The sequence below is a fragment of the Nonomuraea sp. NPDC002799 genome, assembly GCF_053592075.1.
The window spans coordinates 1-113,132 of record NZ_JBSFVA010000034.1; the positions used below are offsets into that span (position 1 = coordinate 1).

107 protein-coding genes and 1 pseudogene are annotated in these 113,132 nt (G+C 70.0%); 51 read left to right on the forward strand and 57 right to left on the reverse strand.

What is annotated here, in order from left to right; all coding sequences use genetic code 11:
- Window positions 1–506 precede the first annotated feature (506 nt).
- The 4 genes from ACWD0F_RS40470 (at window position 507) to ACWD0F_RS40485 (ending at window position 5,959) form a co-directional block, all read left to right on the forward strand.
- Window positions 507–1,163 carry a JAB domain-containing protein gene (locus ACWD0F_RS40470; RefSeq protein WP_449886607.1) on the forward strand — a complete coding sequence of 219 codons (657 nt, stop codon included), beginning with the start codon at window positions 507–509 and terminating at the stop codon, window positions 1,161–1,163.
- A 2,836-nt stretch (window positions 1,164–3,999) separates the two neighbouring features.
- Window positions 4,000–4,515, forward strand: a complete 516-nt coding sequence (locus tag ACWD0F_RS40475) for a GntR family transcriptional regulator (RefSeq protein WP_449886320.1) — start codon at window positions 4,000–4,002, stop codon at window positions 4,513–4,515.
- A gap of 40 nt (window positions 4,516–4,555) precedes the next feature.
- Window positions 4,556–5,032: a GntR family transcriptional regulator gene (locus ACWD0F_RS40480; protein WP_449886323.1), complete on the forward strand. Its 477-nt coding sequence runs from the start codon at window positions 4,556–4,558 to the stop codon at window positions 5,030–5,032.
- Between the two features lie 207 nt (window positions 5,033–5,239).
- Window positions 5,240–5,959, forward strand: coding sequence for an IS5 family transposase (locus ACWD0F_RS40485; RefSeq protein WP_449886326.1), 720 nt, complete (start codon window positions 5,240–5,242; stop codon window positions 5,957–5,959).
- A 32-nt stretch (window positions 5,960–5,991) separates the two neighbouring features.
- Here ACWD0F_RS40485 and ACWD0F_RS40490 read toward each other — a convergent pair whose 3' ends face one another.
- Window positions 5,992–6,636 (reverse strand): DUF6461 domain-containing protein, encoded by a 645-nt coding sequence (locus tag ACWD0F_RS40490; RefSeq protein WP_449886329.1) that lies wholly within the window; start codon window positions 6,634–6,636, stop codon window positions 5,992–5,994.
- A 75-nt stretch (window positions 6,637–6,711) separates the two neighbouring features.
- A complete protein-coding gene (locus ACWD0F_RS40495) occupies window positions 6,712–7,734 on the reverse strand; it encodes a hypothetical protein (protein ID WP_449886332.1) in 1,023 nt (340 codons plus the stop codon).
- A gap of 608 nt (window positions 7,735–8,342) precedes the next feature.
- On the opposite strand from ACWD0F_RS40495, the gene ACWD0F_RS40500 reads away from it, so the two are divergent.
- The 9 genes from ACWD0F_RS40500 to ACWD0F_RS40540 all read left to right on the forward strand — a co-directional run bounded on the left by ACWD0F_RS40500 (window position 8,343) and on the right by ACWD0F_RS40540 (window position 19,389).
- Window positions 8,343–8,951: an N-acetyltransferase family protein gene (locus tag ACWD0F_RS40500; RefSeq protein ID WP_449886335.1), complete on the forward strand. Its 609-nt coding sequence runs from the start codon at window positions 8,343–8,345 to the stop codon at window positions 8,949–8,951.
- A 12-nt stretch (window positions 8,952–8,963) separates the two neighbouring features.
- On the forward strand, window positions 8,964–9,839 hold the full coding sequence (locus ACWD0F_RS40505) for a 1,4-dihydroxy-2-naphthoate polyprenyltransferase (protein ID WP_449886338.1): 876 nt from the start codon (window positions 8,964–8,966) through the stop codon (window positions 9,837–9,839).
- Between the two features lie 70 nt (window positions 9,840–9,909).
- Window positions 9,910–10,908 (forward strand): adenosine deaminase, encoded by a 999-nt coding sequence (locus ACWD0F_RS40510; RefSeq protein WP_449886341.1) that lies wholly within the window; start codon window positions 9,910–9,912, stop codon window positions 10,906–10,908.
- Between the two features lie 93 nt (window positions 10,909–11,001).
- On the forward strand, window positions 11,002–11,700 hold the full coding sequence (locus ACWD0F_RS40515) for a GAF and ANTAR domain-containing protein (protein ID WP_449886343.1): 699 nt from the start codon (window positions 11,002–11,004) through the stop codon (window positions 11,698–11,700).
- Between the two features lie 86 nt (window positions 11,701–11,786).
- Window positions 11,787–13,037, forward strand: coding sequence for a KAP family P-loop NTPase fold protein (locus ACWD0F_RS40520; protein WP_449886346.1), 1,251 nt, complete (start codon window positions 11,787–11,789; stop codon window positions 13,035–13,037).
- Between the two features lies 1 nt (window position 13,038).
- Window positions 13,039–14,028 (forward strand): hypothetical protein, encoded by a 990-nt coding sequence (locus ACWD0F_RS40525; protein ID WP_449886349.1) that lies wholly within the window; start codon window positions 13,039–13,041, stop codon window positions 14,026–14,028.
- On the forward strand, window positions 14,021–16,789 hold the full coding sequence (locus ACWD0F_RS40530) for a hypothetical protein (RefSeq protein WP_449886352.1): 2,769 nt from the start codon (window positions 14,021–14,023) through the stop codon (window positions 16,787–16,789). Before ACWD0F_RS40525 ends, ACWD0F_RS40530 begins: the two co-directional genes overlap by 8 nt.
- A 93-nt stretch (window positions 16,790–16,882) precedes the next feature.
- On the forward strand, window positions 16,883–18,115 hold the full coding sequence (locus ACWD0F_RS40535; RefSeq protein WP_449886354.1) for an FxsB family cyclophane-forming radical SAM/SPASM peptide maturase: 1,233 nt from the start codon (window positions 16,883–16,885) through the stop codon (window positions 18,113–18,115).
- Window positions 18,112–19,389: an HEXXH motif domain-containing protein gene (locus ACWD0F_RS40540; RefSeq protein ID WP_449886357.1), complete on the forward strand. Its 1,278-nt coding sequence runs from the start codon at window positions 18,112–18,114 to the stop codon at window positions 19,387–19,389. The genes ACWD0F_RS40535 and ACWD0F_RS40540 overlap by 4 nt, the downstream gene beginning before the upstream one ends.
- 12 nt (window positions 19,390–19,401) lie before the next feature.
- On the opposite strand, the gene fxsT is transcribed toward ACWD0F_RS40540, so the two are convergent.
- Window positions 19,402–21,951, reverse strand: a complete 2,550-nt coding sequence (fxsT, locus tag ACWD0F_RS40545; RefSeq protein WP_449886360.1) for an FxSxx-COOH system tetratricopeptide repeat protein — start codon at window positions 21,949–21,951, stop codon at window positions 19,402–19,404.
- A 138-nt stretch (window positions 21,952–22,089) separates the two neighbouring features.
- Between fxsT and ACWD0F_RS40550 the strand changes: the two genes are divergently transcribed.
- Both ACWD0F_RS40550 and ACWD0F_RS40555 read left to right on the forward strand, forming a co-directional pair.
- Complete coding sequence (locus ACWD0F_RS40550; RefSeq protein ID WP_449886363.1) at window positions 22,090–22,284, forward strand: hypothetical protein; 195 nt, start codon at window positions 22,090–22,092, stop codon at window positions 22,282–22,284.
- 176 nt (window positions 22,285–22,460) lie between these two features.
- Window positions 22,461–24,494: an nSTAND1 domain-containing NTPase gene (locus tag ACWD0F_RS40555; protein ID WP_449886366.1), complete on the forward strand. Its 2,034-nt coding sequence runs from the start codon at window positions 22,461–22,463 to the stop codon at window positions 24,492–24,494.
- Here ACWD0F_RS40555 and ACWD0F_RS40560 read toward each other — a convergent pair.
- A complete protein-coding gene (locus ACWD0F_RS40560; protein WP_449886368.1) occupies window positions 24,491–25,741 on the reverse strand; it encodes an MFS transporter in 1,251 nt (416 codons plus the stop codon). The two genes, ACWD0F_RS40555 and ACWD0F_RS40560, sit on opposite strands and share 4 nt — an antisense overlap.
- Window positions 25,742–26,068: 327 nt before the next feature.
- Here ACWD0F_RS40560 and ACWD0F_RS40565 point away from each other — a divergent pair, with 327 nt between their 5' ends.
- Window positions 26,069–26,377, forward strand: a complete 309-nt coding sequence (locus ACWD0F_RS40565; protein ID WP_449886371.1) for an AAC(3) family N-acetyltransferase — start codon at window positions 26,069–26,071, stop codon at window positions 26,375–26,377.
- Window positions 26,293–26,571 (forward strand): annotated as a pseudogene (locus ACWD0F_RS40570) (AAC(3) family N-acetyltransferase); the annotation flags it as partial. The gene ACWD0F_RS40565 and the pseudogene ACWD0F_RS40570, both read left to right, overlap by 85 nt.
- A gap of 199 nt (window positions 26,572–26,770) precedes the next feature.
- Here the strand turns inward: ACWD0F_RS40570 and ACWD0F_RS40575 are convergent.
- The 6 genes from ACWD0F_RS40575 to ACWD0F_RS40600 all read right to left on the reverse strand — a co-directional run bounded on the left by ACWD0F_RS40575 (window position 26,771) and on the right by ACWD0F_RS40600 (window position 33,826).
- The gene (locus ACWD0F_RS40575) at window positions 26,771–27,244 is read right to left on the reverse strand and encodes a GNAT family N-acetyltransferase (RefSeq protein WP_449886374.1); all 474 of its coding nucleotides are present in this window, start codon (window positions 27,242–27,244) and stop codon (window positions 26,771–26,773) included.
- Between the two features lie 244 nt (window positions 27,245–27,488).
- Window positions 27,489–28,226: a 4-hydroxy-tetrahydrodipicolinate reductase gene (dapB, locus tag ACWD0F_RS40580; RefSeq protein WP_449886376.1), complete on the reverse strand. Its 738-nt coding sequence runs from the start codon at window positions 28,224–28,226 to the stop codon at window positions 27,489–27,491.
- Window positions 28,227–28,288: 62 nt separating this feature from the next.
- The gene (locus ACWD0F_RS40585) at window positions 28,289–29,599 is read right to left on the reverse strand and encodes a M16 family metallopeptidase (protein WP_449886378.1); all 1,311 of its coding nucleotides are present in this window, start codon (window positions 29,597–29,599) and stop codon (window positions 28,289–28,291) included.
- Window positions 29,600–29,645: 46 nt separating this feature from the next.
- On the reverse strand, window positions 29,646–31,988 hold the full coding sequence (locus ACWD0F_RS40590) for a polyribonucleotide nucleotidyltransferase (RefSeq protein ID WP_449886380.1): 2,343 nt from the start codon (window positions 31,986–31,988) through the stop codon (window positions 29,646–29,648).
- 298 nt (window positions 31,989–32,286) lie between these two features.
- Window positions 32,287–32,556, reverse strand: coding sequence for a 30S ribosomal protein S15 (gene rpsO / locus ACWD0F_RS40595; RefSeq protein ID WP_449886383.1), 270 nt, complete (start codon window positions 32,554–32,556; stop codon window positions 32,287–32,289).
- Window positions 32,557–32,899: 343 nt separating this feature from the next.
- Window positions 32,900–33,826, reverse strand: a complete 927-nt coding sequence (locus ACWD0F_RS40600) for a bifunctional riboflavin kinase/FAD synthetase (protein ID WP_449886386.1) — start codon at window positions 33,824–33,826, stop codon at window positions 32,900–32,902.
- A 172-nt stretch (window positions 33,827–33,998) separates the two neighbouring features.
- Between ACWD0F_RS40600 and ACWD0F_RS40605 the strand changes: the two genes are divergently transcribed.
- Window positions 33,999–35,018, forward strand: coding sequence for a TRM11 family SAM-dependent methyltransferase (locus tag ACWD0F_RS40605; RefSeq protein ID WP_449886389.1), 1,020 nt, complete (start codon window positions 33,999–34,001; stop codon window positions 35,016–35,018).
- A gap of 68 nt (window positions 35,019–35,086) precedes the next feature.
- On the opposite strand, the gene truB is transcribed toward ACWD0F_RS40605, so the two are convergent.
- The 8 genes from truB to rimP all read right to left on the reverse strand — a co-directional run bounded on the left by truB (window position 35,087) and on the right by rimP (window position 43,072).
- Window positions 35,087–35,959, reverse strand: a complete 873-nt coding sequence (gene truB, locus ACWD0F_RS40610) for a tRNA pseudouridine(55) synthase TruB (RefSeq protein ID WP_449886392.1) — start codon at window positions 35,957–35,959, stop codon at window positions 35,087–35,089.
- Window positions 35,959–36,999, reverse strand: a complete 1,041-nt coding sequence (locus ACWD0F_RS40615) for a DHH family phosphoesterase (protein ID WP_449886395.1) — start codon at window positions 36,997–36,999, stop codon at window positions 35,959–35,961. Before ACWD0F_RS40615 ends, truB begins: the two co-directional genes overlap by 1 nt.
- Window positions 36,996–37,439 carry a 30S ribosome-binding factor RbfA gene (rbfA, locus tag ACWD0F_RS40620; RefSeq protein ID WP_449886397.1) on the reverse strand — a complete coding sequence of 148 codons (444 nt, stop codon included), beginning with the start codon at window positions 37,437–37,439 and terminating at the stop codon, window positions 36,996–36,998. Before rbfA ends, ACWD0F_RS40615 begins: the two co-directional genes overlap by 4 nt.
- 40 nt (window positions 37,440–37,479) lie before the next feature.
- Window positions 37,480–37,779, reverse strand: coding sequence for a DUF503 domain-containing protein (locus ACWD0F_RS40625; protein WP_449886400.1), 300 nt, complete (start codon window positions 37,777–37,779; stop codon window positions 37,480–37,482).
- 120 nt (window positions 37,780–37,899) lie between these two features.
- Complete coding sequence (infB, locus tag ACWD0F_RS40630; RefSeq protein WP_449886402.1) at window positions 37,900–41,163, reverse strand: translation initiation factor IF-2; 3,264 nt, start codon at window positions 41,161–41,163, stop codon at window positions 37,900–37,902.
- A 112-nt stretch (window positions 41,164–41,275) separates the two neighbouring features.
- Window positions 41,276–41,587 (reverse strand): YlxR family protein, encoded by a 312-nt coding sequence (locus tag ACWD0F_RS40635; protein WP_449886405.1) that lies wholly within the window; start codon window positions 41,585–41,587, stop codon window positions 41,276–41,278.
- Complete coding sequence (gene nusA / locus ACWD0F_RS40640; RefSeq protein ID WP_449886408.1) at window positions 41,571–42,575, reverse strand: transcription termination factor NusA; 1,005 nt, start codon at window positions 42,573–42,575, stop codon at window positions 41,571–41,573. Before nusA ends, ACWD0F_RS40635 begins: the two co-directional genes overlap by 17 nt.
- Before the next feature lie 11 nt (window positions 42,576–42,586).
- Window positions 42,587–43,072: a ribosome maturation factor RimP gene (gene rimP, locus ACWD0F_RS40645; protein WP_449886411.1), complete on the reverse strand. Its 486-nt coding sequence runs from the start codon at window positions 43,070–43,072 to the stop codon at window positions 42,587–42,589.
- Between the two features lie 218 nt (window positions 43,073–43,290).
- Between rimP and ACWD0F_RS40650 the strand changes: the two genes are divergently transcribed.
- Window positions 43,291–43,776 carry a hypothetical protein gene (locus ACWD0F_RS40650; protein WP_449886413.1) on the forward strand — a complete coding sequence of 162 codons (486 nt, stop codon included), beginning with the start codon at window positions 43,291–43,293 and terminating at the stop codon, window positions 43,774–43,776.
- Complete coding sequence (locus ACWD0F_RS40655) at window positions 43,773–44,240, forward strand: ferritin-like domain-containing protein (protein ID WP_449886416.1); 468 nt, start codon at window positions 43,773–43,775, stop codon at window positions 44,238–44,240. Before ACWD0F_RS40650 ends, ACWD0F_RS40655 begins: the two co-directional genes overlap by 4 nt.
- A 146-nt stretch (window positions 44,241–44,386) precedes the next feature.
- Here the strand turns inward: ACWD0F_RS40655 and ACWD0F_RS40660 are convergent, their stop codons facing one another.
- The gene (locus tag ACWD0F_RS40660) at window positions 44,387–46,129 is read right to left on the reverse strand and encodes a proline--tRNA ligase (RefSeq protein ID WP_449886418.1); all 1,743 of its coding nucleotides are present in this window, start codon (window positions 46,127–46,129) and stop codon (window positions 44,387–44,389) included.
- 161 nt (window positions 46,130–46,290) lie between these two features.
- Window positions 46,291–46,962: a hypothetical protein gene (locus ACWD0F_RS40665; RefSeq protein ID WP_449886420.1), complete on the reverse strand. Its 672-nt coding sequence runs from the start codon at window positions 46,960–46,962 to the stop codon at window positions 46,291–46,293.
- Between the two features lie 133 nt (window positions 46,963–47,095).
- Here ACWD0F_RS40665 and ACWD0F_RS40670 point away from each other — a divergent pair, with 133 nt between their 5' ends.
- Window positions 47,096–48,082 carry an acyl-CoA dehydrogenase family protein gene (locus tag ACWD0F_RS40670; protein ID WP_449886423.1) on the forward strand — a complete coding sequence of 329 codons (987 nt, stop codon included), beginning with the start codon at window positions 47,096–47,098 and terminating at the stop codon, window positions 48,080–48,082.
- On the opposite strand, the gene ACWD0F_RS40675 is transcribed toward ACWD0F_RS40670, so the two are convergent.
- The gene (locus tag ACWD0F_RS40675; RefSeq protein ID WP_449886425.1) at window positions 48,079–48,594 is read right to left on the reverse strand and encodes a hypothetical protein; all 516 of its coding nucleotides are present in this window, start codon (window positions 48,592–48,594) and stop codon (window positions 48,079–48,081) included. The two genes, ACWD0F_RS40670 and ACWD0F_RS40675, sit on opposite strands and share 4 nt — an antisense overlap.
- A gap of 101 nt (window positions 48,595–48,695) precedes the next feature.
- Here ACWD0F_RS40675 and ACWD0F_RS40680 point away from each other — a divergent pair, with 101 nt between their 5' ends.
- The 5 genes from ACWD0F_RS40680 to ACWD0F_RS40700 all read left to right on the forward strand — a co-directional run bounded on the left by ACWD0F_RS40680 (window position 48,696) and on the right by ACWD0F_RS40700 (window position 55,280).
- Window positions 48,696–49,763 (forward strand): LLM class flavin-dependent oxidoreductase, encoded by a 1,068-nt coding sequence (locus tag ACWD0F_RS40680; RefSeq protein WP_449886428.1) that lies wholly within the window; start codon window positions 48,696–48,698, stop codon window positions 49,761–49,763.
- Window positions 49,764–49,825: 62 nt separating this feature from the next.
- A complete protein-coding gene (locus ACWD0F_RS40685; RefSeq protein WP_449886431.1) occupies window positions 49,826–50,980 on the forward strand; it encodes a hypothetical protein in 1,155 nt (384 codons plus the stop codon).
- A gap of 11 nt (window positions 50,981–50,991) precedes the next feature.
- On the forward strand, window positions 50,992–52,515 hold the full coding sequence (locus tag ACWD0F_RS40690; protein WP_449886433.1) for an AMP-binding protein: 1,524 nt from the start codon (window positions 50,992–50,994) through the stop codon (window positions 52,513–52,515).
- 289 nt (window positions 52,516–52,804) lie between these two features.
- Window positions 52,805–54,106: an FAD-dependent oxidoreductase gene (locus ACWD0F_RS40695; RefSeq protein ID WP_449886436.1), complete on the forward strand. Its 1,302-nt coding sequence runs from the start codon at window positions 52,805–52,807 to the stop codon at window positions 54,104–54,106.
- Window positions 54,099–55,280, forward strand: a complete 1,182-nt coding sequence (locus tag ACWD0F_RS40700; RefSeq protein ID WP_449886439.1) for a DUF6986 family protein — start codon at window positions 54,099–54,101, stop codon at window positions 55,278–55,280. Before ACWD0F_RS40695 ends, ACWD0F_RS40700 begins: the two co-directional genes overlap by 8 nt.
- 47 nt (window positions 55,281–55,327) lie before the next feature.
- Here the strand turns inward: ACWD0F_RS40700 and ACWD0F_RS40705 are convergent, their stop codons facing one another.
- The 5 genes from ACWD0F_RS40705 to ACWD0F_RS40725 all read right to left on the reverse strand — a co-directional run bounded on the left by ACWD0F_RS40705 (window position 55,328) and on the right by ACWD0F_RS40725 (window position 60,259).
- Window positions 55,328–56,008: a copper homeostasis protein CutC gene (locus ACWD0F_RS40705; RefSeq protein ID WP_449886442.1), complete on the reverse strand. Its 681-nt coding sequence runs from the start codon at window positions 56,006–56,008 to the stop codon at window positions 55,328–55,330.
- 122 nt (window positions 56,009–56,130) lie between these two features.
- Window positions 56,131–56,733 carry a GNAT family N-acetyltransferase gene (locus tag ACWD0F_RS40710; protein WP_449886445.1) on the reverse strand — a complete coding sequence of 201 codons (603 nt, stop codon included), beginning with the start codon at window positions 56,731–56,733 and terminating at the stop codon, window positions 56,131–56,133.
- 201 nt (window positions 56,734–56,934) lie between these two features.
- Window positions 56,935–57,672: a GntR family transcriptional regulator gene (locus tag ACWD0F_RS40715; protein ID WP_449886448.1), complete on the reverse strand. Its 738-nt coding sequence runs from the start codon at window positions 57,670–57,672 to the stop codon at window positions 56,935–56,937.
- A gap of 962 nt (window positions 57,673–58,634) precedes the next feature.
- On the reverse strand, window positions 58,635–59,090 hold the full coding sequence (locus tag ACWD0F_RS40720; RefSeq protein WP_449886451.1) for a Zn-ribbon domain-containing OB-fold protein: 456 nt from the start codon (window positions 59,088–59,090) through the stop codon (window positions 58,635–58,637).
- Entirely contained in the window at window positions 59,090–60,259 is a 1,170-nt protein-coding gene (locus tag ACWD0F_RS40725; protein ID WP_449886454.1) for a thiolase C-terminal domain-containing protein, read from the reverse strand. Before ACWD0F_RS40725 ends, ACWD0F_RS40720 begins: the two co-directional genes overlap by 1 nt.
- Before the next feature lie 233 nt (window positions 60,260–60,492).
- Here ACWD0F_RS40725 and ACWD0F_RS40730 point away from each other — a divergent pair, with 233 nt between their 5' ends.
- The 5 genes from ACWD0F_RS40730 (at window position 60,493) to ACWD0F_RS40750 (ending at window position 65,125) form a co-directional block, all read left to right on the forward strand.
- Window positions 60,493–61,008, forward strand: a complete 516-nt coding sequence (locus tag ACWD0F_RS40730) for a flavin reductase family protein (RefSeq protein ID WP_449886456.1) — start codon at window positions 60,493–60,495, stop codon at window positions 61,006–61,008.
- The gene (locus ACWD0F_RS40735; RefSeq protein WP_449886459.1) at window positions 60,995–62,146 is read left to right on the forward strand and encodes an acyl-CoA dehydrogenase family protein; all 1,152 of its coding nucleotides are present in this window, start codon (window positions 60,995–60,997) and stop codon (window positions 62,144–62,146) included. Before ACWD0F_RS40730 ends, ACWD0F_RS40735 begins: the two co-directional genes overlap by 14 nt.
- A gap of 13 nt (window positions 62,147–62,159) precedes the next feature.
- The gene (locus ACWD0F_RS40740) at window positions 62,160–62,933 is read left to right on the forward strand and encodes an SDR family oxidoreductase (protein WP_449886462.1); all 774 of its coding nucleotides are present in this window, start codon (window positions 62,160–62,162) and stop codon (window positions 62,931–62,933) included.
- A gap of 89 nt (window positions 62,934–63,022) precedes the next feature.
- Window positions 63,023–64,318 (forward strand): DUF2252 domain-containing protein, encoded by a 1,296-nt coding sequence (locus tag ACWD0F_RS40745; protein WP_449886465.1) that lies wholly within the window; start codon window positions 63,023–63,025, stop codon window positions 64,316–64,318.
- Window positions 64,319–64,378: 60 nt separating this feature from the next.
- Window positions 64,379–65,125 (forward strand): SDR family oxidoreductase, encoded by a 747-nt coding sequence (locus ACWD0F_RS40750; RefSeq protein WP_449886468.1) that lies wholly within the window; start codon window positions 64,379–64,381, stop codon window positions 65,123–65,125.
- Between the two features lie 16 nt (window positions 65,126–65,141).
- On the opposite strand, the gene ACWD0F_RS40755 is transcribed toward ACWD0F_RS40750, so the two are convergent.
- The 3 genes from ACWD0F_RS40755 to ACWD0F_RS40765 all read right to left on the reverse strand — a co-directional run bounded on the left by ACWD0F_RS40755 (window position 65,142) and on the right by ACWD0F_RS40765 (window position 66,663).
- Window positions 65,142–65,966, reverse strand: a complete 825-nt coding sequence (locus tag ACWD0F_RS40755; protein WP_449886470.1) for an ATP-grasp domain-containing protein — start codon at window positions 65,964–65,966, stop codon at window positions 65,142–65,144.
- 107 nt (window positions 65,967–66,073) lie between these two features.
- Window positions 66,074–66,331, reverse strand: coding sequence for a hypothetical protein (locus ACWD0F_RS40760; protein ID WP_449886473.1), 258 nt, complete (start codon window positions 66,329–66,331; stop codon window positions 66,074–66,076).
- Window positions 66,332–66,375: 44 nt separating this feature from the next.
- Complete coding sequence (locus ACWD0F_RS40765) at window positions 66,376–66,663, reverse strand: hypothetical protein (RefSeq protein ID WP_449886476.1); 288 nt, start codon at window positions 66,661–66,663, stop codon at window positions 66,376–66,378.
- Window positions 66,664–66,849: 186 nt separating this feature from the next.
- On the opposite strand from ACWD0F_RS40765, the gene ACWD0F_RS40770 reads away from it, so the two are divergent.
- Window positions 66,850–67,083: a hypothetical protein gene (locus tag ACWD0F_RS40770; protein WP_449886478.1), complete on the forward strand. Its 234-nt coding sequence runs from the start codon at window positions 66,850–66,852 to the stop codon at window positions 67,081–67,083.
- A 28-nt stretch (window positions 67,084–67,111) separates the two neighbouring features.
- Here the strand turns inward: ACWD0F_RS40770 and ACWD0F_RS40775 are convergent, their stop codons facing one another.
- Window positions 67,112–68,014, reverse strand: a complete 903-nt coding sequence (locus ACWD0F_RS40775; protein WP_449886480.1) for an SDR family oxidoreductase — start codon at window positions 68,012–68,014, stop codon at window positions 67,112–67,114.
- A 31-nt stretch (window positions 68,015–68,045) separates the two neighbouring features.
- Window positions 68,046–69,068, reverse strand: a complete 1,023-nt coding sequence (locus ACWD0F_RS40780; RefSeq protein ID WP_449886483.1) for an SDR family oxidoreductase — start codon at window positions 69,066–69,068, stop codon at window positions 68,046–68,048.
- 46 nt (window positions 69,069–69,114) lie between these two features.
- Between ACWD0F_RS40780 and ACWD0F_RS40785 the strand changes: the two genes are divergently transcribed.
- Genes ACWD0F_RS40785 through ACWD0F_RS40800 form a run of 4 tightly spaced genes read left to right on the forward strand, consistent with a single transcriptional unit; the run spans window position 69,115 to window position 72,412 of the window.
- Window positions 69,115–69,843, forward strand: coding sequence for an enoyl-CoA hydratase family protein (locus tag ACWD0F_RS40785; RefSeq protein ID WP_449886486.1), 729 nt, complete (start codon window positions 69,115–69,117; stop codon window positions 69,841–69,843).
- An 8-nt stretch (window positions 69,844–69,851) separates the two neighbouring features.
- A complete protein-coding gene (locus ACWD0F_RS40790) occupies window positions 69,852–70,628 on the forward strand; it encodes a CoA transferase subunit A (RefSeq protein WP_449886609.1) in 777 nt (258 codons plus the stop codon).
- Window positions 70,612–71,334, forward strand: a complete 723-nt coding sequence (locus ACWD0F_RS40795) for a CoA-transferase subunit beta (RefSeq protein WP_449886488.1) — start codon at window positions 70,612–70,614, stop codon at window positions 71,332–71,334. Before ACWD0F_RS40790 ends, ACWD0F_RS40795 begins: the two co-directional genes overlap by 17 nt.
- Window positions 71,335–71,383: 49 nt before the next feature.
- Window positions 71,384–72,412 carry an NAD(P)H-dependent flavin oxidoreductase gene (locus tag ACWD0F_RS40800; RefSeq protein ID WP_449886490.1) on the forward strand — a complete coding sequence of 343 codons (1,029 nt, stop codon included), beginning with the start codon at window positions 71,384–71,386 and terminating at the stop codon, window positions 72,410–72,412.
- A gap of 38 nt (window positions 72,413–72,450) precedes the next feature.
- Here ACWD0F_RS40800 and ACWD0F_RS40805 read toward each other — a convergent pair whose 3' ends face one another.
- The 4 genes from ACWD0F_RS40805 to ACWD0F_RS40820 form a co-directional block, all read right to left on the reverse strand.
- Window positions 72,451–73,122: a pentapeptide repeat-containing protein gene (locus ACWD0F_RS40805; RefSeq protein WP_449886493.1), complete on the reverse strand. Its 672-nt coding sequence runs from the start codon at window positions 73,120–73,122 to the stop codon at window positions 72,451–72,453.
- 97 nt (window positions 73,123–73,219) lie between these two features.
- On the reverse strand, window positions 73,220–74,698 hold the full coding sequence (locus ACWD0F_RS40810; protein WP_449886496.1) for a glycoside hydrolase family 3 protein: 1,479 nt from the start codon (window positions 74,696–74,698) through the stop codon (window positions 73,220–73,222).
- A gap of 26 nt (window positions 74,699–74,724) precedes the next feature.
- Window positions 74,725–76,089 carry an alkaline phosphatase D family protein gene (locus tag ACWD0F_RS40815; protein WP_449886498.1) on the reverse strand — a complete coding sequence of 455 codons (1,365 nt, stop codon included), beginning with the start codon at window positions 76,087–76,089 and terminating at the stop codon, window positions 74,725–74,727.
- Window positions 76,090–76,093: 4 nt separating this feature from the next.
- Entirely contained in the window at window positions 76,094–77,257 is a 1,164-nt protein-coding gene (locus ACWD0F_RS40820) for an acetyl-CoA C-acetyltransferase (protein ID WP_449886501.1), read from the reverse strand.
- Between the two features lie 97 nt (window positions 77,258–77,354).
- Here ACWD0F_RS40820 and ACWD0F_RS40825 point away from each other — a divergent pair, with 97 nt between their 5' ends.
- Complete coding sequence (locus ACWD0F_RS40825) at window positions 77,355–78,020, forward strand: TetR/AcrR family transcriptional regulator (protein ID WP_449886504.1); 666 nt, start codon at window positions 77,355–77,357, stop codon at window positions 78,018–78,020.
- Window positions 78,017–78,697 (forward strand): DNA alkylation repair protein, encoded by a 681-nt coding sequence (locus tag ACWD0F_RS40830; RefSeq protein ID WP_449886507.1) that lies wholly within the window; start codon window positions 78,017–78,019, stop codon window positions 78,695–78,697. Before ACWD0F_RS40825 ends, ACWD0F_RS40830 begins: the two co-directional genes overlap by 4 nt.
- 3 nt (window positions 78,698–78,700) lie before the next feature.
- On the opposite strand, the gene ACWD0F_RS40835 is transcribed toward ACWD0F_RS40830, so the two are convergent.
- Window positions 78,701–79,600 (reverse strand): LysR family transcriptional regulator, encoded by a 900-nt coding sequence (locus ACWD0F_RS40835; RefSeq protein WP_449886510.1) that lies wholly within the window; start codon window positions 79,598–79,600, stop codon window positions 78,701–78,703.
- 22 nt (window positions 79,601–79,622) lie between these two features.
- Between ACWD0F_RS40835 and metE the strand changes: the two genes are divergently transcribed.
- Window positions 79,623–81,770 (forward strand): 5-methyltetrahydropteroyltriglutamate--homocysteine S-methyltransferase, encoded by a 2,148-nt coding sequence (gene metE, locus ACWD0F_RS40840; protein WP_449886513.1) that lies wholly within the window; start codon window positions 79,623–79,625, stop codon window positions 81,768–81,770.
- 40 nt (window positions 81,771–81,810) lie between these two features.
- On the opposite strand, the gene ACWD0F_RS40845 is transcribed toward metE, so the two are convergent.
- Genes ACWD0F_RS40845 through ACWD0F_RS40870 form a run of 6 tightly spaced genes read right to left on the reverse strand, consistent with a single transcriptional unit; the run spans window position 81,811 to window position 87,563 of the window.
- Entirely contained in the window at window positions 81,811–82,662 is an 852-nt protein-coding gene (locus ACWD0F_RS40845; RefSeq protein ID WP_449886516.1) for a phosphotransferase family protein, read from the reverse strand.
- A 37-nt stretch (window positions 82,663–82,699) separates the two neighbouring features.
- Window positions 82,700–83,617, reverse strand: a complete 918-nt coding sequence (locus ACWD0F_RS40850) for a carbohydrate ABC transporter permease (RefSeq protein WP_449886518.1) — start codon at window positions 83,615–83,617, stop codon at window positions 82,700–82,702.
- Window positions 83,617–84,483, reverse strand: coding sequence for a carbohydrate ABC transporter permease (locus tag ACWD0F_RS40855; RefSeq protein ID WP_449886521.1), 867 nt, complete (start codon window positions 84,481–84,483; stop codon window positions 83,617–83,619). The genes ACWD0F_RS40850 and ACWD0F_RS40855 overlap by 1 nt, the downstream gene beginning before the upstream one ends.
- Window positions 84,484–84,527: 44 nt before the next feature.
- Window positions 84,528–85,940 carry an N-acetylglucosamine/diacetylchitobiose ABC transporter substrate-binding protein gene (gene ngcE / locus ACWD0F_RS40860; protein ID WP_449886524.1) on the reverse strand — a complete coding sequence of 471 codons (1,413 nt, stop codon included), beginning with the start codon at window positions 85,938–85,940 and terminating at the stop codon, window positions 84,528–84,530.
- A gap of 18 nt (window positions 85,941–85,958) precedes the next feature.
- Window positions 85,959–86,693, reverse strand: coding sequence for a sugar isomerase domain-containing protein (locus ACWD0F_RS40865; protein WP_449886526.1), 735 nt, complete (start codon window positions 86,691–86,693; stop codon window positions 85,959–85,961).
- Complete coding sequence (locus ACWD0F_RS40870; RefSeq protein ID WP_449886529.1) at window positions 86,694–87,563, reverse strand: MurR/RpiR family transcriptional regulator; 870 nt, start codon at window positions 87,561–87,563, stop codon at window positions 86,694–86,696.
- Between the two features lie 79 nt (window positions 87,564–87,642).
- On the opposite strand from ACWD0F_RS40870, the gene ACWD0F_RS40875 reads away from it, so the two are divergent.
- Window positions 87,643–88,638 (forward strand): N-acetylglucosamine kinase, encoded by a 996-nt coding sequence (locus tag ACWD0F_RS40875; protein ID WP_449886532.1) that lies wholly within the window; start codon window positions 87,643–87,645, stop codon window positions 88,636–88,638.
- A gap of 32 nt (window positions 88,639–88,670) precedes the next feature.
- On the opposite strand, the gene ACWD0F_RS40880 is transcribed toward ACWD0F_RS40875, so the two are convergent.
- The 6 genes from ACWD0F_RS40880 to ACWD0F_RS40905 all read right to left on the reverse strand — a co-directional run bounded on the left by ACWD0F_RS40880 (window position 88,671) and on the right by ACWD0F_RS40905 (window position 94,862).
- Entirely contained in the window at window positions 88,671–89,552 is an 882-nt protein-coding gene (locus ACWD0F_RS40880; protein WP_449886534.1) for a carbohydrate ABC transporter permease, read from the reverse strand.
- Window positions 89,549–90,433: a carbohydrate ABC transporter permease gene (locus ACWD0F_RS40885; protein ID WP_449886537.1), complete on the reverse strand. Its 885-nt coding sequence runs from the start codon at window positions 90,431–90,433 to the stop codon at window positions 89,549–89,551. Before ACWD0F_RS40885 ends, ACWD0F_RS40880 begins: the two co-directional genes overlap by 4 nt.
- Window positions 90,433–91,686 carry an extracellular solute-binding protein gene (locus ACWD0F_RS40890; protein WP_449886540.1) on the reverse strand — a complete coding sequence of 418 codons (1,254 nt, stop codon included), beginning with the start codon at window positions 91,684–91,686 and terminating at the stop codon, window positions 90,433–90,435. Before ACWD0F_RS40890 ends, ACWD0F_RS40885 begins: the two co-directional genes overlap by 1 nt.
- Window positions 91,687–91,744: 58 nt before the next feature.
- On the reverse strand, window positions 91,745–93,124 hold the full coding sequence (locus ACWD0F_RS40895; protein ID WP_449886543.1) for a cellulose binding domain-containing protein: 1,380 nt from the start codon (window positions 93,122–93,124) through the stop codon (window positions 91,745–91,747).
- Between the two features lie 110 nt (window positions 93,125–93,234).
- Window positions 93,235–93,981, reverse strand: a complete 747-nt coding sequence (locus tag ACWD0F_RS40900) for a sugar isomerase domain-containing protein (RefSeq protein WP_449886546.1) — start codon at window positions 93,979–93,981, stop codon at window positions 93,235–93,237.
- Entirely contained in the window at window positions 93,978–94,862 is an 885-nt protein-coding gene (locus tag ACWD0F_RS40905; RefSeq protein ID WP_449886549.1) for a MurR/RpiR family transcriptional regulator, read from the reverse strand. The genes ACWD0F_RS40900 and ACWD0F_RS40905 overlap by 4 nt, the downstream gene beginning before the upstream one ends.
- A gap of 60 nt (window positions 94,863–94,922) precedes the next feature.
- Between ACWD0F_RS40905 and ACWD0F_RS40910 the strand changes: the two genes are divergently transcribed.
- Window positions 94,923–95,966 carry an N-acetylglucosamine kinase gene (locus ACWD0F_RS40910; protein WP_449886552.1) on the forward strand — a complete coding sequence of 348 codons (1,044 nt, stop codon included), beginning with the start codon at window positions 94,923–94,925 and terminating at the stop codon, window positions 95,964–95,966.
- Here ACWD0F_RS40910 and ACWD0F_RS40915 read toward each other — a convergent pair.
- Complete coding sequence (locus ACWD0F_RS40915; protein ID WP_449886555.1) at window positions 95,936–97,006, reverse strand: thiolase C-terminal domain-containing protein; 1,071 nt, start codon at window positions 97,004–97,006, stop codon at window positions 95,936–95,938. The two genes, ACWD0F_RS40910 and ACWD0F_RS40915, sit on opposite strands and share 31 nt — an antisense overlap.
- A gap of 388 nt (window positions 97,007–97,394) precedes the next feature.
- Between ACWD0F_RS40915 and ACWD0F_RS40920 the strand changes: the two genes are divergently transcribed.
- Entirely contained in the window at window positions 97,395–98,243 is an 849-nt protein-coding gene (locus ACWD0F_RS40920; RefSeq protein ID WP_449886558.1) for a LysR family transcriptional regulator, read from the forward strand.
- A gap of 21 nt (window positions 98,244–98,264) precedes the next feature.
- Window positions 98,265–98,885 carry a MerR family transcriptional regulator gene (locus tag ACWD0F_RS40925; protein WP_449886561.1) on the forward strand — a complete coding sequence of 207 codons (621 nt, stop codon included), beginning with the start codon at window positions 98,265–98,267 and terminating at the stop codon, window positions 98,883–98,885.
- Between the two features lie 4 nt (window positions 98,886–98,889).
- Here the strand turns inward: ACWD0F_RS40925 and ACWD0F_RS40930 are convergent, their stop codons facing one another.
- On the reverse strand, window positions 98,890–99,777 hold the full coding sequence (locus tag ACWD0F_RS40930; protein WP_449886564.1) for a hypothetical protein: 888 nt from the start codon (window positions 99,775–99,777) through the stop codon (window positions 98,890–98,892).
- A 131-nt stretch (window positions 99,778–99,908) separates the two neighbouring features.
- On the opposite strand from ACWD0F_RS40930, the gene ACWD0F_RS40935 reads away from it, so the two are divergent.
- Window positions 99,909–100,376, forward strand: coding sequence for a TIGR03668 family PPOX class F420-dependent oxidoreductase (locus ACWD0F_RS40935; protein ID WP_449886567.1), 468 nt, complete (start codon window positions 99,909–99,911; stop codon window positions 100,374–100,376).
- On the opposite strand, the gene ACWD0F_RS40940 is transcribed toward ACWD0F_RS40935, so the two are convergent.
- Complete coding sequence (locus ACWD0F_RS40940) at window positions 100,366–101,010, reverse strand: ThuA domain-containing protein (RefSeq protein WP_449886570.1); 645 nt, start codon at window positions 101,008–101,010, stop codon at window positions 100,366–100,368. The genes ACWD0F_RS40935 and ACWD0F_RS40940 overlap by 11 nt on opposite strands.
- 224 nt (window positions 101,011–101,234) lie before the next feature.
- Here ACWD0F_RS40940 and ACWD0F_RS40945 point away from each other — a divergent pair, with 224 nt between their 5' ends.
- A complete protein-coding gene (locus ACWD0F_RS40945) occupies window positions 101,235–101,996 on the forward strand; it encodes an SDR family oxidoreductase (RefSeq protein ID WP_449886573.1) in 762 nt (253 codons plus the stop codon).
- Window positions 101,997–102,063: 67 nt separating this feature from the next.
- On the opposite strand, the gene ACWD0F_RS40950 is transcribed toward ACWD0F_RS40945, so the two are convergent.
- Entirely contained in the window at window positions 102,064–102,636 is a 573-nt protein-coding gene (locus tag ACWD0F_RS40950; RefSeq protein WP_449886575.1) for a TetR/AcrR family transcriptional regulator, read from the reverse strand.
- Window positions 102,637–102,728: 92 nt separating this feature from the next.
- On the opposite strand from ACWD0F_RS40950, the gene ACWD0F_RS40955 reads away from it, so the two are divergent.
- The 3 genes from ACWD0F_RS40955 to ACWD0F_RS40965 all read left to right on the forward strand — a co-directional run bounded on the left by ACWD0F_RS40955 (window position 102,729) and on the right by ACWD0F_RS40965 (window position 107,422).
- Window positions 102,729–104,378 (forward strand): FAD-dependent oxidoreductase, encoded by a 1,650-nt coding sequence (locus tag ACWD0F_RS40955; protein ID WP_449886578.1) that lies wholly within the window; start codon window positions 102,729–102,731, stop codon window positions 104,376–104,378.
- Window positions 104,375–105,808 (forward strand): ATP-binding protein, encoded by a 1,434-nt coding sequence (locus ACWD0F_RS40960; protein ID WP_449886581.1) that lies wholly within the window; start codon window positions 104,375–104,377, stop codon window positions 105,806–105,808. Before ACWD0F_RS40955 ends, ACWD0F_RS40960 begins: the two co-directional genes overlap by 4 nt.
- A gap of 69 nt (window positions 105,809–105,877) precedes the next feature.
- Window positions 105,878–107,422, forward strand: a complete 1,545-nt coding sequence (locus tag ACWD0F_RS40965; RefSeq protein ID WP_449886584.1) for an AbgT family transporter — start codon at window positions 105,878–105,880, stop codon at window positions 107,420–107,422.
- 102 nt (window positions 107,423–107,524) lie between these two features.
- Here the strand turns inward: ACWD0F_RS40965 and ACWD0F_RS40970 are convergent, their stop codons facing one another.
- Window positions 107,525–108,601 (reverse strand): ROK family transcriptional regulator, encoded by a 1,077-nt coding sequence (locus ACWD0F_RS40970; protein WP_449886587.1) that lies wholly within the window; start codon window positions 108,599–108,601, stop codon window positions 107,525–107,527.
- A 74-nt stretch (window positions 108,602–108,675) separates the two neighbouring features.
- On the opposite strand from ACWD0F_RS40970, the gene ACWD0F_RS40975 reads away from it, so the two are divergent.
- Complete coding sequence (locus ACWD0F_RS40975; protein WP_449886590.1) at window positions 108,676–109,863, forward strand: MFS transporter; 1,188 nt, start codon at window positions 108,676–108,678, stop codon at window positions 109,861–109,863.
- Window positions 109,864–109,882: 19 nt separating this feature from the next.
- Here the strand turns inward: ACWD0F_RS40975 and ACWD0F_RS40980 are convergent, their stop codons facing one another.
- The 4 genes from ACWD0F_RS40980 to ACWD0F_RS40995 all read right to left on the reverse strand — a co-directional run bounded on the left by ACWD0F_RS40980 (window position 109,883) and on the right by ACWD0F_RS40995 (window position 111,534).
- On the reverse strand, window positions 109,883–110,401 hold the full coding sequence (locus tag ACWD0F_RS40980) for a type II toxin-antitoxin system RelE family toxin (protein ID WP_449886593.1): 519 nt from the start codon (window positions 110,399–110,401) through the stop codon (window positions 109,883–109,885).
- Window positions 110,402–110,404: 3 nt separating this feature from the next.
- Complete coding sequence (locus ACWD0F_RS40985) at window positions 110,405–110,713, reverse strand: type II toxin-antitoxin system prevent-host-death family antitoxin (RefSeq protein WP_449886595.1); 309 nt, start codon at window positions 110,711–110,713, stop codon at window positions 110,405–110,407.
- 144 nt (window positions 110,714–110,857) lie between these two features.
- On the reverse strand, window positions 110,858–111,271 hold the full coding sequence (locus tag ACWD0F_RS40990; RefSeq protein ID WP_449886597.1) for an ATP-binding protein: 414 nt from the start codon (window positions 111,269–111,271) through the stop codon (window positions 110,858–110,860).
- Complete coding sequence (locus ACWD0F_RS40995) at window positions 111,268–111,534, reverse strand: hypothetical protein (protein WP_449886599.1); 267 nt, start codon at window positions 111,532–111,534, stop codon at window positions 111,268–111,270. Before ACWD0F_RS40995 ends, ACWD0F_RS40990 begins: the two co-directional genes overlap by 4 nt.
- A gap of 221 nt (window positions 111,535–111,755) precedes the next feature.
- Between ACWD0F_RS40995 and ACWD0F_RS41000 the strand changes: the two genes are divergently transcribed.
- Together ACWD0F_RS41000 and ACWD0F_RS41005 are read left to right on the forward strand one after the other, a co-directional pair.
- A complete protein-coding gene (locus ACWD0F_RS41000) occupies window positions 111,756–112,637 on the forward strand; it encodes a helix-turn-helix domain-containing protein (protein ID WP_449886601.1) in 882 nt (293 codons plus the stop codon).
- Window positions 112,630–112,863 (forward strand): DUF397 domain-containing protein, encoded by a 234-nt coding sequence (locus ACWD0F_RS41005; RefSeq protein ID WP_449886604.1) that lies wholly within the window; start codon window positions 112,630–112,632, stop codon window positions 112,861–112,863. Before ACWD0F_RS41000 ends, ACWD0F_RS41005 begins: the two co-directional genes overlap by 8 nt.
- Window positions 112,864–113,132 lie beyond the last annotated feature (269 nt).

Below are 113,132 nucleotides of genomic sequence, written 5' to 3' on the forward strand. Positions count from 1 at the left end.
CGCTGGTCATACTGGCGACGGCGCCATCAGGCCCGCGCCCGTCGAAGCCACTACCAGCGTCAACGCCTCAAAGATCGATAAGTGCGGCTGGAGTACTAGTCGCGATCATCCAATTCCAGCATCGCCGCCGATTTCCCGATCACACCGCCCACCCGCCCGAAGCACGAGCTGCGCGGCTTCGCCAAGGGCGGGCTGCCTCCCGGAGAGAGCGAGCGGATCGCGCAACGTTGGGGCGGCCCGTGACATGACTCGGCCAGTGATCACCTGATCACCTGATGACGTGGGGAACGGGCCGCCGCTGCACCGTAGGAGACCGTCGATCAAAGCGGCGCCTCGGGCCCAGACGTTTGCGCGGGGGCTCGCGTGCATCGTCATCACCGAGTCCGGCAACCCCACCACACGACTAATGGGACACACACCGATGAGGAGGACATCGCCTGTCCACCGTGAATGCGCAGGCCAGAGTCTGTCGGTGTGCCTTGATACAACAGTTACGGAGGGTGCCGATGCGAGTGAAAGACCTGCCCACGCGTGATCGACCACGCGAACGACTCATGTCCAGCGGTGCGAGCGCTCTGGCGGACAGAGAGCTGCTGGCTGTCCTGCTCGGCTCGGGTTTCCGCGGGTCGAGCGCCCTGGACCTGGCCGCCCAGGTAATAGCCCACTGCGGAGATCTCCACGGACTCGGACAGTCCGATCCGCACCGGTTACTCACGGTTCCCGGTGTCGGCCCGGCCAAGGCCGCGAGGGTGGCTGCGGCCTTCCACCTTGTCCGGCGCACAGAGACGTGGCCTGAGCCCGAACGGATCACCAGCACCTCGGACCTGGCCGACCACTGTGCTCCCCTGCTGCGCAACCGCACGCTGGAGCGACTCGTCCTGGTGGTGTGCGACGTCCGTGGCGGAGTGCTGAAGCGTTCGGTTCTGACGGAAGGTGCGACCGACCATACGGCGATGCCGATCAGAGAGGTGATCACGCAGGTGCTCACCATGGGCGGGGCGGTGTTCGGTCTCGCCCACAATCACCCGGGCGGATCTCTCGATCCAAGCCTTGCCGATCTCGAGGCGACGGCCCAATTGGTCGAAGCCGCCGAGACGGTCGGGTTGCGGTTCCTCGACCACCTGATCATCACGGACACGGCCTGGAGGCGGATCCCTACGTGAACCGATATCGCTGCGGCTAAGAGCCCACCCGCCAGCAAACGGAACTATCTCGCGTGTAGTGCTGAAGTGCAGCGCCCCTAGAATAGCCATGATAATACAATGCCGTGGATAGACTGATATAGACGCCAGCCTGTCGTCACTTGTCGTGGCGCAATATGATGCATTCGAAGGATTTCGGATCGCTCCATGTACCGCGCCAACCTCGAATAGAACACGACTGGCTTTCTTGGCAGCCTGCGCCTTCTGAGGAGACAGCGGCACGCTGCGCGTGAATGATAGCCCGATCCACACACGTCGGCAGGGGTGCTCAATCTAAGCATATTGTATGCCATGCCCAGATTGACCCCCTGCTAAGGGCCTTCACGCTTTCGCGCTCCGCCGATTTACCGCGTGTTGGAGAATTTGGTTACCGCTAGCCGAATCCGTATCGCTGTGGCGCGTGGGCCGCCGAGGCGGGGACGAACCTGATGGTGTTCGTCGAGCCGGGTAGTCCCGAGCCGGGGATCGCCCGACCGGTTGATTGATCCGAAAGTTCCGCTCCCATCATCCGAGTGGCATACCGGCCGGCTAAAGGGTCGGTTCCGATGGTTGCACACTCACCGAAGACGACTGCGGCGCACTTCAGGCATACGTCAGGTAAGAGTCTTCTCCCCGAGCGGAACCCTCGTCCAGGACAGCCGTAACCAACCATGGCGGCTGGCGGCTCGGTGCAAAGCCGGGCTGCCGCGCCGGCACTGCCCCGTTTGCTGCCGTGCAACCAACGCCACGCCCGCCAAGAGGCCCAGCCTGAGTCCACAGCCGCCGAGAACTGACCCCTGGTCCACGGCCGCCAAAGAACCGGCCCCACGTCTGCCAAAGGGCCGCGCATCCGTGGATCAAGCTTGCACACCCGCCATAACCCGGGTTCGACACCGGCCGGGACCTTACTCCCGCCACCCCAGCAGAGGCCGCATCCGACACCGCCAAGGGCCAGGCCAGGCCCTCACCCCGTGGGCATCTCACCGCCTGCCCCCAAAAGCCGGTTTCCGACACTCGTCAAGGAACAGGCCAGGCCCCACCCCCGTCGGGACCTCGCTCCCGCCCGCCCATCAAAGACCGGATTCCGACGCCGCCAAGGACCAGGCCAGGCCCCGCCGCAACCTCACTCCCGCCACCCCACCGAAGACCGGGTCCTATGCCTGCCAAGGACCAAGCCCGACGCCCGGCCCAACCTCACTCCCGCACCCGCCTACGTATCTGAGGTGGGCCTCCGAAAGCGGAACGTGATCACGAGATCCACACCGCCTCCCGCCTCCCGCGAAGCGGTACGTGTGCTGCTGACCTTCCGGCAATAGGCGTTTACCCTGACGCATTTCTCAAAACGAAAGAAGCTTGCATCTAACCGACAGAGGGAACGGCATCAACCAGAGAGTCGGTATATCTGCCGATTACTTGGACTAGTCCTCAGATTCGACTGCTGCTCGGACTTGTCAGACAAATTTTCACATAGTCTAGGAAAGGAGTCGACACACTCGCCGGGCATGGGGGAATTCGTACAGTGTGCAGCATTCGCACCCGATGACGGTCTGCAAAAAGTCTGGCCATCGCTCTCGACGGGTTGCGCGGGGTGCTCGACAAGCGCCAGACTGGTTCCTGCGGCCATCGCGACTCGCCCTCGAATATGAATCGTTGCTGCTCGAGGGGTTCAGGCGGTGGCCGCTTCAACCCGGACGAGCCGATATCCTCACTGCGCGAGGAAAGTCGGCTCGCATGCGGAGGCCCTCGCAAGCTTGGCGCGGAAAAGCTTGCGAGGGTATAAAAGCCCAGCAGGTGCGTGGTGCATTGGGATGACACCTGCTGGGGAAACGGACAGACATCGGCCCAATGCCTGTTCGACTGAACGGCGCGCGGCGTCCATGCCGCGCCACCGTAGACCACGGCTTCGTGAGCACCTACTTATCCCTCGTCACTAAGCCATGCGGCCCGGCTCCCTGGGCGGCGGCTGATAAGAGAGCCGGAGTCATCTGAGCGTTCACGGTGAGATCCAGGGACCGATAGCAGGTCGCGGAGGGGTTCGGCCCCCGGATCGACTCGGGTGGCTCGCTGCGAAACGGCGAAGAGCCGGCAGCGAGCAACAGGCTGACCGTGTGCGCCTTGTCGGAACCGTCGCAGACGCTGGAAGTCGTCTCTTGACCTTCGGAGCAACTCGGTCGCGGTGCTGAAGTCGCAGGCAAGCGGGAGCCTGCACTGAGGTTCTTCGTGAAGGTGTCGCGGACACCATCGAGTAGCCGCCGCCGGGGCGTAGCGGGGAGCTGACCGTCCGTGGGCCGGCCGGTGTGCTTCGGCGGATGAACTCGGACAACCGCAGGCTGGACCGTGGCTGAACTGGGACGACCACACGCTGGACCGTGGCTGAACTCGGTAACCACCGGCTGGGTTGTCGTTGAGCGCCCACCTCGGCGCCCCTTGCTACAACTACTCGGCCGGCGCGGTCGTCCCTCTGCTCAGCATTTGACGCCACATATTCTGGACGTTGACGTCGGGTTTGGTGGTGTATTCGTGAACTACCACCCTTCCGTCCTTCCTGTGCATCCTGCGAATGAACGCGATACCACCTGCCTGGCAAAGCTCATATACCACCGGCATGCACTCGCATGTGTAGTCCCTTACTCGGACCCTTTCGCCTCGAGAAATCTCGGGTGTCCAGGTGATGTCAGCAAAGCCATCTCCCGGCAGGGGTACGTGCCGGCCATGACGGTCGCCCTTCTCCCACTTCATGTCCTCACTATAACCCGATCGTATGCCTTGGTCTACTGAACGTATCCATAGATCTGTTGAGCGTCTGCTTTGAGCAGGCATGTACGGTTTCGTCTATAATCCGAGCGTGCTAGATCGCGAAGGGCCCGTGCCTATCTACAAGCAGGTCGCCGAGCTGGTTCGCGATCAGATCGCGCGTGGAGAGCTCAAGGCAGGCGATCCAGTTCCCAGCGAGGCCTCGCTGGAGAAGGACTACGAGATCGCGCGCACCACCGCCAGGCGCGTGGCCAGGGAATTGCGCGAGCAGGGGCTGGCGTACACCGTTCAGGGCGAAGGCACGTTCGTCGGCAAGCCCGGAACGCCGCGCTCGCCCAGGAACCTGCCGCTCTATCAGAAGATCGCCGAAGAGGTCGCGGCCAGCATCCAACGCGGTGAGATCGCACCGAACAGGGCCATTTCCGGCGAGAAAGTCATGATGCGGCAGTACGGCGTCGCCAAGGTGACAGTACGTCAGGCCGTCGCGCATCTCAGGGAACAAGGCTGGGTCTTCACCGTCCCTTATAGGGGCACTTATGTGAATCAGCCAGAAAAGTGGCCCACGAATAGGGATTCCTAATCACCCTCCCTTTGACGGATCCCTTGTATACCCTTGAAGGGTGCTGGATCGCGAGGGTGATACCCACCTTTATCTTCAGATCAGTGAGGTCATCAAGTCGCGCATCGTCGGCGGACTCTCCCCGGGCGACCCCGTGATCAGCGAGGCGGGGATCCAGCGGGAGTTCCGCGTGGCGCGTACGACCGCCCGCCGGGCGATTCGCGTGTTGCGCAACCAAGGCCTCATCCATACCCGGCAGGGAAAGGGGACTTTTGTGAGCGGCCCCGATGAGGCCGACCCTTCCTATCACCTGACACCGCTCTATCGGGTCATCGCCGAGGAGATCCGGCAGAGCATCCAGTCCGGTGAGCTGCCGCCGAGCCGCGCGATTCCGAGCGAGATCTCAATGGTGCGACAGTACGGCGCGGCGCGTGAGACCGTACGCCGGGCCATGGCGCTTCTCCGAGAGCAGGAGTGGATCTACACCGTGCCCCACCGAGGGAGTTTCGTCTCGCCCAAGGAGCGGTGGCCTTCTTAGGGGAGGCGGCACGGGCAGACCGCTGCTGCGTTCTCTGCGCTGGTGGCGGTCTGTGCTCGTCGACGGGTGGAGCGATGTTCTCGGCCTCCGGTCCGTGGTGGAGATCGGCGACGTCGGACGGCCGCCTCGCGCGATGGCGGCTGTGGCTGTTCCGAGCGGGGTGCGGTGGCGAGAACTGCGGAGGTCCATGAGCGCGAGGCGAACGCTATGGAGACCCCCAGGCACGAGTCCAACGCTGCGGAGACCCAAGGGTGCGGAGGCGCGTGTCGTGGAGCCCTTGGCGGTACCTACCTACCCACCGACCTGCCGCCCTGGCAGACCGTGTACTGGTACTTCCAACAGTGGGAACAGGCCGGCGTCACCGAGGCGCTGCTGACCGAGCTGCGCCGCCAGGCGAGTCGCGAAGATGAGCCATCGGCAGGGATCATCGACTCGCAGAGCGTCAAGGGCGCCGACACCGTGGGCTGCGACAGCCGCCGCTACGACGCGGGCAAGAAGGTCAATGGCCGCAAGCGGTTCATCATCACCGACACCACCGGTCTGCTCGTCATGGCCGCGAGCCGGCAAGACCGCGACGGCGCCAAGACCGCCCTGCTATCGGCCTGCCTGACCACCCCGATCCGGCACGTCTTCGCCGACCAGGGCTTCGCGGGACAGCTGATGGACTGGGCCCGCGACACGCTGCGCACCACTGTAGAGATCGTGCGCAAGCCCGCGGATCAGCAAGGATTCAGCGTCATCTCCCGCCGCTGGGTGGTGGAAAGGACGCTGGCCTGGCTGACCGCCTGCCGACGATTGGCTCGTGACTACGAACGCGACCCCGCCGTCTCCGAGGCGATCATCCGCTGGGCTGCCATCGCCGGCATGGCCTCCCGCCTCGCTCGAGGAGGACCCGTCCGACGACAACCGCGCTTTGTCTGCGATTGACATCCAACGCAAATGGCCCCTTCGAGCTCGTTCTAAGGCCACAGCTCGGCATCATCAGGCGGCACATCACGTGCGTGAGGCCCCTGGACGAATCGTGTGTGCTCACGGCACAGCCACTGCGTCGTCAGGCGCACTCCGCTGATCCGCTCCAACAGGATGAAGGCGTGCACCTTCCACTCCTCGAACGAAGGCGGCCCCGATGCCAATGACAGCCCAGAGAGAAGGCCGACGAGCGAGGACGGGTCACCGTCGGGCTCGGCGCCCCATCGGAAGCGGCACAGCTCTTGTCCGTCCCGGGCGTAGTGCAGGTCGTAGTGCCGCATCGTGTCCCCGAGCCACAAGGACACCGCCTCACCAGCGGCCGAGAGCCGGGGCAAGGCTTCAGCACCATTCCAGTCGTCGGGTTCCACGATCACGAACCATGAGCCCAACTCGCCAACGATCAGCGTCTTTCCATGGCCGGACCGCCGAACGTGATGCCCCGCTTCCCCGCTGGCTTCCGAGAGCGAGCGCAGCGCAGTACTGGAGAGTTCTCCTCCGAGCGCAACGGCCACATCACTGGCGCTTGCGGCGTGACACCAGGTGATGCTTCCGTCCGGAAGGGACTCAGCAAGGTCATCGACGACGCTGCGATAATGGCATTCGAGATCCGTCGAGGAGTGGCGATGAGGGGGCATCCGGCCACCCTGACGAGCCCAGCACCCGCGGTCACGCCACCACGCCGAACATGAACGATCTTCTCTAACACGCTCTCAGAAGACGGGGATGATCTCCTCCGGGTCTATGAAGTCCACGTTCACGCCTTTCAGGTCCAGCTCCGGGATGGCCGGGAAGGCTATGCCCCAGCGTTCGACTATGGCGCGGATCCTGGCCATGGCCACCCGCCAGTTCTCGGCCTGTTCCTCGTACGACAGAACGCCCAGTCCTGCCTGCCTGGCGTGGTCCATGAGGACGCGGTGGTTGGGGAGGAAGTAGGGCGGGAGATCCCAGAAGCCCTCCGGAGGCTCCCAGAGGATCATGCTGAGGAAGACGAAGCCCGCTCTGAGCTGGCGGGTGATCAGGCTGCGGGTATCGTCCGTGAGGCCCGGCCATTCGTTCTCCAGGATGGTCATGCAAATCTGGAGATGGCGGGATTCGTCGCGGCCGATGCGGTGGAACATCTCGGTGAAGACCGGATGCTGCGTGCCCGTGGCCATGCCCCTGAACAGGGTCGAGGCGGCCATCTCGCCCATCATGAAGCTGGTGAAGAGCACCGGGAGCGAGTATCTGCCCACGGCTGTGCTGTAGCCGGTCCAGTAGCGGCCGCCGTTGTGGTAGAGCCAGCCGATGTTGTTGTGGGCGGCGGCTTCGAGGTCGTCCGCAGGGGTCCAGTTGAGAGGGCCGCCGGGCCAGAGTTTGGCGATGGTGCGCTGGCAGCACTCCTCGTGGTTCATCTCGTCACGGGTGATGGAGAAGAAGCACTTCCGGACCGGGTCCTCTTCGTGTTTCTCGAAAGCCTGGATGGTGGCCCGGGCGAAGACGGCCGGTCCTGATGCGTCGAAGTTGGCCAGGACCGCGAACCAGTACATGATCCCCAGCCGCTGCTCCCGGGTGAAGTCCTCTGGCTTCAGGCCGTCCCAGGGGAGGTCGGCCGGGTTCCAGAGCATGCGTTTGGACTTTTCGTAGATGGCGGCGAGTTTCTCTGTCTCCACTCGCCATTCCATGGGATAGATGTTGGGCTGCGGGATCTCCGGCGCCGGCCAGAAGCCGCCCTCTGGGATCGTGAGGTCCGCCATTGTTGTGACACCTCCTCTGCCATCCTGCGGGGCTGCGTCACGGCTTTCAAGTATGCGCGCGCTGGGTGGGTCGGCGTCTGGTGCGCGATCGGGGAGATGAGGGCTTACGCGGTTGGCGCATGGGCCTTGAGCCGGCTTGTGGGGACGGCCATGGAGCAGGGCCGGTGAAGGTCCCAGGCGGAGGCGCAGCGCGGGCGTCCAGCCGAAGAAACCACGCGAAGAAGCCAAGCGCCGAAGGTCTGTGGGGGACGGGTTCAGGGGCGTGGGCGCGACGGTGTGGGTGCCGGGAGGGCTGGCGCGCCGGCGGGTCGAGCCCAGGACGAATCCGCCGGAGCCTACCTCCGATTTCCGGCACAACCACCCAAGATGAGCAGGCAAAAGCACGCTCCAACGTGCTCGCCACCGCCGTCCATGCATGATCATATCGACGAGAGGTGTTCACCGACTCGCCGATGACCGTTCCCGCTCATGGTGTTCCATACGTATATGCGGCAACCGCACCGACACCGGGCTAGGAAGCGGGGTTCGCGTCGTCTCCAAGGGTCAAACACCGATACGGTGTAACTCGTGCCTTGTGGCACGAACGGCAGGCGAAGGAGCGGGCCGAGATGGCAGACGTAGGCGTCCGGGCGGCCCGGCGCGAGGATGTGCTCCAGGTGGCGAATACTCAGATCCGCGCCTGGCGCTACGGCTATCGGGACTTCCTCCCCGAGGGCCCACTCGATCAGATGACCGGCGCGGCGGCCGAGAAGATGTGGCTGCGCCAGTGGGATGAGGCGATCGTCGCTCCGCCCTCCCCCAGACATCGGGTGCTGGTAGCGGTGGAGACCATTCTCGACACTGAAGGCTTCCCCGCCCTCGGCGCCGGCGGCAGCGCCGCACTCAGCACTCCCCGTGGCGGCGAGCGCGTCGTGGGCCTGGCCTCCCATGCCCCTGCCGAGGACCCCGACCTCGACCCCAGCGTGGTGGCCGAGATGCTGACCCTGCTGGTCGATCCCGACTTCATCCGCCGCGGCCACGGCAGCCGGCTGCTCAACGCCACCGTCGACCACCTGCGTGACGACGGTTTCCGGCAGATCGTCACCTGGGTGTTCGCCGACAACCACGCTGTGCTTGGATTTCTGGAGTCGGGCGGATGGGGCGAGGACATGGCCGAACGTGTACTTGACATGGGCCGCCCGATCCGAATGATCAGGCTCACCACGGACATCAGCTAGAGGTTTTGAGACATGGCAACCCCCGGCCAGTGGATAGCCGGCGCCCGGCCGCGCACGCTCCCCAACGCCATCGTCCCCGCCATGGTGGGCACCGGCGTGGCGATCGGCGAAGGCGGCTTCGTATGGTGGCGGGCGATCCTGGCTCTGTTCGTCGCACTGTCGCTGCAGATCGGCGTCAACTACGCCAATGACTACAGCGACGGCATTCGCGGCACTGACGACGAGCGGGTCGGCCCGATGCGGCTGGTGGGCTCGCGGACGGCCACGCCACGGCAGGTGCTGACGGCCGCGCTGGCGTGTTTCGCGCTCGCGGCCGTGCTGGGCCTGATCCTGGTCGTGGTCACGCAGGCGTGGTGGATTCTGCTGGTGGGCGCGGCCGCGATCGCCGCGGCCTGGTTCTACACGGGCGGCCGGCATCCGTACGGTTACCGCGGGCTGGGCGAGCTGGCGGTGTTCGTGTTCTTCGGGGTCGTGCCCGTGGTCGGCACGGCGTATGTGCAGACCGAGCACCTGAGCTGGCCCGCCTTCCTTGCCTCCATCCCCGTGGGACTGCTGTCGTGTTCCATGCTCGTGGTGAACAATCTGCGCGACGTCGGCACCGACGGTGAGGCCGGCAAGCGCACGCTGGCGGTCGTGCTGGGAGCCGAGCGCACCCGTACGCTGTACGTCGCCTGCCAGGTCGTGCCCTTCGTGGTGGCGCTGGCGATGATCCCCGTCACGCCGTGGGCCGCGCTGGTGCTGCTCGCCGCGCCGTTGGCGATCGCCCCGGTCAGGACCGTGCTGGGCAGGGCGGTGGGCCCGGCGCTGATCGCGGTGCTCCAGCAGACGGGCAAGCTGCAGATGGCGTACGGCCTGCTCTTCGCCGTCGGACTCGCGATCATCTTCTGACCGCGGCGAACCCACAACAGAGCGATCACCTGCTGAAACAGCGGGGGCGTACATTTTCTATAGTGGGAGTGTGAAGGACTACATCGCGGGCCTGCCCAAATGCGAGCTGCATCTGCACATCGAGGGCACGCTGGAGCCGGAGCTCACGTTCGAGCTGGCCCGACGCAACAACCTGGAGCTGCCCTACTCCTCGGTGGAGCAGGTCAGGGCCGCCTATACCTTCGACAGCCTCTCGTCCTTCCTCAAGATCTACTACGAGGGCATGCAGGTGTTGCGCACCGAGCCCGACTTCTATGACCTGGCCATGGCCTACCTGCGCAAGGCCGCCGAGCAGAACGTCCGCTACGCCGAGATCTTCTTCGATCCGCAGGCGCACACCTCGCGCGGCGTGCCGTTCGACGTGGTGATCCGCGGGCTGCGGCGGGCGCTGATGGACGCCGAGACCCAGCTCGGCGTGCGGGCGCAGCTCATCATGTGCTTCCTGCGCGACTTCCAGGCCGAGTACGCGATGGCGACGCTGCTGGAGTCGCTGCCTTACCGGGAGTGGATCGCCGGCGTCGGACTCGATTCCGATGAAAGGGGCAATCCGCCGAGCAAGTTCACGGCGGTCTACGAGCGGGCCCGGCAGGAGGGCTACCTCCTGACCATGCACTGCGACGTGGATCAGGACAACGCGATCGAGCACATCCGCCAGGCCATCGAGGACATCGGCGTCAACCGCATCGATCACGGCGTCAACATCCTGGAGGACCAGCGGCTGGTGGACGTGGTCCTGGAGCGGGGCATGGGGCTGACCTGCTGCCCGATCTCCAACGGTTTCGTCACCGAGTCGATGAAGGCCGAGGGCATCCGCAAGCTCATGGACCTGGGCGTGCGCGTGACGGTCAACTCCGACGACCCCGCCTATTTCGGCGCCTACGTGCAGGAGAACCTCGAAGCCCTCCAGGACGCGCTCCAGCTCACCCGGCAGGAGGTGGCCCAGCTCGAACGGAACGCCTTCGAGATCACCTGGTTGCCCCGTCACGTCAAGGACGCCTACCTCGCCGAGATAGACGCATACGTCTCCTGACGCGCCGCTCCCAGCGGGCTTCCCGAAGGGCTAGCGTAGGAAGCCACCGAAAGGGCGGCAGCAAGGCGAGGGAACCTGGTGGACCGGCCAAGCATGCCCATACGCATCGAGGAGTTCGAGCAGGCGTTAGCCGAGTGCGTCACCATCGCCGTCCGGGCGATGCCCGACTCACCGATGATCAGCGTCTGCCTGCTCGCCAAGGAGGGGCTGCGGACCGTCGCCAGCTCCGACGTACGCGCCGTGTTGCTGGACGAGCTGCAGGCGACCGCCGGGCAGGGGCCGTGCATCGACGTCCTCGACTCCGGTGAGCCGGTGACGGTCACCGACCTGGCCGCCGAGCCGCGCTGGCGCCGCTTCTCCGCCGAGTCCGGGATGCTGAGCCTGTACTCCGAGCCGCTGAAGTCGGATGGCCTGCTGCTGGGGGTGCTCACCCTCTACTCCGGGCGCGGCGGCGGGTTCAGCGAGGAGACCCAGGTGGCCGCGCGCGTGACGGCCGAGCACATCAGCGTGCTGTTCCGTACGGCGCTGCACGCGGCCCGGCTGCGGGAGGTGGCGGTGCAGCTCAAGGAGGCGCTCGCCACCCGGGCGATCATCGATCAGGCGCTGGGCATCGTCATGGCGCAGCGGCGATGCACCGCGCGGCAGGCGTTCGAGGTGCTCCGGCACGTGTCCCAGGCCAAGAACGTCAAGCTGTCCCAAGTGGCGGCCACGATCGTGGAGACCGTCAGCGGCGCGCCGCCGCAACGGTCCCGTTTCGAGGAGCCGCCCGCCAAGGTGAGCCGCAAGAAGTAGTCATCAGGCGGCACAGGCTCATCACAGTTCGATAACCCATGGTTTTAGGCGGCGGTAACGATGCATCCTCTTGCTGGAGGAAGAGGATGCCCGACATCGCAATGCTCTCGGACGCGCCGGTGGATTGGCGTGGAGATCTCCTGCAGTTTCGGCGTTACGTGGACCCGCTCGTTTCGGTCATTACCAATCCACGCACCCAGACGCCCTTCACGATCGGCGTGTACGGCACCTGGGGCAGCGGGAAATCATCCCTGCTCGGAATGGTCGACCAGCGGCTCCTCGACCGGCACGGCGACGAGTTCGTCCGCGTGCATTTCAATCCGTGGGTGCACCGCCGCGAGCCCGAAATGTTGCTCCCCCTGCTGAACGCGCTGCACAACGCCCTCAATCAGGAGCCCGGCCAGCGCTTCGCCGACACCGTGAAAAGGCTCGGCGACATCATACTCAACCTGGCCGCCGACGAGGTCCTGAAAAGGATCAACCTGGGCGGCGCGAGCGTGGAGAAGATCGGCAAGCTGGCCCACCAGTACGCCGAAATGCGCGGCCAGGTGGACAGCCAGACCGGCCGCCTGCGCGAATTGTTGCAGAAAGAGGCCGACCGCCTGGCCGACAAGGGCCGCAGAGTCGTCTTCTTCATCGACGACCTCGACCGGTGCGAGCCCGACCAGATCATCGACGTGCTCGAATCCATCAAGCTCTTCCTCGATCTCAGGAACGTCTTCGTGCTGATCGCGCTGTCGAAAGAGGTGGTCGATCGCGGGGTCTCGGTGAAATACCAGCCTTTCGGCTTTCCCGACCACGCGGTCATCGCGGACGACTATCTCGACAAGATCATTCAGCTTCCGCTGCATCTCTACCCGCTCGGCGCCTCGGAGGTGGGCGGCTTCATCCGCGGGTCCCTCCTGGGCGACCTGGCGAGCAGGCACGTCGAGACGCTGGAGAGCATCGTCGTCCCGAACCCACGCAAGATCAAACGCGTGCTCAACCTGCTGCGGGTGACGGAGGCCATCATCGAGGGCACGCGGGGCCTCGACGACCTGCACACCGACCTGGTCGTCCGCCTGGTGGTGCTGCGCATTCAGAGCCCTGAGCTGTTCGCGCACGTGGCGCGGCAACCGGCGCTGCTGATCGCGCTGGAGCTGGCCTACCAGGACAAGCTGGCCACCGACACGATCAAGGGGTTCCAGTTGCGCTTCGGCGCCCGTGCCGAGGAGATCCAGAAGCTGACGTCGCTCCATCACGGCCGGCACGGTTTCCTGGCGCCGCTGTTCGGCGGCTCGGCGTTCGAGGCGTCCGAGGGCCGGCTGCCCGCGTACCTGACGATGATCGGCGGATGAGATGCGGTTCGCCGACGACGCCCGCTATGAGCTCTACGGACTCCGGTCCGGCAATCCCTACGCCGGCCGCGCCCTCGATGCGCTCGCCTCGGAGGACGACCGCGAGCTGCTGCTGGAGCTGGCCGGGTTCATCCGGCTGCCGGACATCAAGGCGGCCATCGAGCAGGCGGCCGGCCACGGGCGCCCGGCCCTGTTCCTGATCAACGGAGTGGGCCGGAGCGGCCGGACGTCGCTGGCCAATCACCTGATGCACCTGTACCAGGACGCGACCACGAAACCCGGGGGCACGTTCGTGATCCACCGCGCCGAGCCCGACGACATGACGCAGGACGCCTACGCGCAGGTCTGCTCCACGCTGCTGTCCCTGCGCAACAAGATGAACGAGTGCGCGATCAGGATCCCCGACGAGCTCCGCACCCGCTTCACCGAGCTGGGCCGGCGCACCAGGACCAACCGGATGAACGAGTACGACCTGCAGGAGATCGCCGGTTTCGCCGCGGCCACCTTCGCCACCGCGAACGTCGCCTTCGGCATCCGCTACGAAAGCGTGCCGACGAAGAAGCTCATCACGCTGGCCACCAAGGTGTTCGAGGGGACGAGCACCATCGTGGTGTTCACCGTCGACGCCTACGACCACGCCAACACCATCCAGCTCACCGCGGCCGAACGCGAGCGCTTCTCCACCCGCGGCCAGATCGTGGACCTGGGCACCCTGACCTCGGAGCAGATCACCGAACTCGCCAAGGGCCGGTGGAACGGCCGGCAGCCCTCCCCGTTCCACGAGGAGGCGCTCACGAACGTGTTCCGCGGGCGCAGGTACACCGTGGGCCAGGCCATGCGCCGCCTGGAGGTGCTGCTGGAGTTCCGCCTCAGCGAATACGACAAGGACGACCCGTGGCCGACGGACGACCTGCACATCCACGAGCGGTGGCTGCGGCTCAAGATCTGGCAGGGCGAGAGATGGAACGGGCCCGGAGGCAACCATGGCTGACATTCCCCCCTATCCCCCGCGCAATCCCTTTCCGGCCCGCGGCATCTCCAGCGCCGAGGAGACCTCGCGGCCGGACTTCCTGAACGACTGGGTCCAGCAGACCCCGACCGCGCTCCTGCCCGGCGTCCGCGGGGCCCTCCGCCTGGCCGAGGCGTACCTGCGCGAATTTCCCCGCGACGGCGGTCTGAGCTGCCTGTACGGCGCGCACGGCATCGGCAAGACGCACGCGGCCCGGCACATGATGGCCCGCGTCAACACCGTGAACGCGCAAGCGGTCCAGCTCTACCTGCGCTTCCAGGACGACGATTTCGTCGCCGCCTACCGCCGGCTGGTCTCCCAGCTCCCGCAGCGGCTGCTCGCCGACCTGAGCCTGAGTTATCGCGCCGCGCTCAAGGGCGACCTGAGCGCCCGCGCCGCGTACGAGCCCCCCGGTGACGATCGCCTCCGCGGCACGAAGCCCCTCGGGGTGCTCGACCTGGTCGAAGAGGGAGAGGTGCTGGAGGAGCAGGCCAAGGAGATCGCCGCGGTGGCGGGCGACTGGCCGCAGTTCCAGCGGGCGCTGGACTACTTGATCAGGCCCGACTACTCCGGCGACGCCTACGACTGGTTGTGCGGGCGGCCGATCAGCCCCGACGCGGCCGGCGCCATCGGGGTGAGCGAGCAGATCGGCGATCCGCTGACCTGCCGCTACGGGCTACAGCTCCTGACCACGCTGGTGACCAGGGGCGGCCGGCCGTTCGTGATCGTGCTGGACCAGTGCGAGAAGTTCCTGCTCGTGGACGGCGACCCGGTGGCCGCGAACGTCGGCCTCCTGCAGGGCCTGGTCGAGGCCGTCCCGCAGGCGGGCGGGCTGCTCGTCCTGGCGACCAGCGAGGCCGGCTGGCTGGGCATGCCGCCTGACCTGCGCCAGCGCATCGCCCCGGGCGCCTGCCATCTGCTGCCGCTCACGCCCGACGAGGCCAGACAGGTGCTGGCGGTCTACATCGGCGCCGCCCGCCAGCCCTCCTCAACCCCAAGACAGGCCGCCACCACCGCCGGCCAGCCCACCAGCACCGGCCAGTCGATCACCACCGGCCAGGCTGCCTCAGAGGACATCCGGCCGGTCACCGAGGACGGCCTGCTGGAGCTGCTGCGGCACAGCGGCGGCAACATCCGCCTGCTCCTGCAGCTCGCCTGGGCGAGCTTCGAGGCCGCCGACCGCAAGCCGGTCGACGCCGAGGTCGTCGCGGACGCCTCGGCCCATGACAGCCGCTCCCCCAGCCTCGCGACCCTGGCGATGCTCGTCGAGACCGAGCTGCGCGGCGCCGGGCTGGCTCCCGCGCGGATCGAGGAGAACGGCCGGATCACCTCGTTCCAGGTGCCGGGCAAGCACGGCCCCCGGTCCGTGATCAAGCTGTCCGAAGCCGTGTTCTTCGACGACGAGGCGGCCAACGCGGTGCAGCTCATCGGGTCCGGCAGCCGCTCGGCGTTCACGGCGCTCCTGGTCACGGGCTACGTGAGCCCGGCGGTGCTGGCCACGCTGCGCGGCGCGACGCACGAGGTGCTGGTGGCCGACGACTCGGCCGGCTTCTTGCGCGAGCTGCGCGGGCTCGTGGCGCGGGTGGCGGCCATGCCCGTACAGGCGGAGCAGCCGGGCGTGCTGGACGAGACGTTGCGCGAGATGCGGGCGAGCCTGGAGGAGTTGTCTGCCGAGCGGCTCAACGAGGCGGCGGCGCTCCGGCGCGACCTCGCGGAGCTGGCCGAGCGGCTCGAACGCGAGAAGCAGCGGACCCGCCCCGACTGGCCGACCCGCCGCGAGGAGCTGGTGGAGCGCATCGCCCAGGCCAGGGCGGCGCGGGCCACGGCCGACTGGGAGGAGTTCCGCCGGGTCCGCGCCGACGTCGTCCGCGAGCGGTCCACCGCGCTCGGCTGGCTGGCCGGGCTCGTCGGCGTGGCGGCCGTTCTGGCGGTCGTGGCGCTGCTGAGCGGCTCGACGCCGGTGATGGCGGCGCTCTTCGCGGTGTCCGCGGGGACGGTCGCGGGCGCGTTCCTCATCGGGCGCAGGCTGCGCTCGGCTCCGGTGAGCCGCCCGCGCGCGACCCTGGAGTCCAGGCGCGACCTCGACCGGCTCGCCCGCGACGTGCGGACCGACCCGCGCTCCCCCGACCCGGTCAGCCGGTACGCCCGCGCGCAGCAGGGCGATCCCGACGGCGCCTACCAGGAGCTGGTGGACTTCCTGCTGGCCGAGCCGCTCGCCCTCGTCCGGCAGGCCATCGGCCGCCGGCTGGCCGGCTCCGCCCGCGCGCCCGCGCGCTGTGTGGCCGAGGTGACGCGCGGGCTGCGCGAGGAGGTCTTCGAGGTGCTGCTGCTGCTGGCGCGCGGGCAGCGGCACAACGAGTCGGACCGGCAGCCGCGCGCGCTGCGCGACCTGCCGCCGCAGTTGCGCGTGCTGGTGGCGCTGGCCAACCCGGCCGCTCCGGAGCTGGCCGGCGGCGTCGTCTCCAGGCAGCCCGCCGAGCTGGCGCTGGAGGCGCTCGGGGTGCGCGGGCCACGGCATCCGCTCGCCCGCGCCTTCCGCGACGGCGCCGCGCAGACCGTGCCGATCGAGATCCCGCAGAGCGCGCTGCGGGCCACCGCCCACCTGCTGTCGCCGTTGGAACGCGACGGGCTCGGCACGCACGACTGGCTGCCGGTGATCGCCAAAATGGACGAGCTGTATCTGTTCTTCGAGGAATTGCTCTACTACCAAGAAGAAAACCGCTCCCATAGGCAAAAATCTTGACTCGTCATCGAAGTCGTGAGACATAGGGACGGGGTCTAGCGCCCTTCCCAGGGGAGAGCAGGTCGGGGGCGCACGACGTATAAGAGGTAGCCGTTGTTAGGAAGCCCTGATTCGGAACCGCTGCTCACCAGGGGGTTCCCGGAATTCCTCGACGTCGACGCGCTGCTGGCCGGCGGTTGGGAACCGCTCGCCTTCCAGCAGTTCATCCTGAAAGTGCACAGCCGCTGCGATCTTGCCTGCCGCCACTGCTACGTCTACGAAATGGCGGACCAGAGCTGGCGCGATCAGCCGCGCAGGATGTCCGACGCCGTCGCCGACCGCACCATCGAGCGGATCGCGGAGCACGCCGCCCAGCACGATCTACCCGAGATCGACATCATCCTGCACGGCGGCGAGCCGCTGCTGGCGGGCGCCGGGCTCATCTCCCGCATCGTCCGCGGCATTCGCGGCGCCGTCGCCACCGGCACCCGGGTCAACGTCAACATCCAGACGAACGCGGTCCGGCTGGACGAGGCGTACCTGCGGCTGTTCGAGTCACTGGAGATCCGGGTCGGCGTGAGCCTGGACGGTTACGCCGAGGCCCACGACCGGCACCGCCGCTTCGCCGACGGCCGGGGCAGCCATGCCCAGGTCAGCGAGTCGCTGCGGCGGCTCACGACGGGGCCCTACCATCATCTGTTCAGCGGGATCCTGTGCACGGTGGACGTGCGCAACGATCCGCTGCGCACCTATGAGGCGCTGCTGGAGTTCGACCCGCCGGCCGTGGACTTCCTCCTGCCGCACGGCAACTGGGCGTCGCCGCCGCCCTTCCGGGTGCCGGGCTCGGCCGCGACGCCGTACGCGGACTGGCTGATCACGATATTCGACCGCTGGTACGACAGCCCGGTCCTGCAGACCGACATCCGGATGTTCCGGGAGATCATGCGCCTGATGATGGGCAGCCCCTCGCGGGCGGAGACCGTGGGGTTGTCACCGGTGCGCATGGTGGTGATCGAGACCGACGGCGGCATCGAGCAGTCGGACATCCTCAAGAGCACCTACCACGGCGCGCCCGGCACCCGGCTGCACCTGCTCAGGGACTCCCTCGACGAGGCGCTGCGGCATCCGTCGATCGTCGCGCGGCAACTCGGCGAGTTGTCGCTCTCGTCGGTCTGCCGGCGTTGCGACATCGTCTCGACCTGCGGCGGCGGCCTGTACGCGCACCGCTTCCATCCGGACACCGGATTCGCCGAGCCGTCGGTCTACTGTCCCGACCTGTACCGGCTGATCTCCTACATCGGCGCGCGCTGCCGGCGTGACATGGCTCGCCTGCGAGGTCCGGGATGAGTCCGGCGCCGCACCGGATCTCCAGCACCGCCTTCTCCATGCTGGCCACCGGCGGTGGCGGCGCGCAGGCCGTACGCGAGCTGTGCGCGGCCCAGGAGAGCAAGCATCGCCTGCTCGTCCGGTTCCTCGTGGACCAGGCCGAGCGCGGCGGGCACCCGGACGCCGCGCTCGTGACGCGTGCCTACGAGGCGTTGTCGGAGATGGAGGCCGACCGGCCCGAGGAGGTCGGCCGCTGCCTCCGCCACCCCGCGGTCGGGGCGTGGGCGCTGCGTGCGTGCCGGGCGCTGCCCGGCGGCGATCCCGGCCGGCTGGCGGCACTGGCCCTGGCCGCGGCCGTGCGCTCGGGCCGCGCCCTGACCTTGGAGGTGCCGGCGGGCGGCACGCTGATGTTGCCCTCACTGGGCCTGCTCACCCCGGCCGGCGGCCTGCCGGACGGGGTGCGGGTGTCGGTCGAGCCGGTGGCGGGCGGGGCGGAGCTGCGGGCCGGCGATCGGGCGTACCGGGTGGACGTCTCGGGCGACGCGCCGGGCTGGCAGGTGCTGCACCGCGTCGCCGTCGCGCCGGAGACGCTCATCACCATCGACGACCTCGACCCCTGTCGCTGGCCTGGGGACGACGCCGACGAGCGCCTGACGGACGAGCGGCGGCGCCTGTGGGCCGGCTGCCTGCGTGCGGCGTGGAGGGTGCTCCAGGCCCGCCACTGGACCGTGGGCGGCGAGGTGGCCACGGCGGTCCTGGCGCTCACGCCCATCCGCCGGCGGACGCTCGACCAGCGCAGCGCCTCCGCGCGCGACACGTTCGGCACCATCGCGCTGTCCGACCCGGCCGACGGGATGGGCATGGCGCTGACGCTGGCGCACGAGCTCCAGCACGCCAAGCTGAACGCGCTGAGCGCCGTGGTGGAGCTGGTCCGGCCCGACGACGGCCGCCGCTTCTACGCACCGTGGCGGCCGGACGCCCGGCCGCTGTTCGGGCTGCTGCACGGCGCGTACGCGCACGCGGGCGTCGCCGGCTTCTGGCGGCGGCACACCGAGGAGACCGGGAACGGCCCGTACGCCGAGGTGGAGTTCGCCCGCTGGCGTGAGGCCGCCTACCAGGTCACCGGCACCCTCCTGGACAGCGGCGGGCTGACGGAGGCGGGCACGTACTTCGTCGCCACGCTGCGCGACACGCTGCGCCGCTGGCGGGCCGAGCCGGTGACGCCCGCCGCCGCCGCCCGCGCCCGCCTGCAGTCCGAGCACCACAGATCGGCCTGGACCAGAGCCGACACCTGACCTCCGCCGGGCTTAGATGGGCGGCGGGTCGAAGTCGACGTTGATCCGCTCGCCGGCCAGCACCGCGAGCGATTCGGGATGGTCGCGCCGCATGCTGACGTCGAACTGCTGGGTGACCTCGGCGAGCAGCCGCTTGTACTCCTTGTCCTCGCCCACCGCCCGCAGGTCGACGCAGAGGTTGGCCGCGCACACGATGCTGAGATAGTGGTCGCGGCTGAAGTAGGTCTGGATCCGCCGGTGGTTCTCCTCACCGAGCCTGCGGGCCTCGTCGTGCAGGCCGAGTGCGGCCAGGTCGCTGGCCAGGTTGATGGCGCAGCTCACGGAGTAGTCGTGATCGCGGCTGACCCGGTCCGTGAGCCCCTTCAGGGCCTCCTCGTCGATCTTCCGGGCCTCCGCGGGGTCGCCGGTCAGGCGGATGAGCAGCGCCAGGTTCATCCGGCCCGCGTGGGTGAACGGATGGTTCTCGCCGAACACCTCTGGATACCAGGTGAGGGCCCGCTGCGCCATCTCCAGCGCCTCGTCGTATTCGCCGTTGGCCCGCAGCGCGTTGGACAGGCCGAACGCGGCCGACATCGTGTCGGCGTGGCTGTCTCCGTAGAGGCGGTGCAGGCGGGCGTGCGTGTCGCGCATGAGCTCCAGGCTCTCGGCCGCCTTGCCGCTCCTGCGCAGCGAGATCGCGAAGTCCTTGGCCGCGAGCAGCGTCGCGGGGTTGTCGTCGCCGAGTTGTGCCACGCCGTAGGCGTAGGCCTCCTCCGCCATGTCGGTGGCCACGTGGATCTGGCCGTTCTGGCGCACGGCCCGGCTCAGGTTGTTCCACGAGTGCAGCAGGACGCGCCGTCCCAGGCCCTCCGCGCTGCTCATGTAGAGGTGGACTTCCTCCAGCGTCTTCTGGGCCTTGCCGTATTCGCTGGTGAGGGAGTAGGTGATGCCCAGGTTGTTGAGCACGCGCAGGACTCTGATGTCGTCCCTGCTGTTGTCCCCGATGATCCGCTCGTAGATCTCGACGGTCTCCTCGTCGACCTCCCGGGCGCGCAGGAACTCGCCGCGCCCGCGGAGCGTGGCGCCGTAGCTGCTTCGCGCCCACAACGTCTCCGGCCGCTCGGCGCCGAGCGACTGGCCCATGATCTCCAGGGTCTCGGAGTCGAGGTCGTAGGCCTTGCCGTAGAAGGTCAGCGCCCGGTAGACGTTGCCCAGGTGGATCCGGGCGACCAGCACGTCCTTGTGATCGGGGCCGCTGATCTGGGTCCATCTGTCGATGTACTGGTCCAGCAGGACCTCCGCCGGCTTGAAGCTGCCGCGCACGTAGAGGTAGCGCACCAGGTCGAGCGCGAACTTGCGGACGGCCGGATCATCGCACTCGATCAGCCCCGACGGCTCCAGGTGCGCGGCCAGCTCCTCGAAGCTGGGCCACTTGGTCGTGTCGTCGGGGTCGTTGGGCGCACTGCCCGCCAGCAGCAGGTGCACCTCGTGCCGCAGCTCGCGGCGGTCCTTCTCGGGCGTCTCGTCGCGCAGCAGCGCCTGGTTGAGGCGGTGGACCTGGAGGGTGCGGGTCGACGGCTCGACCTTGACCAGCGCCAGGCGTTCGAGATTGCTCAGCGCGTTGGTCAGCAGGATCATGTCGGACAGGATGGGCGCCAGGCGCGGGCCCACCGACCGGTTGCCGCGGCGGAACACGTCGCGCGGGATGGGCTCCGGGCCGAAGAACGCGCAGCACCGTAACAGCTCGACGGCCTCGGGAATGCGGTCTTCGAGCTGTGAGACCGACACCTGCCAGGCCGCCGTCATGGACTGCGGGTAGGTGGGCGCCTTCTCCAGGCTGAGCACCCGGCTCGTCTGCTTGCGCAGCAGGCCGATGTACTCGTCCACCGACATCAGGGTCCGTGACAGCAGGGCGGCGGCCTGCTCCAGCGCCAGCGGGAGGTCGCCCAGCTCCTCGGCGATCCGGTTGGCCTCCTCCTCGCTGACCGCGCCGGTCAGGCGCTTGCGCAGGAAGGCCATGCTCTCCTCGCGCTTGAACACGTCGACCTGGATGGTGGCCTCGTGGTCGCTCCAGCGGGAGTTGCGGGAGGTGATGAGGACGTGACCCGGCCCTCGGGGGATGAAGTCCTTGATGTAGTCGGGATCCTCGGCGTTGTCGAAGATCACCAGCCAGCTCCGGTAGGGCACCCCGCTCTGCAGCGTGCGCAACACCGACTGCGCCGCCTGCTCGACGCCCGTGGTGGTCGCGGACGGCAGGCCGAGCGCGGTCGCCATCCCGGCCAGCGACGACGGCACGAGCATCGCCTGGTCGGCGGAGATCCACCACACCAGGTCGTAGTGGGCCCGGTATTGCCAGGCGTATTCGACGGCGAGCTGCGTCTTGCCCACACCGCCGAGACCTTGCAGCGCCCACGGCTGGGCCACGACGGCGGTGACGGTGTTGATGCTCTTCCTGAGCGCGGTCAACAGATCGGCACGGCCGGTGAAGTTCGAATTACGCTTGGGGACCCTTTCCCAGACCTTCGGCCCCTGCGCTGGTATGGAGTGCGAATTTTCCGCCACGTCGCCCCTCCGCTGCAACACCCGTAAGAGATTCGCTAATCGTACGCCCATCCTAGAGGTTGATTAGTCGAGACGCTTATCACAGAATCATAAGAAGAATTCTGCGCGATCTTGGTCGGGCACGACGATGAGCACGCCCATGGAGCGCCTGTAAGCCATGTGGATATTCGGCTGGCCGAAACAGAGGGAACGCACATGCAAGATGGGCAGTACGGATCCAGCGCATTGATCGACGTCACCAACCTCACCCTACGCAAGATCCAGGAAATGGACAGTGCGGCTCTGCGAGCCGCAGTGGTGTCCTGCCTGGGCGACGACAAGGAACAGATGGCGACTTTCTCGAATTCGATCTAGCAGTCATTCCCCCATCTCTCACCGGCAGGGGGGAAATCGGGCGCGCCTCGGCGCGCCCGCAGAGCACCTTATCCCCGTGGAGGATGTGCTAACCACGCGGCGCGTGCGAAGATATCGGCCTCGTTGACCGGCACGGAGGATATGTGCGGTGAGACGCGGCTGCGGATGGGATCGACATGGCGACTTCCGGCACGAACGCACAGCAGACGACGCCCGGACCGTACCCGGGCTTACGCGTCTTTCGCGCCGAGGACCGCCACAGATTCTACGGCCGTGACGAGGAGTCCCATGAAGTACACCGATTGTGGCAGGGACAACGACTGACCGTCCTGTACGGCGCCTCCGGCATCGGCAAGACCTCGCTCATCCGGGCGGGGATCATGCCGCTGCCCGGCCTCGGCGGCGCCGACGTGCTTCCCCTCGGCCGTGTCTCCTACGCCTCCACCTTTCCGCAGGCCGCGCTGCCGCCCCACAACCCGTACGTCCTGGCCCTGCTGATGTCATGGTCCCCGCTGGCGCCGCCCACCAGGCTCGCGGGCATGACGATCCCCGCGTTCCTGCGGTCCCGGCCGGTCAAGCGCGACGCCTATGGCGATCCGACGCTCACGTTGATGGCCGTGGACCAGGTCGAGGAGCTCTTCGCCGCCGGCCGGCGGCACCAGCTCTACCGCGACTGGTTCTTCGGGCAGCTCGCCGAGGCGCTGCGCACCTTACCCAGGCTGCGGTTGTTGTTGTCGATCCGGGCCGACCGGCTGACGGATCTGCGCCCGTACGAGCGGGAGCTCGCCGACGCCGACGACGAGCGCACGCCGTCCGTGCAGCGCTTCCCGCTGGAGGCGCTGACCTTCGGCAACGCCCTGGACGCGATGGTCCGGCCGCTGGAGGGCACCGGGCGCGCGTTCGCCGACGGCGTGGCCGAACATCTGGTGCGCGACCTCATCAAGGTCCGGGCCCGCGCCGACACCCTGCGGCAGGGGCAGGGCGTGGAGCCGGTCCAGCTCCAGGTCGTCTGCGAGGCGCTGTGGAGCTCCCTGCCGCCGGCGACCGCCGAGATCGCGAAGGGGCAGGTGCTCAACCACGCGGACAAGACCTTGTCCGAGCACTACGACAGGGAGATCAGGCAGATCGCCGACGAGCGGTTCGACGGTGACGACGACCGGTTGCGGACGTGGTTGCGCCTGACGTTCCCGAGCCAGGCCGGGCACCGGCAGTCCGTCCGGCAGAACGCGATCAAAATGGCCGGCGTCGGCAAGAGCGTGGTCGCCCTGCTGGTGAAGCGGCACCTCCTGCGGGCCGACCAGAGCCTGGGAAAGAGCCTGTACGAGCTGGCCTACGACCGGCTCCTGCACCCCCTCGGACAGGACGACCGGCGACCCGAGCCGGCCGCGCCCGAGATGGAGCCCGCCGAGTACCTGCGCGAGGCGGAGAGCGCCCTGTGGGAGGGCGACCTGCTGCTGGCGGCCCGGCTCGGCGAGAAGGCGCTGGACTGGTCGGAGGAGAACGACCTCCGCCTCCGCGCGCAGGTCGAGTCGCTGCTCGGCAACATCGCTTATGAGGAAGGCGACCTCAACCAGGCCATCTCGCGCTACAGCACCGCCGCCAAGAGCTTCGAGACCGCGGGCGCGGTGGCCGCCGTCGGGCCGCTGCTCACGGCCATCGGGCGCCTGCGGCTGGCGCAGGGCTTCCCCGCCAAGGCCGTACGCGAGCTGCACGCCGCGATGGTCCGCGTGCCCGCCGATCTCACCATCCAGACGGAGCTGGCCTGGGCGCTCTGGCACGGCGGGCACCTGGACGCGGCGCTGGGCGTGCTCAACGGCGTGCTCGACAGAGAGGGCGACAACACCGACGCCCTGCTCAGCCGGGGCCAGATCCTGGCCGGCATGGGCGAGGCCCGCGCCGCGCTCCGCGACCTCAACCGGGCCAGGCCGCTGCGGTGGCCGTTCGCCAAGGCCGCGCACGCGCTCGCGCTCGCACAGACCGACAGCCTCAAGGAGGCACAGAAGGAGATGGCGGAGGCGCTGGCCGAGGCGCTGACGGAGCCGAAGGACCACGGACCGCTGCTGTTGTACGCCGCCAAGGTCGAGCAGATGGCGGGCAAGACCACCGAGGCGGTGGACCTGGCCAGGCGGGCGATCGAGGCCGAGGCCCCCGCCCTGCCGGATCACCTGGCGGAGTCCGCGCGTGAGCTGGCCGACGTCACGTCCGGTTAACGGGACGGCATGTCGGGCAACGGCAGGAAAGGGGTCAGCCTGGTGCGCAGGGGCTTCCAGATCGACACCACCACGGCCACGACCAGCATCATGGCGCACAGCGCGCGCGTGGCGCCTTCGACGTCGCCCGCCGCGACCAGCAGCCCGCCCAGCGGCGCCGCGACGCAGAGCGCGCCGTGCGACGACAGCCGCGAGACGCCCACGACCCTGGCCAGCGTCCCGGGTTTGACGCAGTGAACCTCCACCGACCGGATGGCCACGTTGCTCCATCCCCCGCCGATGCCGGTGATGAACAGCGCCGCGGCGAAGGTGTAGGAGCGCCATCCGAGTGTCGCGCCCACGGCCGCCACGGACAGGCCGGCGACCCAGATCCACATGTGCAACTGCAACACGTAGCGGACGCGCGGCCAGCGGTAGGCCACCGCGGAGCCGATCGCCCCGCCCAGGCCGCCCACCGCGAGGACCAGCCCGATGTCGAGCGAGGGCATGCCGCCCGACCCGGCGACGAAGATCATGATGAGCGCGTTGACCATCAGATTGGTGAAGGTGGTCAGCATGATCGAGCCGCCGAGAAAGCTCTGGCTCTTGAGCTCCTGAAAGCCGGCGGCCAGGTTACCCAGCAGCGATGGGCCGGCGGGTCGCCGCTCGGTCTCGCGGGGCCAGCCGGCGAAGAGGCTGCACGAGAGGGCGAACAACACCGTGTTGAGAACAAAAGGGATGTAGCGCCCCGCCCCGAAGAGATACCCGCCGAGCGGCCGGCCGGCGATCGAGGCGAGATGGCCCGCGGCCTCGCTCTTGGCCAGCGCCCGCTCCATCATGATCGGCTGGACCACCGACGGCAGCAGCGCCGCCTCCGCCAGCGTGTAGAGCACCCACAACGCGCCCTCCGCCGCCGCCGCCCCGATGATGTGCGGGAGCGTCGGGCCGCCGAACGGCAACATCGCCAGCACGGACGCCACGCTCAGCATCCGGCCGAACTCCGCCCAGACGATGATCGAACGTGGCGACATCCGGTCGACGAGCAGCCCGCCGGGCACGTAGAAGACCAGGATGGGAAGCGTCAACGCGAATCCGGCCCACCCGGCCGCGGTCGGCGAATCGGTCTGCGTCAACGCCAGCAGCGGGTAGGCGATGCCGAGAGTCCTCGTGCCCACCGTGGAAATGGCCGAACCCACCCATACAAGGGCGAATCTCGCCCTTTTGGGTGGGGTCGTGATCGTGGGATCCGCAAGAATGGTTTCGCTCACGCCGCCGCCTCGCCCCGTGCCTTTTCGGCCCTGACCTTATGGGCACGAGTGCGGTCGAGCATGGCGACAACCCGCCCCTTGCTGGATGGAAAGGGTTTCATTACCAAGCAATTGCCACCTGGGAACCCGTCGAAGTATAGGGGCGTTTCCTGGAAGCACCCAGCCGTGACCGATTTACGGACAGACCCTAGACCGCAGGGAAGGGAAGCTTAACGCACTCCATGATCACTTATTGCGCATGAGTCCCGGTGGGGGGAATGGCAGCGACTGAACACCCCTCGACCACGGTGTGATCATAACTGACGACAAGGGAGTGACTCGTACACAATGATCAACTATGCCCGCTTAAGTCACGACTTTGCGGTATTGGGCGTTAGATTCGGTCAGGTCATACTGGTCCATTCCTCGCTCAGCAGCCTGGGCCACGTGGACGGCGGCGCGAGCACAGTGGTCTCCGCGCTGCGCGACCTGATAGGCGGCGAAGGCACGCTGGTCGTACCCACGGGCACACGTCGGCCAACTCCGATACCTCGCCGCTTTATCGCGACGCGGTGTCAGGAAAGAGCTCCGACCAGATCGCCGCCCACCGCGCGCGCATGCCGGCCTTCGACCCCTCGTCCACGCCCTCCAACCTGATGGACCGCATCGCCGAGCACGTCCGCGCCCTTCCCGGCGCGCTGCGCAGCGCGCACCCGCACACCTCTTTCGCCGCCGTCGGCCCGCTGGCGGCGAAGATCACTGACGGGCACGAGCGCGACTGCCTGCTCGGGGAGTGCTCACCACTCGCCCGGCTGTACGACGCCGGCGCCCTGGTGCTGCTGCTCGGCGTGGGCTACGACCGGTGCACCGCCTTCCACCTGGCCGAGTACCGCTACACCAGCCGTCCGCCGCGGCGCGGATACCGGGGGTGGTCGACGACGGGCAAGGGCCGCAATGGTGTGAGTTCGAGGACGTGCGGGTGGACGCCGGCGACTTCCCCGTTCTGGGCTCGGACTTCGACCGGACCGGCGTCGTACGGCAGGCGCGGCCTCAGCGGCGCATCACCACGCGGGGCGCGATCTCGATCCCGAGGTCGCGCTCGTGCTCCACCAGGGCACGCAGTTCGGGACCCCATTCGGGCTCCGGCAGCACGGAGAAGCCGTGCCGGACGTACCAGGGCGCGTTCCAGGGCACGTCGCGGTACGTCGTCAGCGTCACGGCCGGCGCACCGGCGGCCCGCGCGTGGTCGATCACCGCCGCCACCAGCCGGCCCCCGATGCCCTGGCGCATGTTGTCGGGACGCACGGCGAGCTGGTCGAGATGGAGGTTGCCGTCCACCCAGCCGACCAGGGCGAACCCGGCGGGGGGCGTCCCCTCGACCAGGACGGCGCCCGGATCGGCGACCTCTTCGATCATGGTGGTGCCCGGCGGGAACACGATGCCCACCTGCTCGAAGAGCCGGTCGGCGGCCAGCTCGATGGAGATCAGCCCGGGCAGCTCGTCAGCCTCAGCCCATCGCACCATGGCGACACGATCTCATGTTTCGGGCGGAACTCGCCTCTCGTATTAGGGTTGATCACAGGCCCGGCTGTGCGGAGCCGGGACCCTCCCGTCACGACGTGCCCACGACCCACGCGGCGTGGGCACGTCGTGTGCGCACGAAGCCGGGCGTGCCCCAGGCACAAGCACGTCGTATGCGCATAGAGACGGGCGTGCCCAACGCACAGGCACGTTGTCTCCACGCCTGATCCGCCCGGGTCGAGGCCGGTCAGAGGTCGAGCAGGGGCTCCAGGCCCAGGGTGAGACCGGGCAACTCCCGCACCCTGCGCACCCCCAGCAGCACACCCGGCGTGAACGCGGACCGGCTCATCGTGTCGTGCCTGATCGTGAGGATCTCACCGTCACCGCCGAGCAGCACCTCCTGGTGCGCGATCAGCCCGGACAGCCGCACCGCGTGCACGTGCACGCCGCCCACGTCAGCCCCCCGAGCACCCTCCAAGGAGGTGCTGGTGGCGTCGGGCATCGAGCCCAGCCCCGCCTTCGCCCGCGCCTCGGCCACCAGCTCCGCGGTGCGGCGCGCGGTGCCGGACGGCGCGTCGGCCTTGTTGGGGTGGTGCAGCTCGACGATCTCGGCCGACTCGAAGTAGCGGGCCGCCTGCTGCGCGAAGTGCATCATGAGCACGGCGGCGATGCCGAAATTAGGGGCGATCAGGCAGTTGGTGCCCGGGGTGGCCGCCAGCCAGCCGCGTACGGCGTCGAGCCGGCCCGCGTCGAACCCGGTCGTCCCCACCACGGGATGGATGCCATGGCCGATCGCCCATTCGAGGTTGTCCATGACCACGTCGGGATGGGTGAAGTCGACCACCACCTCGGCCCCTGCGAGCCCCTCGATGGCGTCGTCCTTGTCGAGCGCGGCCACGAGCTCCATGTCGGCGGCCGCCTCGACCGCCTTGCACACCTCGACGCCCACACGCCCACGGGCGCCGAGCACACCAACCTTGATCACACCGTAACCCTATACCAACGGGAAATCCGGACCGGTGCCGGATCTCCCGCTGGCGTCGCAGGTCAGCGGACGGCGTCGGAGAAGTCCTTGTCGCCGTACGGACCGATCACGGCTAGCGTGAGCGGCCGGTTGAGCACGTCGGCGGCCACCTCGGTGATCTCGTCGGGGGTGACGCCCTCGATGCGCGACAACACCTCGTCCACCGACATGAGCTCTTCGTAGACGAGCTCGTTCTTGCCGATGCGCGACATGCGCGAGCCGGTGTCCTCCAGGCCGAGCACGAGCCCGCCCCGCATCTGCCCCTTGCCACGCATGATCTCGTCGGCGCTCAGGCCCTGGGCCACCACCCTGGACACCTCGTCCCGGCAGATCTTGAGCACGTCGTCGATCTTCGACGGCAGGCAGCCCACGTAGATGCCGAACTGCCCGGTGTCGGCGTAGGCCGAGGTGTAGCTGTAGGCGGAGTAGGCCAGGCCGCGCTTCTCCCTGATCTCCTGGAAGAGCCGGGAGGACATGCCGCCGCCCAGCGCCGCGTTCAGCACGCCGAGGGCGAACCTGCGGTCGTCGGTGCGGGACAGGCCGGTCGTGCCGAGCACCAGGTTGGCCTGCTCGGTCGGCCGGTCGAGCACCCGGACGCCGGAGCGCGCCTCCGCACCGGGACCGCTGATGCGCGGCGCCGTGAACTCGGCCGGGCCGTTCAGCGCCCCCGCCCGTTCGTAGGCCCTGGCGACCAGCTCGACGACCTCTTCGTGCCGGATGTTGCCCGCCACGGACACGACCGTGCGCCGGGGCCGGTAGTAGCGCTGGTAGTACTCGGCGATCCGCTCGCGGGGCAGGGCGTTGATCGAGTCGACCGTGCCCAGGATGGGCCGGCCGATCGGCGAGTCGCCGTAGAGCACCGCCGCGAACTGCTCGTGCACCACGTCAGAGGGGTCGTCGTCGTGCATGGCGATCTCTTCGAGGATCACGCCGCGCTCGGAGTCGACGTCCTCGTCGGTCACCAGCGAGCTGGTCACCACGTCGGCGAGCACGTCGACCGCGATCGGCAGGTCCTCGTCGAGCACCCGCGCGTAGTAGCAGGTGTACTCCTTGGCGGTGAAGGCGTTGATCTCACCGCCGATGCCCTCGACGGAGGCCGAGATCTCCATGGCGTCCCGCGTGGGGGTGCCCTTGAACAGCAGGTGTTCGAGGAAGTGGGTGGCCCCCATGTGCTCGGGGGCCTCGTCACGCGAGCCGATGCCGACCCACATGCCGACCGCGACACTACGCACGGTCGGCATGGTCTCGGTCACCACGCGCAGCCCACCTGGGAGGACGGTGCGGCGGACGACCCCGGCACCGTCCTTGCCGGGATGCAGCGTGGTGGTGGTCACGGAGCCTCCTGAGGCACCAGGGTGCCGAGCACGGTCGTTGACACGGTCACGAGTTGCGGTCGTCCCCGTCGGAACGGGTGTTGCGCACGCGGGTACGGGTGCGGCGCGGCCGATCGGACCTGTCCTCGGCGGAGGACTCCGCGGGCGCGCCGCCCTCGGACTCGGGAGCGGTCTCCCCGTCCTCGGACCCGGCGCCCTTGGCCTCCTTCTCGGCGGCCTCCTTCTCGATGACCTCGACGGGCACCAGGGAGAGCTTGCCCCGGCCGTCGATCTCGGCGATCTCGACCTGGATCTTCTCGCCGACGCCCATCACGTCCTCGACGTTCTCGATGCGCTTGCCGCCGTGCAGCTTGCGGATCTGAGAGACGTGCAGCAGGCCGTCCTTGCCCGGCATGAGCGAGACGAACGCGCCGAAGGCCGCGATCTTGACGACCGTGCCCAGGTAGCGCTCGCCGACCTCCGGCATGTGCGGGTTGGCGATGCTGTTGATCGCCGATCGGGCCGCCTCGGCGGAGGGGCCGTCGGTGGCGCCGATGTAGATCGTGCCGTCGTCCTCGATGGTGATCTCGGCGCCCGTGTCGTCCTGGATCTGGTTGATCATCTTGCCCTTCGGGCCGATGACCTCGCCGATCTTGTCTACCGGGACCTTGATCGTGATGATGCGCGGCGCGGTCGGGTTCATCTCCGCCGGAGAGTTGATCGCCTCCTGCATCACGTCGAGGATGGCCAGGCGGGCGCCCTTGGCCTGCTTCAGCGCGCCGGCCAGCACGGAGGCGGGGATGCCGTCGAGCTTGGTGTCGAGCTGGAGCGCGGTGATGACGTCCTTGGTGCCGGCGACCTTGAAGTCCATGTCGCCCATGGCGTCCTCGGCGCCGAGGATGTCGGTCAGCGTGACGTAGGTGTCACCCTCGCCGATCAGGCCCATCGCGATGCCGGCGACCATCTCCTTGAGCGGCACACCGGCGTCGAGCAGCGCCATGGTGGAGGCGCAGACCGAGCCCATCGAGGTCGAGCCGTTGGAGCTGAGCGCCTCGGAGACCTGGCGGATGGCGTACGGGAACTCCTCGCGCGCGGGCAGCACGGGGATCAGCGCCCGCTCGGCCAGCGCGCCGTGACCGATCTCGCGGCGCTTGGGCGAGCCCACCCGGCCGGTCTCACCGGTGGAGTAGGGCGGGAAGTTGTAGTTGTGCATGTAACGCTTGGTGCGGTCGGGGTTGAGCGTGTCGATGACCTGCTCCATGCGCAGCATGTTGAGGGTGGTGATGCCCAGGATCTGGGTCTCGCCCCGCTCGAACAGCGCCGAGCCGTGCACCCGGGGCACCACGTGCACCTCGGCCGACAGGGCGCGGATGTCCTTGGTGCCACGGCCGTCGATGCGCACGCCCTCGCTGACGACCCGCTCACGCATGAGCTTCTTCATCACCGAGCGGAACGAGGCGGAGATCTCCTTCTCGCGTCCCTCGAACTCGGGCAGCAGCCGCTCGCCGGCCAGCGCCTTGACCTTGTCGAGCTCGCTCTCGCGCTCCTGCTTGCCGGCGATGGTCAGCGCGGCGGCCAGCTCGTTCTTCACCGCGGCCTCGACCGCGTTGTAGACGTCGTCCTGGTATTCGAGGAAGACCGGGTATTCGGCGGTCTCCTTGGCGGCGACCTGCGCGATGCGCGACTGCGCCTCGCACAGCACCTTGATGAACGGCTTGGAGGCCTCAAGGCCCTGCGCGACGGTCTCCTCGGTGGGCGCGACCGCGCCCTCGGCGACCAGCTTGAGCGTGTCCTTGGTGGACTCGGCCTCGACCATCATGATGGCGACGTCGCCGTCGGCCAGCACCCGTCCGGCCACGACCATGTCGAACGTGGCCCGCTCCAGCTCGTGGTGGGTCGGGAACGCCACCCACTGGCCCTCGATCAGGGCCACGCGCACGCCGCCGATCGGGCCGGAGAACGGCAGGCCGGCGAGCTGGGTGGACAGGGACGCGGCGTTGATGGCCACCACGTCGTAGAGGTGGTCGGGGTTGAGCGCCATGACCGTGGCGACGACCTGGATCTCGTTGCGCAGGCCCTTGACGAAGGACGGGCGCAGCGGCCGGTCGATCAGCCGGCAGGTGAGGATGGCGTCCTCGGAGGGACGGCCCTCACGCCGGAAGAACGAGCCGGGGATGCGGCCCGCGGCGTACATGCGCTCTTCGACGTCGACCGTGAGCGGGAAGAAGTCGAAGTTCTCCTTCGGCGACTTGGACGCGGTGGTCGCCGAGAGCACCATGGTGTCGCTGTCGAGATAGGCGACGGCGGAACCCGCCGCCTGTTGCGCGAGTCGACCGGTCTCGAACCGGATCGTGCGCGTGCCGAACGAACCGTTGTCAATAACGGCTTCAGCGGTGTGGACACCCTCCACGGGGGACCTCCTTGTGGTCGGTCTCCCGCGCCCTTTTTCACCGGCACCCTCGTTAGGTGCAGCGCCGGTCTTCGATCGAAGCACCCGGTCGAGGAACTCTGCCGTTCCTACCGGAAGCCACTACCGAGGACCGGCCCGCAGGCGTCGCGGGTCGCATGGTGCTGAGCGGACGCGGGGGCTGTGTGTCTCGGATCTTCAGTTGTACGTCAGGCGCCGGGCCGTTTCACGTCGCCACGCGCCTGACGCTGGGGTCCTACCCATATGAGAAGGGAGCGGCGCCTGGCCGCTCCCTTTCATGTTATCGGCGCAGGCCGAGACGCTCGATGAGCGAACGGTAACGCGCGATGTCGACCTTCTGCAGGTACTTCAGCAGGCGCCGCCGGCGCCCGACGAGCAGAAGCAGACCACGACGGCTGTGGTGGTCGTGCTTGTGCGTCTTCAGGTGCTCGGTGAGCTCGCTGATGCGCTTGCTGAGCAGCGCGATCTGCACCTCGGGCGACCCAGTGTCGCCGTCAACGGTCGCATACTCGCCGATGATGGTCTTCTTGGCAGCGGTGTCGAGTGACACGGCTCTCCTTCGATCTACGGACACGCGCGAATGAGACGAAGTGCGAACGACCGTGCGTGCCTACAGTCGCCGCAGCAGAAGGCCGTCATGGGCAGCGCAGAGCGCCGCCGTCACAGAGCCGACATGCAAGGCTACCATCTAGCCTCACGTGTTCGGACCCCATATCACGGGGGCCAGGAGGGCTTCGACCCGGGGGCCACCGCCACCACGCGGGCGGTGACCGTGCGCGCCGTGACGGCGGCGCGCCACTGACCGGTCAGCGGGCGTTTCCCTGGACGGAGGCCGGCCGGGGACGGCGGGTGGCAGGCCCCGGCAGCGCGTAAAGAATGGGCAAAAAGACCGGTCAGGACGTCAGGCGGCGGGCGGCGTCGACGTCGGCGTGGATCTGCGAGATCAGCGCCTCGATGGACTCGAACCGGGTGTTGCCGCGCAGCCGCGCGGCGAACTCGACCGCCACATGCACCCCATAGAGCTCCAGATCATCCCGATCGAGCGCATAGGCCTCCACCGTCCGCGGCACCCCTTCGAACGTCGGGTTGGTGCCGACCGAGATCGCCGCCGGCCACCGCTCCCCCTCGTAGAGTGCGGGCAGGTTGGCCACCGGCACGCACTCCAGCCAGCCCGCGTAGACCCCGTCCGCCGGAATGGCGGTGTGCTGCGGCGTCTCGACGTTCGCGGTCGGGAAGCCCAGTTGCCGGCCGCGCTGGTAGCCGCGCACGACCACGCCCTCCACCCGGTGGGGCCGCCCCAGCTCCGCGGCGGCGCCCTCGACGTCGCCCGTCACCAGCCGCTCCCGGATCGAGGTGGAGGAGATGGCGTCGAGGGCCGGCACGATCTCCAGCTTGAAGTCGTACTTATCGCCCAGCATCCGCAATGTCTCAATATTGCCGCTAGCGCCCTGCCCGAACACGAAATTCTCCCCCACCACAACGACCGCGGCCCGGAGCCGCTCGGCCAGCACGTTCTGGGCGAAATCCGCCGGGCTGGTCCGCGACAACGCCACAGTGAACTGCACCACCTCGATCTCGTCCACCCCCAGCCCCACCAGCAACCCGGCTCTGCGCCGCGGGCTGGTGAGCCGCTGCGGATGCGACCCGGGCCGCAGCACCTCGTCAGGATGCGGCTCGAACGTGACCGCGACACTCCGCAGGCCCCGCTCGCGGGCGACGGCGACGGCACGCTCGACCACCCGCTGGTGCCCGCGGTGGACCCCGTCGTACACACCGAGGGTGACGACAGACCTTCCCGAACCCTGCACGCTAGGCCCCATTCGCTTGTGGCTGGCTCAATCCGACACAAGCCTGCCACGCGCGTCCGCATTCCCTCCAATCGAGGGGGGATAAGACGGGGCATGTGACACGAGGAACGAGACTCTGTGACGAAGGGCGTGCCGGTCAAGGTGAGGTCCGAGTGTCCCGGCCGCGCCGATAGGATCGGGCATCATGCCTCGTTACGCGCTGCTCATCCTGCCTGCCTTCAACCGGGTCTACGGAGAGAGCTCCATCCGGCTGACCCGGAGCGAGCTGGCCGTCTTCAGCGCGCGTGCGCTCGCCGACGAGGTGGTGGGCAGCGAGGAGACCACGATCGGCGGCGTGCCGTACGTGACGTTCGAGACCTCCGAGCCCCTCACCCGGCCGGACATCGCGCTGCTGTCGAATCTCTCCTCGGTTTATGCGATCTTCGAGACGCAGGGCGACCTGCTCAGACCGCTGACCGTGCAGCCGCTCGACCGCCTGAGCAGCGACCTGATCACCATCCAGAAATACGCCGGCAAGACCAACGAGCACTTCACCAAACTGCTGCTCAACGTCACCGCCCTGGCCGCCGGCAAGGGGCTGGGCGAGAAGCTGACGGTGTTCGACCCGCTGTGCGGGCGCGGCACGACGCTCAACCAGGCTCTCATGTACGGCTACGACGCCTACGGCCTGGACGTCGACGGCAAGGATTTCGACGCCTACACCGGCTTCGTCAAGACCTGGCTGCGCAACAAGCGCCTCAAGCACACCGCCGAGACCGTGCCGGTGCGGCGCGAGCGGGCCGTGATCGGGCGGCGGTGCAATGTCACGTTCGGTCTGTCCAAGGAGGCCGTCAAGGCGGGTGACATCCAGCACCTGGCCGTCGTCAGCGCCGACACTCTCAAGAGCCGCGAGTTCTTCAAGCCGCGCTCGTTCGACCTCGTGGTGACCGACGCCCCCTACGGCGTCCAGCACGGCAGCAAGGGTGGCGGCGGCATGTCGCGCAGCCCTCTGGAGCTGCTGCGGCAGGCCGTCCCGGTCTGGAGTGAGTTGCTGCGCCCCGGCGGCGCGATGGGCATCGCCTGGAACACCTACGGCGGCAAGAGCTCGGAGCTGGCGAAGATCCTCGTGGCCGCGGGGCTCGAAGTGATGGACTATCCCGACTTCGAGCACTGGGTGGACCAGGCGATCGTCCGCGACATCATCGTGGCCCGCAAACCCGCCTGAGACCTGGGCGGGCGCGGGCCCGCAGCCGGATCACAGCCCGCGAGCCCGATCGGCGCCCGCGACCTGGTTCAGCCGACGAACACGGCGATCGGCCTGGCCGTGCCGCCCTGCTCCTCCACCAGCGCCAGCAGCTCCCCCTCCGGCCCGAACACGCCGATCGGCCCGGCGCCGAGACCGGCCGCGGGCAGCCGCCCGCCGTGCCCGATCACCCGCGCCTCGTCGGCAGTCACGTCCCTGCGCGGGAACGCGGCCGCCGCCGCCTCCCCGATCGGCAGGATGACGCACTCCTCGGCGAGCTGGTCGATGCTCTTGGCCAGGCTCAGGTCGTAAGGCCCCACCCGGATACGCCGCAGGCGCGTCAGGTGCCCGCCGACCCCGAGGGAACCCCCCAGGTCACGGGCGAGCGCGCGGATGTAGGTGCCGCTGGAGCAGGTCACCACCGCGTCCACGTCCACGACGTCGCCGCCGGCCCTGACGTCGAGCACGTCGAACGCCCGCACGGTGACGGGCCGGGCCACCAGCTCGACCGTCTCACCGGCACGCGCCTTCTTGTAGGCCCGCTGGCCGTTCACCTTGATCGCGCTGACCTGCGGCGGGACCTGCATGATCTCGCCGGTCAGGGCGGCGACGCCCTTGGCGATCTCGGCGGCCGTCACGCCGCCCGCCGGAGCGGTCGCGGTGACCTCGCCCTCGGCGTCGTCGGTGTTGGTGGTGACGCCGAGCCTGATCGTGGCCTCGTAGACCTTCTCGGTCAGCGTCAGGTGCCCCAGCAGCCTGGTCGCCTTCTCCACCCCGACCACCAGCACGCCGGTCGCCATCGGGTCGAGCGTGCCCGCGTGCCCGACGCGGCGGGTGCCCGCGATGCGCCGCATCTTGGCCACCACGTCGTGCGACGTCCAGTCGCCCGGCTTGTCGACGATGATCAGACCGCTCTCGGCCATCAAGCCTTCCCCAGCTCTCGCCTGAAGGCGGCCATGGTCTCCTCCACGCTCGCGCGCGAGGTGTATCCGGCCGCGTTGTGATGCCCGCCGCCGCCCAGCGCCGCGCACACGGCCCCGACGTCGGCGCTGCCCTTGGATCTGGTGGACACCTGCCAGGCGCCCTGGTCGTCCTCTTTCAGCACGACGGAGACCTCGGCCTCGTCGGTACGGCGCACGATGTCGATGACGCCTTCGAGCTCGGCGTACGGCAGCCCGTACGCGGCCCGGTCCACCCGCGTCACGTACGTCCACACCAGGCCGCCCTCCAGCGTCACCCGGTCGAGCGCGCCGGCCAGCACCTTGAGGTAGCCGAACGGCGAACGATCCCACAACTCGCGGGCGATCTCGTCGGTACGCAGCCCCGTGGCCACCAGCCTGGCCGCCATCTGGTGCACGGCAGGCGTGGTGGAGGAGTAGCGGAACGAGCCCGTGTCCGTCACCAGCCCCGCGTACAGGCAGGTGGCGATGTCACGGTCCAGCCGCCCGCCGAGCCGGTAGATGAGCTGCTCGGCCAGCATGGCGGTGGCCGCCGCCGCGGAGTCGATGAGGCTGAGCGTGCCGAACCCCTCGTTGGAGGGATGATGATCGACCACGATCAGCTCGCGCGCGGCAGCGGCGTTGGAGCCGAGCAGGCCCAGCCGCTCGAACGTCGAGGAGTCGAAAGTGATCATCAGCTCGGGCGCCGCGGGGAAGTCCGCCGGCGGCACCAGCATCTCCTGCCCCGGCAGGAACCTGAGCAGCCGCGGCACCGAGAAGTGCAGGTCGCCGAAGGACGCCACGACCCGCTTGCCCAGCGACCGCAACACGAAGCCGACGGCCAGCATCGAGCCGAGCGCGTCGCCGTCGGGCGTCACGTGACAGGCCATCGCGATCTCGTCGGCCTGGCCGATGAGCCGCAGCGTGCGGTCCCACCCGGCGTCGGGGATCGCGCAGCAGTCCCCGACCGTCCGGGCAGCCGCCTGAGGCGGCCGCTCGGCCCTGTCGCGAACGTCGGGCGTCACGCCTGTTCGTCCTCGTCGCCCTCTTCGGGCTTGCGGTAGGGATCCGCCTCGCCCGCGTAGGAGGCGGTCTGGGCCCGCCGGGCCACCTCGGCGTCCCGCTCCCTGGCGGCGTTGATCAGATCATCGAGCTGGCGCGCGCTGTCGGGGATCGGGTCGTGCCTGAACGTCAGCGTCGGGGTGAAACGCACACCGGTCTGCCGGCCCACCTCGGAGCGGATGATCCCCGTGGCGCTTTCGAGCGCGGCGGCACTGTCGGCGCGCTCGGCCTCGGAGCCGAACACCGTGTAGAACACCGTCGCCTCGCGCAGGTCCGCGGTGATGCGCGTGTCGGTCACAGTGACGAAGCCCAGACGCGGGTCCTTGATCCGGCGCTCCAGCATCTCGGCGACGATCTGCTGGATGCGGTCGGCGAGCTTGCGCGCTCGTGCGGCATCCACCATGGTTCGCTCCCCCTCACGCACGACCTGGCCGTGCAGTCGTTCAATCTTCTTCGTCGTTGTAGAGCCGATGCCGGGCCGACAGCAGCTCGATCTCGGGGCGGAAGGCCACCATCCGCTCGCACGCGTCCATCACCTCATTGCAGTTACCCGCTGAGGCGGAGACCACCGCGACGCCGACCTCCGCTCTGCGATGCAGATCGAGATGGCCGGTCTCGGCCACCGCGATGCTGGGATAACGGCGCCGCAGCTCGGCGATCAGCGGCCGCACGACAGAGCGCTTCTGCTTCAGCGAGCTGATGTCGCCGAGCAGGATGTCCAGGGTAAGAGCACCCACATACATCGTTGATGACCACCGCTTGGCCTGGTGTGGTGAACGCACGCCCGGCCTGCTGCGGTGGAGACCAGGCCGAAGCGTGCGAGAGGCGCCCGGCGGAGGTTCCGCCGGGCGCCCGGCCGCGGGCTATGCCCGCGGCTTCTCCCGCATTTCGAACGTCTCGACGACGTCGTCGATCCTGATGTCGTTGTAACCGACACCGATGCCGCACTCGAAGCCCTCACGGACCTCGGTCGCGTCATCCTTGAAGCGACGCAGGGACGAGACGGTCAGGTTGTCGGCGATGACGACGCCATCGCGGATGATCCTGGCCTTGCTGTTGCGGACGATCACGCCGGAGCGGACCAGCGAACCGGCGACATTGCCGATCTTCGGCACCTTGAAGACCTCGCGGACTTCGGCGGTGCCCATCTGGACCTCTTCGAACTCGGGCTTGAGCATGCCCTTGAGCGCCGCTTCGATTTCCTCGATCGCCTGGTAGATGACCGAGTAGTAGCGGATGTCGACGCCCTCGCGCTCGGCCAGGTCGCGCGCCCGAGGCTCGGGGCGGACGTTGAAGCCGATGATGACCGCGTTGTCGTCGGCGACGGCCAGGTTGACGTCGTACTCGGTGATGGCGCCGACCGCGCGGTGCAGGACACGAAGCCTGACCTCGTCGCCGACGTCGATCTTGAGCAGAGCGTCTTCCAGGGCCTCCACCGAACCGGAGACGTCACCCTTGATGATGAGCTTGAGCTCGTCGACACGACCCTTCTCAAGGTTGCTGAACAGCTCCTCAAGGGTGAGACGACGGCTCGACCTCGCCATGTCCGCGCTGCGCTTGCGCGCCGCGCGCTGCTCGGCGATCTGCCTGGCCATCCGGTCGTCGGTGACGACGATGAAGTTGTCACCGGCGCCCGGCACGGCCGTCAGACCCATCACCCGGACCGGACGGGACGGCGTGGCCTCTTCGACCGCGTCGCCGTTGTCGTCGAGCATCGCGCGGACGCGGCCGTAGGCCTCGCCACACACGATCGAGTCGCCGACGCGGAGCGTGCCGCGCTGGACCAGGACGGTCGCGACAGGGCCGCGGCCCTTGTCGAGGTGAGCCTCGATCGCGATGCCCTGGGCACCCATCGACGGGTTGGCCCGCAGGTCGAGCTCGGCGTCCGCGGTGAGGACGATGGCCTCGAGGAGTTCGTCGATGCCCGTGCTGTTCTTCGCCGAGATGTCGACGAAGAGGGTCGAGCCGCCGAACTCCTCCGCCACCAGGCCGTACTCGGTGAGCTGGGCCCGCACCTTGTTCGGGTCCGCGCCCTCCTTGTCGACCTTGTTGACCGCGACCACGATCGGCACGTCGGCCGCCTGGGCGTGGTTGAGAGCCTCGATCGTCTGCGGCTTCACACCGTCGTCGGCCGCGACCACCAGGACTGCGATGTCGGTGGACTTGGCGCCTCGGGCACGCATGGCGGTGAACGCCTCGTGACCCGGGGTGTCGATGAAGGTGATCTTCCGCTCCTGGCCGTCGTGCTCGGCCGAGACCTGGTAAGCGCCGATGTGCTGGGTGATGCCACCCGCCTCGCGCGCCACCACGTTGGTCTTGCGGATGGCGTCGAGCAGCTTGGTCTTACCGTGGTCGACGTGACCCATGACGGTCACGACCGGCGGACGCGCGGCGAGGTCTTCCTCGTCGCCCTCGTCCTCGCCGAACTCGATGTCGAAGGCCTCGAGAAGCTCGCGGTCCTCCTCCTCCGGGCTGACGACCTGGATGTTGTAGTCGAGCTCCTGACCCAGGAGCGTCAACGTCTCCTCGTTGACCGACTGCGTCGCGGTCACCATCTCGCCGAGGTGCAGCATGATCTGCACGAGCGAGGCGGGGTTCGCGCCGATGCGGTCGGCGAAGTCGGACAGCGACGCGCCGCGCGGCAGGCGGATCGTCGCGCCGTTGCCGCGAGCGACCTGCACACCGCCGATCGCCGGCGCCGACATGTTGTCGAACTCCTGGCGCCTCTGACGCTTCGACTTACGGCCACGCGTGGGACGACCACCAGGACGCCCGAAGGCACCCGCGGTGCCGCCGCCACGGCCGCGACCGCCGCCACCGGGACGACCGGCGAAACCGCCGCCGCCACCACCGGGACCACCGGTGCCGGTGCGCTGACCGGTGCCGCCGCCACCCGGGCGACCGGCGAAACCGCCGCCGCCGCCACCGGGACGACCGCCGCCACCGCCACCGCCGCCGGGACGGCCTCCGCCGCCACCGCCACCAGGACGACCGCCACCGCCACCGCCGCCGGGACGGCCTCCGCCGCCACCGCCGCCGCCACCGGGACCGGCAGGACGACCCTGCGGCATCATCATCGGGTTGGGACGCGGGCCACCGGGACGGGGACCGCCCGCACCGGGACCGGGACGCGGGCCACCGGCACCGGCCGGGCCGGGACGCGGCCCTCCGGGACGGGGACCGGCGTCGCTGCCACGACCCTGCGGGGGACGCGGCATCGCGCCGTCGCGCGGCGGACCGTCACGACGCTCGCGCTGACCGGGACCGCCGCCGCCTTCGCGGGGACCGCCCGGACGCGGCGGACGGGACTGACCCATGCCGCTGGCGTTGGACGAGAACGGGTTGTTGCCGGGACGCGGACCACGCGGACCGGGCTTGGGACCCGGGCCGGGACGCGGACTGCCACCGGCGGCAGGACCGCCGGGACGCGGCGCCTGCGCGGCACCGCCACGGTCGCCACCGCGCTCGGGACGATCGCCACCACGCTCGGGGCGGTCGCCGCCGCGCTCAGCACCGCGCTCGGGACGCTCGGCACCACGCTCGCCGCCGCGCTCGCCTGCGGCGGGGGCGGGACGAGGACCGGGCTTGGGACCCGGACGAGCGGCCGGACCAGGTCGCGGACCTGGCGCGGCCGGACGGGTGGCGGCAGGCGGCGGACTTTCGAAACGCGCCTGCGGAGCGCCGGACGTCTCACCGCGTGCGGCCTCAGGCTGCTGCTGCGGCTGGTGCGGCATCGCCACCGGCGGGCGCGACTGTCCGCCGGCCGGTGCGGCCGGCGCAGCCGGTGCGGCCGGCGCGGGGCTGGGACGCGGACCGGGCTTGGGACCCGGACCTGGACGCGGTGCGGCAGAGGGTGTCGACGCCTGCCCTGCGCCATTGCCGGCCTGGCTTTCCGCCGGCCGGGGAGCAGCCCTTGGCGGCTGCGGCTTGTTGGACGGCTGACCGCCGCCTCTTGAGGGCCCACCCTTCGATGCGCCCAGAGCTTCGGTGAGCCTGCGGACCACCGGCGCTTCGATGGTCGAGGACGCCGAACGGACGAACTCTCCCATCTCTTGGAGCTTGGCCATGACGACCTTGCTCTCTACGCCGAACTCCTTAGCGAGCTCGTATACCCGGACCTTCGCCACTGCACTCCCTTACTCGGCCCGGGAGGCTGGCTGTGCCGTCCGGACCGTCGCTAACTTGACGTCTTCATCGCCGCGTGCTCATCAGGCGCTCATAGCAATCTGACTCCGCCCATCAACTCGGCGTCCTACATGACATTTCTTGGTCTCCTTCTAGGTGCGCCCGCACATGCGAGACGTCAAGCGGCCCCGCCACGCGGAACGCGCGCGGAAACGCTCGGCGACGCTCGGCAAGCTCCAGACAACTCACGGACGGGTGCAGTGATGCACCGCGGCCGGGAAGCCGTCCTCGCAGGTCAGGGACCAGATGATCCTCGATCTGCACCAGCCGGAGCAGCTCGGACTTAGCCGTGCGGACCCTGCAGCCCACACAGGTGCGCTGTGGGGCCGCGTGGCCACCATATTCCAGCTTACCGCGTCGACGCATCTACGGAACCGGCGGCATCCTCGGCCTGGGTGTCGGGCCGGATGTCAATCCGCCATCCGGTGAGCCTGGCGGCAAGCCGGGCGTTCTGTCCCTCTTTGCCGATCGCCAGCGAAAGCTGGTAGTCGGGCACGGTCACGCGTGCGACGCGGCCTTCGAGATCGAGAACCTCAACGTGGGAAACACGCGCCGGTGACAGGGCATTCCCCACGAAGTCGCCGGGGTCCTCCGAGTAGTCGATGATGTCGATCTTCTCGCCGTGCAGCTCGGTCATCACGTTGCGCACGCGTGAGCCCATCGGGCCGATGCACGCGCCCTTGGGGTTGACGCCGGGCTTGCGCGACCGCACCGCGATCTTCGTACGGTGGCCGGCCTCGCGCGCCACCGCGGCGATCTCCACGGTGCCGTCGGCGATCTCGGGCACCTCCAGCGCGAACAACTTCTTCACCAGCCCGGGATGCGTGCGCGACAAGGTGACGGAGGGGCCCTTGTGACCCTTCTTCACCTGCACCACGTAGGCGCGGATGCGCTCACCGTGCACGTAGTCCTCGCCGGGGACCTGCTCGGCGTGCGGCAGCACGGCCTCGATCTTGCCGAGGTCGACCAGCACCACGCGCGGGTCCTTGCCCTGCTGGATGACACCTGAGACCAGCTCGCCCTCGCGGCTGGCGAACTCACCGAAGTTGATCTCGTCTTCGGCGTCGCGCAACTGCTGCAGGATGACCTGCTTGGCGGTGGTCGCGGCGATCCTGCTGAAGTTGTTGGGTGTGTCGTCGAACTCCCTGACGACCTCGCCCTCGTCGTCCAGCTCGGCCGCCCAGATCATGACGTGCCCGCTGCTCCTGTCGAGCTCGGCGCGCGCCTTGGCGGCGGCGCCCTCGGTGCGGATGTAGGCGATCAGCAGCGCGTCCTCGATCGCCTTGACGACCAGGTCGAAGGAGATGTCCTTTTCCCGCTCCAGGCTGCGCAGGACGCTCATGTCGATATCCACGACGGCTCCCCCTAGCCTTCGTCGCCGTCGACGTCGTCGATCCGGCGGAACTCCACCTGCACCCGTCCCCGGGTCAGGTCTTCGTAATCAAGCCTGCGCGCGGATCCGGCCACGTCGATGTCGACGCCGCCCTCGTCCGCCGCCATGATGCGGCCCTCCACCACCGTGCCGTCTCTCAGCTCCGCCTTCACCAGCCGCTTGGCGGCCCGCCGCCAGTGGCGCGGCTCGGTGAGCGGGCGATCGACGCCCGGGGAGGAGACCTCCAGTGTGTAAGCCGACTGGCCCATCGCCTCGTCGCCGTCGAGCGCCGTGGAAACGGCCAGGCTCACGTCGGCCACGTCGTCGAGGCTCACGCCGCCGTCACGATCGACGATCACGCGCAGGAGCCGTCTCTTGCCCGCCTGGGTGACCGTGATGTCCTCCAGGTCGAGGCCCTCCGCGCTGACCACAGGCTCAAGGAGCTTCATCAGGTGGTCGCGGGATGATGCGCTGCCCATGTCGACCTCCCCTATTGTCATGTCTCAGCCGGGCGGACCTCGCCTCTGGCTCTCCGCCGCTGGTGGCTCGGCCGGCGGCGACATTGACACCCTATCCGTATGGGGGCACGGAAAGAGCGCCACTCGTCTTGGTCGAATGGCGGGCGTCGCCTGACTGCGATCGTGGGCACCAGCCCGTACGATGCTATCTGCGTCTGTAGTCCCTGGAGGTTTGAGCCGTGCGCCCGCGTCACCTCTCCCGGCGATCCTTGCTGGCGGGCGGAGCGGTCGCCCTCACCGCCTGCAGCTCGTCCGGCCCGTCTCAGCCGTCCGCCCCGGCTCCCGACTCTCCCGAGACGCTCCTGCTGAAGGACCTCATCGCCGATAAGGAACGCACCATCGCGCTCTATTCATCCCTGATCGTCGACGGAGGCAAGAAACTCGTGCCCTTCAGGGACCGTCATCAGGCCCATCTGGACACGTTGCGCAAGCTCGTTCCCGCCGCCGCACCTTCCACCACAGCGGCCGCGCCCTCCACGACCGGCACACCTTCCCCGGCCGCCCCACCCAAGACGTCGCTGGCCAAGCTGCGCGATCTCGAACGCAAGGCGGCGGCCCGGCGCGCGCGCCAGCTCGCCACGGTCACGCCGGGGGTGGCGCAGCTCATCGCCAGCATCGGGGCCTGCGAGGCGGCCCACGCCGTCGCCCTGCCGAGGTCGCTGTGAACGGCGCCGCCGACGACGTCGAGAAGCTGCGCAAGGCGCTGGCGGCGGAGCACGCGGCGGTGTTCGCCTACGGGCTGCTCGGCGCGCGGACGTCGGGGTCGCTGCGGGCCAGGATGACCTCGGCCTTCGACGCCCATCGGGCCCGCCGCGACCAGCTCCGCACGTACATCACGGCCAGGGGTGGCCGGCCCGCCGAGCCTGACGCGTCCTACGCGCTGCCGTTCTTCCCCGCCAATGCGGCGCTGGCCACGAAGCTGGCGGTGCACCTGGAGACCGGCGTCACGGCCGCCTACCTGGAGCTGGCCGCCGCGCAGGACACGACGCTGCGCCGTTACGCCGCGCTGGCCATGCAGGAGGCCGTGACGCGCTCCTGGTCCCTGCAACCGGCCCAGCCGACGGCGTTCCCCGGCATGCCCGTGGTGGCGGCGCAGCCTGCCGCCACTCCCTCACCTGCCCAAGACTGAGGGCACCGCCCGGCGGGCCGGGCGGCGCCCTCGGTCTGGCCGAACATGACGAAGACCCGGTCGGCCTGTCCCGCGAACTCCTCAGCCGGTCAGGCGGCGCCCAGCCGGTCAGGCAGCGCTCAGCCGGTCAGGCAGCGCTCAGCCGGTCAGGCGGTGGCGGCCACGATGCGGTCGACAGCCTCGGCGAGCGGGATCTCCGACTTCTCGCCGCCGACCCGGTCGCGGAGCTCCACGACGCCCTGCGCCAGCCCGCGGCCCACCACCACGATGGTGGGCAGCCCGAGCAGCTCGGCGTCCTTGAACTTGACCCCGGGCGAAACCTGCGCCCGGTCGTCCACGAGCACCCGCAGGCCGCGCGCCTCCAGCTCGGCGCCCAGCTCCAGAGCGGCCTCGACCTGGTTGTCCTTGCCCGTGGCGACGATGTGGACGTCGGCGGGCGCGACCTCGCGGGGCCAGACGAGCCCGAGAGAGTCGTGGGCCTGCTCGGCGATGACGGCCACGGCCCGGGAGACGCCGACGCCGTAGGAGCCCATCGTGATGCGGATCGGCTTGCCGTCGGGGCCGAGCGCGTCGAGGCCGGCGGCGTCGGCGTATTTACGGCCGAGCTGGAAGATGTGGCCGATCTCGATGCCGCGGTCGAGGGAAAGGGCGGAGCCGCAGCGGGGGCAGGCGTCGCCGGCGCGCACCTCGGCGGCCTCGATCGTGCCGTCAGGGGTGAAGTCGCGGCCCGCGACCACGTTGGCGGCGTGCTTGCCGGCCTCGTTGGCGCCGGTCACCCAGGCGGTGCCGGTGACCACCCGGGGGTCGACGAGGTAGCGGATGCCGAGCTCGGCCAGGATCTGCGGGCCGATGTAGCCGCGGACGAGACCGGGGTGCTTGGCGAAGTCGGCGGCCTCGAAGATGGCGGGCTCGCCGGGCGAGAGCACGGCCTCCAGGCGCTTGAAGTCGACCTCGCGGTCGCCGGGCACGCCGATGACCAGGGTCTCGGCCTTGTCGGAGCCGGGCGTGGTGACCTTGACCACGACGTTCTTGAGCGTGTCGGCGGCGGTGACGGACAGGCCGTGGTGCTCGTTGACGTACGACACCAGGGTCTCGATGGTCGGGGTGTCGGGCGTGTCCATGACCCACAGCGCCGCCGCGTCCTCGATGGCGCGGGCGGCGGGGGCGGTCGTGGTGACGGCCTCGGCGTTGGCCGCGTAGCCGCACGAGTGGCAGGCGGCGAACGTGTCCTCGCCCGTGGGCGTGGGGGCCAGGAACTCCTCCGACGCCGAGCCGCCCATGGCGCCGGACTGGGCGAACACGATCTTGTAATCGATGCCGAGCCGGTCGAAGGTGCGGATGTAGGTCTCACGGTGCTGCTCGTAGGAGTGCTTGAGACCGTCGTCGTCGAGGTCGAAGGAGTAGGAGTCCTTCATGAGGAACTCGCGGCCGCGCAGGATGCCCGCCCTGGGCCTGGCCTCGTCGCGGTATTTGGTCTGGATTTGGTAGAGGGTGACCGGATAGTCCTTGTAGGACGAGTATTCGCCCTTGACCATGTCGGTGAAGAGCTCCTCGTGGGTGGGACCGAGGAGATAGTCGGCGCCCTTACGGTCCTTGAGCCTGAACAGGCTGTCGCCGTATTCGGTCCAGCGGCCGGTGGCCTCGTAGTATTCGCGCGGCAGCAGAGCGGGGAAGAGCACTTCCTGGCCGCCCATCCGGTTCATCTCCTCGCGGACGATCCTGGCGACGTTCTCCAGGACCAGCTTGCCGAGGGGAAGCCAGGAGTAGATGCCGGGCGCCACGCGGCGGACGTAGCCGGCGCGGACCAGGAGCTTGTGGCTCGGCACTTCCGCGTCTGCCGGGTCGTCCCGCAGGGTGCGAAGAAACAACGACGACATGCGCAGCAACACGGCTACTCCTCGCTCGAACCTGGATGTGAAGGACTACAGGCTATCGACTCGCAGCACTTCGCGGCGCGGGCTTATTCGTCACGCCCGGCGCCGCCGTCCCAACGCCTGGGGCTGACGTCCACATTCCAGGGTGCCGCGGTCTCAACGTCCGGGCACCGCCGTCAGATCTCCAGGGGGATCCAGCCGGCCACGAACGCCGCCAGGCAGATCGCGAACGCGCCCGAGAACACCGCGGACAACGCCAGCGCGCGCACCCGGCGCCGCACGTTCCTGCGCAGGGCGAGCACCACGGCGACGGACAGCAGGCCGATCACCACCGCGGGACCTGGCCAGAACGCCCGCTCGCTCTCGATGAACCCGGGCGTCGACCGGCCCACCACGTCGGCGATCAGCGCCGCGCCGACCGCGCCCGCCGCGAGGTCGCCCCAGCCGTCGTCCCTGCGGGTGACGTACGCCAGCAGGCCCAGGCCGACGAGCAGGAGGACTGTCCAGTTGAGTCCGGCCGCGCTGCCGCCGATGATGTCGAAGGCGTCGTAGCCCCGCAGCGCGCTGCCGCCCATGGCCGCGACCAGGGTGGCGACCGCCGCCAGGAACGTCGTCAGCAGCGCCCAGCCGAACCCCGACGCGCTGACGCCCACGGCCACCGACAGGGCGAGGTAGACGTAGGGGTTGTAGGTCTGGCCGATCCAGCCGGGGCCCTTGCCGAACATGAGCATGCCGAGCAGGCCGATGGCCAATCCCCCGAGAAAGGCGCCCAGCAAATGATGTTCTTTTGCTCGCTGCCGCCGGTCGTACTCGGCGAAGTCGGCATAGTCGATCGTGGTGTCGTTCATCTCCATTTCCCTGGTCAACCCTCCCCCGGCTTCTTCTAGGGATGACCGCTTTCAGATTATGTGGCCGTACAGAAAAGGCAAATTTCGGTCATATTCCTGGCTAGCAAGCAATCGCTTGGTTACGATGGCCGGCGTGGCCCTTGCCGATGAGCTCCGCGCCGTCGTCCGCGCCCATCTCGGCGACCGCCCCGGGGCGTCGTGGCGGGAGTTCGCGCGGGACGTGGGGATCGCCGGGCTGCTCGTTCCGGAGGAGCACGGCGGGGCCGGCTGCGGTCCGGCCGAAATGGCGGCCGTGGCCGAGGAACTGGGCCGGGCGTTGTCGCCGCATCCGTTCCTGCAGTCGGCGGTGATGGCCGTCGAAGCGCTCATGAACGTCGGAACGGTTGAGGGTGTCGGGACGGCCGGGGGTGCCGGGGTTCGCGGGAGGGGTGGGGATGGGCTGTTGTCGGCGCTGGCTGACGGCTTGGTGACCGCGACCGTGGTGTTGCCGGGAGACGGCGATCTCCGGCTGCGGGGCGACCTGCTCACCGGCGTGGTCCCGTACGCGCTGGCGGGCGAGGTGGTGCTGGTCTACGTCGACGGGCTGCTGGTGCAGGCCGTGCCGGCGGAGCGCCGGGCGTACCGGACCATGGACGAGAGCCGGCCGCTGCAGGCGCTCACCTTCCACGACAGCTCGGTGCGGAGGCTGGGCGACGGGAGCTCGTGGGCGCGCGTGCGCGATCTCGGGATCGCGGCGCTGGCCGCCGAACAGGTGGGCGGGGCGCAGCGGTGCCTGGAGATGGCGGTCGAGCACGCCGGGCGGCGGCGGCAGTTCGGGCGGCCGATCGGGTCGTTCCAGGCGATCAAGCACAAGCTGGCCGACCTGCTCCTGCTCGTGGAGTCGGCCAGGTCGGCGGCCGGGGCGGCGGCGCGCGACGAGGTGTTCGCGGCCATCGCCGGGTCGTACTGCACGGAGGCCTATCTGGCGGCGGCCGGCGAGAACATCCAGGTCCACGGCGGCATCGGGGTCACCTGGGAACACCCCGCGCACCGCTATCTGAAGCGGGCCACCTCCGACGCGCAACTCTTCGGACCGCCCCAGGCACATCGGGCCCGGCTGGCGTCCCGGGTGCTCGGCTAACCGCCCAGCAACTCCTCCCACGGGTGGCGGGCGTTGGTGCGGCGGGTGGTGTCGAGGGCCTCGGCCAGGCGCCAGAATCCGGGGCGCTCGCGTACGGTCGCCCGCCCCACGGGGTCGATCGCCCGCAACTCGAACCGCACGCCCATCACGTCGAGCACGGCCGAGCCGGCGCTGCCGGGACCGACCTCGGTGACGAACGAGCCGGCGTTGCCGAGACCGGCCCCCGTGACGGGCGAGCCGTCGTGGCCGGATTCGCGTACGTGGCCGGCCAGCAGGGAGGCCACCTCGGAGGCGTACGGGCCGTCGCGCCACTCGACGTGCCAGCTGTGGTCGGCTCCGCGCCACCACGTCAGGTCCCGGCACGACTCGATGAAGTCGGCCTCCGTCGCCAGCGCGGCCATCACCCGGCCGAACGCTTCGTAGCTGCGCGGACTCGTGAGCGAGAGGTCGTCGTCGCCGGATTCGGAAAGCGTGCCGTCCTTCGCCCGCCGCACCACGTGCTTTCGCTTCACAGCCACCCACTCTGATCGCGGGCCTGCCCTTCCCGCAAGTCTTCACCGCTGATACGCTCTACCAAGCGAGCGCTTGGTTCACTAATTTCGCCGGAGGCGCGATGACGTCCCTACGGATCAGCCTGGGGTATGAACTGGAGGTCCGCGGTCGCACCCGCGAAGTCGAGCAACGGGCGTTCAGGAACGTGATCGACCAGGTCGTGCTGGGAGACCGGCTGGGGTTCGACACGGCCTGGTTCGTCGAGCACCACTTCACCAGGGGTTTCTCCCACTCCTCAGCCCCCGACCTGATCCTGGCCGCCATCTCCCAGCGCACGGAGCGCATCCACCTGGGACTCGGGGTGGTGCTGCTGCCGTTCCAGTCCCCGATCCGCACGGCGGAGCGGGTCGCCACCCTGGACGTGCTGAGCGGCGGACGGGTGGAGTTCGGGACGGGGCGGGGCGCCTCTCCGCTGGAGTACCAGGCGTTCCAGCGGCCGTTCGAGAAGTCGCGGCAGATCTGGGAGGACTCGCTGGAGGCCACGCTGGCCATCTGGCGGGCCGACGGTGAGCCGGTCAGCCGGTCGAACGAGTTCTTCGAGCTTCCCGACGTGGCCGTCTATCCGCGCCCGGCCCAGGAGCCGCATCCGCCGGTCTGGGTGGCGTCCACGTCGTTGGACGGCTATCTGGCGGCGGCCAGGCACGGCTACAACCTGCTCGGCATGACGATGCTCAAGGGCATCGACGACGTCGCCGCCGACATCGCGAAATATCGTGAATGTCTGGCGGAGAGCGGCTACGACCCCGCCACCCGGCGCGTCGCCCTCATGATCCCCTGGCACGTCGCCCCCACCCTTGACCAGGCGAACACCACGGCCGCCGACGCCGTCCTGTGGTACATCCGCCGCCAGGTCAACCTCGTCACCCCGCCCGACTACTACGACGCCCGCCACGCCACGCACCGCGTGCTGGGCCAGCTCGCGGCCGGCATGCCGCCCGACGAGGCCATGGCCACGCTGCGAGAGCACCTCATGGTGGTGGTGGACGACGTGGCGGGCTCGCGCAAGGCCCTGGCCAGGATCGCCGAGGCGGGCGCCACGGATCTCATCATCCAGGCGCAGGTCGGCGGGCTGGCCCATGACCGGGTGTGCGAGTCGATGGCGCTGTTCATGAGCGAGGTGGCGCGTTGACGACCCCCGATCAGGAGCGAGACGCCGCGTCGGCGACCCCTGGTCGTGAGCGAGGTGGCGCGTTGACGACCCCCGGGAGCCGGTGGCTGACTCGTGACGATCTCGGAGCGGCCGCGCACTCCGCCACCGGCCTGCTGTACGTCTCTCCCGACGTGTCGAGCGTCTTCCCGCTGCGTCCCGGTGACAGTACGGCCGAGGCCGGGCTGACCTCGGCCGCGCTGCGGCAGGCCGGCGTCGGCGAGCGCGACCGTGTCGTGGTGGCCCTCGCCGAACCCGCCGGCGCGCTCTGGGCCGCCGCGGCGGCCGACGTGGCCGAGGCCGCCGCCTGTGTGGGCCCGCGCGGCCGGATGCGTCTGCACCACGCGCTGTCGGCGCTGCGGGCGACCACGCTGGTGAGCACCCCGACGGGCGCGATGGACCTCCTGGCCCGGCTGCATCTGGAGTTCCTGCTGGACCCGCTGGACCTCGGGCTCAGGAACATCGTCCTGACCGGCGAGATCGCCTCGAAGGGCACGCTCGGCCATCTGGCGGGCGAGTTCGGGGCGCGGGTCACGGAGGTGTTCGCCGGCCCGTTCAGCGGCGCCGCCCTGGCCTGGCGGGCGGCCGAGCATGACCCGCTCACCCCGCTCGCGGACGGCCTGCTGGGCCTGGCCTCACTGACGAAGGACGACGCGGCCGGCCACCCGGGCGGGCTCACCGAACCCGGCCACCCAGGTGCGCTCACCGAGCCCGGCCACGCGGACGGGCCCACCGACCCCGGCCACGCGGGCGGGCTCGCCGAGCTGGTCATCACCCCGCAGGGCCACTCCACGCTCGGCGACGCCGTGCTCAGGACCGGTCTGGTGAGCAGGGTCGAGGGCGCGGGACTGCCGGCGCCCGCGCACACGGTGGGTGAGCACGTGCTGGTCAGAGGCGTGTGGCTGGCGCTGCCCCGCGTCGGGAAGGCGCTGTCCAAGATCGACGGCGTGGCGGGCTGGGAGCTGACGGTCAGCCGGCCGGGGACGCTGGACGCGGCGGTGCTCACGGTGACGTTCAGCAGGGAGAGCCTGGTCCGCAATCCCATGTGGAAGGCGCGGATCGAGCAGTCCGTCCGGGCGCTGACCCCCGTCTCCGTCACCGTGGAGATCGCCCAGGAGATCGCAGAGACCTCGGGGCCGGGCACGGTGAACGACCTGCGCGGCCACCACCTCGGAAGGGACCGCGCGCTCATCACCTAGGGGGCACTTCGATGGCACCGGACTGGGGAACGCTGCCCCGCATGCTCCGCGACCAGTCGGAGCGGCACCCGGACGACGTCGTGGTGGCGGACGGCGGCGTGCGCCTGACGCTGGCGGGACTGCGGACGGCGGCCGCCGAGATCGCCCGCGGTCTCATCGCCCTGGGCGTCGGCCCGGGTGACCGGGTGGCGCTGTGGGGGGTGAACTCCGCGCACTGGGTGCGGCACGCGTTCGGCGTCTGGGACGCGGGCGCGGTCCTCGTGCCGCTGTCGTCCCGCTACAAGGGCATCGAGGCCGCCCAGCTCATCGAGAAGACCGGCGCCAAGGTGCTGATCACCGGCGCGGGGCCGACGCCGGCCCCGCTCGCCGGGCTCCTGCCGCCCGTGCCCGGCCTGCGCCACGTGATCGGCCCGGAGGGGGCGTTCGGCACGCGGGTTTCCGCGCGGGAGGCCGAGGAGCGCGCGCTGGCCGTCCGTCCTGACGACCTGTGCGAGATCATGTCCACCTCCGGCACCACCGGCGCGCCCAAGGGCGTCATGCTGGACCACGCCCAGGTAGTGCGCGGCTACTGGGACTGGTCGGAGATCGTGACCCTGGGCGAGCACGACCGCTATCCGATCATCGCGCCGTTCAGCCACGGGTTCGGGCTGAACGCGGGGCTGATCGCCTGCGTGCTGCGCCGGGCCACGATGGTGCCGATCCCGATCTTCACGCCGGACGCGATGATGTCGCTGATCTCCACCGAGCGGATCACCGTCCTGGCGGGGCCGCCCACGCTGTTCCACCGGCTGCTGGACGAGCTGGACCGCGGCTCCTGGGACGTGTCCTCGCTGCGCGTGGCCATCTGCGGGGCCGCCGCCGTGCCGGCCACCCTGATCACCCGGCTGGTCGAGCGGGTCGGCCTCGACCGGATGATCAACGCGTACGGGCTGATGGAGGGCACGGTCGTCTCCATGACGCGGGCCGGCGACCCGATCGAGGTGATCGCCGGCACCACCGGCAGGGCGGTGCCCGGCATCGAGGTCAGGATCGTCGACGACGACGGCAAGGAGGTCGCGCCCGGGGAGCGCGGCGAGATCCTGCAGCGCGGCTACGGCGTGATGCGCGGCTACTGGGACGAGCCCGCGCGGACGGCCGAGGTGATCGACGCGGACGGCTGGCTGCGTACGGGGGACATCGGCGTTCTGGACGAGTCCGGAAATCTTGCCATTGTTGACCGCAAGAAGGAGCTCTACATCGTCAACGGCTTCAACGTCTCCCCCGCCGAGGTGGAGTCGCTGCTGCTGCGGGAGGGCTCGCTGGCGCAGGCCGCGGTCATCGGGGTGCCCGATCCGGTGACGGGCGAGGCGGGCCTGGCGTACGTCGTCCCCAGGCCCGGCGTGACGCCCCACCCCGGGGTGCTGCTCGCCTGGGCGCGGGAGAACATGTCCAACTACAAGGTCCCCAAGCGGATCGTGGTGGTCGAGGCCCTTCCGGCCAACGTCAACGGCAAAGTGGACAAGCTCGCACTCCGGCGGAGCGCATCGGGCGGGTAGCGTGGAAGAGGACCCGGGAGCCGCCATGTCGGACGGGCCTGAGTGACCGCGGGCGGCGCGCGACGCCGCCGTCCTGTCCGACGGCACGCGTACGTCCCAGAGAAGCCCAAGGTGATGCGCCGCTCCCCCCGGACGCGGTGATGAGCGGCTACGTTGGCAGAAGCCCCGATCACGTGGTATTCGCCCGGGACGGGTTCATCCGCGCCGGCGATCGGGGATACATCGGTCACACGGGCCGGTTGCACCTAGTGGGACGTGTGTCTCGGGCGACCGAGTCTTAGGAGGCGGCGTGACGTTGCACGTGGCGGTCATCGGGTCGGGCCCCGCCGGGATCTACACGGCGGAGGCGCTGGTCAAGCAGTCGAGCGAGCCCGTTCGGGTCGATGTCCTCGAACGGCTGCCGACTCCGTACGGGCTCGTCCGCTACGGCGTCGCCCCCGACCACACCTCCATCAAGTCCATCGCGAACTACCTGCGCAAGGTGCTGGAGTTGCCCGAGGTGCGCTTCCTGGGCGGCGTCACCCTGGGCGAGCACCTGTCCGTCGACGACCTCCTGGGCGCCTACGACGCGGTCGTCTACTGCACCGGCGCGATGGTGGACCGGCGGCTCGGCATCCCGGGCGAGGACCTGCCGGGGAGCGTGGCGGCCACCGACTTCGTCAACTGGTACTGCGGGCATCCCGACGTCGATCCCGGCCGGTTCACGCTCGACAGCCCCGAGGTCGCGGTGATCGGCGTCGGCAACGTGGCCGTGGACGTCGTACGCGTCCTGGCCAAGACGCACGAGGAGCTGAGCGCCACCGACGTGCCCCACGACGTGCTCGAACGACTTGAGGCGAGCCAGGTGAAGGCCATTCACATGGTCGGCCGCCGCGGCCCCGAGCACGCCAAGTTCACCCTCAAGGAGCTGCGCGAGCTCGGCGAGCTGGCCAACGCCGACGTCTGCGTGCGGCCCGACGAGGCCACCGTGCTGGGCGGCGACTTCCCGCGCCAGATCCAGGGCAACATCAAGGTCCTGCAGTCGTGGGCCGCCCGCCGGCCCGTCGGCCGCCCGCGCCGCCTCGACGTGCGCTTCTGGATGCGGCCCGTGGAGATCCTCGGCAGCGAGCGGGTCGAGGGGCTCAAGCTCGAACGCACCCGGCTGTCGGAAGAGGGCCGCGTGGTGGGGACCGGCGAGTTCGAGACGCTGCCGGTGGGCATGGTGTTGCGCTCGGTGGGTTACCAGAGCGTGCCGCTGCCGGGGGTGCCGTTCTCGGAGCGGTCCATGACCGTGCCGAACGAGGCCGGGCGGGTGCGCGAGCACGAATACGTGGCGGGCTGGCTCAAGCGCGGGCCCACCGGGGTGATCGGCACCAACAAGTCCGACGCGGCGGAGACCGTCCGCACCCTCCTGGCCGACCTGGCGGGCCGCGCACGGGTGCCGGACGGGGGCGCGGACGCGCTGCTGGCCGCCAGGGACGTGCGGCCGGTGACGTACGACGACTGGCTGGCCATCGAGGCGGCCGAGAGCGAGCTGGCCAGGTCGCTGGGCCGGGGCGAGCGCGTCAAGCTGGTCGGGCTGGCGGCGATGCTCCGGGCGTGCCGTGACTGAGCCGCGTCTTTCGCTGGGAGACGACGTGGCCGTGCCGGGGTTCGACGCGGCGTACCGGGTCCAGCAGGCCCGCTATCCCGCCGCCGAGGCCGGCTGGCAGCCGGTCCACACCGTCTACGTGCCCGCCGATCGTTTCTCCGCCGGCACGGTGGGCGAGTGGGGCGACCAGGCGTTGTCCCTGGTCAAGACCCATCTCGACGGCCCCGATGAGCTGGCGGCCGTTTTCGGGGTGCCCGCCGCGCCGGCCGCCGACGTGCACGCCAGGGTGCTGCGCAAGCTGGCGCGGGAGCCGATCGAGGACCTGCGCGTCGACTTCGAGGACGGGTACGGCGTGCGGCCGGGGCCGGTGGAGGACGGGCACGTCGAGCAGGCGGCCGAGGCGGTGGCCGCGCTGCACGCCGCCGGCACGCTGCCCCGCAGGTGGGGGCTTCGGGTCAAGTCGTTCGCCGACGGGGATCCGGGGCGGGCGGTGCGGACGCTCGACGCGTTCGTCACCGGGGTGGTCGCGCGGACCAGGGGGTTGCCCGCCGGGTTCACGGTGACGGCGCCGAAGGTGCTGATGGAGGAGTATCTCGGGCAGTTCGCCGACGTGCTGTCCCGGCTCGAATCGGCGCTCGGGGCCGCACTCGGGTCGCGGTTGCGGTTCGAGATGCAGGTGGAGGCGCCGCAGACGCTGGCATTCCTGCGCGGCGACCTGGCCGGGTCGCTGGGCGGGCGGCTGGCGGCGGCGCACTTCGGGGTCTTCGACTACACGGCGGCGATCGGCCTGCCGCCGCACGAGCAGCGGCTCGACCATCCGGCCTGCGACCACGCCCGGCACGTGATGCGGACGGCGTTCGCGGGGACGGGCGTGGAGTTGTCGGACGGGTCGCTGGCGGCCTCGCCGGCCTCGGAGCGGCGCCAGGACGTGCACGCGCTGTGGCGCCGGCACGCCGAGACCGTGCGGCACTCGCTGGGGCACGGCTTCTACCAGGGATGGGACATGCACCCGTCGCATCTGGTGAGCCGGTTCGCCACCGTCTACGCCTTCCACCTGGCGCGCTACGACGCCTACCGGGAGCGGGTCAGCGCGTGGGAGGAGCAGCGGGAGGCCGGGGGCGGGGTCATGGACGAGCCCGCCACGATCCGCACCCTCGTCGCCGCCCTCCGCCGCGCCGACGCCGCCCTGCCCTGACCCTGTCCGTGGCGAACTAGATGGCACCCGTTCCCGGCGTGATCGCGTCAGTCGCGTTCGACCACGGCGCGCCACTGGCGGACCAGGCGCCACTCGACCGGGTCCGCCCAGCTCGCCCGCACGGCTGACCCCACGTGGAAGGCGCGGATGCCGTAGTCGAGCAGGGGCGGCACGTGCGCGGGCTTCAGCCCGCCGCCGGCCAGGATGATCGAGCCGTCACCCGCCTCGGCGCGCGCCTTGAGGACCGGCAGCCCCTCCCCCACTCCGGTGGGCGAGCCCGAGGTGAGCACGGTGGCGAGGTTGGGCAGCAGGCGTACGGCCCGCCAGGACGCCTGGAGGTCGGCCCCGTGGTCCACGGCACGGTGGAAGGTCCAGGGCAGCGGGGAGACGGCGTGGATGAGCGCCTCGGTGGCCGTGAGGTCGACGGCGCCGGCCCGGTCGAGGAACCCGAACACGAATCCCGCCGCTCCCGCCCGCGCCAGCGCCTTGGCGTCGCGGGCGAGCCGGTCGAGCACGTCGGGGTCGGCGGTGAAGTTGGCGTCGCAGCGCAACATCACCATCTGGGGCAGGGGGCACTCGGCGGCGATCGCGGCGACCGTCTCCGGGGAGGGGGTCAGCCCGTCGGCCGCCATGTCGGCGACGACCTCCAGCCGGTCGGCTCCGCCCTGTTCGGCGGCCACGGCGTCGCGCACGTTCAGCGCGATCACCTCGAGCAGGGATCCGGTCATGCAGGGAAGGTTATATGGTGCTCTGCACCATTCCGCCGCCGTTAGCGGTGAAAATACGCGCGGGCGCCCTGCCCGGCCCCAGCGGTCGGGGCCGGGCGAGGTGGGGGGTGTGGCGGCCTTTCTCAGGCGCTGATCAGCTCGGCGATCGTGAGATCGCGGAAGGCCGAGGTGGGCACGTCCTCGGAGGAGCGCTGGAAGAGCGCCCCGGAGGAGCGGTGGGGAAGATCCACCGTACGCACGTGCCTGAAACCGCGAGTGCGGTAGTACTGCTGCAGACGCGGGTTGCGCTTGGCGCAGTCGAGCCGCAACCAGGGCAGTCCGGCCGAGTGGGCCGACGCGCAGGCCCAGTCCAGCAGGGCGTCCCCGAGACCGCTGCCCGACCAGGGCCGGGCGACGGCCAGTTTGTGGATGTAGAGCGCCGCGCCCGGGTCGTCGGACGGCTTCCAGAACTCGGGGTCGGCGTGGTCGTCGAGGGCTATGGTCGCCACCGGCGGCGCCGACTCGTCGGGGTCGAGATAGCTGAGCTCGTCGTCGAGCAGGTAGAGCACCCGCTCCTCGATGAGGGGCTCGATGCGGTCCGGGCCGAACCCCCCGCGGGGCCACTGCCTGACTCCCTGCGCGTAGAGCCACTCAGCCCTGTCGGCGAGCAGCGTCAGGACGCCGGGAAGGTCCGCGGGTTCCGCTCTCCGGAGTGCGAGCGGATGAAGAAGAGTGTTGGTGTGCATAGTACAACTCCCGTTGCGATGAGTACCCGCGCTTGCACGGAGCGTGATGGTGCAATGGTGCGCGGAGCCGAAATGGGGCCTCAACCCGTCAAATATGGATAAATGGCGATTTAGGGGAGTATGCACGACTCCCCGAGGCCAGCGAGGCGGCTATTTCTCGCTGCGCCCGGCCGGCGGGATCACCCCTTCATCCCGAGCTCGTCAGCGGCGATCGAGCTCGTATCTGATCAAATGTTTGTCGGCGGGCAGCACCGACACCGCGACACGCACTGGCATGTCGGCCCCGTCGTATCCCACTCGGACGTAGACCATGACTGGCGTGCCGAGCTCAAGTTGGAGGCGCTCGGCCTCCTCCTGGTTGGGCATGCGAGCCCAGATGTCGTCGACGACGCGTATCTGGGCATGCCCAAGCTCTTCCAGGACCCGGTTCGCCCCTCGCGCGATGTCCCCAGGTCTGGCGATTACGGAGTCCGCGACCAGATCGCGGGGAAAATAGGAGTCATTGGTGTTGTACGGCTGTCCGTCCACGAAACGCAGACGGCGTCGCACCACCGCTAACTCTCCATCCGCCAATTCCAGCCTGCTGGCGATCTCCTCGACGGGAGACACCGTCAGCACCTCGATGTACTGGCTTGGCGCGCGGCCTTCCTGGCCCACGGCATAGGCGAAGGCTTCCCGCAGTTCCCCGGTCGGTTGCGGCTCCAGCTCCCGCTGCGGATAGATCAGCAGCGGTCTGCGATCTCTGACCACCGTTCCGCGCCGCGGCGTGCGCGTAACGAGCCCTTCGTTGACGAGCTCTCCGAGGGCCAGCCTTACGGTGTTCCTGCTCACCCCATGGTCTTCCATGAGTTGTGCCTCGGTCGGAAGCTGTGCCCCGGGGCCGAGGACACCCGAGTAGATGGCTCGTCGCAACTCCGAAGCCACCTGCTGATACAGCACCGACCTTGCCACTTTCACCCCTTTTGTTCCAACAATTTAGACGATCTGGTTCTAGCAGGCCACAACCCCTTGACCGAACCCCTCCACCCGGCCCATCATCCATTCGTTGGTACAAATCCATCTAAAGGCCGGTGAGGGGGTGAAGGCCAGTGTTGCCGGTCCGCACGGGTACGCCATACCTGCCCTGGCATGGCCCTCGCGAAGCAACTCGTTCACTGCGTTACGCATTGCGTCGCCAAGGGATCACCCACACCTACCAGAGCAAAGGCCACGGCGCGTCCGTGCTCTCGGAGTTGACTGAGCTGACCGTGCGGTGCGAAGACGGATCCTTTGTCTGTAACGAGGAGGGTGGCGCCCCCGTCACGCACCCCATTGATGACCCGGTCGGTGCAGCTCGACGCATCGCCGCACGTTACCGGCAACGGGAGCCTTCACACTCCCCCATCGACTCCGTGCGCGAATCAACGGCTTAGGACTCCATCCCTCGCCGGAGTCCTGGCGCCGCCGCACACGGGGCAGGAAGCGCGTCCTGGCGGGTCCCCCACGCCCGCCAGGGCGCGCTTTCCTCCGAAACCGGTGGATGCCGAGGGACCTGCACCGCCTCCTCTCGACGAGGGGGCTTTCTTTTTTCTCAGGCGGCGCCCGCGCCGCCCGCCGCATCCTTCGCGCCGCCCATCTTCGTGCCCTCGCCGTGCGAATCCACGCCCTCGCCGTCCCACTACTTGCTGTCGCGCTGTTCTGTGTCGCGCTGCTTGCCGGCGGCCGGCGGGCAGGCAGGGTCGGCACCCGTGGCCTCATGGCCACGACCGTCACCCAGTCCGTACCACTCACGCCTGCCGCCTAGAGCCGTCCACATTGACGTCTACGCTTCATCATCAACCCTCGGCGGCCAACCCGGGGGCAGCTTCGTGATGGTGGGACTGGTGGGATTTTCTGGTACCAATCCATTTTGCGGACCACGATCAGCCGGCGGCCGGATTCCCGCCGGCGTGGAACGGCGTCCGGAGGTCCGGCATCGCGTCCCGGCCTTGCGCCGGCATCCAGTTGACCAGCGTCAGTTCTTCGTCGATCTCCTCGTACGACGCCCGAACCCGCTCCCCGCGCACCGGCGGCCGGTCGCCGTGCCAGTTGCCGTAGAGCCGGCAGTCGGGCACCGCCGCCAAACGCACCATAACGACCAGGTATGGATCGCGGCGGCCGGGCAGGAACGACTGGTGGTTGACGATCCAGCTCTCGACCACCCCTTCGGGGGCCACCTCCCGCCAGTGCCAGCCCTCCGTACGGCAGTCCGGGCAGAACGCCCGCGCCGGGAAGCGCAGGGTGCCGCAGGCGTCGCAGCGCTGTACCGCGAACTCGTGCCGGCCGATCCGCTCCCACCACGGCCTGGAGTCCCGGTCCGGCTCGGGCCGGTAGGCCATCACGCCCTCCTCAGGATCAGGGCGGAGGTCGCGGGCAGGATGTAGCCGGGCTGGGCCGTGGACAGGGCGACTTCGGCGCCCGGCGTCTGGCGGTCGCCCGCGTCCCCCCTGAGCTGGGACACCGCCTCCGCGATGTGGTTGATGCCGTGGACGTAACCCTCGGACAGGAAGCCGCCGTGCGTGTTGACCGGCAGCGGGCCGCCCGGGGCGGTGGCGCCGGAGGCCACGTACGGGCCGCCCTCCCCTTTGGCGCAGAAGCCGTAGTCCTCCAACTGGACGATCACCGAGTACGTGAAGCAGTCGTACAGCTCGGCCACGTCGATGTCGCCCGGCCCGAGCCCCGCCTGCGCGTAGAGGCGCGGGGCCAGGGCGGCGGCCGCGGTCACCGTGGGGTCGGCGGACGGGCCGGACAGGTGCGAGGTGCCGCCGCCCCAGGCCGCGGCGGAGATCAGGACCGGCGGGTGGCGGAGCGCGCGGGCGCGTTCGGCCGTGGTGACGACCACCGCGCAGGCGCCGTCCGTCTCCAGGCAGCAGTCCAGCAGGCGGAACGGCTCGGCGATCCACCTGGCGGCCAGGTAGTCGTCCAGCGTGATGGGGGTGCGCATCAGGGCGCGCGGGTTCTTGACGGCGTTGGCGCGCTGGGTGACCGCCAGCCGGCCGAAGTGCTCGGCCGTGGTGCCGTACTTGAGCATGTGGGCGCGGGCGAACATGGCGTACTGCTGCGGGGGCGCGACATAGCCGTACGGGGCCTGGTACTGAACCTCCGGGCTCACCGGCACGCCGCGGCCCGTGCCGCCCATGCGGAACTCGGAGCGGGCGTTGATGGCCCGGTAGCAGACGACCGTCTCGGCCATCCCGGTCGCCACCGCCAGCGCGGCCTGGCCGACGACGGCGTGCGAGACGCTCCCGCCGCCGAACTGGTCCAGGTGCCAGCCCAGATCGGTCAGGCCGAGGGCGGGGCCCACCAGCGTGGGCGCGGCGGAGTCACCCACCCGGTGCGTGGCCAGGCCGTCCACGTCGTCCGCCGTGAGGCCGGCGTCCGCCAGCGCGGCCAGCACGGCCCGGCACGCCAGGGTCAGGGTGCTGACGCCGGAGTCCTTGGTGAAGGGGGTGTAGCCGACCCCGGCTATCGCCGTGACGTCCCGAAAATCAAGCAAGCGCTTGGCCACATCCGTCACGGTATTTCGGTTGTTTCCCCCATGTCAACGCCCGTGCGATCGGCGAACTTGACAGCTTTTCCCTCTTGCCCCTACCGTCCAAGCAAGCGCTTGGTATGATAGGGCGCAAGTCGGTGGGACTAGGAGGCGGACCCATGAGCACACACGCTGGCCGGCTCATCGCGCCGGACGGCTGTCGCGGCCTTCCGACGCCTCAGCAGCGCAGGAATCGCAATGGAGCCGCCATGCCGACGGGCCCAGCCCCAGCGAACGGCCATCTCGACAGCCTCCGGTTCCGCCAGGTCCTCGGCAGGTTCGCGACCGGCGTGGTGGCGATCACGGCGCTCGATCAGGCAAGCGGCCGGCCGTGCGGGCTGGCCGCCAACTCCTTCACCTCCGTCTCGCTCAACCCGCCGCTGGTGGCGTTCTGCGTGGCGCACACCAGCACGAGCTGGCCCAAGGTGCGCGGCGCGAACGTCATCACCGTGAACGTGCTGGCCGAGCAGCAGCAGGCCGTGTGCGTCCAGATGGCGGCCAGGGGCGGCGACAAGTTCGCCGGGCTGGAGTGGACCGGCTCGCCCGGCGGCAACCCGGTGCTCGAAGGCGCGCTGGCCTGGATCGACTGCGTGGTCGAGGATGAGCACCTGGCGGGTGACCACATGATCGTGGTGGCCCGGGTGCTGCAGCTCGACGTCCACGCGGAAGGCGGGCCGCTGGTGTTCTTCCGCGGCGGCTACGGCGGGTTCGTTGCGCCCTCCTGAGCCGGACGGCGCCGGGACAGGGCTGCGCGAGGAGGCCCGGGCGTGGCTGGAGGAGGCGCTGGGCGGCGAGTTCGCCGGCGCCCGCGGACTCGGCGGCCCCGGGCGCGAGCACGAAGGGCACGAACTGCGGCTGGCGTGGGAGCGGCACCTCGGCAAGGCCGGGTGGACCTGTCTCGGCTGGCCCGAGAGGTACGGCGGCCGGGCCGCCTCCCTGGAGGACCAGGTGGCCTTCCACGAGGAGTACGCCCGAGCCGACGCCCCGGCCAGGGCCGGCCACATCGGCGAAGGGCTGATCGGCCCGACCATCCTCGAATTCGGCACCGAGGAGCAGAAGAACCGGTTCCTGCCCCCGATCCAGCGGGGCGAGGAGTTGTGGTGCCAGGGATACTCCGAACCCGAGGCCGGGTCCGACCTGGCGAACGTGCAGACGAAGGCGTACCTGGCCGGCGGCGAGTGGGTGATCACCGGCCAGAAGGTGTGGACCTCGCTGGCGCACGTGGCCGACTGGTGCTTCGTCCTGTGCCGCACCGAGCCGGGCTCGGTGCGGCACAGCGGGCTCTCGTACCTGCTCGTCCCCATGGACCAGGCCGCGGTCGTCGTGCGGCCGATCGTGCAGCTCACCGGGACCTCCGAGTTCAACGAGGTGTTCTTCGACGGCGCGCGCACGGCGGCGGGGCACGTGCTCGGCGCGCCGGGCGACGGCTGGCGGGTCGCGATGGCCACGCTCGGCTACGAGCGCGGCGCGTCCACGCTCGGCCAGCAGATCGGCTTCAGGAGAGAGCTGGCCAAGGTGATCGAGACGGCCACGCGGACCGGCGCGGCCGAGGACCCGGTGCTGCGCGACCGGCTCGTCCGCTCGTGGCTGGAGCTGGAGATCATGCGGCTGAACGCGCTGCGGATGTTGCGGCCGGAGCCGGGCCCCGAGGTGTCGATCGCCAAGCTGTACTGGTCGGAGTGGCACCGGCGGCTGGGCGAGCTGGCACAGGCCGTCCAGGGCAAAGCCGGCCTGGTCGAGGAGGAGGGGCTGAACGAGCTGCAGCGGCTCTACCTGTTCAGCCGCGCCGACACGATCTATGCCGGATCCAGCGAGATCCAGCGCAACATCATCGCCGAGCGCACCCTCGGACTTCCCCGCTGATTGGAGAGCGCCGATGCCCCCGCCCTATCCGAAGGCGCACGGCCTGCTCGACGGCAAGGTGACGCTGGTCACGGCGGCCGCCGGCGCGGGCATCGGCTACGCCACCGCCAGGCGCTGCGCCGAGGAGGGCGCCACGATCGTGCTCTCGGACCGGCACGAGCGCCGCCTGAGCGCCGCCGCCGAGGCGCTGACCGAGCTCACCGGCGTCAAACCCCTGGCCGTCCCGTGCGACGTGACGTCGGAGCCGCAGGTGCTGGCGCTGTTCGACGCGGTGGTCGAGGCGCACGGCCGGCTGGACGTGGTGGTCAACAACGCGGGCCTCGGCGGTACGGCGCCGCTGGCCGAGATGTCCGACGACCAGTGGCACGCGGTCATGGACGTCACCCTGACCGGCACCATGCGCTGCACCAGGGCCGCGCTGCGGCAGATGATCGCCCAGGGCCGGGGCGTCATCGTCAACAACGCCTCCGTGATCGGCTGGCGGGCCCAGCACGGGCAGGCGCACTACGCCGCCGCCAAGGCCGGGGTGATGGCGCTGACCAGGTGTGTCGCGCTGGAGGCCGCCGAGCACGGCGTGCGGGTCAACGCGGTGGCGCCGTCGCTGGCGGTGCATCCGTTCCTGGCGAAGGTGACGAGCGAGGAGCTGCTGGCGGAGCTGGCGGCCAAGGAGGCGTTCGGGCGGTCGGCCGAGCCGTGGGAGGTGGCGAACGTGATCGTCTTCCTGGCCAGCGACTATTCCTCGTACATGACCGGCGAGGTGGTCTCGGTCTCCTCGCAACATCCGTGACGTCCCGCGTGCGGTCCCTACCCTGACGTGAACCGGTCGGGGAAAGATCGGGGTAGGCGGCGAGAGGATCAACCTCTAGTGTCCGAATCATGGGCACACGCTCTTCCTTCCTGCTCGATGTCCTCATGACGGAGTTCGGTGAGTCGATCCAGCGAGACCCCGCGGCTTTCAGGCGGAAATTTCGTAAGATGGCGGCTTCTCCCTTCGCCTTCTACCGGGGCAGCGCCTGCCTCTTCTACGCGGACCTGATGGGCACGTACGCGGACGAGTCCTACCTTGACCGGCCGACCAGCAGGGTGTGGATCCACGGCGACCTGCACGCGGAGAACTTCGGCACGTACATGAACGCCTCCGGCGTGCTCGTCTTCAACGTCAACGACTTCGACGAGGCCTACGTCGGGCCCTACGTCTGGGACCTCAAGCGCTTCGCCGCCAGCGTGGCCCTGCTCGGCTACGCCAAGGCGCTGTCCGACGACTCGATCAGTGTGCTCGTGACCGACTTCGCCGGCGCGTACCTGGTGGAACTGGCCGGGATCGCGGGCGGCGGGGACGACGCGATCGGCTCGCTCACCCTCGACACCACCACCGGCGTGCTGCACCGCGTGCTGCAGACGGCCCGGCTGAGCACCCGGGTGGCGCTGCTGGACGTCGAGACCGTGATCGACGCCTACGACCGGCGCTTCGCGCTCATGGACGACCGGGTGAGTGTGGACGCGACGAGCCGGCGGGCGGTGCTGAGCGCGTTCGAGGACTACCTGACCACGCTGCCCGCGCAGGGCGGCCCCGTCGATCACGTGATCAAGGACGTGGCGCTGCGCAAGGGCGTGGGCATCGGGTCGGCGGGGCTGCCGTCGTACAACCTGTTGCTCGAAGGGCGCTCCCAGGCGCTGGAGAACGACGTCATCCTGTACATGAAGCAGGCTGCGGTGCCCGCGGTGGCGCGGCACGTCACCGACGAGAAGGTGGTCTCCTACTTCCGGCACCAGGGGCATCGCACGGCCGAGTCGCAGCGGGCACTGCAGGCCTACGCCGATCCGTGGCTCGGCTACACCACGCTGGACGGGGTCGGGCAGCTCGTCGCCGAGGTCTCGCCGTACTCGGCGGACCTCAACTGGGATGAGGTGAACGAGCCGGACGAACTGCGCTCGATCGTGCAGGATCTGGGGCGGGCGGTCGCGCGGATGCACTCCGTGGCCGACGACGAGTCGAGCCACGACCTCGTCGACTTCTCCACGGAGGAGGCGATCGTGGCGGTGATCGGCGATGACAGGTCCGGATTCATCGCGATGCTGGTGGACTTCGCCCATCGTTATGGGGCGCAGACCAGGGAAGACCATCAGAAATTCGTCGACCTGTTCCGCAACGGCCGTCTTCCCGGCGTGTGACCTTCCGCGTGATCGCGGGTTTCTGGCAACCGACTGGTCGGTATGGCATGCTTCCGGAACATGACTCTGTTCTCGGTGGAAGGCAAGACCGTCGTCGTCACGGGCGGTTCGCGCGGGATCGGGCGCATGATCGCCGCTGGGTTCGTCGCGGCGGGGGCGACCGTCTACCTGTCCGCCCGTAAGACGGCCGACGTCGAGAAGACGGCCGCCGAGCTGGGCTGCACCGCCGTACCCGCCGACCTGTCCACGCCCGAGGGGGTGGAACGGCTGGTGTCGGCGGTGGACGGGCCGCTGCACGTGCTGGTCAACAACGCGGGGGCGACGTGGGGCGCGCCGCTGGAGGAATATCCCGAAGCCGCCTTCGACAAGCTCTGGAACATCAACGTCAAGAGCGTCTTCTACCTGACCCAGCGGTTCCTGCCCCAGCTCAGGGCGGCGGCGAGCGCCGACGATCCGGCGCGGGTGATCAACGTGGGGTCGGTGGACGGCATCAGGGTCCCGGTGCTGCCGAGTTACGCCTACTCCTCGACGAAGTCCGCCGTGCACATGCTGACCCGGCACCTGGCCAAGCATCTGGCGAAAGAGCACATCACGGTCAACGCCATCGCGCCGGGGCCGTTCGAGTCGAAGATGATGGCGTTCGCGCTGAACGACCCGGACACGCGGGAGGCCATCGCGTCGAACGTGCCCCTGGGCCGCATCGGCCGCCCCGACGACATGGCCGGGACGGCGATCTTCCTCGCCTCCCGGGCCGGCGCGTACCTGACCGGGACGGTCATCCCGGTGGACGGCGGGATCACCGCCTGATCAGCGATCTCCAGGGTCAGAGCAGCTCGCGCAGGGCCGTGGCGAAGGCGGCGGCGGCGAGCGGCTCGTAGCGCAGGAAGAGGTACGGCTCCGTCAGCTCCACCTCGATGACCGCCGGCTCGCCACCGGAGAGCCGGACCAGGTCGATCCTGGCGTAGAGAAGGGGCGTGGGAACGGCGGCGAGCACCTTCTCGGCAAGTTCGACCTGGTCCGGGGCTGGTGGGCGGAGCAGGCCCCGCGAGTTGTCGGCGGGGCCGAGCCCGGTGGCGAGCATCGGGTGACGGCGGATGGCATGGCTGAAGCGGCCGTTGAAGTACAGCAGCGAGGTCTCGCCCTCGGACTCGACCATGTCGAGATACGGCTGCACCATCGGCGTGCGTCCCGCGGCCTCCAGGGCGGCGGCGAGGGTGCGGGCCTCGTCGCGGTCGCCGGTCCTGACGGTGTCGCGGGCACCCCCGGAGACCGAAGGCTTGACCACGTAGTCCGGCCAGTCGGGCAGGTCTTCGGAGGACCAGTGGGTCGGGACGACCGGAACGCCCAGATCCCGCAGGTAGGTCTTGTCGGTGTTGGTCTCCAGCACGGCGTAGGGGTTGAGCAGTCTCGTCACGGACTCCACGCCCCGCGCCCAGGCCAGGAACTCCTCGCGCCGCAGGACGTAGTCCCACACCGAGCGGACGATCACGGCGTCGTAGGCGCTCCAGTCGACCGCCGGGTCGTCCCAGCGCTCGGCGCGGCCCTCGATGCCCGCCTCGCGCCAGGCCGCCAGGGCCAGGTCGCACTCGTCGTCGACGTCATCTCGGCCACCTCGGTCATCAAATGTGGCATAGGCGCAGATAGTCACACAAAGATGCTAATACGTCGCGAGCCGGGCCAAATCAGACCCGGCTCGCACCTGTGTGCGGACGCGCTCGCGATGTTCGGCGGATCGCGGCGCGGCCAGGTCTCCTGCTAGTCGACCACGTCGTCGACGACCACGTCGCTGCCGTTGGTGCCGGTCACGGCGTTGCCGTTGACGTTGTTGATGCCGGTCGCGCCGAGGCCGTTGGCGTTGGCGCTGTAGACGTTGCCGAAGTTGTTGCCCGACTGCGAGGAGTTGGTGTTGTCGCTGGTGTTGCCGGCGTTGGTGTCGGCGTACGCGGGAGCCGACAGCAGCGTCACACCGGCGGCGGCGACGACGAGGCCGGTCACGCAGAGCTTCTTCATCATGCGATGTCCTTTTCGATTGTGCTGTGTTCCGAGCGTCAGCCGGCTCAGTAGAAGATGTAGGTCACGTTGATGCTGCCGTTGGTGGCGGTCGTGGCGACGCCGTTGACGTTGTTGACGTTGGTGGAGTCGCCCTCACCGTGGTTGGCGCCGGTGACGTCACCGAAGTTGTTTCCGGACTGCGATGCGTCGCTGTTGGCGCTCCAGTTGGCGGACCAGTTGTCGCTGCTCCATGGACCGGACCAGTCGTCATCAGCATGAGCGGGGACAGCCAGCAGCGCGCCGCCGTGGACCGCAGCCACCACGGCCGCGGCTGCGCACACCCTTTTGATCACTTCTGCTCCTTCACCACCGGAAGCCCTCCGAGGGGAGAATGGACACCGCGGGCCCTCGGCACGCCATTGACCCCTTTGACCTACCTTGACCTCAGCGGATCAAGGCCAGTGCGAGCCTATAACTCAGCGTTGCCCATGTGTAGCTCTAGGTGATCAGAATATTATTCGGCGATTACGTTCCCGTGGTTGCGCGGCTTCACCGGCATGCCGGCTCGGCGGGCGGCGCTTGAACGTTTCTACGGAGGGCCGGTGTGGCAGGCGCACCGCGACGCCGCCAACGCGACCCTGCTCGACTCCGACGACGTGCTGCTGCCGCGCTCCGTCGGAGCGGGCGGTGGAGCTTCCGATGGTGAAGCCCGTCTCACCGCCGCCCCCGAACGACTCCGCCTGCGCCCCACCGCCCGCTCCGCCATGCGATGACCCAGCCCCCCGGGTCGGGCCGGGTTGATCAGGCGCCGTAGACGGGTGTGGGGGGCGGGGCCGACGTCAGGAGTGCGGTGACCGCGTCGCCCACGGCCGCGGGGTCCCAGCGCTCGTCCCGGTCCACGCCCGGGCCGTGCCGCCAGCCGGTGGCCAGGGAGATCGCGCCGCCCTCCACCTCGAACACCCGGCCCGTCACGTGGGCCGACTCCTCGGAGCCGAGCCAGACCACGAGGGGGGCGATGTTCGCGGGATGCATGGGGTCGAAGCCCGACTGCGGCCTGGCCATGGTGGCGGCGAACACGTCCTCGGTCATGCGCGTACGAGCGGCCGGGGCGATGGCGTTGACCGTCACGCCGTACCTGGCCAGCTCGGCCGCGGCCACCTGCGTCAGCGCGGCGATCCCCGCCTTGGCCGCCGCGTAGTTGCCCTGACCGACGCTGCCCACGAGGCCCGCGCCCGACGAGGTGTTGATGACCCGGCCCGCGACCCGGTCACCGGCCTTGGACCTCTCCCGCCAGTACGCCGCCGCCTGGCGCAGGGGCAGGAAATGGCCCTTGAGGTGCACGCGGACGACGTCGTCCCAGTCCTGCTCGGTCATGGAGACCAGCATCCGGTCCCGGAGGAAGCCGGCGTTGTTCACCAGCACATCGAGGGTGCCGTAGGCGCTGACCGCGGTTTTGACCAGGCGGGCGGCGCCGTCCCAGTCGGACACGTCGTCGCAGTTCGCCACCGCCTGGCCGCCGGCCGCCTGGATCTCCGCCGCCACCTCCAGTGCCGGGCCGCCCGAGGCGCCGTCGCCGTGGCGGCCGGTGCCGAGGTCGTTCACCACCACCCGGGCACCCTGTCTGGCGAACTCCAGGGCGTGCTCTCTGCCGATGCCTCTTCCGGCGCCTGTCACGATCACTACGCGGCCGGCACAGATTCCCACACGGACCTCCCAGAAGGATCATGCACAGATATCAGGAAATGTCACCCAATGCCAGCCCCGTCGCGGGCGGGAGCCCAGCGCTAGAGGGCGGCGCAGGCGGGGGCTCGGGAGCAGAGGGCGGCGCGGGCGCGGGCGCGGCGGTGAGGTGGCGCCAGGCCGGGGTTTCGCCGCCGCCGTCCACGCGCACCTCCGCGCCCGTCACGTAGCCGGGGGCCGCCAGCCACAGGCATGCCCGTGCCACATCGCCCGGCGTCGCCATCCGACCGGCGGGGATGGTCGCCGCGATCCCCGCCATGCCCGGCGACTCCCCGTCGGCAGCGGCCCCGGAGCGCTCGGGGGCGGGCCCCAAATGCTCGGTGGCCGTCCCGGAGTGCTCGGTGGCGCGTCTGAAGTGTTCGGCGGCCGTCCCGGAGTGCTCGGTGGCGCGTCTGAAGTGTTCGGCGGCCGTCCCGGACTGCTCGGTGGTGGTCTCGCCGGAGTGCTCAGTGGCGCGTTCGTAGTGTTCGGTGGTGGTTTCGGTGGCGGCGAGGCCGACGACGACCGTGTTCACCCGCACCGAAGGCGCCCATTCGGCGGCCAGGCAGCGGGCCAGGTGGTGCAGGCCGGCCTTGGCGGCCCCGTACGCGGAGGTGCCGGGCGAGGGACGGGCGCCGCTGACGCTGCCGATCATGATGACGGCCCCCCGGGCGGCGGCGAGCAGCGGGTACGCCTGCTGCGAGACCAGCAGCGGCGCCGTCAGGTTGAGCTCGATGATCCGGGCGTGCAGGCGCGGCGAGGTGCCCGCGAGCGGCGCGTTCGGCCCGCCCCCCGCGTTGTTGACCAGCACGTCCAGGCGGCCCAAGCCCGACAGGAGCCGCTCGACGTCCGCCGGGTCGCGCACGTCGGCCTGGACGAACCTGAGGTCCTGGGCCCAGGACGGGCCGGGCGGCGTCCGGGCGCAGACGACCACCTCGGCCCCGGCTGTGCGGAAGGCGCGGGCGATGCCCAGGCCGATGCCCTTGGTGCCGCCCGTCACCAGGACGACCTTGCCCGCGTAGTCGTAAGTGACCGTCACGGGTGCTACGGTACCAAGCAAGCGTTAGGTGCAACCAGGGAGCCGGATGGGGATCACGCTGCGGGACGGGCCGATCGCCGAGGTGGTCATGGACGCGCCCCCGGTCAACGCGCTGACCGTGCGGGCCTGGGAGGAGCTGGCGTCGGCCGTGTCGTCGGCCGGGCGCGACCCGGCGACCAGGGTGGTGGTGCTGCGGGCCGAGGGGCGCGGGTTCAACGCCGGGGTCGACATCAAGGAGCTGCGCGCCGCCGACGGCTACGAGGCGCTGGTCGGGGTCAACCGGGCCTGCTACGCGGCCTTCGCCGCGGTCTACGCGTGCGCGGTGCCGGTCGTCGCGGCGGTGCACGGGCACTGCCTGGGCGGCGGCGTCGGCCTGGCCGGGAACGCCGACGTCGTGCTGGCCGCCGACGACGCCTACTTCGGGCTGCCCGAGGTGGACCGGGGAGCGCTGGGGGCGGCCACGCACCTGGCCAGGCTGGTGCCGCAGCACCTCATGCGAGCCATGGTCTACACGTGCAGGAACGTGACGGCGGCCGAGTTGCACGCGTTCGGATCGGTGCTGGAGGTGGTGCCGCGCGACCGGCTCAGGGACGCCGCGATGGAGGTCGCGGGGCAGATCGCCGCCAAGGACCCGTACGTGATCCGGTGCGCCAAGGAGTCTCTCAACGGCATCGACCCCGTGGACGTCAACCGCAGCTACCGCTTCGAGCAGGGCTTCACCTTCGAGCTGAACCTGATGGGCGCGGGCGACAAGGCCAGGGAGCGATTCACGTGAGCAAGGTGATGCCGGCCGAGGCGGTGGCCGCGTCCGTGGAGAGCGGGATGACGGTCGGGATCGGCGGCTGGGGGTCGCGGCGCAAGCCGATGGCTCTCGTCCGTGCCCTCCTCCGCACCTCCGCCGACGATCTGACCATCGTCTCGTACGGCGGCCCCGACGTCGGCATGCTCTGCGCGGCCGGCAAGGTGCGCAAGGTGGTGGCCCCGTTCGTGACGCTCGACTCCATCCCCCTGGAGCCGCACTTCCGCCGGGCCAGGCAGGCGGGGGAGATCGAGTTCGCAGAGTACGACGAGGGGATGTTCATGTTCGGGCTGCTGGCGGGGGCGCACCGGCTGCCGTTCCTGCCGACGCGGGCGGGGCTGGGGTCGGACGTGCTGCGGGTCAATCCGGGGTTGCGGACGGTGCGGTCGCCGTACGAGGACGGGGAGGAGCTGGTGGCCGTCCCCGCGCTGACCATGGACGTGGCGCTGGTGCACCTGAACCGGGCCGACGCCCGGGGGAACGCCCAGTATCTGGGGCCTGATCCGTACTTCGACGATCTCTACGCGAAGGCGGCGCGGCGGTGTTACGTGTCGTGCGAGCGGGTGGTGGACCCGGCCGACCTGCTGAAGGAGGGGCCGGTGCAGTCGTTGCTGATCAGCCGGTCGATGGTGGCGGGCGTGGTGGAGGCGCCGGGCGGGGCGGGGTTCACCTCGTGCGAGCCGGACTACGGACGCGACGAGGCGGCGCAGCGGCGTTACGCGGACACTCCGTGGGAGGACTTCCGTGATCAGCAGGGCTGACGTGTGCGTGCTGGCCTGCGCGGAGGCGTTCAGGGGCGATGGGGAGATCCTCGCGGCCGGGATCGGCGGGGCGGTCACGGTGCTGGCGGCGCGGCTGGCACGGCTGACGTTCGAGCCCGAGCTGCTCACGAGCGACGGCGTCTGCCTGCTCACCGGCGACGTGCCTCCGCTCGGGCGGGCGCCCGAGGTGGTCGAGGGCTGGTTGCCGTTCCGCGATCACCTGTGGCTCGTCCTGAACGGGCGCCGGCACGTCATGCTCGGCGCCGGCCAGATCGACCGGCACGGCAACACGAACATCTCCTGCGTCGGCGACTGGGCCAGGCCCAAGGCGCAGTTGCTGGGCGTGCGCGGCGCGCCGGGCAACACGCGCTGCGATCCGACGAGCTACTGGATCCCGCGCCACTCCCCCAGGGTGTTCGTGCGCGAGGTGGACATGGTCAGCGGGATCGGGACCGATCGGGGCGCCTACGACCTGCGCCGGGTCGTGACGAACCTGGCCGTGCTGGACTTCGGCGCCCCTGGCGGGGCGATGCGGCTGGTGTCGGTGCATCCGGGGGTGAGCGTGGCCGAGGTGGTGGCGGCGACCGGCTTCGACCTCGACGTTCCCGCGGACGTCCCGCTGACGCGGGAGCCCGGCGGCGACGAGCTCCGCGTCCTCGACCTGCTCGACCCCGGCCGCACCCGCGACCGCGAGGTGACGGCGTGAGGACCGCCCTGACCTCCCTCGTCAGGTGCCGGCATCCGGAGGTGACGGCGTGAAAACCGCCCTGACCGCCCTCGTCGGCTGCCGGCATCCGATCGTGCAGACCGGCATGGGGTACGTCGCGGGCGCCCGGCTGGCCGCGGCCACCTCGGAGGCCGGCGGGCTGGGCGTGATCGGCGCGGCGACCCTGTCGGTGAGCGAGATGACCGAGGCGATCAGGCGGGTGAAGTCGCGGACCGCCGAGCCCTTCGGGGTGAACATCCGCTCCGACGCCGACGACGCGGCCGAGCGGGTGGAGGTGCTGATCAGGGAGGGCGTGCGGGTGGCGTCGTTCGCCATGGCGCCCCGGCGGGAGCTGATCGGCCGGCTCAAGGACGCCGGGGTGGTCACGATCCCGTCGGTGGGGGCGCGGCGGCACGCCGAGAAGGTGGCCGGTTGGGGCGTCGACGCCGTGATCGTGCAGGGCGGCGAGGGCGGCGGCCACACCGGGCCGCTGGCCACCACACTGCTGTTGCCGCAGGTCGTGGACGCCGTGGACATCCCGGTGATCGCGGCGGGCGGCTTCTTCGACGGGCGGGGGCTGGTGGCGGCCCTGGCCTACGGGGCCTGCGGGATCGCCATGGGCACCCGGTTCCTGCTGACCAGCGACTCCCCGGTGCCCGACGAGGTCAAGAAGTTCTACCTGGGGGCGCGGGAGACCGTGGTGACGACCCGGGTGGACGGGGTGCCGCACCGGGTGCTCAGCACGCCGTTCGTGGCCTCGCTCGAACGGGCGCGGCTGGTGCGGGCCGTGGTGAACGGGGCCAGGTTCAAGCGGTTGTCCGGGCTCTCGTGGGCGCGACTGCTGCGTGAGGGGCGGCGGATGCGGCGCGGGCGGGAGCTGAGCTGGGCCCAGGTGCTGCAGGCGGCCAACACGCCGGTGCTGCTGCGGGCCGCGATGGTGGACGGGCGGGCCGACCTGGGGGTGATGGCCTCCGGGCAGGTCGTGGGGATGATCGACGACCTGCCGTCGTGCCGGGAGCTGATCGAACGCATCATGGCCGAGGCTGAAACCGCGCTGGAACGCCTGAAAGCACCGTGATGCCCCGGCCTCTCAGCGCGCCATGACGCCCCGGCCCTTCAGAGCACCGTGATCCCCCGGGCTGCGAGGATCGCGGCGGCCTGGGCCTGGTTGATGATCGCGCCCGCGAACGCGCGCAACTTGTCGTCGTCCGGCTGACCGAGATCGGCGCCGCGCAGATCGGCCTTGGCGAACTTGGTCAGCAGCAGCCGGGTCCCGATGAACCGGCAGTCGCTGAACGTGGCCCCGGTGAAGTCGCAACCCGACAGGTCGGCGTCGTCGAAGCGCACGCCCTCGATGTGCTCCCCGCGAAAGGAGCACCCGCCGATGTTGGCCAGGGTCAGGTTGGAGCGGGCGACCTTGAACCCGGTGCCGCGCGAGCCGGTGAGCGCGGTGCCGATCATGCGGCAGCCGGTGAACGAGACGTCCGTCAGCAGCGCCCCGCCGAACTGGGCCGAGGACAGGTCGGCGTCCGTGAACGCCACGTCGATGAGGTCGGCGTCGTTGAAGCGGGTCCGCATGCCGCCCCCGCCCGTGAACACCGCCCCGTCGAGGTCGGCCTTGCGGAAGTCGGTCTGGTCGAGGACGCACGACTCGAACCTGGCCCCGGCCAGCGAGGCGCCCCACAGGTCGGTCTCCGTGAGGTCGCACTCGCGGAAGAGGTGCGTCTCGTCGGCCGGGAGCCGGTCGGTCAGGGCTTTGCGTGAGAGGTCCTCGCCGTCGAAGTTCACGGTGTCAGAGACTAACGGTGCCCGCCGACGATTCGCGGCGGAGCGTCCCGGTGCGCACCTCCGGTGGCTCCGAGAGCCGCCCGTGAACCGGTGGCCGTCAAAGACGGCCCGTGAGCACCTCCGCCGCGGCCTGCCCGCAGACCCGGGCGGATCCGTACGTGGCGACGTGCACGGCCCCGAGGTCCGACCGGGCGGGCAGCCCCATCTCGACCACCACGGCGTCCGGCCGGGCGCTGAGCAGATGCCGCAGCGCCTCGCGCTGCCAGGCGTAGCGGTGCGCGTCGCGGACCACCAGCACGAGCGGCCGGTCACGGGCGGCGGCGAGCAGGCGCTCCAGCACGGCGCCCGTGGCCTGCCCCGCCGTGAGCCGGGTGACCTCGGTGCCGGGCAGCAGCCGGGTGAGCGGCGCACCGACGCCCCAGGGGGTGCCCTTGTCGATGGCCAGGTTCATCTCGGGGGCCAGCTCGACCACGTGCGGGGCCGTGACCAGGGGCAGCACCGGCGCGTTGGAGCGGCGGGTGATCCGGATCGCCCGCCGGGCGGCGGCGAGGCCGATGCCGCCGTCCCGCGGCGCCGGGCCGGCCGCTGAGGTGGTCCACGCGGCCAGCTCGCGGACCCGGCGAGCGGCGTCGGCCAGCCGCTCCTCGGGCAGCAGTCCCTGGGTGACCGCCGTGGCGATCGCGTCGCGGATCCCGGCGGCGGTGGCCTCGTCGGCCCGCTCGCCGCCGACGCAGATGGCGTCCGCGCCGGCGGCGATGGCGCGGGCGGAGGCGCCCCCGATGCCGTACGCCCCCGCCACCGCGGCCATCTCGATGCCGTCAGTGATGATCATTCCTTGGAAGCCGAGCTCCTCGCGCAGCAGGCCTGTGAGCACCTTGGGGCTGAGCGTGGCGGGCAGCTCGGCGTCGTAGGACGGCACCAGGAGGTGGCCGGTCATGACGGCCTTGACCCCCTCCTTGATCGCTTCCCGGAAAGGGAGCAGGGCGTCCTCGATCCCGGCGTCCGCCACGACGGGGACGCCGTGGTGGGAGTCGATCGAGGTGTCCCCGTGCCCGGGGAAGTGCTTGGCGCAGGCGGCCACCCCGGCCGACTGGAGGCCGCGGACGAACGCCCGGGTGTGCCGCGAGACGAGCACGGGGTCGGCGCCGAAGGCCCGCAGGCCGATGACCGGGTTGTCCGGGTTGGAGTTCACGTCGGCCGAGGGGGCGAAGTCGATCGTGACGCCGGCCGCGGCCAGGTCGCCGCCGAGGTCCGCGGCCAGGGCCTCGGTCAGGGCCACGTCGTCCACGACGCCCAGCGCGTACCCGCCGGGGCGGCTGCTCCCCGTGGCCACCTCCAGCCTGGTGACCTCGCCCGACTCCTCGTCGGTGCCGACGAGGACCGAGGGGTTCTCCGCGCGCAGCGCGGCGGTCAGCCGGGCGACCTGCGCCGGGTCGGCGATGTTGCGGGAGAACAGCACGACGCCGGCCAGTCCCGCGCCGAGCCTGCGGCGCACCCAGTCGGGGGGCGCGTGTCCGGTGAAGCCGGGGAAGAGGACGGCGTCGGCGAGGCGAAGCAGGTCACCGCTCAGGTGCATGCCCCGAAATCTAATAGGAAAGTTTCCTATTTGCTAGGGGTATTTTCTGACGTCAACCCGCTCCCGTCCGTCACGAACTCCGCCACCGTACGCACCGCAGCCCCTCTCTTGTCCACGAAGTCGACGGCACGGAAGGCCACCCGCAACTCGTCGAGGTCGGCCGCGCACGAAAGGTAGCCCCGGTTCCCGTCGAAGAAGCGCAGATGCGGGTTGGCCGCCAGCACGGCCGGCCCGTCGGTCTGCGGCGGCATGCTGCTGATCGAGCTGCCCACGAACTCCGACCCGACCGTCGCCGACTCCGGATCCAGGAAGTCGGCCTTCAGCTCCCCCGCCCAGGCGTTGTGCACGTCCCCGCTGACCACCACCAGCCCGGGCACCCGCGGCGCGAGGATGCGCGCGCGCTCCTGCGCATGGCCGTCCCAGGAGTCGGGACGCAGGTTGGGGGCGGGCCCCGGCACGAAGCGGCGGGCGAAGAACAGCGGCTGCACCAGCACCCGCCACCGGACCGGGCTGGTCATCAGGCGCGAGAGCAGCCACTGCTCCTGGGCGGCGCCGAGCATGGCGGTGGCGGTGCGGTGCTGGCGCACGTCCAGCACCATGAAGTCGGCGACCATGCCGTACGTCCGCCTGCGGTGCATCTGCAGGTTGCCCTCCCGCGGCGCCACCCGGAGCGGCTGGTGCTCGTAGTAGGCCTGGTACGCGGCGGCCCGGCGCCTGCGGAACGCCTCCGAGCCGTCACCCCGCCCCCGGTAGTCGTCGAGCACCTCGTGATCGTCCCAGGTCACCACCCACGGCGCGGCGGCGTGCGCGGCCTGCAGATCGGGGTCGGTCTTGTAGCGGGCGTAGCGCAGGCGATATTCGTGCAGCTTGGTGATCTCGCCGGGGATCGGCCCGATCGGGCGCACGACGTGCGCCGACTGGCGCGACTCGTAGATGTAGTCGCCGACGTGGAAGACGACGTCGGGCCGCTCGGCCGCCAGATGCGCGTACGCGTTGTAGAAGCCGTGCTCGTAACGCTGGCAGCCCGCCACCGCGAACGTCACCGGCCGCGTCGAGGCCGGATCGTCGGCGGTCCTGGTGCGGCCGATCGTGCTCACCTGGCCGCCGGACCTGAACCGGTAGAAGTAGTCGGCGCCCGGCCGCAGGCCCGCCACCTTGACGTGCACGCTGTGGGCCCAGCTCGGCAGCGCCTGGATGCTGCCCTGGCGCAGGCCGCGGGTGAAGCGGTCGTCCTCGGCGAGTTGCCAGCGCACCTCGACCACCTTCGGCGCCATGCCGCCCGGTCGTTCCGGGTTGGCGCTCAGCGGATCGACGGCTAATCGGGTCCAGAGGATCACGCCGTCGGGCATCGGCTCGCCGGAGGCGATGCCCAGCGTGAAGGGGTTGGCCATACTCTCATGGTGCAGGGTCGAGGCGCTCGATGACGGTGACGTTCGCCTGGCCGCCGCCCTCGCACATGGTCTGCAGCCCGTATCTGCCGCCGGTCCGCTCCAGCTCGTGCAGCAGCTTGACGGCCAGCACGGCGCCGGTCGCGCCGAGCGGGTGGCCGAGGGCGATGGCTCCGCCGTTGGGGTTGACCCGGGCGGGGTCGGCGCCGGTCTCCGCGATCCAGGCCAGCACCACGGAGGCGAACGCCTCGTTGACCTCGATGACGTCGAAGTCCTCGATCGACATGCCGGTCATCCCCAGGGCGTGCGCGGTGGCGGGGATCGGCGCGGTGAGCATCATGATCGGGTCGGCGCCGCGGGCCGACAGGTGGTGCACGCGGGCGCGCGGGGTCAGGCCGTGCTCCCGCACGGCCCGGGGCGAGGCGATGAGCAGGGCGGCGGCGCCGTCGGAGATCTGCGAGGCCAGGGCCGCGGTCAGCCGGCCGCCTTCGACCAGGGGCTTGAGCCCGGCCATCCGCTCGATCGTGGTGTCCCTGCGGGGGCCCTCGTCCGTGGCCGCGCCCTCGTAGGGGACGATCTCGCGCTCGAAGTGCCCCTCGTCGATGGCGCGCAGCGCGCGGCGGTGCGACTCGTACGCGTACCGCTCCATCTCCGCGCGGGAGACCCCCCACTTGGCGGCGATCTGCTCGGCCCCGGCGAACTGGGAGACCTCCTGCGTGCCGTACCGGTCCGCCCAGCCCTTGGAGCCGGAGAAGGGGGTCTCGTGCCCGAGCGGGCGGCCGGCCAGCATCGCGGCGGAGATGGGGATCATGCTCATGTTCTGCACGCCGCCTGCCACCACCAGGTCGCTGGTGCCCGACAACACGGCCTGGGCCGCGAAGTGCAGCGCCTGCTGCGCGGAGCCGCACTGGCGGTCGATCGTGACGCCCGGCACCTCCTCGGGCAGCCCGGCGGCCAGCCAGCAGGTGCGGGCGATGTCGCCCGCCTGCGGTCCGATAGTGTCGACGCAGCCGAAGATCACGTCCTCGACGGCCGAAGGGTCGGCGTCCGCGCGGTGCATCAGCTCCTTGAGCACGTGCGCGCCGAGATCGGCGGGGTGGGCTCCGGCCAGGCCGCCGTTCCTGCGCCCGACAGGGGTGCGGACGGCGCCGACGATGTACGCCTCGCTCATCCCGGCATCGTAGCAAGCGCTTGGTCCACCGCGAAATGCCGTATGAGCAGGGGCGGTTAGGTGAACAAGCGATTGTCTGAGGGCTCATAATGGTGAGGTGACCACGCGAAAGAACTCCGGCACCGCCACCCCGGCGAAGCGCCAGCGCGCGACCTCCTCGGGACCGGCGTCCGAGCGCCGCGACCACCTAGTCAAGCTCGCCGCTGAGCTCTTCGCCCGCAAGGGCTTCCAGGCCACGACCGTACGCGAGATCGCCGACGAGGCGGGCATCCTCTCCGGCAGCCTTTACCACCACTTCGACTCCAAGGAGACGATCGTCGACGAGGTGTTGTCCACCTTCCTCGACGACCTCATCGCCCGCTACCGCACCGCGGTCGACAGCAGCGCCGACGCCCGCGCCGTGTTGTCGGAGATGGTGCGCATCGGCTTCGCCACGCTGGAGCCGCACCGCGCCGCGATCACCGTGATGCAGAACGACTGGAACTATCTGCGGCAGTTCGAGCGCTTCAACTACCTGGTCAAGGCCGAGGACGAGGTCGAGCAGATCTGGGTGGCCCAGATCAAGCGGGGCCAGGCGGCCGGCCTGTTCCGGGCCGACGTCGATCCCAAGCTGACCTACCGCATGATCCGCGACACGATCTGGGTGGCGGTGCGCTGGTTCCGCCCCGGCGGCCGGCTCAACACGGGCGGCCTGGCCGAGCACTACATCACCGTGCTCTTCGACGGGCTCGCCACCGGCGAGCGCACCACCCAAAAGGGATGAGCCTCGGCAAGGCGGTGCGGCTGGCACTGCAGGCGGCGGCCGAGCCTGACAAGGCCGAGACGATGCGCGTCTACATGAAGTCGCCGATGCCGTTCCTGGGGGTCCAGGCGGTGCCCAGGCGGGCCGCGCTCAAGCGGCTCTTCGCCGAGCACCGGCTCGGCACCGCTCCCGAGTGGCGGCGCGCGGTGTTGTCGTTGTGGCGGGAGGCCGAATTCCGCGAGGAGCGCTACGCCGCCATCGAGCTGTCCGGCTACCACGCCTACCGGGAGTTCCAGACCCTCTACACGGTGCCGATGTACGAGGAGATGATCGTCACCGGCGCCTGGTGGGATCTGGTCGACGAGCTGGCCACCCACCGGATGGGCGGGCTGCTGGCCGCCTATCCCGACTCCATGCGGGCGATGATGCTGGCGTGGGCGCACGACGGCGACCTGTGGAAGCGGCGCACGGCCATCCTGTGCCAGAACCGGTTCAAGCGGCGCACGGACATCGCGCTGCTGTTCGCGTGCATCGAGCCGAGCCTGTCGGACAACGACTTCTTCGCGCGCAAGGCGATCGGGTGGGCGTTACGCGAATACGCCAAGACCAATCCGAGTGAGGTCGTCCGCTATGTGCGGGCCAAGGGCATCTCGGGGCTGAGCCGGCGCGAAGCGCTGAAAAACCTCCCCGCCACCTGAGAGTCACCTGGTCCACAGCGCGTCCTGCACCGCCTGGACCAGGGCCATCAGCTCGGGCGTCACGCGCTCCTTCGACCAGGCCAGGGCGTAGGTGATGCGCAGGTCGCCCGCGTCGAGCGGCACGAACCGCACGTCGTCCCGCCGGATCGTCCTGGCCAGCAGTTGCGGGATCGGCAGCAGCCCCACCCCGGCCGCCACCAGGTCCAGGGCGGCGGCGAAGTCGTCGTCGGCCACCATGCGCGAGCGCCCCGGCAGCCCCGCCCAGGGCCGGTTGCCCGGCGTGAGCAGCACCTGGCCGCCCAGGTCGTCCGGAGTCACCTTGGGCCGCCCGTCCAGCCGGTGCCCGGCGGGCACGGCCAGGTGATCGACCGTGACGTGAAACCTGGCCGCCGTGACGAACGCCGCGGGCGCCGGCGTGGCCAGGATCGCCGCCGAGATCTCGCCGCTCGCCAGGGCCCGCGCCGCCGCGCCGCGGCCCGCCGCGCTCAGCTCCACGCCGATGGCCGGGCTCCGTCCCGCCAGCCGCCTGGCGATCCGCGCCGCCAGCGTGCCGACGAGCGGTGGATAAGCCAGGTGAATGGTCGGCCGGGCCAGCCGGCCCGCTTCGGCGGTGAACGCCTGGGCCGATTCGAGCACCTGCTCCGCGTACGGCAGCAGCGCCTTGCCCTCCGCCGTGAGCCGCACGTCGTGCGCCGTGCGCTCGAAGAGCCGGACCCCGGCCGCGCGTTCGAGCCTGGTGATGGCCTGGCTCATGGCGGGCTGCGACAGGCCCAGGTCGGCGGCGGCCTTGGAGAAGCTGAGACGGCCCGCGACCTTGGTGAAGCAGTGGATCTCTTTGAGCATAAGCAGCACGAATACATAGTGCACGACGGCGAGCGTGATCGGCAGGATGCAGCGATCCACTCGACGTCAAAGGAGTCATGAGATGCCCACATTTCCCCGGTCCACCGTGCTCGGCTATCCGCGGATCGGGCCGCGCAGGGAGCTGAAGCGGGCGCTGGAGTCGTACTGGGACGGGCGCTCGACCCGGGCGGAGCTCGACCGGACCGGCGCCGAGCTCAGGGAGCGGACCTGGCGCCGGCTGGCCGAGCTCGGGCTCGACGGGCTGCCGTCCAACACGTTCTCGCTGTATGACCAGGTGCTGGACACGGCGGTGCTGCTCGGCGCGGTGCCGGCGCGCTACCGCGACGCGGCGGACCCCTATTTCGCGATGGCCAGGGGCACCGAGGGGCTGGCGCCGCTGCGGATGACGAAGTGGTTCGACACGAACTACCACTACCTCGTGCCGGAGATCGGGCCGGACACGGTCTTCAAACTGGACGCGAGCAAGCCGCTCGGCGAGGTGCGCGAGGCCAGGGCGCTGGGCTACGAGACGCGGCCCGTGCTGGTGGGACCGGTGACGTTCCTGCTGCTCGGGTCGGCGCTGGACCGGCTGGACGAGGTGCTGGCCTGCTACGAGGAGCTGCTGTCCGCGCTGGCGGCCGAAGGGGTCGCGTGGGTGCAGCTCGACGAGCCCGCGCTGGTGGGCGACCGGACGCCGGAGGAGCTGGCCGCGCTGCGGACCGCCTACGAGCGGCTGGGCGCGTCGAGCACCCGGCCCGGACTGTTCGTGGCGTCCTATTTCGGCGACCTCGGCGAGGCGCTGCCGGTGCTGGCCGGGACGCCGCTGGAGGCCATCGGCCTCGACCTGGTGCGCGGCGGGGTGCCCGTCCTCGACCTGACCGGGAAGACGGTGGTCGCGGGTGTGGTGTCCGGGCGCGACGTGTGGCGGACCTCGCCGGGGCGGGCGCTGGCCGCGCTGGGCGCCCTGCGGGCCTCCGACGTGGTCGTCAGCACGTCGTGCTCGCTGCTGCACGTGCCTTACGACGTCGAGGCCGAGACGGAGCTGGACCCGGCGCTGAAGGGGCGGCTGGCGTTCGCGGAGCAGAAGGTGGCCGAGGTGGTGGCGCTGGCGCGGGCCGGGTCCGCGGGCTCGGCGCCCGCCGGGCCGTCCGTGGCGCTGCCCGCGCCGGTGGTGGCGGAGTCACGCGGCCCGTACGCGGTGCGCGCCGCCGCCCAGGCCGCACACCTGCGGTTGCCCGCGCTGCCCATCACCACGATCGGGTCGTTCCCGCAGACCGGCGAGCTCCGCGCGGCCAGGGCGGCGCTGGCCGCCGGGACGCTCACGCAGGCCGGCTACGAACGGCAGGTCGAGGCCGAGATCGAGCGGGTGATCCGGGTGCAGGAGCGGCTCGGGCTCGACGTCCTCGTGCACGGGGAGCCGGAGCGCAACGACATGGTGCAATATTTCGCCGAGCACCTCGACGGGTTCGCCGTGACCAGGAACGGGTGGGTCCAGTCGTACGGGTCGCGCTGCACCCGGCCGCCGATCCTGCACGGCGACGTCGGCCGGCCCGCGCCGATCACCGTGCGCTGGGCCTCCTACGCGCAGTCGCTGACGGACAAGCCGGTCAAGGGCATGCTCACCGGGCCCGTCACGATCGTGGCCTGGTCGTTCGTCCGCGACGACCTGCCGCTGCGCGAGGTCGTGTTCCAGGTGGCCGACGCCGTCAGGGATGAGGTGCGCGATCTGGAGGCCGCCGGGGTGTCGATCATCCAGGTGGACGAGCCGGCGCTGCGCGAGCTGCTGCCCCTGCGGCGGGCCGCCCAGGCCGACTATCTGGAGTGGGCGGTGGCGGCGTACCGGCGGGCCACGTCGGGGGCCGCTGATCGCACGCAGATCCACACGCACCTGTGCTATTCCGACGCCGACCAGATCCTGGCCGCCATCGACGGGCTCGACGCGGACGTGACCACGATCGAGTCCGCCCGGTCGGGGGCGCGGATCCTGGGGGCGGTGGAGTCGTTCGGGCGCGGGCTCGGGCCCGGCGTCTACGACATCCACTCGCCCCGGGTGCCCGGCGCGGCGGAGGTCGAGCGGTTGCTCCGCGCGACCCTGGCGGTGCTGCCGGTGGAGCGGGTGTGGGTCAACCCGGACTGCGGGCTGAAGACGCGGACGTACGAGCAGGTGGAGGCGTCGCTGGCGCACGTGGTGGCCGCCACGCGGGTGCTGCGCGCGGAGCTCGCGGTCTAGCTGGGCGAGAAGGTCCGGGCCAGGCCGCGGAGCTCGCGGTCTAGCCCGGCGAAAAGGTCCAGGCCAGGTGGTCCAGGGCGGCGTCGGCGTAGTGGGTGGGGCCGGTGCTGAGGCCGTAGGCCAGGTCCTCGATCAGGGCGCAGCGGGCGTAGAAGCGCACCCTGGCCCGATCGGCCGCGTCGAGGTCGAACTCGTAGTGCGCCACCGTCAGCTCGAAGACCTCCGGGCCGAGGTCGCGGTAGAGCAGGGCGAAGTCGTGGGCCGGGTCGGTGATGGCCGCGTCCGTCCAGTCGATGACACCCGTGACCGCGCCGGTTCTGGCGTCCACCAGGATGTGCTCGGCTCCCAGGTCGTTGTGGCAGAAGCGCGCGGAGCCGGGCTCGTCCGGCGCGGCGTCCCGGAGAAAGCGCTCCACCAGGGGGCGCTGGTCCTCCGGGACGTACCGCTCGACGTCGCGGTAGTCCAGCTCGGCGTCCCGCAGGAGCGTCGGCGCCGGATAGCGGTCCAGCGGCGCCAGCTCCCGCATCCGGGCGGGCGAGCTGCCGTGCAGGGCGCTGAGGAAGGCGCCCAGCGGCGCGGCCAGCTCGCGCGGGTGCTCGGCGGGCCGGCGGTTGAGCGGCTCACCGGGCAACTTCCGGTACGCGATCACGCCCGACTCGTCGTCGGAGAAGACCACTTCGGGCACGGGCAGCGGGGACAACTCTCTGACGGCCGCCAGGCGGGCGACCTCCTGCCGGATCGACCGGGGGTCGCTCGCCTTGTTCCGCCGGACCAGCAGCTCGTCGTTGACCTCGTCCACCAGATGGTCGAGACCGTGGCCGAGCCGGCGGACCGAACGCACCCGGTAGTCGGGAAGATGGCGGGCCAGCAACGCGCGGATGTCGCCAGTCACATTCCGCAGCCTAGGCGGGATATGTCGCTCTTGCGAGCTATTTCAGCGCCCCCGAGGTCAGGCCCGACTGGATCTGACGCTGGAAGACCGTGTAGACGATCAGCATGGGCAGGATGGCCAGGGTCAGCGCGGCGAACAGGGCCGACCAGTCCTGGTCGTATCCGGCCGCCGTGGCGATGTCGGCGACGCCCATGGTCAGCACCCATTTGGATCGGTCCTGCAGCAGGATCAGCGGAAGCTGATACTGGTTCCACTGGCCCAGGATGTTGAAGATCGTGATGCTGATGATGCCGGGCTTGGCCATCGGCAACATGATCTGGAAGAAGACGCGGGTGTGCGAGGCGCCGTCCACCATCGCCGCCTCCCCCACCGCCGTGGGCAGGGTGCGGAAGAAGGCCGACAGGAAGAAGACGGTGAAGGGCATCGAGTACGCGATGTAGACCAGGACCAGCCCCGCGTACGAGTTCAGGCCGATGAACTGGCCGACCAGCGGCAGGTTGCCCATGTTCTGCACGACGAAGAAGAGCGGGGTCAGCGCCAGGTACACCGGGAAGGCCAGGCCCGAGACGAAGAGCAGATAGACCGCCCGGTTGCCCCGGAAGGGATAGCGGGCCAGCACGTAGGCCGCCATCGACCCGATGAGCATCGTGCCGAACGTGCTGAACCCCACCACGATGATGCTGTTGAGCATGTACTGCCCGATGTGCGCCTGCTCCCAGGCTCTGGCGAAGTTGTCCCAGCGCAGGGTGGCGGGCAGCGACCAGGCATCGCCGAAGATCTCGTCCTCGCTCTTCACCGAGGCCAGGAACGTCCACAGGATCGGCACCATCACCAGGAGCGTCCAGACCAGCAACGCGAGATGCGTCAGCACGCCGAGCGGGCCGAGTCGCCGACGGCGTTCCTGGCGGGCGATCTTGCGGGAGTTCGCCACCGTCCATGACGTCATCGTGGTCATCAGTACTCGATTCGTTCGCGCCGCGAAAGGCGCAGCGAGAGGATCGCGAAGCCGACGGTGAAGAAGAACATCACGACACCCAGGGCGGAGGCGTAGCCGAAGCGGAAGTATTGGAAGGCGTTGCGGTAGATCTCGGCCGCCATGACCGTCGTCGACCAGTCGGGGCCCCCGTGCTGGTCGGTCATCACCCAGACGATCGCGAACACGTCCAGCGCCATGATGCCCAGGTAGACCCAGGCGACCTGGACGGTGTCCCAGAGCAGCGGCAGCGTGATGCGGAAGAACAGGTTGAGCCGGCTCGCCCCGTCGATCTGCGCGGCCTCGAACATGTCCTTGGGGATGGAGGCCAGCCCGGCGGAGAAGAGCACGACGTAGAAGCCCACCGCCTGCCAGACCATGACGCCCAGCACCGACCAGAACGCCACGTCCGGATTGGACAGGAAGCCGACCGGCCGGACGCCGAGCGCCATCAGCGGGCCGTTCAGCATGCCGCTGCCGTCCGGCCTGAAGACCTGCTGGAACAGCACCGCCACCACCGCGACGGCCAGCACCTGCGGGAAGAAGAACACCACCCGGTAGAACCTCGACCCGGTGATGCCCGTCACGCCCTGCGGGCCGCCCACGTTGAGCAGGAAGGCGAAGAACAGCGCGAGAACGATGGTGAGCAGCGGCAGCAGCACGAGGAGGGCGGCGTTGTGCGTGACCGCCTTCCAGAAGATGCCGTCGCTGAAGAGCCGCACGAAGTTGTCGAAGCCGATGAACGACGGCGTGGCGGACACGCCGCGCCAGTCGGTCATCGCGATGTAGAACGCCTGGACGTACGGAGAGATCACGTAGACCAGGTAGAGAATCACCGGGGCTGCCAAGAACGAGGTGATGAACAGCCCACGGCGATACCTGTGGAAAAGCATCAGCGCTTGTACTTCTTGATCGAGGAGTCGTTCTTGATCTCGTCGGCCTTCTTCTGCATGCGTTCGAGGTACTTCTCGGGCGTCAGGCCGCCGGACATGAGCTGGCCGGTGGCGGCGATGCCCTCGTCCTTGAGCGGGCCGTACCAGGTGTTCCAGCGGTAGTAGACGGCGTTCGCGCCCGCGTCGGCGATGGCCTTGGAGGCGCTGGCGACGCCCGGGGAGTTCTGGCGGCCCTCGCTCGCGCCCTTGACCACCGTCACGGTGCGGACGAGCTCGCTGAAGTCACCGGCCGCCTTCTTCGACGTCATCGCTCGCAGGTATTCCATGCCCGCCTGCGGGTTGGCGCTCTTGGAGGAGACGATGAAGTTCTCGCCCGGCTGGGTGTGCAGGGTGCCGTAGGGCATCTTGTCCGAGGCGCTGAAGTCGGGGATCGGGAACATGCCGTACTCGAAGTCGGGCGGGGTCGTGGTCTTCTGCTCGTTCTCCAGCCACGAGCCGGAGGGCAGCATGGCCACCTTGTACTTGTTCTGGGCGGTCTGGGTCTGGACGTGGTCGAGGCCGGTGGTGCCCTCCATGAGGTACTTGGCGCCCACCTCGGCCCAGGCCGTCGCCGCGGTCTTCATGGCCTCGGTGGTCCAGGCGCCGTCCTCGAGGTTGTCGATGTTGACCAGGACCTCGGTGCCGCCGATCTTCGCGGCCATCGTGAGCAGCGGCTCGTACAGGTACTGCGGGAACTTGCCGGCGTAGGTGAAGGGCGCCATCTTGCCGGACTTCTTGATGGTCTCGCAGAGCTTGAGGAACTCGTCCCAGGTCTTCGGGATCTGCCAGCCGTTGTCCCGGAAGACCTTCTGCGAATACCAGATGCCGTGGATGTAGTTGACGTAGCCGAGGACGCTGAACTTGCCGTCATAGGTGCCGATGTCGATGACGGACTGGTCGATGGTGTCCCTGACCTTGACGTTCGGGTCGTCCCACGAGGGCGCGTCGAGCAGCGGGGTCAGGTCCTGCATCTGCCCGTCCTGGGCCAGGGCGCCGAAGTCCATGAAGTTGGCGCCCGAGTTGTCGATCACCTCGGGCGGGTTGCCGCCGGCGAAGCGCGGCTGGAGGACCTTGGTGATCTCCTTGGTCGCGTTGTGCTTGATCTCGACGCCGGCGTACTTCGTCTTGAACAGCGGCTGGTGGATGTTCTTGGCGTAGTCCTGGCCGAAGCCGCCGTCGAAGATCCACACCTCCAGCGGCTTGTCGCCGGCCACGCCGAACGGGTTGGCCGCGCTGGTGGCGACCGGGGCCGACGAACTCGTGGCGGCGGGTGGCGCCGCGGGTGTCGCGCACGCGGCCAGCGCGCCGGCCACCGGCACCAGGGCCGCGCCGCGAAGAAACTCTCGCCTACCGATATGGGGGGTGTTAGGCATGATTTCACTCCTGATTCTTCATGATCCGCGTCGGATGCGCCCTGCGTAGCGGCTCTCCAGGGCCTTGTTGTGCTCGTCACCGCCAGTCACGTTGACCGACTTGTAGATGGGGGCCGACTCCCCCGAAGCCACCAGCTCGTCCACCGCTTCGGTGACCACCATCTGGGCCAGCAACGCGGAGGTGATCGTGGACACCGCACCGTAACTGCCGCCGCCGGGCAGGTCGAGGATGGCGTCGCCGTACGGCGAGCCGTTGTCGAGCACGACGTCGGCCAGATCGAGCAGCTTCGCGCCCGAAGGGTGGCGCGAGGTCATCCGGGTGCTGTGCTGGACCGAGGTCAGCGCGATCAGCGGATGGCCGCGCTCCTTGACGATCGTGGCCAGCTCGACGACCGTGCCGTTCACGCCGGAGCTGGAGATCAGCACGAACACGTCCTGCGGCGCCACCGGGGCCAGCGCGTAGATCTCGTGCGCGACGGCCGGGTCCCGCTCCAGCTCCGGGGTGAGCACGCTGGGGGACTTGCCGCCGTACAGGACCAGGTCTCTGGGTGTGAGGCGGTTGCTGGGGACGAGGCCGCCGGCCCGGCCGGCGATCTCCATCGCGATGGCCTCGGAGTGCCCGGAGCCGAACGCGTTCACCACGCCGTCCGCCCTGATCGCGGCCACGAACAGCGCGGCCGCCCGCCGCACCGGCTCCTCCTGGCTCTCCGCGACCCGCCGCGCCAGATCGAGGACCCTGCTCGCGTAGGTCATTCAGCCTCTCTCCACCCGATGGCTCTCCACCGCGCTGATCGTGCGCTCGAACGCCTCGTTGGTGCGTTCGTAGGTGCGTTGCGCGACCGCCACGTAGACGGCGTCCAGCACGAACAGTTGCGAATGGACGGCGGCCAGGCCGCCGAGCCGGAACGTGGTCTCCCTGCTGGCGGTGGTCAGCACCAGGTCGGCCAGGTCGGCCAGCGGGGAGCGGGCGAAGGAGGTGACCGCGACCGAGAGCGCGCCGTGGCTGCCGGCCTCCGCCAGCGCCTCCATGACCTCGCGGGTACGCCCCCGATGGCTGATGCCGATGGCCACGTCCGCCGCCTTGAGCAGCGCCGCCTCCGACAGGGCCACGTGGGCGTCGCCCGCGCTCCAGCAGGGGATGCCGATGCGGCGCAGCCGGCCCTCGAACATGGTGGCGACGTTTCCGCTGGTGGAGACGCCGACGAGGAGCACCCGCGGCGCCGCCACGATGGCGTCGGCCACCCGGGCTACCACGTCGAGGTCGAGCTGCGCGGCCGAGTCCTGGATCAGCCTGGCGTCAGCGGCGGCCATCACCTCGATGGCCACGTCGAGCGGGTCGTCGGGGCCGATCTCGTGGCCGACGCCCGCGCCCCAGCCCGCCTGGGCCGCCCGGCCGGTCTCCGTGGCCAGCGCGACGCGCAACTCCGCGTAACCGGAGAAGCCGAACGCGCGGCAGAACCTGGTCACGGTGGCGGGCGAGGAGTTCGCCCGCTCGGCCAGCGCGATGATGGTCGAGCGCGCGGCCTCGGCGGGATCGCCGAGGATCACCTCGCCGACTCTGCGCAACGCCTCCGGCAAGCCGGGTAGTTCCGTTTCGACACGCCCAAGCGCCCCTGAAGTCACGAATAATCCTTCCGGATACCCGGTCTTCTGGCGAAAATTATTCTTGCTTCTCCGTCACGTCAAGCCCCAGACTCAGACCGTGACTGAATCGCTAGTGGTCGGCGTCGATGCCGGTGCCACCTCCACCCGGGTGTCCGTGCACACACTCGACGGGACGCGCGTCGGTTATGCGCAGGCGGGAGCGGGCAACCCGAGCGCCCATGGGCTGGCCAAGGCGGTGGCGGCCATCGGCGAGGCCCTGGCGAAGGCGCTCGGACCGCACGACGGCGGGCGCGTGGCCGCCTCGCTGGCGGGAGTCGCCGGGCTGGTCTCCGAGATGGCGCCCCATCTGGCCGAGCTCTGGGCCGCGCACGGCATCCCCGCCGGGCCCCGGTGCATGGGCGACGTGCCGATCGCGTACGCGGCCGGGTCCGCCGAGCCCGACGGGTCGTTGTTGTTGTCGGGCACGGGGGCGGTGGCCGCCCGGATCACGGACTACCGGCGGGAGTCGATCGCCGACGGGCTGGGCTGGCTGCTGGGCGACGCCGGCTCCGGCTTCTGGATCGGACGGGAGGCCGCCAAGGCGGTGATCGAGGCCCTGGACGCGGGCCTGCCGGTGCGGGCGCTCGACCACGGCCTGGTGGTGGACGAGCGGGACGACGACGGGCCCTGCGGCCCCTTGGTGGCGCTCGTCGGGGAGCACTTCCTCGGCGCGGAGCGGCCCGCCACCCCGCGCGCGGCGGCCGATCGTATCGTCCGGCTGGCGCAGGCCGACCACATGCGGCTGGCCGCCCTGTCCCCGCTGGTCAGCCGGGCCGCCGAGGCCGGCGATCCGCTCGCGGAGCGGATCGTGCACGACGCGGCCGGCCATCTGGTCGCCACCCTGCGGCGGGTGCACGTGTCCGGCCCGGTGGTGCTCGCCGGCAGCGTCCTGACCAGCGACGGGCCCGTACGGTGGGCGGTGCGGGAGTTGCTGGCGGCCGAGACCGTGACGACGGCGGGCGACGCGGCGGGGGCCGCGGCCTGGCTCGCGGCCCGCGACCTGATCCCCGAGACCGACGCGAAGGTGCTGCACGCCACCTTCACCGCCGTCTGAGCGTGATGGAGCGCCACCGCGTGCGCCCCGACTCACCCCTTGACCGCGCCGGCCGTCATGCCCGTGCCGACGCGGCGCTGCAGGAACAGGAAGAGCAGCAGCGGCGGCAGCGCGAACAGGCTGGCGGCGGCCATCGTGGCGCCCCAGTCCGTGCCGAACACGTCACGGAACGACGACAACCACACCGGCAGCGTGCGCTTGTCCTGATCCTTGATGATCAGCACGTTCACGAACGCGAACTCGTTCCACGCCGTGATGAACCCGAACAACGAGGTCGCCATCAGCCCCGGCGCCAGCAACGGGAACACCACCCGCCGGAAGGCCGCCACCCGGCCGCATCCGTCCACCTGCGCCGCCTCCTCCAGCTCGATCGGGATCGCGGCCAGGAACCCGCGCAGCGTCACGATGGTGAACGGCAGGGTGATCATGAAGTAGACCCCGGTCAGCATGGCGAGTGAGTCCAGCAGATCACTGTCCCTGGCGATGATGAACACCGGCACCAGCAGCGCCTCCCACGGCGCCATCTGAGCCGCGAACACCGCCACCACGAACACCCCTCTCCCCCGCCACCGCATCCTGGCCACCGCGAACGCCGCCAGCAGCGACACCACCAGCGCGATCAGCACCGCGGCCACGGTCACCACCAGGCTGTTGCGCCAGTAGGTCCAGAAGCCCGGCGCGTTGATCGCGGTGACGAAATGGTCGAGGGTCGGATGGGCGGGCCAGAACGTCGGCGTGGCCGCCTGGATGTCCCTGGTCGGTTTGAAGGCGGTCAGGAACATCCAGTAGACCGGGAAGATCGTCGTCACCAGCACGGCGACGGCGGCCGTGTTGAGCGCGAGCCTTCTCAAGAGCGCGCGGTTCGACTTCACGCGCGCACGGCTCGACTTCGTGAGCGCACCATTCGACTTCATGAGCGCACCATTCGACGCAGGTTGGTGACCAGGGCCACGGCGAGGATGACGACCGTGAGCATCGCGACCGCCGAGCCCAGGTCGTAGCGGTGCAGCACGCGGGCGATCTTGAACGCGTACACCGGCAGCGTGGTCGTGGCGCCGTCGGGACCGCCCTGGCTGAGCACCCAGATCTGCGGGAAACATTTGGCGACCCAGATCACCTCCAGCGAGGCGACCAGGGCGAACAACTGCCGCAACATCGGCACGGTGATCTTCCAGAACACCTGCCGGCCGGTGCCGCCGTCGATCCTGGCCGACTCGTACAGCTCGGCGGGGATCGTGGTCAGGCCCGCGTACAGGGTGAGCGCGGCGAACGGGACCGACTGCCACACGACCAGGATCACCAGCACGGCGAAGGTGGCCGTGCCGCTGGCGAACCAGGTGTAGCCCTCGAAGGAGTCGAAGCCGAGCGTGACCAGCAGCCAGTTGGCCACGCCGAGCTCCGACTGGAAGAGCCACTGGAAGACCGTGGTGGCCGCGATGATCGGGGTGGCCCAGGCCAGCGCCAGGGCGCTCATCACGGCCAGGCGCAGGGCGCGGCGCAGGCGGACCAGCATCAGGGCCACCCCGGTGGACAGGACCACGATGAGGACCACGTTGATCGCGGTCCACACCAGCGTGCGCCAGAGCACCTGCCAGAACTCCGCGCCGGACAACAACTCGGCGTAGTTGTCCAGGCCGGCCAGGACCGCGCCGCCCCGGATCAGCTCGCCCATCCGGAAGTGCTGGAAGGAGATCACCGCCGCCTTGAGCAGCGGGTAGAGCAGGAGGAAGGCCCCGCCCGCCACCGTGGGCGCGATGAGCAGGTAGGGCCAGAGGGAGCGGTCGCCAGCGCGCATCAGGATCCGCTGTTGAGCGTCGTGGTGATCGACTCCGAGACCTTCTTCGCCTCCGTCGCCGGGTCCGCGCCGGTGAGCACGGCGGTCATGTACTGCTTGATCACGGAGGTGGCCTCGACGGCGGCCCAGTTGGGGGTGTTCGGGGTGGCCCGGCCGCCCGCGGCGGCCGTCGCCATCGCGGCGGTGCCCTCCTGCCCGGAGAGCACGCCGGCCAGCGAGGTACGGTTCGGGACGAAGCTCATGGCCTTGGCCAGCTCCGTCTGGAACCGCTCGCCCGCCAGCGCCTTGACCACCTCGTACGCCTGCTCCTGACGCTGCGAGGCGACCGGGATGATCAGGTCCGAGCCGCCGGTGAAGACGGCGCCCGGCTTGTCGGGAGTCTTGCCCGGGATGGGGAAGAAGCCCATCTTGTCCTTCAGCTTCGGGTCCACCTCCAGGACGCGGGCGGCGATGCCGGGGACGGCGATGATCTGCGCGACCTTGCCCTGCGCGAAGACCTCGTGCTGGGGCGGGTTCGCCTCGTCGGCGTCCTTGGGACCCTTGCCGAGGGCCTGGAGGCGCTGGTAGTAGTCCATGCCGGCCAGGGCCTGCGGGCTGTCGAGTGCGCCCTTCCACTTGCCGGCCTCCTGGACGGCCAGGTCGCCGCCCTCGTCCCAGATGAGGCCCGCGAGGGCGTACCAGGTCTGACCGGTCAGGTAGATGCCCTGATTACCGCCTTGATTCAGCTTGGTCGTGATATCTAGCCATTCGTCGCGCGTTTTCGGCGGCTCCTTGATGCCTGCCTTGGCGAACAGGTCCTTGTTGTAGACGACCACCCGATTGGCGGCGTACCAGGGGATTCCGTACTGCTTGCCGTCGATGTTGCCCGGTTGGGCCAGGCCCGGCAGCCAGTCCTCCCCCTGGAGGTCGGTGATCTTGGCGGTCAGGTCGGTGACGCCGCCGCTGGCGGAGTACTGCGCGACCTGCGTGTTGCCCACCTCGATCACGTCGGGGGCGTCGGTGCTGGCCAGGGCGGCGGTGACGCGCTCGCCGATGCCGTCCCACGCCTGAATCTGCGGGTCGAGGTCCACGTCCTTGTGCGCGGCCTCGTACTCGGTCTCGAACGTCTTCAGCAGGTCCTGCGTGACGCTGCCGTCCATGATCCAGACGGTCAGCTTGGCCGGCCCGCTCGGCACAGCCGCCTTGGGCTCCCCGGCGGTGCCGCACGCGCCGAGCGCGAACACGGCCGCCAGGGCCAGGATGCGGTTCTTCATGGCGGTTCCTTCTCATGGGGGGTGCCCGCGCCCGCGCGGGGCGGGCGCGGGGGTGGTGTCACGGGTTCGGGACGGTGTCCCTGAAGGCGGTGCCGGCCGAGCGCAGGGCGGCGACCCGGGTCCGCACGTCAGCGGGCGAGACGACCTCGTTCTTGCTGTAGTAGACGTAGTCGGCCTGCTGCCGGTACGTCCGGCTGCCGGTGGCGCCCTGGAGGTCGATGAACCACTGGTTGAACATGAGCCACATGGGTGTCTCGGGATAGTAGATGTCACCGTGGTCGGCGAACTGGCGGCCGTCCACGTAGTACCTGATCCGGCCCCCGGCGACCTGGATCACCAGGTCGTGCCAGCCGGCGAAGCTGGCGCGCTCCTCGGTGTGGGTGTTGACGGCCTGCCAGGGGTCGCCCTGGTAGGTCTCCCAGCTCGTGGCGTACAGGATGCCGGCCGGCTCGCCCCAGCCGCCGTTCGGCAGATACTCGAAGTCGAGCTCGCCGTAGTTCGGGTCCAGGTTGTAGGCCAGCGGGGTGATGGTGAAGAACGTCTGCACCACGTGCTCGCCGTCGGGGCCGCCGCCGGCCGGCGCGTCGCTGAAGCGCACGCGGGCCGCGTACGTGCCCTCGTGGAACTTGCGGGCGGCGGTGGACAGCTCGGTCTGCACGGTGCCGGCGGCGGTGCCGTTGGTCGAGGAGTCGAGCGTCAGCAGGCCGCCGGGGAACGAGACGGCCGACGGCGACCAGGTCGCGCCCGGCACGCCGGGGCCGCCCGAGCTGCCACGGACCGTCCAGCCGCGCTGGGCGAGCAGCGGATCGGCCGAGCTCGCGTACGTGAAGTCGTCCCACAACACGCCCGCCGAGCCGGGCGGGACGGTGGGCGTGACCGTGGGCGTGACCGTGGGCGTGGGGGTGGGCTCGGTGCCCGTCGGCCGGCCCCAGGCGAGCTGCCCGTTGACGTGGACGGTGACCTTGTCCCAGTTGGCGTAGGCGGTCTGCGGGCCGTAGGAGTAGTCGTCGCTCTGCGTGAAGGGTTGCCAGTCCGCGCGGTAGAAGCGGAGCTGCAGGTCGCCGGTGTTCCGGCCCGGGGCCAGGCTGCCGGAGGTGAAGCCCACCTCCAGGTACTGGGCGGAGCCGGCCTGACGGACGAACTGCCCCGTCACCGTCGAACAGCTCACCACCGCCCACGAGCAGGCGAAGCGGTAGGTCTCGGCCCCGGTGAGGTAGTAGCGGATCTTGACCTGGTCGAGCGGGATGGTGGTGGTGCCGTCGTTGAAGAGCTGGAGCCAGGGCTCGGCCTGGGCGGTGGTGGCGCCGGGCGCGCTGGTCCGGTACTGGAGACGGACGGCCTGGGCGGCGTTGGCCGGGGCGACCAGGGCCGCCACGATGAGGACGGCGGCGAGGACCGCGGCTAAGCCGAGCGGACGTTTTCCGATATTTCGGGACATGGGTGGGTTCTCCTTGCGGGTGATCCGGCCCCCGAAGGTTCTTTGCTGCGGTCGTGCGGCCCCCGAGTTCCGGGCATGCCGAAGAGAGCTGGTGGTGCTGCGCGGTTGGGTCAGGCGCCGCGACGGATGCGGCCCGCGTACCGTGCCTCCAGGCGGAGGTTGTGCGCGTCGCCCTCGGGGACGTTGGCCGAGAGGTAGACCGGCGGCACCTCGCCCGCTTCGATCAGGTTGCTCACGGTCTGGGCCACGACGAGCTGGGCCAGCAGCGCCGAGGTGATGGTGGAGACGGCGCCGGTGGCGCCGCCGTCGGGCAGCGGCAGGACGGCGTCGCCGTACGGCGCCTGGTTGTCCAGGACGACGTCGGCCAGGTCGAGCAGCTTGCGGCCCGTGGGGTGGCGGGACGCGACGGCCTGGCTGTGGGCCCGCGAGGTGATCGCGATCAGGTCGTGACCGCGCTCCTTGACGAGGGTGGCCAGCTCGACGACCACGCCGTTGACGCCCGAGTTGGAGATGATGACGAACAGGTCCTCCTCCTGGACGGGCGCCAGGTCGAGGATGGTGCGGGCGATGGCGGGGTCACGTTCGAGGTCGTAGCGGTCGAGCTCGGATCGGGGGGCGTCGCCGTACCTGACGATGTCCCTGAGCGCGAGCCTGTTGGTGGGCACGAGGCCGCCGGCGCGGCCGGCGATCTCCATGGCGACGGCCTCGGAGTGACCTGAGCCGAACGCCTGGATGACGCCGCCGCCGGTCAGCGCCTTGGTGAAGAGATCGGCGGCGCGCTCGATCTCCGGGTCCTCCGGGATGGTCCGTACGAGGTGCGCGATGTGCTCGGCGAATGCTTCCCGACGTGGTGTCATCTATCTCCTTCAGACAGGCCCTGTTCCGGTAGCCGGTGTCCGGCCACGGCGCGGACGGTGACGTCGAACGCCTGCTTCGTCCGCTCGTACGTGCGCTGGGCGACCGACACGTACACGACGTCGAGCACCAGCAGTTGTGAGTGGATCGCGGCGAACCCCTCCGACCGGAAGCTCGTCGCCCGGCTGGCCGTGGTCAGCACCAGCTCGGCCACCTCCGCCAGCGCGGACTTCGGCTGCGAGGTGACGGCCACGGTGATCGCGCCGTGGCTGCCCGCCTCCGCGAGCACCTCGATGACCTCCCGCGTCCTGCCGCTGTGCGAGATCCCGATCGCCACGTCGCCCTGACCGAGCAGCGCCGCGTCGGTCAGCGCGCTGTGCGCGTCGGATCTGCTCCAGGTCGGCACGCGCATGCGCTGCAGCCGGTATTCCATCTCACTGGCGACGGCCGCGCTGCTCGACACCCCGAACAGCAGCACCCGCCCGGCCCTGGCCACCGCCTGCGCGACCTTCTCGACCACGGTCAGGTCGAGCTGGTCGGCGGTCTCCTGGATGAGACGGATGTCGTTGCCGGACACCACGCCGAGCACGCGGTCGAGGGTGTCGTCGGGCAGGATCTCCTGGCCGATGTCGGTCTGCCAGGTCTGCTGCGCCACCCGGCCGGTCTCGGTGGCGATGGCCACGCGCAGCTCCGCGTAGCCGGCGAAGCCGAGTGCCCGGCAGAAGCGCGTGATGGTGGCGGTGGACGTGCCGCTCCGCTCGGCCAGGTCCACGATCGTCAGCCTGGCGGCCTCGGCCGGGCCGCCGAGAATCGTCTCGGCCACCTTGCGCAACGCCTCGGGCAGGTCGTGCTGCTCGGCTCTGATGCGGCTCAGTAGTTCCACGCGCTGAAAATTATGCCCAGCTTCTGGCGCAGTCAAGGCGGTTGGGCAATAATTTTTGACATGCGCATGGTTCTGGGCATCGACGCGGGAGGCACGTCCTCGCGGGCCGCCCTCTTCACGGTGGCGGGCGAGACGGTGGGGCGCGGGCTGGCGGGGGGCGGCAATCCGGGTGCGGTGGGGATGGACGCGGCGGCGGCCAACCTGACCGCCGCCGTCCGGGCGGCCGGCGCTTCCGTTGCCGACTTCGAGCAGGTCAGCGCAGTCGTCGCGGGGGTGGCGGGCAACCCCGGCCGATGCCTCTCCCTGGTCGAGCGGGTGCTGCGGCCGGTGCTTCGCGCAGGCGTGCCGGTGCGGTCGGCCGGGGACATCGTGACCGCCTTCGCCGCCGGGACCGCCGCGCCTTCGGGGACTGTGCTGATCTCCGGGACCGGGGCGGTGGCGGCAAAAATTATTGACTACGCCGCCGTGGCGGCCGCCGACGGGTTCGGCTGGCAGCTCGGGGACGAAGGATCGGCCTTCTGGGTCGGCCGCGCCGCCGCCCGCACCACCATCCGCACCCTCGCCGCCGCCCTGCACGCCCACGGCGCCGCCGCCCTGCACGCCCACGACGCCGGGAGCGCGCCCGCCGCCGGACCGGACCGTGCCGCGCCGCCGGGCGGGGTGCTGGCGGAGCTGGTGGTGCGCCGGCTGCTGCCGGACGGGCCCGGCGACGATCCGGTCGCGGACCTGGCGGCGGCGGTGCACGCGCGACCACCGCTGGCGCTCGCCGAGCTGGCGCCGCTGGTGAGCCGGGCCGCGCGGGCGGGGGACCCGGCGGCGGTGGAGATCGTGGCCGAGGCGGCGTCCCTGCTCGTGCGGACCGCCCTGGAGGTGCACGACCCCGGCCGGCCCATCGTGTTGTCGGGCAGCGTGCTCACCGCGGCGGGCCCCGTCAGGCAGGCCGTACAGGACCTGCTGCCGGACGCCGTCACGGCGGGGGACGCGGCGGGCGCGGCGGCGTGGCTGGCCGCGCGGACGTTCCTGGATCCGCGAACGGCCGAGCGGCGCCACGCCCGCTTCGTCGAACCGATTTTTCACCGTACGAGCAGCGCGGCGCTTCCGTAACTGCCGCCGAAGCCCGTCACCAGCGCGACCTCCCGGCCCGCCCGGAGCTCCCGCACCGCCTGGGCCACGTTGTTCAGCCCGTGCACGTAGCCCTCCGAGAGCAGGCCGCCGTGCGGGTTCAGCCAGGCGTGCCGGCGCTCCAGCAGGTACGCCCCGAGGTCCGCCCGTTCGACCAGGCCGAAGTCCTCCAGTTGCCGGGGCACGAGCCACGAATAGGCGTCGTACGGCAGCGCCGCGTCCACGTCCGACGGCCGCAGGCCCGAGGCGTCCCAGAGCATGGGCGCCACGTACGCCGAGAAGATCGTGGTGACGTCGGGCGCCCGGTCCATCGACGAGCAGCCGGGCCCGCCCGCGCGCACCACCGCCCGGACCCGGGGCCCCTCCAGCACGGCGCTGACCACCAGGGCGCACGCCCCGTCGGTCTCCTGGCAGCAGTCCACCGTGCGCAGCGGGGTGCAGACGTACGGCCTGGCGAGGTAGTCGTCGAGTTCGAGGGGGTCGCGGCGGAGGGCCCGGGGGTTGGACTTGGCGTTCTCCCTGGACTGGGCGACGACGGCGTGCAGGTGCTCGGACGTGAGGCCGGTGTCGTGCAGGTAGCGCGTCGCGGCCAGGGCGGACATCGGGATCGGCCCCACCAGGCCGTAGGTGAACTGTTCCTGGGGACCGGTGGAGACGGTGTTCATGCGGCGGCCCGAGCGCCCGTTGAGCGCCCGATAGATCACGATATTTCGCGCTATACCGGCGTCTATCAGCATCGCCGCGTCGCCCAGGATCGACGGCGCCTGCGTCCCCCCTCCGGCGATGTCGTTGTGCCAGCCGAGCCGCTCGATCCCCAGCGAGCGCGCCACCTGGACGACGGGGGCGGAGTCGTTCAGGTGGTAGCTGAGCACCGCGTCCACGTCGCCGGGGCCGATCCCGGCGTCCGCGCAGGCCGCCCGGCACGCTTCGACCGCCAGCTCCAGCTCGGTGCGGCCGGAATCCCTGCTGAGGGCCGTCATCCCGATCCCGGCCACGGCCGCCCGCCCCGAGAACGGCTTCATGCCCGCCCGCCCGAGAACGGCTCCCTGCCGGCCCGTCCCCAGAACGGCTCCATGCCCGCCCCTTCCCACACGTCCCGGCCACGCTAGCCCGGCGGCTCGCTCCGAGGCAAGCGCTTGCTCGGCATTCGGTCTCCCTCGCCGTCGGAGGCGCTGGAAGTCCCCTGCGACGAGTTTCCGGGCGGCCACAAGGGCAGCGTTTTCCGTCCGAATGCCTTCGCCACACGTCCGCGCGAGGGCCTGCGAACCACCCGTGACCAGCCGCTCACCTCATCCGGGCCGGAAACGGCACCACTGCGTGGTAACTGAGCACCTTCACGGAAGCTGTCCCCTCTTGTAATACAGAGGTGCGATCCACCGATAGCCCTTCATCATCACGCCGAGGTGAACGATGGATTTACGCTACGTCCGATACGCGATGGCGATCGCGCGCGCCGGCAGTCTCCGCCGGGCCGCCGCCGCGCTGCACATAGCCCAGCCCACGCTGTCGGAGCAGCTGCGGGCGCTGGAGAAGGAGATCGGGGTCGAGTTGTTCAGCCGCTCGTCGAGCGGCGTGCAGCTCACCGAGGCGGGCGAGGCGTTTCTCGCCCAGGCCACGGTCGCGGTGGACGCCTTCGAACGCGCCGTGGTGGCGGCCCGGAGCAAGGGCCAGACCGCCCGCCTGGGCGTGGCCGACGGGCTGGCGGACGTGGTCGCCCGCCTGCTGTCCCAGCTCCCGACCCCGCGACTGCGCGTGGCCCCCATGGGCACCGCCGAGCAGATCGTCTCCCTTGTCGACGGCACCCTGCAGGCCGGCCTCGGCTACGCCCCCGGCTCCCTGCCCAGGGGCGTGGCCCGCATGCTCATCCACCGCTTCCCCGTGCACGTGCTGCTCCACCGCGACCACCACCTGGCCGCGTACGAGACGGTGTCCCTGTCGGACCTGGCGTCGGAGCCGCTGATCATGCCGGAGTCCGACGCGGTGGCCGGCGCGCGACGTTTCCTGGAGGGCTTCGTGCGCCACCGCCTCCACCCCCGGCTCGGCCCGGCGGCGGCCACCCATGACCTGGTCATCAACCTGGTCGAAGCCGGCGCGGGTTATGCTCTGTGCGTTCACGAGGGCACCACGGTTCCCGACGCGCTGACGTTCGTCCCGATAAAAGAGGACGTACCTCCGCTGGAGGTGGTCTTCCTCTGGAACCGCCAGGCCGACGTGCACGAGCTCGTCAGCGCGGCCCGCCATCTGGCCCGCTCTGGATAGCGCTATTATCCAATGATGCGCATGTCCGAGCTCAGTGCTCAATCCGGTGTGGCCATCCCGACGATCAAGTACTACCTGCGCGAGAACCTGCTGCATCAAGGCGCGCAGCTGGCCGCCACCAGGGCCGAGTACGACGACTCCCACCTGCGCAGACTCCGCCTGATCCGCGCCCTGCTCGAGGTGGGCAGGCTTCCGGTGGCCGCGATCAAACAGGTCATCGCCGCCGTCGAGGACGAATCCCTGCCCACGCACGAAATGCTGGGCATCGCCCACTACGCGCTGGGCCCCAGCGTCGAGCCCGAGCCGGGCGAGGACTGGGAGCGCGCCCGCGCCGAGGTGGACCACCTCATCGCCGAGCGCGGCTGGAACGTGCACCCGCAGGCCCCCACCCGCGACGAGCTGGCCCAGACCCTGGTCCGGATGCGCCAACTCGGCCTGGCGATCGACCTGACGCCCTACGTCGAGGTGGCCCAGAGGCTGGTCGCCGAGGTCGAGATGGACACCATCCCGTTCCACGGCCCGCGCGACGCCGCCGTGGAGGCGCTGGTGCTCGGCACGGTCCTGTACGGCAAGGCGCTCGACACCCTGCGCCGCATGGCCCAGGAGTCAGAGTCCTCCCACCGCCTGGCACAAAGCTCCTGAACCGCTAGATGACGCCGTTCGCGCGCAGAATCCCGGCGGCCCGCACCGTGGCGGCGCCGCGCCATTCGAGGGACCCGGCCGGCGAGATCCGCGCGTAGTCCACGACCCATCCGCCGTCGTCCTGCTGCTCCCCCGCCAGCCGGACGAGATCCGCGGCGATCACCTCGGGGGCGAACAGGTCGCGCACCGGCCGCCCGGGATGCGGCGCGAAGTCGAGCGGGCGCAGGGCCTCGTCGGCGGTGCCGCCCTCGACCGGCACCCGCCCGTCCGCGGGGATGTAGCCGCCGAGCCGCTTGAGCAGGCCGGCCGCGCGTGGCTGGGTGTCGTACACGGCGTCGAGGAAGCGCACCGCGAACGACAACACATAAGCGTGCGGCTGCTCCTCCAGCGCCTGGATGGCGTCGAGGCAGTGGCGGGTGGCCCGCTCCAGCCACGGATGGGCGGCGACGGCGGGATCGCAGGCGGCCACGCTGTGGGCGGCGGCCGCGGATATGGCGGTGATCTGCAACGACGAGGCGGCCGGGTCGCCGCCCGCCCACCAGGGCGCGGTGGCGGCGGGCACGGAGAGCGGCAACGAGAACGGCAGGCCGCCGTCGGGCAGCGTGACCGACTCCAGCCAGTCGCAGAGCGCCACGGCCTGCGGCGACGTCTCGGGGGCGATGCTCTCGAACACCTCGAAGGCGTGCAGCGCCGTGCCCGGCTGGCTCTCGGGCGAGCGCAGGTCCGGCTCCAGCCCCCATCCGTAGCCGCCGTCGGGGTTGCGGTAGCCGTCCAGGGCGGCCAGCGTGGCGGCAGTGTCGCCCTCGCCCATGAGGAGCTGGTAGCGGCGCCAGTCAAGAATGCGGGCGTGCCCGGCCAGGAAGCCGGGGATCGTGTTCACGTTCACGTTCATGAACCCATCGTGCCCAGGAGGGCGCCGTGCGGTCTTGTAGGTTCCGGACGTGTCCACGGCGCGCCGGGCCTGTCACGACCGTACGGCCCGTCGCATCGGGAGCCGGGCGCCACGCTCGTACAATGAGCCGGATGGCCGATCCGCCCCGCGAAACAGCGGCACAAGTTCCCGGGCTGCCGGGCGACGAGCAGGCATCGCTCGCGGCCAGGTTCGCCGGGGAGCGGGTGGCGCGGCTGGCCACGGCGAGCGGCGACGGCACGCCGCACGTGGTGCCCGTCACCTTCGCCGTCGTCGGCGGCCGGGTGGTGACCGCGATCGACCACAAGCCCAAGACCACCACCACCGCCCTGCGGCGGCTGCGCGACATCCGGGAGAACCCGAAGGTCAGCCTGGTGGCCGACCACTATGACGACGACTGGACCCGGCTGTGGTGGGTGCGCGCCGACGGATCGGCCCGGATCGTGACCGGCGGGCCGGAGCGCGAGCCGGCTCTCGACGCGCTGGCGGCCAGGTACGCGCAGTACCGCGAACGCCGCCCGGAGGGACCCGTGATCGTCGTGGACGTGGCCCGCTGGACCGGCTGGTCCTTCACTCGCTGATGGTCACCGGCTGCTTCAGCAACCAGAGGGCGGCCCGTTGCAGCAGCGAACGGTGGACCTCGTTGTCATAGGACCGGGTGTCGTGCCCCAGAGCGTCGTAGAACACCCGCCCGCGCCGCACCGGCCGCGCCCAGATGAGCGGCTGACCGTTCGCGGACGCCAGCGGCTCGACGTCCGGCAGCACGTCGAGGTCGCTGTAGACCTCGTCCACCAGGTCGAAGTCCCGCAGCCCGTCCACCACCGGATGCGTGCCGTGCACCCGCACCGACGTCCACCCCAGCGGCGGGTGATGGGACTTGGGCCACGCCCAGGAGCCGCCCAGGACGCGCGGCCAGCCCTGCCAGTCGTCGAAGCAGATCGACGCCGCGTGCATGCACAGCAGTCCGCCGCCCCGGTCCAGATGGTCGAGGAGGGTGGTGCGGGCCTGCGGCGGTAAGCCGAAACGCCATTCGGCGCGCAGGTCGGAGAACCGGTCCTCGCCCATCTGCCAGCGCAGCGCGTTGACGGTGATGAGCTGGACCTCCGACGGCTCGCTGAGCGCGCCGGCGATGTCCTCGGTGATCTCCGACTCCACGCCCACCTCGGCGAGCACGTCCGCGAGCGCGCCCGACGTGGCGGCGAAGTCATGGAACAAGCCTCCCGAAAGGATCAAGTTTCTTGCCACTTGCCCAGCTCATCACGCTTACTGCGGCTTTTCTACCCGTGCTGTCACATACCTGGCGCCCCCGGTCCGCCTCCCTCTTCGGCGATCCGCCGGAGGACGGACCGGTTCCAGCCGTCCTCCCAGCTCGACCCGACAAGCTCGAACGCGTGCGTCCCGCCCGGGTTCGGTGCGATGCACGATCTATAGTCGCCCCTATGGATCTCGGCATCTCGGGCAAGGTCGCCCTCGTCACCGGAGGCAGCGCGGGCATCGGTCTCGCCGCGGCCAAGAGTCTCGCGCGCGAGGGCTGCGACGTGTGCGTGTGCTCCCGCAGCCCCGAACGGCTCGCGGACGCGGTGGTGGAGCTGCAGGAGTTCGGCAAGGTGGTGCACGCCGTGCTGGCCGACGTGGAGGACCCGGCGGCGGCCCGGCGGGTGGTCGAGGAGACCCGCGACGTGCTCGGCCCGATCGACATCCTGGTGGCCAACGCGGGCGGCCCGCCGGCCGGGCGGTTCGACGAGGTGGGCCTGGCCGACTGGGACGTGGCCATCCAGCGCAACCTGCTCGGCACCGTACGCCTGATGCACGCGGTCCTGCCGGACATGCGCGCGCGCGGCTGGGGCCGCATCGTCACGATCACCAGCAGGTCGGTGCGCGAGGTGATCGACGGCCTGACCCTGTCGAACGCGACCCGCCCGGCCGTGGCGGCCGTCGTGCGCACGCTGGCCCGCGAGGCGGGACCCGACGGCGTGCTGGTCAACAACGTGATGCCCGGCTCGATCGGGACCGACCGGCTGCTTGAGCTCGCGGGGGGCGAGGAGGCGCTGGCCCAGCGGGGCGAGTCGGTGCCCGTCGGCCGCATCGGGCGGGCGGAGGAGGTGGGGGACGTGGTGGCGTTCCTGGCCAGCGAGCGGGCGTCGTTCGTGAGCGGGGTCTCGATCCTGGTGGACGGCGGGGAGTCCCGCATCGTCGCCTGAGCCATCGGCCGGGACCGGCCGGGACCGGGCGGGACCGCCTGAACGGCCCGAGGCGGCGAGTCCCGCGTCAGCGCCTGAGCAGTTCGTGCACGATCGTGGCCGCCCAGGTCTCGGGTGTCTCGGGCAGCTCGACGAAGTGGGACAGGTTGGCCCGGTGGAAGCAGGCGCCCATCAGCAGCGCCGCGACGGCTCCGGCGTCGGCCGCAGCGGCGATCCGGCCGCCGCGCTGCTCCGCGCGCAGGACGTCGGCCAGCGCCAGGATCGGCAGGTGCGGGCCCGCGCCGGCCTCGGCGAGCATGCCCCTGAAGCCGGCCATGAGCGAGGGGTCGGCCAGCAGGCCGGCGCCGATGGCCGTGGCCTTGGCGTAGAACTCCAGCGTCATGACGGCGAACTCGGTGAGGCCGGCCTCCAGGTCGCCCTGGCCGGTGTTCAGCCGGAGCTTGGCCAGCGCCGGGCCGAGCGCGGGCAGCCGCTCCAGCAACACCGCGAGGACCAACGCCTCCTTGCTGGCGAAGTGCTTGTAGATCAGCGCCTCCGAGCAGCCGGCCTGCTGGGCGATGCGCCTGGTCGTCGCCCCGGCACTGCCGAACTGGTGAATGGCCTGTTCGGCGGCGTCGATGATGCGATCACGTGTGCGCATCCGCCCATGATATGAGCGTGTGCTCACCGCCTAACGCTCGCATGACATCCTTCCCTTAGGGGACCCTGCGAGGAAGGTTGGGGCACATCAGCATGGACAAGCCGGTCATCGTGACGGTAGACGACGACCCGGGCGTCTCACGGGCGGTCGCCCGCGACCTGAGACGCCGTTATGGCCAGCAATATCGCATTGTCCGCGCCGAAACGGCCCAGGACGGGATGGACGCGGTCAAGGCGATGCGGCTGCGCGGCGACGAGGTGGCGGCCATCCTGGCCGACTACCGGATGCCGCAGATGAACGGCGTGCAGTTCCTTGAGGCCGCGATGGACATGTATCCGTACGCGCGCCGGGTGTTGCTGACGGCCTATGCCGACACCGACGCCGCGATCCAGGCGATCAACGTGGTGGACCTCGATCACTACCTGCTCAAGCCGTGGGACCCGCCGGAGGAGAAGTTCTACCCGGTGATCGACGGGCAGCTCGACGCGTGGCTGCGCACCGACCGGGTGGAGCAGGTCGAGTGGCGGGTGGTGGGCGACCGGTGGTCGGCGCCCTCGTACGCGGTGCGCGACTTCCTGGCCCGCAACCACGTCCCCTACCTGTGGATGCTGGCGGAGGACCCGGAGGGCGCGCAGCTCGTGAAGGCGGCCGGCGAGGGTTGTCACCTGCCGCTGGTGGTGAAGGCCGACGGCACCACGCTGCAGTCGCCCGACCAGGCCACGCTGGCCACGGCGGTCGGATTGTCGACCACCCCGGCGATGGACTTCTACGACCTGATCGTGGTGGGCGGCGGCCCGGCGGGGCTCGGCGCGGCCGTCTACGGCGCCTCAGAAGGACTGAACACCGTGCTGGTCGAGGCGCACGCCTCGGGCGGCCAGGCCGGGCAGAGCTCCAGGATCGAGAACTATCTGGGCTTCCCCGACGGCGTCTCCGGCCAGCAGCTCGCCGACCGGGCGCGCAGGCAGGCGCTGAAGTTCGGGGCGGAGCTGCTGACCGCGCGCAAGGTGACCAAGCTGGAGCCGCGCGGGCAGGCTCGGGTGATCGGGTTCCAGGACGGCGGGGAGATCGCCGCGCACGCGGTGATCCTGGCGACCGGCGTCACCTATCGCCGCCTGGAGGCGCCGGGCCTCGACGAGTTCGTGGGCCGGGGCGTCTTCTACGGCGCGGCCCTGACGGAGGCTCCGGCGTGCCAGAACACCGAGGTCTACATCGTGGGCGCGGCGAACTCCGCGGGCCAGGCAGCCGTCTACCTGTCGGGATTTGCGAGCAAGATCCATTTGTTGGTGAGGAGTGATGGTTTGGAGAAGTCCATGTCTCACTACCTCATCGAGCAGATCGCCGCGATCCCCAGCATCGAGGTGCACCTCCAGACGGAGGTCACCGGTGGCGGCGGCGAAGGTCACCTGGAGCACCTGACGCTGTCGGCCAAGGGCGAGGAGCGCACGGTCGACGCGCAGTGGTTGTTCGTGTTCATCGGGGCCGAGCCGTACACCTCGTGGCTGGGCGAGACGGTCGAGCGGGACGCCAAGGGGTTCGTGCTCACCGGGCCCGACCTGGTGCAGGGCGGGCAGCGGCCGCGCAACTGGCCGCTGCGGCGCGAGCCGTACTTCCTGGAGACCAACGTGCCCGGGGTCCTGGCCGCGGGCGACGTGCGCGCCGACTCGATCAAGAGGGTGGCCTCCGCCGTCGGCGAAGGCGCGATGGCCGTCGCGCTCGTGCATCGCTACCTGGAGAAACAATGATCGACATAGACGTGCTACGCAAGCTCTTCCTCTTCGAGCGGCTGACCGACGAGCAGCTCACCAAGCTGGCGAGCAGCGGCCGGGTGCAGACCTACGCGCAGGACGAGGACATCGTCCGGCAGGGCGAGCCGGCCGAGTGCTTCGCGGTGCTGATCGAGGGCGAGATGCAGATGGTCAGCGAGACGCTGAGCGCCGGCACCGTCGCCATGCCGCGCACCTCGCAGCCCGGCGTCTACGGCGGCGCCACCGCCGCCTACCTCGGTGACCGCGCGCCGGACACCTACCAGCACACGCTGCGGGCCACCGCCCCGTCGCGGATCTTCCTGCTGCCGGCCAAGAAGTTCGCCTACATCGTGGCCGAGTGGTTCCCGATGGCCATGCATCTGCTCGACGGCCTGATGTCCGGCGGGCGCATGCAGCGGGAGGTCATCGACCGGCGGCAGCGGCTGACCGCGCTCGGCACGATCACGGCCGGGCTCACGCACGAGCTGAACAACCCGGCCGCGGCGGCCGTGCGCGCGGTGAGCGAGCTGCGCTCGCTGATCAAGACCTCGCGGGTGCAGCTCGCCGAGCTCACCGAGGCCGGCATCCCGCCGGACAAGCTGCGCGCGCTCATCGACGCGCAGGAAGCCTGCACGAACAACCTGGGCAAGCTGCCGCAGCGCTCGCCGCTGGACATCTCCGACGCCGAGGACGAGCTGGGCGAGGCGCTGGACGAGCTGGGCGTCGACGACGCGTGGGACCTGGCTCCCGCGCTGGTCAACGCCGGTTTCTCGATCAAGGATCTGCAGAAGGTCCGCGGCAAGGTGGGCGAGGAGCACACGCCGGCCGCGCTGCGCTGGCTGGCCGAGGCCATCGAGATCTCGCAGATGCTGAGCGAGGTGACCGAGGCGACCGAGCGCATCACCTCGCTGATCCGCTCGGCCAAGCAGTACTCCCAGATGGACCGGGCGCCGTTCCAGCAGATCGACCTGCACGACCTGCTCGACAGCACGGTCGCGATCTTCCGCGGGAAGATCCCGCCGGGCATCAGCGTGGTCACCGACTACGACCGCACGCTGCCGCCCATCCCGTGCTACGCGGGCGAGCTCAACCAGGTGTGGACCAACCTCATGCACAACGCGCTGGACGCGATGGAGGAGGAGGGCACGCTCACCATCCGCACGGCCCACGACGAGGACGAGGCGATCATCGAGATCGGCGACACCGGGCACGGTGTCCCCGACGTGATCAAGGACCGGATCTTCGAGCCGTTCTTCACCACGAAGACCGTGGGCGAGGGCACGGGGCTGGGGCTCGACATCTCCTACCGGATCGTCGCCGGGCGGCACGGCGGGGAGATCAAGGTGCGCTCGGTGCCGGGCGAGACCTGGTTCGAGGTACGCCTGCCGCTGCGCGAACCGGCAGCCGTGTCGGAGCCCGTCCTCTGACCCGATTTGTCAGAAGCTTCCTTACCGCATGTAATGGGTCGACCATAATTGCGGAAAGGGGCCTGACCGATGTCCACGCCGGAGTCAGCGACGGGTTCGCGCACCCTCAATGCGCTGTTGCGCGCGCTCGGCGGCATCGAACGCCTCGGTAACAAGCTGCCCCATCCGTTCTGGTTGTTCGTCATCCTGAGCGTGCTGCTGGCCCTGGTGAGCTGGGGCCTGGCGGCGGCCGGGGTGTCGGCGGTCAACCCGGCGACGGGCAAGGCGGTCGCGGCCAAGAGCCTGCTGTCCTTCGACGGCGCGCAGATGATGGTCAGCGACGTGATCAAGAACTTCACGTCGTTCCCGCCGCTCGGCACGATCCTCGTCGTCATGCTCGGCGTCGCCGTCGCCGAGCGTTCCGGGTTGCTGGCCGCGGTGTTGCGGTCCGGGGTGTCGAAGGTCTCGCCGAAGTGGGTGACGTTCGCGCTGGCGCTCACCGGGATGGTGTCGCACGTGGCCTCCGACGCCGCGTACATCGTGCTCATCCCCCTCGGCGCGCTGGCCTTCCGCGCGGTGGGCCGCAGCCCGATCCTGGGCATCGTGGTGGCGTTCGTGTCGATCTCGGCCGGCTACGACGCCAGCCCGATCGTCACGCCCGTCGACGCCATCCTGTCCGGGCTGACCACGGCCGCCGCGCACACCGTCGACCCCGGCTACGTGGTCACGCCGCTGGCCAACTACTACTTCTCGCTGGCCTCGTCCGTGGTGCTCGCCGCGGCGATCACGCTGGTGACCGAGCGGGTGCTGGCGCGCCGGGTCGAGTCGATCCCCGTCGACGCCGACGCCCCCGAGGACGACCTGGGCTCGCTGACACTCAGCGCCCAGGAGCGCCGCGGGCTGCGGGCCGCGCTGATCGCGCTCGTGGTCTTCGTGCTCGCCCTGGTGGCGGCGGTGCTGCCCGCGGGGTCGCCGCTGCGCGGCGAGGGCGGCAGCATCGTGCAGTCGCCGTTGCTCACCTCGATCGCGGTCTTCCTCGGGCTGGCGTTCCTGGCGGTCGGCTGGGCGTACGGCAAGGCCGCCGGCACGGTCACCAGCAGCCGCGACATTCCGGACTTCATGGTCCACGGGTTCAGGGAGATGGCGCCGATCCTGGTGCTGTTCTTCGCGATCTCGCAGTTCCTGGCCTACTTCAAGTGGACCGGCATCGGCGAGATCATCGCGATCGACGGAGCCGACCTGCTGAAGTCGGCCGGGGTGAGCGGGTCCGTGGTGTTCCTGGGCATCCTGCTCGTGGTGACCGTGATCAACCTGGTGGTGACCAGCGGCTCGGCGCAGTGGGCGCTGGTCGGGCCGGTGTTCGTGCCGATGCTGATGTTGCTGAACATCCCGCCCGAATACACCCAGGCGCTCTATCGCATCGCCGACTCCTGCACGAACGCGATCACGCCGATGAGCCCGTACTTCGTGATGGCGCTCGGCTTCCTGCAGCGTTACCGCCGCTCGGCCGGGATCGGGACGCTCGCCTCGATGACCATCCCGCTGGCGTTCACCCTGCTCGTCGTCTGGACGTTGTTGTTCTTCGTGTTCTGGGGGCTCGGCATCCCGCTCGGCCCCGGCGTACCCACTCCCTAGAGACGCTCGGCGATCCGCCTGGGCAGGTCACGTTTCTCCTGGTCGGGTCAGGTTTCGCCTGGCCAGGTCAGATCTCTCCTGGTCGGGTCAGGTGGCGCCTGGTCAGCCGAAGACGGCGTCGCGGGTCAGGTCGAGGGCGGTCAGCACGGCGCCCTGGAGCACCGCGTTGCCCTCGACCGTGCTGGCGCGCACCTCAGTGGGCGCCGGGGACAGGTCGCGCAGGCGCTCGGCCACCAGCTCCGCCAGCTCGTCGCCGCCGGCGTGCCCGATCCGCCCGCCGAGGACGACGAGCCCGGGGTCGAGGATTGTGACGACCGCGAAGACGCCCCGGGCGATCCGCCCGGCCAGTTCGGCGCGGCTGAGCCCGGCGATGACGTCGGCGTTCACCAGGTCGCAGAACGCCGTATCGCCCACCTCCAGGAACCCGATCTCCCCCGCGCCACCCGACGCCCCCCGGCGCAACCGCCCGCCGAGCACGACCGCCGCACCCACCCCGTCGTCCAGCCAGAGCAGCACGAAGTCCGCACCGCCCGGCACCGCGCTGCTGGCCACCGCACCGCCCGCGGCCGCACCACCCACCACGGCATTACCCGCCGCCGCGCCCACGCGGAGTTCGGCGATGGCGGCGAGGTTGACCTCGTTCTCCAGGACCACCGGCACACCCAGGCGCTGACGCACCGAGCCCACCAGGCCGCGCGGCCATCCGGCCAGGTCGTCGGGCGGCACCAGCTCGCCGTCACGCGGATCCACCAGGCCGGGCGCGCCGATCACCACGCTGTCCAGCGTGCGCCCGCCCGCCGCCTCCCGGACCACGGCCTCGATGAGCCCGGTCAGATCACCGTCGCTCGCCCGCGTGGCCGACCCGATCACCCGCCCGGTGATGTCGGCGACCGAGACGTTGACCGCGGCGCGCCGCAGGTCCACACCCGCCACGTGGGCCCGCCCCGCCACCAGCCCGTACAGCCGCGCGTTCGGCCCGCGCCGGTCCTCGCCGTACTCCCCCATGACCTCGATGAGCCCGCTCGCCGCGAGTCGCTCGATCAGGTCGGACACCGTGGGCCTGGACAGCCCGGTGAGCGTGCGGAGCTGGGGCGCGGTCAGCGGTCCGCGTTCGAGCAGCAGGTCGAGCGCGAGGCGATCGTTGATCGCCCGGGCCATGGCCGGGGTCGCGGTCTTCACGACTCCCATATTAATCAGGGACCCTGCCTAAAAACCTCTTTCCATCAGGAAGCCTGCCTGATAGTTTTCGCGACATGAGCCATCATCGTGCCATCGCGGCCGTCTTCGCCGTACATGGGGCGGTCGCGGGCAGTCTGTCCACGCGCATTCCCTGGATCCAGGACCGTCTGGACCTCGATCCCCGCCTCCTCGGCTTCGCGCTCCTGTGCCCGCCGATCGGCGCCTTCATCGGCATGCCCATGGCCGGCCGCCTGGCCTACCGCTTAGGTGGCCGCGCGGCCACCCGCACCCTGATCGCGCTGTGGTGCGCGGCCCTGGCCCTGCCCGCGCTCTCGCCGTCGCCCGTCTGGCTGTTCGCCGCGTTCCTGCTGTTCGGGACGGCCGCCGGCATGTCCGACGTGACCATGAACGCCCAGGCCGTCGTCCTCGAACGCCGCCTCGGCCGCTCGATCATGTCCGGATTGCACGGCATGTGGGCGGTGGGCAGTCTGGCGGCGGGCGGACTCGGCGCCCTGGCCGCGCAGGCGGGGATCGACGCCCGGATCCACCTCGGGACGATGTCCGCGACGCTGCTCCTGCTGGGCGCGTTCGCCGGGCGCGGCCTGCTGGCCGACGACTCACCCGCCGGCGCCCCCGCTCCCCGGCGCTTCGTCCTGCCCGGGCGCGGGATCGCGGTCATCGGCGCGGTCGGGTTCTGCGCCACGTTCGCCGAGGGTGCCAGCTCGAACTGGGCCGCCGTCTACCTCACCGAGGTCACCGACGCCGGTCCCGGCGTGGCGGCGGCCGGCTACACCGTCTTCATGTTCTGCATGGCCGGCGCGCGCCTGCTCGGGGACCGGGCCATCCGGCTGCTCGGGCCCGTGACGGCCGTCAGGACCGGCGGGGTCGTCGCCACGGCGGGCGGCGTGATCGTCGTCCTGGCTCGCACCCCCGCGCTCGCCATCGCCGGCTTCGCCCTGGTCGGGCTCGGGGTGGCGGTGATCGTGCCACTGGCGATCGCGGCGGCGGGCAACGTGGGGGCGACGCCGGGCGAGGGCGTGGCGGGCGTGGCCACGATCACGTACCTGTCGGGGCTGGTCGCCCCGGCGGTCACGGGGTGGGTGGCGGGCGGGCTGTCCTATCCGGTGGCGTTCGCGGCGATCACCGCCGTGGTGCTGCTCCTGACGCTGCTGGCCCCGGCCGTGCGACCCTCCGCCGGCAGGTCCCCGTCTCCGCAAGCCGATCGCGGGGAACGCGGCCACTTCGCGGGCATGCCGGACTGAGCCGGGTGCTTTCATGCACCTAACGGGGCTTCGACCGGTACTCAGCCCACACGTCGACCGCCTCTTGGAGATCAAGAGCGGCAACGTCCTCGCGGGCCATCCCCACCGTGTGGATCAACCGGTCCGCGAGCCAATCCGGAACCGGCTCTCTAGGGGGCGTCGCCTCCACGCGGATGTGATCGGCGAGCGTGCCGAGACGCTCGATCACCTGACCGAGCTGGACGATCTCCGGACGGCCGGCACCCGCCTCACGCACCCTCGCCGTCGCCTCTGCGTAGACTTCCGCATCGGCCCGCTCACCCACGGCCCACACTTCACAGATCTCCACCGACTTGTCCTCGGTGACGCGGTAGACGACACGCCAGATGTTGCGACCGACCACCAGCTTCCGAAAACCAGTCAGTTCCCCGCCGAGCGGGTACCCGGCCTCGGGATTGTCCACCAGAAGGAGGATCTTCTTGAGCACCTTGGGCACCGCGTCCGGGCCGATGCGACGGAGATCATCGACCGCTGGCGCCGTGAAGACGACGTCGGACACGTATCACTCGTCGTCCGGGATGGCGGCCAGCGACTCGCGAGTATGCCCGAAAGCGCCGAGCACCTCGTCGAGCGAGACTCGCTCTCCCGTGTCCGTGACCGACCGGGCAAGGACGAGCGCCAGATCGCGCAGATCGGCCGCAGCCTCCTCCAGCTCGTTGAGCCGGCGGATGCTCACCACGGCCGCCACTGGCTGACGTCGGCGGGTGACCACCAGATCGGTCCCCTGCTCCGCATCAGCCACCAGGCGGGCGACCCCCCGTTGAGCCGCTTCCGTGACGCTCAGCTCAGTGGCGTCGTGCAGGACGGTCATACATCAACTGTATATCTTTCTGCACAGAACCGCGATCCGCTTCACAAGCCGGATGCCATCGCACTTCGCTGGAGACGCCTCAAGCGAGCGATTGGTTTGCCGCCGAGGGGCAGCCGCGAAATTGCCGAGCACTAACTGACTTGGCTAAGCCAGTGCCTCGGCCACTGAGACGGATACCTGAGCCCAGACCGCAGACCGCTCGTTGCCGAAGCGGCGCACTCCCCATTCCTCAGCCAGATCATCGACCAGCCACAGTCCCCGTCCGCTCACGCGCCCCGCGTCCGGCCTGCGGGGAAAGGGCACGCTCGCCGACCCGTCGTCGAGCACTTCGACACCGACCAGGCCGGCATCAGTCCATTCGACCTTGACCCGGACCCAACCACCCGGCATCCCCGATCGGGAATGGTTGACGGCGTTTGTGACCAGTTCACTGATCACAAGCAGCACATCGCCGAGATCGCAGTTCACCTCCGCCAGCACCGCTTTCGCGCACTGCCGTGCCACCGGCACTGACGACGCCACCCCGGGAAGCCAGAATCCGCCCAGGTCCCGGCTCACAGCGACACCAGCCACATCAGCCGCTCTGCCGCCCCCTGATTCGTCACCACCACCCGGTACCACGGCCAGCGGCCCCACTCGAAAACCCACTTTTTTAGCCGCTGCTTCGCCTGAACGCGTATCCCGCTCGACCGCCATGCCAGCAGCATCGGGACCTCTCCATCATCTGCCGCATTTGCGCGCACCCACCCAATCCCCTCCAGTTCATCTGAGAGATAGGACAGATGCGTCAGTTCTGCGGCGAACTTGCCATACACGCCCATTTGTTCACATTCCCCTCTCCGCGCGCCTATCCCTGGATCACTTCTAGGAATCTGCCGCTCACGGTGAGTGAAGTGAAGCACTGAAAGACTTCATCGTGCAAGACTTCATTCCAAAGCTGCCACCCTGAGGGCCACACTTTGTTACATGCGATTGCGAGCCGCTTGGCAAGCTGGTTTCATTTCGGGTACAGGAAGCACTTCATAGCGAGTGAAAGGATCCGATGACCGAAGCGATGCCAGGCTCGACCGTGCCGCGTCGGCAACTCGGGCGATATCTACGCGAACTACGCGGCAAATCGCGACTCACGGTTCGCGCAGCAGCAACAGCCCTAGAGTGGTCCGAAGCCAAGATCTGGCGTATCGAGACAGGTCAGACATCTCTTCGCAGTCTCGATGTGGATGCCATGTGCAAGATCTATGGCGCTCCTACAGATCTCACCGAAGCCCTCAAAGCGCTCGCCAAAGAGACCAAAGCGCGCGGCTGGTGGCACGCGTACGGGGACGTGATCTCCGAGGGATTCGATCTCTACATCGGGCTGGAGGAAGCCGCCTCACGGCTCAGTTGGTATGAGTCAGAGTTGATCCCCGGCTTGCTCCAGACCTCCGACTATGCGCGCACGCTGATCAAGGCTGACAACGTCGGCATAGACGAGGCGGAGATCGACCGCCGCGTTCACCTGCGCATGGAACGTCAGCGAGGTCTAACCAGAACCACGGCCCCTCCAACACTCCATGTAGTGCTGAATGAGGGCCTGCTCCGTCGCCCCATCGGAAGCCGCACGATGATGGCTCGCCAGTTGGATCACCTTGTGGAGGTTGGCCATCTGCCGAACGCGACTATCAAGGTGATGCCCTTTGCCGCCCAACTGCACCCCGGTGTCATGTCTGGGCCGTTCGTGGTCCTACGGTTCCCGCTCAATGGCGACAGCAAGCCCACCGAACCGCCGACTGTTTACGTCGACGGCTACACCGGCGCGCTATATCTCGACAAACCGAACGAAGTTGAGCGCTACTCGACAGCATTCGAGTACATGTGGAGATCCGCGCTCAACGAGCATGACTCGCTGGATCTTCTATCTGAGGCGGCAAGAAGATATGAATAGAGTCGATATATCGGCCCTAAACTGGACGAAAAGTAGCATCAGCAACGGGCAGAACAACTGCGTGGAAGTGGCCACCATTCCGGCTGGAACTGATCACCCCAAGGGCAGCGGGGGCCTTGCCGTCCGAAACTCCCAGGACCCGGATGGACCCGTACTCATCTTTACCCTCGATGAGTGGCGCGCCTTCGTGGGAGGTGCCAAGCTCGGCGAGTTCGACTTGGACTGAGCGCCTCTAGGCCTACCGCTCCATTGAAGAGATCGCCCGCTTCTTCGACCAGCCCCCGCGTGGAAGACGGTCGAGCCGCTGTGCGGACCTTGGACGCCATCTCGCTGTGACACGACGAGATCATGATGAGATCTGCCGCTGCGAACATCCCTAGGCTATGAAGCAGCGAATGGCGGCGGCGGTTGCCCTGCTGGCCGCATCCTTGGTGAGCGCTGGGCCGGCAGTGTCGGCTGACGCTGCGGTGAATCCGGCGGGCGCACCAGCTCGTC

Coding starts and splice junctions, on each gene's coding strand:
- ACWD0F_RS40470 (WP_449886607.1), top strand. CDS start 507: ATGCGAGTGAAAGACCTGCCCACGCGTGATCGACCACGCGAACGACTC.
- ACWD0F_RS40475 (WP_449886320.1), top strand. CDS start 4,000: ATGTACGGTTTCGTCTATAATCCGAGCGTGCTAGATCGCGAAGGGCCC.
- ACWD0F_RS40485 (WP_449886326.1), top strand. CDS start 5,240: ATGGAGACCCCCAGGCACGAGTCCAACGCTGCGGAGACCCAAGGGTGC.
- ACWD0F_RS40490 (WP_449886329.1), bottom strand. CDS start 6,636: ATGCCCCCTCATCGCCACTCCTCGACGGATCTCGAATGCCATTATCGC.
- ACWD0F_RS40495 (WP_449886332.1), bottom strand. CDS start 7,734: ATGGCGGACCTCACGATCCCAGAGGGCGGCTTCTGGCCGGCGCCGGAG.
- ACWD0F_RS40500 (WP_449886335.1), top strand. CDS start 8,343: ATGGCAGACGTAGGCGTCCGGGCGGCCCGGCGCGAGGATGTGCTCCAG.
- ACWD0F_RS40505 (WP_449886338.1), top strand. CDS start 8,964: ATGGCAACCCCCGGCCAGTGGATAGCCGGCGCCCGGCCGCGCACGCTC.
- ACWD0F_RS40515 (WP_449886343.1), top strand. CDS start 11,002: ATGCCCATACGCATCGAGGAGTTCGAGCAGGCGTTAGCCGAGTGCGTC.
- ACWD0F_RS40520 (WP_449886346.1), top strand. CDS start 11,787: ATGCCCGACATCGCAATGCTCTCGGACGCGCCGGTGGATTGGCGTGGA.
- ACWD0F_RS40525 (WP_449886349.1), top strand. CDS start 13,039: ATGCGGTTCGCCGACGACGCCCGCTATGAGCTCTACGGACTCCGGTCC.
- ACWD0F_RS40530 (WP_449886352.1), top strand. CDS start 14,021: ATGGCTGACATTCCCCCCTATCCCCCGCGCAATCCCTTTCCGGCCCGC.
- ACWD0F_RS40540 (WP_449886357.1), top strand. CDS start 18,112: ATGAGTCCGGCGCCGCACCGGATCTCCAGCACCGCCTTCTCCATGCTG.
- ACWD0F_RS40555 (WP_449886366.1), top strand. CDS start 22,461: ATGGCGACTTCCGGCACGAACGCACAGCAGACGACGCCCGGACCGTAC.
- ACWD0F_RS40565 (WP_449886371.1), top strand. CDS start 26,069: ATGATCAACTATGCCCGCTTAAGTCACGACTTTGCGGTATTGGGCGTT.
- ACWD0F_RS40575 (WP_449886374.1), bottom strand. CDS start 27,244: ATGGTGCGATGGGCTGAGGCTGACGAGCTGCCCGGGCTGATCTCCATC.
- ACWD0F_RS40600 (WP_449886386.1), bottom strand. CDS start 33,826: ATGGGGCCTAGCGTGCAGGGTTCGGGAAGGTCTGTCGTCACCCTCGGT.
- ACWD0F_RS40605 (WP_449886389.1), top strand. CDS start 33,999: ATGCCTCGTTACGCGCTGCTCATCCTGCCTGCCTTCAACCGGGTCTAC.
- truB (WP_449886392.1), bottom strand. CDS start 35,959: ATGGCCGAGAGCGGTCTGATCATCGTCGACAAGCCGGGCGACTGGACG.
- rbfA (WP_449886397.1), bottom strand. CDS start 37,439: ATGGTGGATGCCGCACGAGCGCGCAAGCTCGCCGACCGCATCCAGCAG.
- ACWD0F_RS40625 (WP_449886400.1), bottom strand. CDS start 37,779: ATGTATGTGGGTGCTCTTACCCTGGACATCCTGCTCGGCGACATCAGC.
- ACWD0F_RS40635 (WP_449886405.1), bottom strand. CDS start 41,587: ATGCGTCGACGCGGTAAGCTGGAATATGGTGGCCACGCGGCCCCACAG.
- rimP (WP_449886411.1), bottom strand. CDS start 43,072: ATGGGCAGCGCATCATCCCGCGACCACCTGATGAAGCTCCTTGAGCCT.
- ACWD0F_RS40665 (WP_449886420.1), bottom strand. CDS start 46,962: ATGAACGACACCACGATCGACTATGCCGACTTCGCCGAGTACGACCGG.
- ACWD0F_RS40680 (WP_449886428.1), top strand. CDS start 48,696: ATGACGTCCCTACGGATCAGCCTGGGGTATGAACTGGAGGTCCGCGGT.
- ACWD0F_RS40690 (WP_449886433.1), top strand. CDS start 50,992: ATGGCACCGGACTGGGGAACGCTGCCCCGCATGCTCCGCGACCAGTCG.
- ACWD0F_RS40705 (WP_449886442.1), bottom strand. CDS start 56,008: ATGACCGGATCCCTGCTCGAGGTGATCGCGCTGAACGTGCGCGACGCC.
- ACWD0F_RS40710 (WP_449886445.1), bottom strand. CDS start 56,733: ATGCACACCAACACTCTTCTTCATCCGCTCGCACTCCGGAGAGCGGAA.
- ACWD0F_RS40720 (WP_449886451.1), bottom strand. CDS start 59,090: ATGGCCTACCGGCCCGAGCCGGACCGGGACTCCAGGCCGTGGTGGGAG.
- ACWD0F_RS40730 (WP_449886456.1), top strand. CDS start 60,493: ATGCCGACGGGCCCAGCCCCAGCGAACGGCCATCTCGACAGCCTCCGG.
- ACWD0F_RS40740 (WP_449886462.1), top strand. CDS start 62,160: ATGCCCCCGCCCTATCCGAAGGCGCACGGCCTGCTCGACGGCAAGGTG.
- ACWD0F_RS40745 (WP_449886465.1), top strand. CDS start 63,023: ATGGGCACACGCTCTTCCTTCCTGCTCGATGTCCTCATGACGGAGTTC.
- ACWD0F_RS40750 (WP_449886468.1), top strand. CDS start 64,379: ATGACTCTGTTCTCGGTGGAAGGCAAGACCGTCGTCGTCACGGGCGGT.
- ACWD0F_RS40760 (WP_449886473.1), bottom strand. CDS start 66,331: ATGATGAAGAAGCTCTGCGTGACCGGCCTCGTCGTCGCCGCCGCCGGT.
- ACWD0F_RS40785 (WP_449886486.1), top strand. CDS start 69,115: ATGGGGATCACGCTGCGGGACGGGCCGATCGCCGAGGTGGTCATGGAC.
- ACWD0F_RS40790 (WP_449886609.1), top strand. CDS start 69,852: ATGCCGGCCGAGGCGGTGGCCGCGTCCGTGGAGAGCGGGATGACGGTC.
- ACWD0F_RS40810 (WP_449886496.1), bottom strand. CDS start 74,698: ATGCACCTGAGCGGTGACCTGCTTCGCCTCGCCGACGCCGTCCTCTTC.
- ACWD0F_RS40815 (WP_449886498.1), bottom strand. CDS start 76,089: ATGGCCAACCCCTTCACGCTGGGCATCGCCTCCGGCGAGCCGATGCCC.
- ACWD0F_RS40820 (WP_449886501.1), bottom strand. CDS start 77,257: ATGAGCGAGGCGTACATCGTCGGCGCCGTCCGCACCCCTGTCGGGCGC.
- ACWD0F_RS40830 (WP_449886507.1), top strand. CDS start 78,017: ATGAGCCTCGGCAAGGCGGTGCGGCTGGCACTGCAGGCGGCGGCCGAG.
- metE (WP_449886513.1), top strand. CDS start 79,623: ATGCCCACATTTCCCCGGTCCACCGTGCTCGGCTATCCGCGGATCGGG.
- ACWD0F_RS40850 (WP_449886518.1), bottom strand. CDS start 83,617: ATGACCACGATGACGTCATGGACGGTGGCGAACTCCCGCAAGATCGCC.
- ngcE (WP_449886524.1), bottom strand. CDS start 85,940: ATGCCTAACACCCCCCATATCGGTAGGCGAGAGTTTCTTCGCGGCGCG.
- ACWD0F_RS40865 (WP_449886526.1), bottom strand. CDS start 86,693: ATGACCTACGCGAGCAGGGTCCTCGATCTGGCGCGGCGGGTCGCGGAG.
- ACWD0F_RS40880 (WP_449886534.1), bottom strand. CDS start 89,552: ATGAAGTCGAATGGTGCGCTCACGAAGTCGAGCCGTGCGCGCGTGAAG.
- ACWD0F_RS40885 (WP_449886537.1), bottom strand. CDS start 90,433: ATGCGCGCTGGCGACCGCTCCCTCTGGCCCTACCTGCTCATCGCGCCC.
- ACWD0F_RS40890 (WP_449886540.1), bottom strand. CDS start 91,686: ATGAAGAACCGCATCCTGGCCCTGGCGGCCGTGTTCGCGCTCGGCGCG.
- ACWD0F_RS40895 (WP_449886543.1), bottom strand. CDS start 93,124: ATGTCCCGAAATATCGGAAAACGTCCGCTCGGCTTAGCCGCGGTCCTC.
- ACWD0F_RS40900 (WP_449886546.1), bottom strand. CDS start 93,981: ATGACACCACGTCGGGAAGCATTCGCCGAGCACATCGCGCACCTCGTA.
- ACWD0F_RS40910 (WP_449886552.1), top strand. CDS start 94,923: ATGCGCATGGTTCTGGGCATCGACGCGGGAGGCACGTCCTCGCGGGCC.
- ACWD0F_RS40915 (WP_449886555.1), bottom strand. CDS start 97,006: ATGAAGCCGTTCTCGGGGCGGGCGGCCGTGGCCGGGATCGGGATGACG.
- ACWD0F_RS40920 (WP_449886558.1), top strand. CDS start 97,395: ATGGATTTACGCTACGTCCGATACGCGATGGCGATCGCGCGCGCCGGC.
- ACWD0F_RS40925 (WP_449886561.1), top strand. CDS start 98,265: ATGTCCGAGCTCAGTGCTCAATCCGGTGTGGCCATCCCGACGATCAAG.
- ACWD0F_RS40930 (WP_449886564.1), bottom strand. CDS start 99,777: ATGAACGTGAACGTGAACACGATCCCCGGCTTCCTGGCCGGGCACGCC.
- ACWD0F_RS40935 (WP_449886567.1), top strand. CDS start 99,909: ATGGCCGATCCGCCCCGCGAAACAGCGGCACAAGTTCCCGGGCTGCCG.
- ACWD0F_RS40945 (WP_449886573.1), top strand. CDS start 101,235: ATGGATCTCGGCATCTCGGGCAAGGTCGCCCTCGTCACCGGAGGCAGC.
- ACWD0F_RS40950 (WP_449886575.1), bottom strand. CDS start 102,636: ATGCGCACACGTGATCGCATCATCGACGCCGCCGAACAGGCCATTCAC.
- ACWD0F_RS40955 (WP_449886578.1), top strand. CDS start 102,729: ATGGACAAGCCGGTCATCGTGACGGTAGACGACGACCCGGGCGTCTCA.
- ACWD0F_RS40960 (WP_449886581.1), top strand. CDS start 104,375: ATGATCGACATAGACGTGCTACGCAAGCTCTTCCTCTTCGAGCGGCTG.
- ACWD0F_RS40965 (WP_449886584.1), top strand. CDS start 105,878: ATGTCCACGCCGGAGTCAGCGACGGGTTCGCGCACCCTCAATGCGCTG.
- ACWD0F_RS40975 (WP_449886590.1), top strand. CDS start 108,676: ATGAGCCATCATCGTGCCATCGCGGCCGTCTTCGCCGTACATGGGGCG.
- ACWD0F_RS40985 (WP_449886595.1), bottom strand. CDS start 110,713: ATGACCGTCCTGCACGACGCCACTGAGCTGAGCGTCACGGAAGCGGCT.
- ACWD0F_RS40995 (WP_449886599.1), bottom strand. CDS start 111,534: ATGGGCGTGTATGGCAAGTTCGCCGCAGAACTGACGCATCTGTCCTAT.
- ACWD0F_RS41000 (WP_449886601.1), top strand. CDS start 111,756: ATGACCGAAGCGATGCCAGGCTCGACCGTGCCGCGTCGGCAACTCGGG.
- ACWD0F_RS41005 (WP_449886604.1), top strand. CDS start 112,630: ATGAATAGAGTCGATATATCGGCCCTAAACTGGACGAAAAGTAGCATC.